Origin of the sequence: Citrobacter sp. Igbk 16 (genome assembly GCF_028069755.1) — a bacterium.
Lineage (GTDB): Bacteria > Pseudomonadota > Gammaproteobacteria > Enterobacterales > Enterobacteriaceae > Citrobacter.
Genome location: NZ_JANEWJ010000011.1, coordinates 1 through 115,343, shown reverse-complemented (window position 1 = coordinate 115,343; position 115,343 = coordinate 1). Strand labels below are relative to the sequence as shown.

106 protein-coding genes, 3 tRNA genes and 1 other annotated feature (1 of these 110 running past the window's edge) are annotated in these 115,343 nt (G+C 51.8%); of the genes, 61 read left to right on the top strand and 48 right to left on the bottom strand.

Annotated features, from left to right (window positions below; all coding sequences use genetic code 11):
- Together NNO03_RS09940 and pdxY are read left to right on the top strand one after the other, a co-directional pair.
- A protein-coding gene (locus tag NNO03_RS09940; protein ID WP_271449423.1) for an aromatic amino acid transporter crosses the window boundary here: on the top strand, positions 1 to 866 show its 3' portion. 400 nt of this gene lie to the left of the window's left edge; the window shows 866 of its 1,266 coding nt (coding positions 401-1,266); its start codon lies beyond the left edge, outside the window; the stop codon is at positions 864 to 866.
- 11 nt (positions 867 to 877) lie between these two features.
- Positions 878 to 1,735: a pyridoxal kinase PdxY gene (pdxY, locus tag NNO03_RS09935; RefSeq protein WP_271449422.1), complete on the top strand. Its 858-nt coding sequence runs from the start codon at positions 878 to 880 to the stop codon at positions 1,733 to 1,735.
- Positions 1,736 to 2,235: 500 nt separating this feature from the next.
- Here the strand turns inward: pdxY and NNO03_RS09930 are convergent, their stop codons facing one another.
- Entirely contained in the window at positions 2,236 to 3,789 is a 1,554-nt protein-coding gene (locus NNO03_RS09930) for an L-lactate permease (protein WP_271449421.1), read from the bottom strand.
- 580 nt (positions 3,790 to 4,369) lie between these two features.
- Between NNO03_RS09930 and NNO03_RS09925 the strand changes: the two genes are divergently transcribed.
- The 3 genes from NNO03_RS09925 to NNO03_RS09915 are packed head-to-tail and all read left to right on the top strand — an operon-like array spanning position 4,370 to position 7,215.
- Positions 4,370 to 5,089, top strand: a complete 720-nt coding sequence (locus tag NNO03_RS09925) for a (Fe-S)-binding protein (RefSeq protein WP_271442268.1) — start codon at positions 4,370 to 4,372, stop codon at positions 5,087 to 5,089.
- 10 nt (positions 5,090 to 5,099) lie between these two features.
- Entirely contained in the window at positions 5,100 to 6,527 is a 1,428-nt protein-coding gene (locus NNO03_RS09920) for a LutB/LldF family L-lactate oxidation iron-sulfur protein (protein WP_271442267.1), read from the top strand.
- Entirely contained in the window at positions 6,520 to 7,215 is a 696-nt protein-coding gene (locus NNO03_RS09915; protein ID WP_271449420.1) for a lactate utilization protein C, read from the top strand. Before NNO03_RS09920 ends, NNO03_RS09915 begins: the two co-directional genes overlap by 8 nt.
- 49 nt (positions 7,216 to 7,264) lie before the next feature.
- On the opposite strand, the gene gntP is transcribed toward NNO03_RS09915, so the two are convergent.
- Complete coding sequence (gene gntP, locus NNO03_RS09910) at positions 7,265 to 8,608, bottom strand: gluconate permease GntP (protein ID WP_137383854.1); 1,344 nt, start codon at positions 8,606 to 8,608, stop codon at positions 7,265 to 7,267.
- Between the two features lie 385 nt (positions 8,609 to 8,993).
- Between gntP and uxuA the strand changes: the two genes are divergently transcribed.
- The 5 genes from uxuA (at position 8,994) to NNO03_RS09885 (ending at position 14,733) form a co-directional block, all read left to right on the top strand.
- The gene (uxuA, locus tag NNO03_RS09905; RefSeq protein ID WP_271449419.1) at positions 8,994 to 10,178 is read left to right on the top strand and encodes a mannonate dehydratase; all 1,185 of its coding nucleotides are present in this window, start codon (positions 8,994 to 8,996) and stop codon (positions 10,176 to 10,178) included.
- Positions 10,179 to 10,260: 82 nt separating this feature from the next.
- The gene (locus NNO03_RS09900; RefSeq protein WP_271449418.1) at positions 10,261 to 11,736 is read left to right on the top strand and encodes a fructuronate reductase; all 1,476 of its coding nucleotides are present in this window, start codon (positions 10,261 to 10,263) and stop codon (positions 11,734 to 11,736) included.
- A 175-nt stretch (positions 11,737 to 11,911) separates the two neighbouring features.
- The gene (uxuR, locus tag NNO03_RS09895; protein WP_271442262.1) at positions 11,912 to 12,685 is read left to right on the top strand and encodes a Uxu operon transcriptional regulator; all 774 of its coding nucleotides are present in this window, start codon (positions 11,912 to 11,914) and stop codon (positions 12,683 to 12,685) included.
- Between the two features lie 638 nt (positions 12,686 to 13,323).
- A complete protein-coding gene (locus NNO03_RS09890; protein WP_137345740.1) occupies positions 13,324 to 13,533 on the top strand; it encodes a hypothetical protein in 210 nt (69 codons plus the stop codon).
- A 192-nt stretch (positions 13,534 to 13,725) separates the two neighbouring features.
- Positions 13,726 to 14,733: a porin gene (locus NNO03_RS09885; RefSeq protein WP_137383850.1), complete on the top strand. Its 1,008-nt coding sequence runs from the start codon at positions 13,726 to 13,728 to the stop codon at positions 14,731 to 14,733.
- Positions 14,734 to 14,795: 62 nt separating this feature from the next.
- Here NNO03_RS09885 and NNO03_RS09880 read toward each other — a convergent pair whose 3' ends face one another.
- The 7 genes from NNO03_RS09880 to NNO03_RS09850 all read right to left on the bottom strand — a co-directional run bounded on the left by NNO03_RS09880 (position 14,796) and on the right by NNO03_RS09850 (position 20,508).
- Positions 14,796 to 15,197, bottom strand: coding sequence for a hypothetical protein (locus tag NNO03_RS09880; RefSeq protein WP_271449417.1), 402 nt, complete (start codon positions 15,195 to 15,197; stop codon positions 14,796 to 14,798).
- A gap of 279 nt (positions 15,198 to 15,476) precedes the next feature.
- Entirely contained in the window at positions 15,477 to 15,728 is a 252-nt protein-coding gene (locus NNO03_RS09875; protein WP_271449416.1) for a DUF3343 domain-containing protein, read from the bottom strand.
- Positions 15,725 to 16,492: a putative 2-hydroxyacyl-CoA dehydratase activator YjiL gene (gene yjiL / locus NNO03_RS09870; RefSeq protein ID WP_271449415.1), complete on the bottom strand. Its 768-nt coding sequence runs from the start codon at positions 16,490 to 16,492 to the stop codon at positions 15,725 to 15,727. The genes NNO03_RS09875 and yjiL overlap by 4 nt, the downstream gene beginning before the upstream one ends.
- 9 nt (positions 16,493 to 16,501) lie before the next feature.
- A complete protein-coding gene (locus NNO03_RS09865) occupies positions 16,502 to 17,653 on the bottom strand; it encodes a double-cubane-cluster-containing anaerobic reductase (RefSeq protein ID WP_271449414.1) in 1,152 nt (383 codons plus the stop codon).
- A 95-nt stretch (positions 17,654 to 17,748) separates the two neighbouring features.
- A complete protein-coding gene (locus tag NNO03_RS09860) occupies positions 17,749 to 18,213 on the bottom strand; it encodes a GNAT family N-acetyltransferase (protein ID WP_271449413.1) in 465 nt (154 codons plus the stop codon).
- Between the two features lie 13 nt (positions 18,214 to 18,226).
- Positions 18,227 to 19,507: a DUF445 domain-containing protein gene (locus NNO03_RS09855; protein ID WP_271449412.1), complete on the bottom strand. Its 1,281-nt coding sequence runs from the start codon at positions 19,505 to 19,507 to the stop codon at positions 18,227 to 18,229.
- 74 nt (positions 19,508 to 19,581) lie between these two features.
- Positions 19,582 to 20,508 carry a LysR family transcriptional regulator gene (locus NNO03_RS09850; protein WP_271442254.1) on the bottom strand — a complete coding sequence of 309 codons (927 nt, stop codon included), beginning with the start codon at positions 20,506 to 20,508 and terminating at the stop codon, positions 19,582 to 19,584.
- Positions 20,509 to 20,727: 219 nt separating this feature from the next.
- Here NNO03_RS09850 and NNO03_RS09845 point away from each other — a divergent pair, with 219 nt between their 5' ends.
- The gene (locus tag NNO03_RS09845; RefSeq protein ID WP_271449411.1) at positions 20,728 to 21,960 is read left to right on the top strand and encodes a dicarboxylate/amino acid:cation symporter; all 1,233 of its coding nucleotides are present in this window, start codon (positions 20,728 to 20,730) and stop codon (positions 21,958 to 21,960) included.
- 31 nt (positions 21,961 to 21,991) lie between these two features.
- Complete coding sequence (gene metC, locus NNO03_RS09840) at positions 21,992 to 23,182, top strand: cystathionine beta-lyase (RefSeq protein WP_271449410.1); 1,191 nt, start codon at positions 21,992 to 21,994, stop codon at positions 23,180 to 23,182.
- 89 nt (positions 23,183 to 23,271) lie between these two features.
- On the opposite strand, the gene mdtM is transcribed toward metC, so the two are convergent.
- The gene (mdtM, locus tag NNO03_RS09835) at positions 23,272 to 24,513 is read right to left on the bottom strand and encodes a multidrug efflux MFS transporter MdtM (RefSeq protein WP_271442251.1); all 1,242 of its coding nucleotides are present in this window, start codon (positions 24,511 to 24,513) and stop codon (positions 23,272 to 23,274) included.
- Positions 24,514 to 25,012: 499 nt separating this feature from the next.
- Between mdtM and NNO03_RS09830 the strand changes: the two genes are divergently transcribed.
- Positions 25,013 to 25,951 (top strand): Rpn family recombination-promoting nuclease/putative transposase, encoded by a 939-nt coding sequence (locus NNO03_RS09830; protein ID WP_271449409.1) that lies wholly within the window; start codon positions 25,013 to 25,015, stop codon positions 25,949 to 25,951.
- Between the two features lie 14 nt (positions 25,952 to 25,965).
- On the opposite strand, the gene NNO03_RS09825 is transcribed toward NNO03_RS09830, so the two are convergent.
- On the bottom strand, positions 25,966 to 27,378 hold the full coding sequence (locus tag NNO03_RS09825) for a PLP-dependent aminotransferase family protein (RefSeq protein ID WP_271449408.1): 1,413 nt from the start codon (positions 27,376 to 27,378) through the stop codon (positions 25,966 to 25,968).
- A 177-nt stretch (positions 27,379 to 27,555) separates the two neighbouring features.
- On the opposite strand from NNO03_RS09825, the gene NNO03_RS09820 reads away from it, so the two are divergent.
- The 4 genes from NNO03_RS09820 (at position 27,556) to NNO03_RS09805 (ending at position 30,462) form a co-directional block, all read left to right on the top strand.
- Positions 27,556 to 27,720 carry a DUF1127 domain-containing protein gene (locus NNO03_RS09820; RefSeq protein WP_267448186.1) on the top strand — a complete coding sequence of 55 codons (165 nt, stop codon included), beginning with the start codon at positions 27,556 to 27,558 and terminating at the stop codon, positions 27,718 to 27,720.
- Positions 27,721 to 27,869: 149 nt separating this feature from the next.
- Positions 27,870 to 28,334 carry a MarR family winged helix-turn-helix transcriptional regulator gene (locus NNO03_RS09815; RefSeq protein ID WP_271449407.1) on the top strand — a complete coding sequence of 155 codons (465 nt, stop codon included), beginning with the start codon at positions 27,870 to 27,872 and terminating at the stop codon, positions 28,332 to 28,334.
- Positions 28,335 to 28,340: 6 nt separating this feature from the next.
- Positions 28,341 to 29,408, top strand: a complete 1,068-nt coding sequence (locus NNO03_RS09810) for an HlyD family secretion protein (protein WP_271449406.1) — start codon at positions 28,341 to 28,343, stop codon at positions 29,406 to 29,408.
- The gene (locus tag NNO03_RS09805) at positions 29,398 to 30,462 is read left to right on the top strand and encodes a DUF2955 domain-containing protein (RefSeq protein WP_271449405.1); all 1,065 of its coding nucleotides are present in this window, start codon (positions 29,398 to 29,400) and stop codon (positions 30,460 to 30,462) included. The genes NNO03_RS09810 and NNO03_RS09805 overlap by 11 nt, the downstream gene beginning before the upstream one ends.
- Before the next feature lie 106 nt (positions 30,463 to 30,568).
- On the opposite strand, the gene symE is transcribed toward NNO03_RS09805, so the two are convergent.
- From symE to btsT, 7 genes are all read right to left on the bottom strand, one after another.
- Entirely contained in the window at positions 30,569 to 30,913 is a 345-nt protein-coding gene (symE, locus tag NNO03_RS09800; RefSeq protein WP_271449404.1) for an endoribonuclease SymE, read from the bottom strand.
- Positions 30,914 to 31,118: 205 nt separating this feature from the next.
- Positions 31,119 to 34,376, bottom strand: coding sequence for a type I restriction endonuclease subunit R (locus NNO03_RS09795; RefSeq protein WP_271449403.1), 3,258 nt, complete (start codon positions 34,374 to 34,376; stop codon positions 31,119 to 31,121).
- Positions 34,373 to 35,716, bottom strand: coding sequence for a restriction endonuclease subunit S (locus NNO03_RS09790; protein ID WP_271449402.1), 1,344 nt, complete (start codon positions 35,714 to 35,716; stop codon positions 34,373 to 34,375). The genes NNO03_RS09795 and NNO03_RS09790 overlap by 4 nt, the downstream gene beginning before the upstream one ends.
- Positions 35,716 to 38,061, bottom strand: coding sequence for a class I SAM-dependent DNA methyltransferase (locus tag NNO03_RS09785; protein WP_271449401.1), 2,346 nt, complete (start codon positions 38,059 to 38,061; stop codon positions 35,716 to 35,718). The genes NNO03_RS09790 and NNO03_RS09785 overlap by 1 nt, the downstream gene beginning before the upstream one ends.
- A gap of 303 nt (positions 38,062 to 38,364) precedes the next feature.
- A complete protein-coding gene (yjiA, locus tag NNO03_RS09780; RefSeq protein ID WP_271449400.1) occupies positions 38,365 to 39,321 on the bottom strand; it encodes a GTPase in 957 nt (318 codons plus the stop codon).
- A gap of 12 nt (positions 39,322 to 39,333) precedes the next feature.
- Complete coding sequence (locus NNO03_RS09775) at positions 39,334 to 39,528, bottom strand: YbdD/YjiX family protein (protein ID WP_003830038.1); 195 nt, start codon at positions 39,526 to 39,528, stop codon at positions 39,334 to 39,336.
- 201 nt (positions 39,529 to 39,729) lie between these two features.
- A complete protein-coding gene (gene btsT, locus NNO03_RS09770) occupies positions 39,730 to 41,880 on the bottom strand; it encodes a pyruvate/proton symporter BtsT (RefSeq protein ID WP_271449399.1) in 2,151 nt (716 codons plus the stop codon).
- Between the two features lie 355 nt (positions 41,881 to 42,235).
- Between btsT and tsr the strand changes: the two genes are divergently transcribed.
- The gene (gene tsr, locus NNO03_RS09765) at positions 42,236 to 43,900 is read left to right on the top strand and encodes a methyl-accepting chemotaxis protein (RefSeq protein WP_271449398.1); all 1,665 of its coding nucleotides are present in this window, start codon (positions 42,236 to 42,238) and stop codon (positions 43,898 to 43,900) included.
- A gap of 389 nt (positions 43,901 to 44,289) precedes the next feature.
- On the opposite strand, the gene NNO03_RS09760 is transcribed toward tsr, so the two are convergent.
- The 3 genes from NNO03_RS09760 to NNO03_RS09750 all read right to left on the bottom strand — a co-directional run bounded on the left by NNO03_RS09760 (position 44,290) and on the right by NNO03_RS09750 (position 47,362).
- Entirely contained in the window at positions 44,290 to 44,805 is a 516-nt protein-coding gene (locus tag NNO03_RS09760) for a GNAT family N-acetyltransferase (RefSeq protein ID WP_271442552.1), read from the bottom strand.
- 65 nt (positions 44,806 to 44,870) lie between these two features.
- Positions 44,871 to 46,232: an MFS transporter gene (locus tag NNO03_RS09755; RefSeq protein WP_271442544.1), complete on the bottom strand. Its 1,362-nt coding sequence runs from the start codon at positions 46,230 to 46,232 to the stop codon at positions 44,871 to 44,873.
- A 215-nt stretch (positions 46,233 to 46,447) separates the two neighbouring features.
- Entirely contained in the window at positions 46,448 to 47,362 is a 915-nt protein-coding gene (locus tag NNO03_RS09750) for a GntR family transcriptional regulator (RefSeq protein ID WP_271442545.1), read from the bottom strand.
- A 136-nt stretch (positions 47,363 to 47,498) separates the two neighbouring features.
- Here NNO03_RS09750 and NNO03_RS09745 point away from each other — a divergent pair, with 136 nt between their 5' ends.
- On the top strand, positions 47,499 to 48,521 hold the full coding sequence (locus NNO03_RS09745) for a zinc-binding alcohol dehydrogenase family protein (protein ID WP_271442546.1): 1,023 nt from the start codon (positions 47,499 to 47,501) through the stop codon (positions 48,519 to 48,521).
- A 13-nt stretch (positions 48,522 to 48,534) separates the two neighbouring features.
- Complete coding sequence (locus NNO03_RS09740; protein ID WP_271449397.1) at positions 48,535 to 49,980, top strand: tagaturonate reductase; 1,446 nt, start codon at positions 48,535 to 48,537, stop codon at positions 49,978 to 49,980.
- A gap of 103 nt (positions 49,981 to 50,083) precedes the next feature.
- Here NNO03_RS09740 and opgB read toward each other — a convergent pair whose 3' ends face one another.
- From opgB to NNO03_RS09710, 6 genes are all read right to left on the bottom strand, one after another.
- The gene (gene opgB, locus NNO03_RS09735) at positions 50,084 to 52,375 is read right to left on the bottom strand and encodes a phosphatidylglycerol--membrane-oligosaccharide glycerophosphotransferase (protein WP_271449396.1); all 2,292 of its coding nucleotides are present in this window, start codon (positions 52,373 to 52,375) and stop codon (positions 50,084 to 50,086) included.
- A 242-nt stretch (positions 52,376 to 52,617) separates the two neighbouring features.
- A complete protein-coding gene (locus tag NNO03_RS09730) occupies positions 52,618 to 53,109 on the bottom strand; it encodes a DUF2501 domain-containing protein (protein ID WP_271442549.1) in 492 nt (163 codons plus the stop codon).
- A gap of 70 nt (positions 53,110 to 53,179) precedes the next feature.
- Positions 53,180 to 53,917, bottom strand: a complete 738-nt coding sequence (gene dnaC, locus NNO03_RS09725; protein ID WP_003019133.1) for a DNA replication protein DnaC — start codon at positions 53,915 to 53,917, stop codon at positions 53,180 to 53,182.
- A 2-nt stretch (positions 53,918 to 53,919) separates the two neighbouring features.
- Positions 53,920 to 54,459, bottom strand: coding sequence for a primosomal protein DnaT (gene dnaT / locus NNO03_RS09720; protein ID WP_271449395.1), 540 nt, complete (start codon positions 54,457 to 54,459; stop codon positions 53,920 to 53,922).
- A gap of 122 nt (positions 54,460 to 54,581) precedes the next feature.
- A complete protein-coding gene (locus NNO03_RS09715) occupies positions 54,582 to 55,055 on the bottom strand; it encodes a threonine/serine exporter (protein ID WP_271442551.1) in 474 nt (157 codons plus the stop codon).
- The gene (locus NNO03_RS09710; protein WP_271449394.1) at positions 55,046 to 55,822 is read right to left on the bottom strand and encodes a threonine/serine exporter ThrE family protein; all 777 of its coding nucleotides are present in this window, start codon (positions 55,820 to 55,822) and stop codon (positions 55,046 to 55,048) included. The genes NNO03_RS09715 and NNO03_RS09710 overlap by 10 nt, the downstream gene beginning before the upstream one ends.
- A 439-nt stretch (positions 55,823 to 56,261) precedes the next feature.
- Here NNO03_RS09710 and NNO03_RS09705 point away from each other — a divergent pair, with 439 nt between their 5' ends.
- Together NNO03_RS09705 and bglJ are read left to right on the top strand one after the other, a co-directional pair.
- On the top strand, positions 56,262 to 56,987 hold the full coding sequence (locus NNO03_RS09705) for a response regulator transcription factor (RefSeq protein ID WP_271449393.1): 726 nt from the start codon (positions 56,262 to 56,264) through the stop codon (positions 56,985 to 56,987).
- On the top strand, positions 56,948 to 57,637 hold the full coding sequence (gene bglJ / locus NNO03_RS09700; RefSeq protein WP_271441720.1) for a DNA-binding transcriptional activator BglJ: 690 nt from the start codon (positions 56,948 to 56,950) through the stop codon (positions 57,635 to 57,637). Before NNO03_RS09705 ends, bglJ begins: the two co-directional genes overlap by 40 nt.
- Before the next feature lie 45 nt (positions 57,638 to 57,682).
- Here the strand turns inward: bglJ and NNO03_RS09695 are convergent, their stop codons facing one another.
- On the bottom strand, positions 57,683 to 58,141 hold the full coding sequence (locus NNO03_RS09695) for a YbaK/EbsC family protein (RefSeq protein ID WP_271441719.1): 459 nt from the start codon (positions 58,139 to 58,141) through the stop codon (positions 57,683 to 57,685).
- A gap of 235 nt (positions 58,142 to 58,376) precedes the next feature.
- Here NNO03_RS09695 and NNO03_RS09690 point away from each other — a divergent pair, with 235 nt between their 5' ends.
- Positions 58,377 to 58,517, top strand: coding sequence for a hypothetical protein (locus NNO03_RS09690; protein WP_271441718.1), 141 nt, complete (start codon positions 58,377 to 58,379; stop codon positions 58,515 to 58,517).
- Positions 58,507 to 59,850 carry a PTS sugar transporter subunit IIC gene (locus NNO03_RS09685; RefSeq protein ID WP_271441717.1) on the top strand — a complete coding sequence of 448 codons (1,344 nt, stop codon included), beginning with the start codon at positions 58,507 to 58,509 and terminating at the stop codon, positions 59,848 to 59,850. Before NNO03_RS09690 ends, NNO03_RS09685 begins: the two co-directional genes overlap by 11 nt.
- A 30-nt stretch (positions 59,851 to 59,880) precedes the next feature.
- Here NNO03_RS09685 and fhuF read toward each other — a convergent pair whose 3' ends face one another.
- Both fhuF and NNO03_RS09675 read right to left on the bottom strand, forming a co-directional pair.
- Positions 59,881 to 60,669, bottom strand: a complete 789-nt coding sequence (fhuF, locus tag NNO03_RS09680; protein WP_271449392.1) for a siderophore-iron reductase FhuF — start codon at positions 60,667 to 60,669, stop codon at positions 59,881 to 59,883.
- Between the two features lie 109 nt (positions 60,670 to 60,778).
- A complete protein-coding gene (locus NNO03_RS09675) occupies positions 60,779 to 61,855 on the bottom strand; it encodes a GGDEF domain-containing protein (RefSeq protein WP_271449391.1) in 1,077 nt (358 codons plus the stop codon).
- A gap of 254 nt (positions 61,856 to 62,109) precedes the next feature.
- On the opposite strand from NNO03_RS09675, the gene NNO03_RS09670 reads away from it, so the two are divergent.
- A complete protein-coding gene (locus NNO03_RS09670) occupies positions 62,110 to 62,346 on the top strand; it encodes a DUF1435 domain-containing protein (protein ID WP_086523828.1) in 237 nt (78 codons plus the stop codon).
- Between the two features lie 39 nt (positions 62,347 to 62,385).
- On the opposite strand, the gene NNO03_RS09665 is transcribed toward NNO03_RS09670, so the two are convergent.
- The 4 genes from NNO03_RS09665 to rsmC all read right to left on the bottom strand — a co-directional run bounded on the left by NNO03_RS09665 (position 62,386) and on the right by rsmC (position 63,944).
- Positions 62,386 to 62,472 (bottom strand) — tRNA-Leu (locus NNO03_RS09665).
- A 33-nt stretch (positions 62,473 to 62,505) separates the two neighbouring features.
- A tRNA-Leu gene (locus NNO03_RS09660) sits at positions 62,506 to 62,592 on the bottom strand.
- A gap of 28 nt (positions 62,593 to 62,620) precedes the next feature.
- A tRNA-Leu gene (locus tag NNO03_RS09655) sits at positions 62,621 to 62,707 on the bottom strand.
- A 205-nt stretch (positions 62,708 to 62,912) separates the two neighbouring features.
- Entirely contained in the window at positions 62,913 to 63,944 is a 1,032-nt protein-coding gene (gene rsmC, locus NNO03_RS09650) for a 16S rRNA (guanine(1207)-N(2))-methyltransferase RsmC (protein ID WP_271449390.1), read from the bottom strand.
- A 155-nt stretch (positions 63,945 to 64,099) separates the two neighbouring features.
- On the opposite strand from rsmC, the gene holD reads away from it, so the two are divergent.
- The 8 genes from holD (at position 64,100) to NNO03_RS09610 (ending at position 70,601) form a co-directional block, all read left to right on the top strand.
- Positions 64,100 to 64,513, top strand: coding sequence for a DNA polymerase III subunit psi (gene holD / locus NNO03_RS09645; RefSeq protein ID WP_137383810.1), 414 nt, complete (start codon positions 64,100 to 64,102; stop codon positions 64,511 to 64,513).
- A complete protein-coding gene (gene rimI / locus NNO03_RS09640) occupies positions 64,482 to 64,928 on the top strand; it encodes a ribosomal protein S18-alanine N-acetyltransferase (protein ID WP_271441712.1) in 447 nt (148 codons plus the stop codon). Before holD ends, rimI begins: the two co-directional genes overlap by 32 nt.
- 17 nt (positions 64,929 to 64,945) lie before the next feature.
- Positions 64,946 to 65,623, top strand: coding sequence for a pyrimidine 5'-nucleotidase (gene yjjG, locus NNO03_RS09635; protein ID WP_271441722.1), 678 nt, complete (start codon positions 64,946 to 64,948; stop codon positions 65,621 to 65,623).
- Positions 65,624 to 65,715: 92 nt separating this feature from the next.
- Positions 65,716 to 67,305: a peptide chain release factor 3 gene (gene prfC, locus NNO03_RS09630; protein WP_016151601.1), complete on the top strand. Its 1,590-nt coding sequence runs from the start codon at positions 65,716 to 65,718 to the stop codon at positions 67,303 to 67,305.
- Positions 67,306 to 67,604: 299 nt separating this feature from the next.
- Complete coding sequence (osmY, locus tag NNO03_RS09625) at positions 67,605 to 68,222, top strand: molecular chaperone OsmY (RefSeq protein WP_271449389.1); 618 nt, start codon at positions 67,605 to 67,607, stop codon at positions 68,220 to 68,222.
- 128 nt (positions 68,223 to 68,350) lie between these two features.
- Positions 68,351 to 68,512: a DUF1328 domain-containing protein gene (locus NNO03_RS09620; RefSeq protein ID WP_003019081.1), complete on the top strand. Its 162-nt coding sequence runs from the start codon at positions 68,351 to 68,353 to the stop codon at positions 68,510 to 68,512.
- A 242-nt stretch (positions 68,513 to 68,754) separates the two neighbouring features.
- A complete protein-coding gene (locus NNO03_RS09615; protein ID WP_271441710.1) occupies positions 68,755 to 69,828 on the top strand; it encodes a patatin family protein in 1,074 nt (357 codons plus the stop codon).
- The gene (locus NNO03_RS09610; protein ID WP_271441709.1) at positions 69,825 to 70,601 is read left to right on the top strand and encodes a metal-dependent hydrolase; all 777 of its coding nucleotides are present in this window, start codon (positions 69,825 to 69,827) and stop codon (positions 70,599 to 70,601) included. The genes NNO03_RS09615 and NNO03_RS09610 overlap by 4 nt, the downstream gene beginning before the upstream one ends.
- A 108-nt stretch (positions 70,602 to 70,709) precedes the next feature.
- On the opposite strand, the gene NNO03_RS09605 is transcribed toward NNO03_RS09610, so the two are convergent.
- Positions 70,710 to 71,573, bottom strand: coding sequence for a YjjW family glycine radical enzyme activase (locus tag NNO03_RS09605; protein ID WP_271449388.1), 864 nt, complete (start codon positions 71,571 to 71,573; stop codon positions 70,710 to 70,712).
- Positions 71,545 to 73,095 carry a YjjI family glycine radical enzyme gene (locus tag NNO03_RS09600; protein WP_271449387.1) on the bottom strand — a complete coding sequence of 517 codons (1,551 nt, stop codon included), beginning with the start codon at positions 73,093 to 73,095 and terminating at the stop codon, positions 71,545 to 71,547. The genes NNO03_RS09605 and NNO03_RS09600 overlap by 29 nt, the downstream gene beginning before the upstream one ends.
- Positions 73,096 to 73,356: 261 nt before the next feature.
- On the opposite strand from NNO03_RS09600, the gene deoC reads away from it, so the two are divergent.
- The 4 genes from deoC to deoD all read left to right on the top strand — a co-directional run bounded on the left by deoC (position 73,357) and on the right by deoD (position 77,788).
- Positions 73,357 to 74,136, top strand: coding sequence for a deoxyribose-phosphate aldolase (gene deoC, locus NNO03_RS09595; RefSeq protein WP_003019042.1), 780 nt, complete (start codon positions 73,357 to 73,359; stop codon positions 74,134 to 74,136).
- Positions 74,137 to 74,271: 135 nt separating this feature from the next.
- Positions 74,272 to 75,594 carry a thymidine phosphorylase gene (deoA, locus tag NNO03_RS09590; protein ID WP_271441706.1) on the top strand — a complete coding sequence of 441 codons (1,323 nt, stop codon included), beginning with the start codon at positions 74,272 to 74,274 and terminating at the stop codon, positions 75,592 to 75,594.
- Between the two features lie 51 nt (positions 75,595 to 75,645).
- Positions 75,646 to 76,869, top strand: a complete 1,224-nt coding sequence (gene deoB, locus NNO03_RS09585; RefSeq protein WP_042312511.1) for a phosphopentomutase — start codon at positions 75,646 to 75,648, stop codon at positions 76,867 to 76,869.
- Positions 76,870 to 77,068: 199 nt separating this feature from the next.
- On the top strand, positions 77,069 to 77,788 hold the full coding sequence (deoD, locus tag NNO03_RS09580) for a purine-nucleoside phosphorylase (protein ID WP_000224864.1): 720 nt from the start codon (positions 77,069 to 77,071) through the stop codon (positions 77,786 to 77,788).
- Positions 77,789 to 77,887: 99 nt separating this feature from the next.
- On the opposite strand, the gene lplA is transcribed toward deoD, so the two are convergent.
- On the bottom strand, positions 77,888 to 78,904 hold the full coding sequence (lplA, locus tag NNO03_RS09575; RefSeq protein ID WP_271449386.1) for a lipoate--protein ligase LplA: 1,017 nt from the start codon (positions 78,902 to 78,904) through the stop codon (positions 77,888 to 77,890).
- A 21-nt stretch (positions 78,905 to 78,925) separates the two neighbouring features.
- Positions 78,926 to 79,567 carry a YtjB family periplasmic protein gene (locus tag NNO03_RS09570; RefSeq protein WP_137383800.1) on the bottom strand — a complete coding sequence of 214 codons (642 nt, stop codon included), beginning with the start codon at positions 79,565 to 79,567 and terminating at the stop codon, positions 78,926 to 78,928.
- Positions 79,568 to 79,683: 116 nt separating this feature from the next.
- Here NNO03_RS09570 and serB point away from each other — a divergent pair, with 116 nt between their 5' ends.
- The 3 genes from serB to nadR all read left to right on the top strand — a co-directional run bounded on the left by serB (position 79,684) and on the right by nadR (position 83,467).
- Positions 79,684 to 80,652 (top strand): phosphoserine phosphatase, encoded by a 969-nt coding sequence (gene serB, locus NNO03_RS09565; protein ID WP_202039572.1) that lies wholly within the window; start codon positions 79,684 to 79,686, stop codon positions 80,650 to 80,652.
- Positions 80,653 to 80,711: 59 nt separating this feature from the next.
- Positions 80,712 to 82,094: a DNA repair protein RadA gene (gene radA / locus NNO03_RS09560; protein ID WP_271441704.1), complete on the top strand. Its 1,383-nt coding sequence runs from the start codon at positions 80,712 to 80,714 to the stop codon at positions 82,092 to 82,094.
- 140 nt (positions 82,095 to 82,234) lie between these two features.
- Complete coding sequence (gene nadR / locus NNO03_RS09555; protein WP_271449385.1) at positions 82,235 to 83,467, top strand: multifunctional transcriptional regulator/nicotinamide-nucleotide adenylyltransferase/ribosylnicotinamide kinase NadR; 1,233 nt, start codon at positions 82,235 to 82,237, stop codon at positions 83,465 to 83,467.
- A gap of 294 nt (positions 83,468 to 83,761) precedes the next feature.
- On the opposite strand, the gene ettA is transcribed toward nadR, so the two are convergent.
- Positions 83,762 to 85,429, bottom strand: a complete 1,668-nt coding sequence (gene ettA, locus NNO03_RS09550; RefSeq protein WP_005123940.1) for an energy-dependent translational throttle protein EttA — start codon at positions 85,427 to 85,429, stop codon at positions 83,762 to 83,764.
- 331 nt (positions 85,430 to 85,760) lie between these two features.
- Here ettA and sltY point away from each other — a divergent pair, with 331 nt between their 5' ends.
- Complete coding sequence (gene sltY / locus NNO03_RS09545) at positions 85,761 to 87,698, top strand: murein transglycosylase (protein WP_271449384.1); 1,938 nt, start codon at positions 85,761 to 85,763, stop codon at positions 87,696 to 87,698.
- Between the two features lie 90 nt (positions 87,699 to 87,788).
- Positions 87,789 to 88,115 carry a trp operon repressor gene (gene trpR / locus NNO03_RS09540; RefSeq protein ID WP_271449383.1) on the top strand — a complete coding sequence of 109 codons (327 nt, stop codon included), beginning with the start codon at positions 87,789 to 87,791 and terminating at the stop codon, positions 88,113 to 88,115.
- Positions 88,116 to 88,170: 55 nt separating this feature from the next.
- Here the strand turns inward: trpR and yjjX are convergent, their stop codons facing one another.
- A complete protein-coding gene (gene yjjX / locus NNO03_RS09535; RefSeq protein ID WP_271449382.1) occupies positions 88,171 to 88,686 on the bottom strand; it encodes an inosine/xanthosine triphosphatase in 516 nt (171 codons plus the stop codon).
- Positions 88,687 to 88,757: 71 nt separating this feature from the next.
- Between yjjX and gpmB the strand changes: the two genes are divergently transcribed.
- Positions 88,758 to 89,405 (top strand): 2,3-diphosphoglycerate-dependent phosphoglycerate mutase GpmB, encoded by a 648-nt coding sequence (gpmB, locus tag NNO03_RS09530; RefSeq protein WP_271441700.1) that lies wholly within the window; start codon positions 88,758 to 88,760, stop codon positions 89,403 to 89,405.
- On the opposite strand, the gene robA is transcribed toward gpmB, so the two are convergent.
- Positions 89,402 to 90,271 carry an MDR efflux pump AcrAB transcriptional activator RobA gene (gene robA / locus NNO03_RS09525; RefSeq protein WP_137383794.1) on the bottom strand — a complete coding sequence of 290 codons (870 nt, stop codon included), beginning with the start codon at positions 90,269 to 90,271 and terminating at the stop codon, positions 89,402 to 89,404. The genes gpmB and robA overlap by 4 nt on opposite strands.
- 211 nt (positions 90,272 to 90,482) lie before the next feature.
- Here robA and creA point away from each other — a divergent pair, with 211 nt between their 5' ends.
- The 4 genes from creA to creD are packed head-to-tail and all read left to right on the top strand — an operon-like array spanning position 90,483 to position 94,486.
- Positions 90,483 to 90,956: a protein CreA gene (gene creA / locus NNO03_RS09520; protein ID WP_137383793.1), complete on the top strand. Its 474-nt coding sequence runs from the start codon at positions 90,483 to 90,485 to the stop codon at positions 90,954 to 90,956.
- A gap of 12 nt (positions 90,957 to 90,968) precedes the next feature.
- Positions 90,969 to 91,658 carry a two-component system response regulator CreB gene (gene creB / locus NNO03_RS09515; protein WP_271449381.1) on the top strand — a complete coding sequence of 230 codons (690 nt, stop codon included), beginning with the start codon at positions 90,969 to 90,971 and terminating at the stop codon, positions 91,656 to 91,658.
- Positions 91,658 to 93,082 (top strand): two-component system sensor histidine kinase CreC, encoded by a 1,425-nt coding sequence (gene creC / locus NNO03_RS09510; protein WP_271449380.1) that lies wholly within the window; start codon positions 91,658 to 91,660, stop codon positions 93,080 to 93,082. The genes creB and creC overlap by 1 nt, the downstream gene beginning before the upstream one ends.
- 57 nt (positions 93,083 to 93,139) lie before the next feature.
- On the top strand, positions 93,140 to 94,486 hold the full coding sequence (gene creD / locus NNO03_RS09505; RefSeq protein ID WP_271449379.1) for a cell envelope integrity protein CreD: 1,347 nt from the start codon (positions 93,140 to 93,142) through the stop codon (positions 94,484 to 94,486).
- Between the two features lie 60 nt (positions 94,487 to 94,546).
- Here creD and arcA read toward each other — a convergent pair whose 3' ends face one another.
- The gene (gene arcA / locus NNO03_RS09500) at positions 94,547 to 95,263 is read right to left on the bottom strand and encodes a two-component system response regulator ArcA (protein WP_001194359.1); all 717 of its coding nucleotides are present in this window, start codon (positions 95,261 to 95,263) and stop codon (positions 94,547 to 94,549) included.
- A 95-nt stretch (positions 95,264 to 95,358) separates the two neighbouring features.
- Here arcA and yjjY point away from each other — a divergent pair, with 95 nt between their 5' ends.
- The 7 genes from yjjY (at position 95,359) to NNO03_RS09465 (ending at position 102,281) form a co-directional block, all read left to right on the top strand.
- Positions 95,359 to 95,499: a protein YjjY gene (gene yjjY, locus NNO03_RS09495; RefSeq protein ID WP_001541509.1), complete on the top strand. Its 141-nt coding sequence runs from the start codon at positions 95,359 to 95,361 to the stop codon at positions 95,497 to 95,499.
- A gap of 399 nt (positions 95,500 to 95,898) precedes the next feature.
- Positions 95,899 to 96,585, top strand: a complete 687-nt coding sequence (locus tag NNO03_RS09490; protein ID WP_271449378.1) for a tRNA/rRNA methyltransferase — start codon at positions 95,899 to 95,901, stop codon at positions 96,583 to 96,585.
- Positions 96,586 to 96,862: 277 nt separating this feature from the next.
- Positions 96,863 to 96,989: a sequence feature (Thr leader region), on the top strand.
- Positions 96,868 to 96,933 carry a thr operon leader peptide gene (gene thrL / locus NNO03_RS09485; protein WP_032337689.1) on the top strand — a complete coding sequence of 22 codons (66 nt, stop codon included), beginning with the start codon at positions 96,868 to 96,870 and terminating at the stop codon, positions 96,931 to 96,933. Its footprint overlaps the feature before it by 66 nt.
- Before the next feature lie 23 nt (positions 96,990 to 97,012).
- Entirely contained in the window at positions 97,013 to 99,475 is a 2,463-nt protein-coding gene (gene thrA / locus NNO03_RS09480; RefSeq protein ID WP_271449377.1) for a bifunctional aspartate kinase/homoserine dehydrogenase I, read from the top strand.
- 1 nt (position 99,476) lies between these two features.
- Positions 99,477 to 100,406 carry a homoserine kinase gene (gene thrB / locus NNO03_RS09475; RefSeq protein ID WP_271449376.1) on the top strand — a complete coding sequence of 310 codons (930 nt, stop codon included), beginning with the start codon at positions 99,477 to 99,479 and terminating at the stop codon, positions 100,404 to 100,406.
- A gap of 3 nt (positions 100,407 to 100,409) precedes the next feature.
- The gene (gene thrC, locus NNO03_RS09470; RefSeq protein WP_271449375.1) at positions 100,410 to 101,696 is read left to right on the top strand and encodes a threonine synthase; all 1,287 of its coding nucleotides are present in this window, start codon (positions 100,410 to 100,412) and stop codon (positions 101,694 to 101,696) included.
- A gap of 267 nt (positions 101,697 to 101,963) precedes the next feature.
- Positions 101,964 to 102,281, top strand: a complete 318-nt coding sequence (locus tag NNO03_RS09465; RefSeq protein WP_271441691.1) for a DUF2502 domain-containing protein — start codon at positions 101,964 to 101,966, stop codon at positions 102,279 to 102,281.
- Positions 102,282 to 102,327: 46 nt separating this feature from the next.
- Here the strand turns inward: NNO03_RS09465 and yaaA are convergent, their stop codons facing one another.
- Together yaaA and NNO03_RS09455 are read right to left on the bottom strand one after the other, a co-directional pair.
- Positions 102,328 to 103,101 carry a peroxide stress protein YaaA gene (gene yaaA, locus NNO03_RS09460; RefSeq protein ID WP_271441690.1) on the bottom strand — a complete coding sequence of 258 codons (774 nt, stop codon included), beginning with the start codon at positions 103,099 to 103,101 and terminating at the stop codon, positions 102,328 to 102,330.
- A 77-nt stretch (positions 103,102 to 103,178) separates the two neighbouring features.
- Positions 103,179 to 104,609: a sodium:alanine symporter family protein gene (locus NNO03_RS09455; protein ID WP_271449374.1), complete on the bottom strand. Its 1,431-nt coding sequence runs from the start codon at positions 104,607 to 104,609 to the stop codon at positions 103,179 to 103,181.
- 274 nt (positions 104,610 to 104,883) lie between these two features.
- Here NNO03_RS09455 and tal point away from each other — a divergent pair, with 274 nt between their 5' ends.
- From tal to NNO03_RS09440, 3 genes are all read left to right on the top strand, one after another.
- On the top strand, positions 104,884 to 105,837 hold the full coding sequence (gene tal, locus NNO03_RS09450; protein WP_271449373.1) for a transaldolase: 954 nt from the start codon (positions 104,884 to 104,886) through the stop codon (positions 105,835 to 105,837).
- A gap of 110 nt (positions 105,838 to 105,947) precedes the next feature.
- Positions 105,948 to 106,535: a molybdopterin adenylyltransferase gene (mog, locus tag NNO03_RS09445; RefSeq protein ID WP_271449372.1), complete on the top strand. Its 588-nt coding sequence runs from the start codon at positions 105,948 to 105,950 to the stop codon at positions 106,533 to 106,535.
- A gap of 123 nt (positions 106,536 to 106,658) precedes the next feature.
- Entirely contained in the window at positions 106,659 to 107,966 is a 1,308-nt protein-coding gene (locus NNO03_RS09440) for an MFS transporter (protein WP_271449371.1), read from the top strand.
- Positions 107,967 to 107,999: 33 nt separating this feature from the next.
- Here the strand turns inward: NNO03_RS09440 and satP are convergent, their stop codons facing one another.
- The 3 genes from satP to NNO03_RS09425 all read right to left on the bottom strand — a co-directional run bounded on the left by satP (position 108,000) and on the right by NNO03_RS09425 (position 109,860).
- The gene (gene satP / locus NNO03_RS09435; protein ID WP_271449370.1) at positions 108,000 to 108,566 is read right to left on the bottom strand and encodes an acetate uptake transporter; all 567 of its coding nucleotides are present in this window, start codon (positions 108,564 to 108,566) and stop codon (positions 108,000 to 108,002) included.
- A 149-nt stretch (positions 108,567 to 108,715) separates the two neighbouring features.
- Entirely contained in the window at positions 108,716 to 109,429 is a 714-nt protein-coding gene (gene msyB, locus NNO03_RS09430; RefSeq protein WP_271441687.1) for an acidic protein MsyB, read from the bottom strand.
- Positions 109,430 to 109,455: 26 nt separating this feature from the next.
- A complete protein-coding gene (locus NNO03_RS09425) occupies positions 109,456 to 109,860 on the bottom strand; it encodes a DUF2541 family protein (RefSeq protein WP_271449369.1) in 405 nt (134 codons plus the stop codon).
- Positions 109,861 to 110,243: 383 nt separating this feature from the next.
- On the opposite strand from NNO03_RS09425, the gene dnaK reads away from it, so the two are divergent.
- From dnaK to NNO03_RS09405, 4 genes are all read left to right on the top strand, one after another.
- Positions 110,244 to 112,166, top strand: coding sequence for a molecular chaperone DnaK (dnaK, locus tag NNO03_RS09420; RefSeq protein WP_016151634.1), 1,923 nt, complete (start codon positions 110,244 to 110,246; stop codon positions 112,164 to 112,166).
- 86 nt (positions 112,167 to 112,252) lie between these two features.
- A complete protein-coding gene (gene dnaJ, locus NNO03_RS09415; RefSeq protein ID WP_271442833.1) occupies positions 112,253 to 113,386 on the top strand; it encodes a molecular chaperone DnaJ in 1,134 nt (377 codons plus the stop codon).
- Positions 113,387 to 113,570: 184 nt separating this feature from the next.
- A complete protein-coding gene (locus tag NNO03_RS09410) occupies positions 113,571 to 114,524 on the top strand; it encodes a LysR family transcriptional regulator (protein WP_271449368.1) in 954 nt (317 codons plus the stop codon).
- Between the two features lie 13 nt (positions 114,525 to 114,537).
- A complete protein-coding gene (locus NNO03_RS09405; RefSeq protein ID WP_271442885.1) occupies positions 114,538 to 114,861 on the top strand; it encodes a phage holin family protein in 324 nt (107 codons plus the stop codon).
- Positions 114,862 to 114,892: 31 nt separating this feature from the next.
- Here NNO03_RS09405 and NNO03_RS09400 read toward each other — a convergent pair whose 3' ends face one another.
- Positions 114,893 to 115,330 (bottom strand): transcriptional regulator, encoded by a 438-nt coding sequence (locus NNO03_RS09400; RefSeq protein ID WP_271449367.1) that lies wholly within the window; start codon positions 115,328 to 115,330, stop codon positions 114,893 to 114,895.
- Between the last annotated feature and the right edge of the window lie 13 nt (positions 115,331 to 115,343).

Below are 115,343 nucleotides of genomic sequence, written 5' to 3'. Positions count from 1 at the left end.
TGGTGATCGTCAGTATGCTGGTCGGGGCAATTGCCTGGTACAGCTCACTGCTGGTTGGGCGCATCACTACCGTGTTGATTATCGGTAAATTTATCGCGTTCTTTGCCACCTTCTCCGGGCTGGTCGGTCATATCGAAGTGGCGAAACTCGTGGACAGCGTGGCGGTAGCGCTGCCGAATTCGCAGTACCTGCCGTATATTCTGATGACGCTGCCGTTCTGCATTATCTCGTTTGGTTTCCATGGTAACGTGCCGAGCCTGGTCAAATTGTATGGCAAGGGCGGTGTCTCACATATTACGCGTTCGATTATCATCGGTACGCTGTTTGCCCTGCTGCTGTATATCTTCTGGCTGGGCGTCACGATGGGCAACATCAGCCGTTCCTCGTTCCCGCCGATTATCGCCAAAGGCGGCAATATTGACGTGTTTGTCGAGGCGATCAGTGAACTGTTCACCAGCCGCTATATGGACCTGATCCTGACCTTCTTCGGCAACTTCGCGGTGGCCAGTTCCCTGCTGGCGGCAACCCTCGGTCTGTTCGATTACATCGCCGACCTGTTTCATTTCCCGGATAACGGCGTGGGCCGCCTGAAAACTGCGCTGGTGACCTACTTCCCGCCAGCCGCCGTTTGCTTCTTCTTCCCGAACGGTTTTGTGCACGCAATCGGCTATGCCGGTCTGGCCTTTACCATCTGGAGTGTGATCCTGCCGCCGTTTCTGGTGAAAGCCGCGCGGAAGCGTTTTCCGACTGCCACGTATACAGCGCCCTGCAACAACACCGTGCTCAACCTGGTGATTATCTGCGGAGCGGTTGTCTACCTGACAGTTGTTCTTGACGTATTGGGTCTGCTGCCAACGTTTCGTTAGACGGAGTCAAAATGAAAAACGTGTTGTCTGTTCAGTCGTCAGTCGTTTATGGCTATGCCGGGAATAAGGCCGCGGTGTTGCCGATGCAGCTCTCGGGTATCGATGTCTGGCCGTTTTACACCGTACAGTTTTCCAACCATACCCAGTACGGGATGTGGCAGGGGATGGCGATGCCGCACGGTGAGTTGAGTGCGATCATCAGCGGGCTGGACGATCTGCAAAAGCTTGCCCAGTGCGATGCCGTGTTGTCGGGTTATCTCGGTGATAAACGTCACTGCGAAGAGGTAAAGCACGCGGTTACCACCATTCGTCAGCGTAACCCACAGGCGCTCTATTTTTGCGATCCGGTGATGGGCGATCCGCAAAAAGGCTGCATTGTCGCGCAGGGCGTAGAGTCCTTTTTTGTCGATGATGCCATTCAACTGGCCGACATCATGGGACCGAATCTCTATGAGCTGGGCGTGCTGACGGGCAGACAACTGCGTGGTTTTGACGAAGTAGTGGAAGCGGCGCAGCAACTGGTGGCGTGGGGCGTGAAGAAGGTGCTGGTGAAACATCTCGGCGACTGCTCGCGTGATAAGCAGGCGTTTGAAATGCTGCTGGTGACACCGGAACAGACGTTACACATTGCCCGGCCGCTGTATACCTTTGCCAAAATGCCGGTGGGTGTTGGGGATCTGATTTGCAGTGTGATGTTGGCTTCGTTGCTGAATGGCTTTGAGGATAAACTGGCGCTGGAGCGAACGACAAGTGTTGTCGATGCGGTAATGCGGCTGACGAAAGAGTGCGATTCGTATGAACTGCGGCTGATAGACGCGCGTCATCAGATTATGGATCCACAGGTTCGCTATCAGGCAACGGTGATCTGACGCCGCAAGGGGGCTCTGTGTTTCTGACATTGCTGAGGCTTCAGCATCCGTTGGTCTACCGTTTTGCGTGGCTGCGTATTTGGGTTGTGATGTTAAAAGCGTGCGGACTGCGTAAGAGAAAGGGATGAGCATTTTACGCCGCTGTCGCTGCCGGATGCGGCTCGCGCCTTATCCGGCCTACAAATGAGCGTGAAACGCAGGCCTACAAATAAGTGTGAAATGTAGGCCTGATAAGCGAAGCGCCATCAGGCATAAGTGCCAGGTATTACACGCGGAAGTAGCGTGGTGGAATCAACGCGGAAAAGGCGTCGAACTTCTTCACCATCTTTTTCCAGAACAACATAACAATAATCCTCGATTTGAAACATCGGCGCTATTTTAGTCAGCGCCGACGAATCGTAAAGCCAACGGCGTTGTTCCGATCTTAAGGCGGTGTAAACCTTTTTGGTCACTATGCCGTCAAAAACGATTGCCGCGAATTTGACGGGGTTGACAATGGTTTACGCCATAAACCAGTAATAAAACAGACCGACTTTCAGGCCGAGGATCACAATGTAGGCGCAGCAGTATTTCATGGTGCCAGACATAATCTGGTTGGCCTGACCGTCCATTTTGGTGGCAGAAACCGCGATGGCGATGCTTTGCGGCGAAATCATTTTCCCCCCCGTAGCGCCAGAGGTATTGGCCGCCGCCAGCCAGTTAGGATCGATATGTAACTTGCTGGCGGCAATGGTTTGCAGCTTGCCGAACAGAATGTTCGAGTTGGTATCGCTGCCGGTCACAAACGTGCCCAGCGCGCCAATTACCGGGGCGAGGAATACGTACGAGCTGCCGGTCAGATCGACAATCGACTGGGCCAGCGTGGAGATAATCCCGCTGAGATCCATCACCGTGGCCAGCGCGACGATCGCCATAATGGCGACGATAGAGTTTTTAAGCTGGAAAATCGTTTTGATAAATACTTCCAGCATCCCACGTGCGGACGCTCCCTGAATAAAACCGCCGATAATGGTCGCAAAGATGATCAGCATCCCCGGCGTGGTCACCCATTCCACTTTCAGCGCCATCGTTTTGCCGTCAGCGAGCGTGAAATGCAGCACCGAAGCCAGTTGGGACGCTGCGCCTTTTATTGTCGGGAACAGCGGCGAACACAGCAGGATAAACACAAAAATAAACAGATAAATAGAGCCAACCCGGAACAACACTTTTGCCGAGCGCGGCGTGGTTTCGCGGGTATGGCTGACTTCAATGCGCCACTCGGGATCGGTTTTCCCTTTGCGCAGGCGACTGACCATCGCCACGGCAAACAGGCTGACCAGGCTACCGGCAAAGGCGGGTAATTCCGCGCCAAGATGGATGGCGACAAAATATTGCGGAACCAGCGTGGTGATGCCGCAAATCAACGTGATCAGAAATACGCCGCGAATAGCCTTCAGGCCGCCGCCAATAATACAAATAATCACAAACGGCAGCAGGATATTAAACAGCGCGAGCTGCAGAATAATGGTTCCGCCCAGGGTATAAACCGGCAAGTTAACCTGTTCCGCCAGTATAGAGACGGGAATACCCACCGCACCAAACGCTGTAGGTACGGTGTTTGCCACCAGTGACGCAATCGCCGCCTTCAGCGGGTTGAATCCCAGCGCAATAAGAATGCCGATCGGAATGGCGACCGCCGTGCCATAACCCGCCGCGGCTTCCAGGAATCCACCAAAACACCATGAAATCAGCAGCACTTGAATACGCTTATCTTCGCTAATGCTGGCGAGAATATCGCGCAGAATATCCAGCGCTTTGGTTGCCTGCATGACGTTATAACTAAAGATAGCGCCGAGGATCACAATCACAATCGGCCATAATCCCTTCAGTGCGCCATAGCCTATTGCGGCTTGCAGATTCTGTACCGGCATCGCCCAGAATATCGCTGATAGCGCGGCGGTGAATACTAAAGAGATCAACACGGAATAATGGATGGGCATTTTCAATTTCAATATTAAAAATACCATCAGTAGTAACGGAGAGAGTGCCAGGGCAAACATAAAATATTCGTTCATTGCTATTCCTGATTGGTTTATTAAACCTGATTTATATTTATGGTGGAAAGGCTACATTGACGCATAAATAAAATATGTAAACTGAATCGCTTCAGTGAATAAAGTAATTATGATTAATAGTTTTGTAACTATTGTAATCTTTTAATTAAAAGCTTCCGCCAGATAAATATACTTAAGAGTAAGCCTAATACCTATAAGTAGTTATTTAATAACCTTTTTAATAATGGTAGTGACGAGATTAGTAATCACATGAAACTGTTTTTTAGGTTTTAATAACGCGGTGGTTTTCAATATAAAAATGTGAGCAAGGCCGAAAGAAATAAACCAGGGTGTTGCATGTGCGAGTCGATTAGAGGATTATCTAATTTTGTCATACAAATGAAAATACAGACATTTGCGATTGTCCTGATATAAGACACGGAGAGTCGCCAGCAACGGGAAACGATCCGAATATCACCATGGATCCAGGCATGAGTAAAACCAAAAAAACGAAAAACTGGGCGTGATATACGGCTGAACCTTTGCTTGATATCGCGATATCAAGCGCAATAAACAGAAATGAAGCAATGGAGTAGTTATTGTGAATGTAAATTTCTTTGTCACCTGTATTGGTGATGCACTGAAATCACGGATGGCACGAGACTCCGTATTGCTGCTGGAAAAACTGGGTTGTCGCGTGAATTTCCCTGAAAAACAGGGGTGCTGTGGCCAGCCAGCCATCAACAGCGGCTATATCAAAGAAGCGATCCCAGGGATGAAAAACCTGATCGCCGCCCTGGAAGACAACGACGACCCGATTATCTCCCCGGCAGGCTCCTGTACCTACGCAGTAAAAAGCTACCCGACCTATCTGGCCGATGAACCGGACTGGGCGCTGCGTGCCGAGAAAGTTGCCGCGCGTATGCAGGATCTCACCTCTTTTATCGTGAACAAACTGGGCGTGGTGGATGTCGGCGCCAGCCTGCAGGGACGGGCGGTGTATCACCCTTCCTGTAGCCTGACCCGCAAGCTGGGTGTAAAGGAAGAGCCGCTCACGCTGCTGAAAAACGTGCGTGGACTGGAGCTGCTGACGTTTGCCGATCAGGACACCTGCTGCGGCTTTGGCGGGACGTTCTCGGTCAAGATGGCCGAGATATCCGGCGAGATGGTGAAAGAGAAAGTCTTACATCTGATGGATGCGAAGCCGGAATATTTGATTGGCGCGGACGTCAGCTGCCTGCTGAATATTGGCGGTCGACTGCAACGGGAAGGCCAGCCGGTCAAAGTGATGCATATTGCTGAAGTGCTGATGAGCCGCTGAGGGGAATGAGATGTCAATAAAAACCAGCGATGTAGAGTTTAAACTGCGCATCCGTCAGCAGATAGAAGATCCGATCATGCGCAAAGCTGTGGCCAATGCGCAGGAGCGTATCGGCGCGAATCGCCAGAAAATGGTCGATGAATTAGGCCACTGGGAAGACTGGCGCGATCGTGCCAGTCAGATCCGCGATCACGTTCTGAGCAATCTCGACGCTTACCTGTATCAACTCTCCGAGAAAGTGACGGAAAACGGCGGTCACGTCTATTTCGCTAAAACCAAAGAAGAGGCTACCCGCTACATTTTGCAGGTCGCGCAGAGTAAAAACGCGAAGAAGGTGGTGAAGTCCAAGTCGATGGTGACCGAAGAGATCGGCGTCAACCATGTGCTGCAGGATGCCGGAATTCAGGTGATCGAAACCGATCTCGGCGAGTACATCCTGCAACTGGATCAGGACCCGCCTTCGCACGTCGTGGTTCCGGCTATTCATAAAGATCGCTATCAGATCCGCCGCGTGCTGAACGAGCGCCTGGGGTACGATGGTCCGGAAACGCCAGAAGCGATGACCTTATTCATTCGCCAGAAGATCCGCGAGGATTTCCTCAGTGCTGAAATTGGCATTACCGGTTGTAACTTTGCCGTCGCGGAAACCGGTTCTGTTTGCCTGGTGACCAACGAAGGCAATGCGCGCATGTGCACCACGCTGCCGAAAACGCACATTGCGGTGATGGGGATGGAGCGTATCGCACCGACCTTTGCTGACGTGGATGTGCTGATCACCATGCTGGCGCGCAGTGCTGTAGGGGCTCGTCTGACAGGCTATAACACCTGGCTGACCGGCCCGCGTGAGGCGGATAACGTTGATGGACCGGAAGAGTTCCACCTGGTGATTGTCGATAACGGCCGTTCGCAGGTGCTCGGTTCTGAGTTTCGCGATGTGCTGCGCTGCATCCGCTGCGGAGCCTGTATGAACACCTGTCCGGCCTACCGCCACATTGGTGGACATGGGTATGGCTCAATCTATCCAGGTCCTATCGGCGCGGTGATTTCTCCGCTGCTCGGCGGCTATAAAGATTTCAAAGATCTGCCGTATGCCTGTTCGCTCTGCACGGCCTGCGACAGCGTTTGTCCGGTACGTATTCCGTTATCAAAACTGATCCTGCGTCATCGTCGCGTTATGGCTGAAGAGGGCATTACCCCGAAAGCCGAGCGCCGGGCGATAAAAATGTTCGCGTATGCCAATAGTCATCCTGGACTGTGGAAAGTGGGGATGATGGCGGGCGCGCATGCGGCGAGCTGGTTTATCAATGGTGGCAAAACGCCACTCAAGGTTGGCGCGATTGGTGACTGGATGGAGGCGCGCGATCTGCCTGATGCTGACGGCGAGAGCTTCCGCAGCTGGTTTAAGAAACATCAGGCGCAGGAGAAAAAAAATGGATAACCGTACCGCGTTTTTAAACACTGTCGCCCAGGCGCTGGGTCGCCCGTTGCGCTTCGAACCGCAAGCGGATGCCGCGCCGGTGAACAACTATGCCAACGAGCGCCTGACCGAACTTAGCCCCGAGCTGCGCTGTGATGCGTTTATCCAGTTTGCCAGCGAAGTGATGCTGGCCCGCTGTGAGTTGACTCGCGAGGACCAGGCCGCAGACACGGCGCTTCGTCTGTGCGAAGAATTGGGTCATCAACCGGTGGTGCTGAGCGGCGACAGCCGGTTGGTGGAACTGGGGATAACCGAACGCCTGCAGCAGGAATGCAACGCCGTGGTCTGGGAGCCGGCTCGCGGGGCAGAGAATATTACCCAGGCCGAGCAGGCGAAAGTCGGCGTAGTGTATGCCGAGTACGGCTTAACGGAGTCCGGCGGCGTGGTGCTGTTTTCCGCACCCGAGCGAGGGCGTTCCCTGAGCCTGTTGCCGGAGTCCTCGATTTTCGTGCTGCGTAAAAGCACCATTCTGCCGCGGGTGGCGCAGCTGGCAGAAATTCTGCATCAGAAGGCGAAGGCCGGTGAGCGGATGCCGTCGTGCATTAATATCATTAGCGGGCCCAGTTCAACGGCGGATATTGAGCTTATCAAGGTGGTTGGGGTTCACGGACCGGTGAAGGCGGTGTATCTGATTATTGAAGATTGTTGAGGCAGGATGGAAAACCGCTCTGGCGCTATAGGCCAGAGCGGTATCGACGTTATGCAATCATGCTGATGATCAACACGATTATCAGGCCAACCACGGAGTTTACCAGCTCCAGAAGACCCCAGGTTTTCAACGTGTCCTTCACTGACAGGTCAAAGTAACCTTTGAACAGCCAGAAGGAGGCATCGTTGATATGCGTCAGGGTGTTAGAACCTGCCGCCGTTGCCAGCACCAGTAACGCCGGATCGACCCCCACCAGTTGACCGGTTGCCGGGTCGAGGATCGCTGCGCTAATAATCCCCGCCGCCGTCATGGCGGAGACCACGCCCTGGCCGGTTGCCAGACGAATCAGCACGGTGATCAGCCACGCCATGATATACGGAGAAATATTGCCGTGTGACATCAGCATGCCGATGGTATCGCCGATGCCGGTATCGATAATGGTTTGTTTCAGAACGCCGCCCGCGCCGATGATCAGGATCACCATGGCGATGCTTTTCACCGCGTTTTCAAAGGCGTTCATCACCCATTGCATGTCATGGCCGCGTGCGGTACCAAACAGCACGAAGGCGACAACCATGGCGATAAACATCGCAATTGGGGAGGAGCCTAAGAAGTTGACCACTTCCCACGCCTGCGTCCCTTTCACCAGCCAGATGTTGGCGATAGTGGTGGAGATCATGATGATCGCCGGGATCAGCGGTACCAGAATCGACACACCGAATGACGGCAGGTTGTTCTGGTCAACCGGTACATCGGCTTTCATAAATGAAGGCGTTGGGCGTTCAAGGTTACCGAGGAATTTTGGCAGGATCAGACCCGCACAGATAACGCTCGGAATAGTGACCAGAATACCGTAGATATAGACCATACCCATGTCGGCACCATAGGCGTTTACCAGTGCCACCGGGCCCGGCTGTGGCGGGAACAGTGAGTGTGCGGTGGTCGCTGCGGCAACGGCCGGAATGGCCAGTTTCAGGAACGGGATCTTCGCTTCTGCGGCAATGACGATCACCAGCGGTGCCAGCATAATAAAGGCCACTTCGTAGAACATCGCCAGGCCGAAGATCAGGCCGATAATGATCACCGACAGCTGCACATAGCGCAGGCCGAGGCGCGCCAGCAGCGTATGAGCAATCTGATGCGCCGCCCCGGAATCGACCATCAGTTTACCGATGACCGCACCGAACACCACGATAATTGCCAGTTCACCCAACGTACCGCCGAAGCCGGATTTCATGGTGTGCAGCAGCTCCATTAAATCCATCCCCGCCAACATGCCGACGGAGAGTGCCGCCAGCAGCAGGGCGACCATTGAGTTTATTTTGAAACGCAAATTGAGCACCAGCATGAGGCCGATGCCGAATACAACCCACAGAATATTGAGAACGTGCATAAAACGTCTACCTTGTTTTGGTTGAACCATTATGATTTTGGTTGAGATGTTACATATATTGGTTAACCATTGATGCGATGAATATCACAATCCATATTCAATGTTGACATTGATAACAGACTGTTCCCTTTCAGGCCGCGCCCTGCAGGCCATTTCCTCTTAACTTCATCACGTTACCTCACAATTCGTGTCAGACCACTGATACAGTTTTTGTGATTTGGTTAACCAATTTTGTTGTTTAGGTTGACATGTGGGGGCGAAAGGTGGAATTTATGCGCCATGTCGTCCGGTTTGCTGGCGTAATACGTTGAGCACTCCGGCAGTTGAGTAAGTCGTGGCTCGCGGTGTTTGCGCCGGGGGCCAACAATGTGAAGAGGTTAAAAGCATGGAACAGACATGGCGCTGGTACGGTCCTAACGATCCGGTTTCTTTAGCTGATGTGCGTCAGGCAGGCGCTACCGGTGTTGTTACCGCCTTGCACCATATCCCGAACGGGGAAGTGTGGTCAGTTGAGGAAATTGAAAAACGCAAAGCTATCGTTGAACAGGCAGGACTGGTCTGGTCGGTTGTCGAAAGCGTACCGATCCACGAAGACATTAAAACCCGTTCCGGTAACTATCAGCAGTGGATTGCCAACTACCAACAGAGTCTGCGCAACCTGGCGCAGTGCGGTATTCGCACCGTGTGCTACAACTTCATGCCAGTACTCGACTGGACGCGTACCGATCTGGAATATGTCCTGCCGGACGGCTCCAAAGCATTGCGCTTTGACCAGATTGAATTCGCCGCCTTTGAGATTCATATCCTCAAACGTCCCGGAGCAGAGGCAGACTACACCGCTGAAGAGGTCGCTCAGGCACAGGAACGCTTCACCACCATGACCGAAGAAGATAAAGCGCGTCTGACCCGCAATATCATCGCCGGTCTGCCGGGGGCGGAAGAAGGTTATACCCTTGACCAGTTCCGTCAGCACCTTGAGCGCTACAAAGATATCGATAAAGCCGCGCTGCGCGAAAACTTTGCCGTCTTCCTGAAGGCGATTATTCCGGTTGCTGAAGAAGTCGGTGTGCGCATGGCGGTGCACCCGGACGATCCGCCGCGCCCGATCCTCGGCCTGCCACGCATTGTTTCCACCGTGGAAGATATGCAGTGGATGGTTGATACGGTCAACAGTATGGCGAACGGTTTCACCATGTGCACCGGCTCTTACGGTGTTCGTGCGGACAACGATCTGGTTGATATGATCAAACAGTTTGGCCCACGCATTTACTTCACCCACCTGCGTTCCACGCTGCGTGAAGATAACCCGAAAACCTTCCATGAAGCGGCGCATCTCAATGGTGACGTGGATATGTATGAAGTGGTGAAAGCGATTGTTGAAGAAGAGCATCGCCGTAAAGCCGAAGGTAAAGAAGATTTGATACCGATGCGCCCGGATCACGGTCACCAGATGCTGGACGACCTGAAAAAGAAAACGAATCCAGGCTACTCCGCGATTGGTCGCCTGAAAGGGCTGGCGGAAGTGCGCGGCGTTGAGATGGCTATCCAGCGCGCTTTCTTTAGCCGCTAAATCAGACCGGCCGGCAACCTGTCGGGCCGGCTTTTTTCTTTTCTCTTCCCGTCGGTATTTCCGACGGGTTCTGGAGTTCACGATGACAACGACAATTGCCAATAGCAACCTGCCGGTTGCGCGCCCTGCATGGGATAACTCTCGCCTGCAATCCCGTATTGTTCACCTGGGATGCGGTGCTTTTCACCGTGCGCATCAGGCTCTGTACACTCATCACCTGCTGGAAACTACGGACAGCGACTGGGGTATCTGTGAAGTTAACCTGATGCCGGGGAACGACTGTGTACTGATTGAAAATCTGCAAAAACAACAGCTGCTGTATACCGTGGCAGAAAAAGGTGCGGGCAACACCGTACTGAAAGTGATTGGCTCGATGAAAGAAGCCATGCACCCGGATCTTGACGGCTGCGACGGTATTTTGCGTGCAATGGCGCGTCCGCAGACGGCAATTGTCTCGTTGACGGTAACCGAAAAAGGTTACTGTACGGATGCCGCCAGCGGTCAGTTAGATCTCAATAACCCGTTGATTAAACACGATCTGGCAAATCCGACCGCGCCGAAATCGGCAATTGGCTATATCGTACAGGCGCTGCATCTGCGTCGTGAGCAGGGTCTGCCGGCCTTTACTGTGATGTCCTGCGACAACGTGCGTGAAAATGGCCACGTGGCGAAAGTTGCGGTGCTGGGGCTGGCGCAGGCACGCGACCCGCAGCTGGCGCAGTGGATTGAAGCAAACGCCACTTTCCCATGCACCATGGTGGATCGCATTGTTCCGGCGGCGACGCCAGAGACGTTGCAGGAGATTGCCGATCAACTGGGTGTTTACGATCCGTGCGCCATCGCCTGTGAACCGTTCCGTCAGTGGGTGATTGAAGACAACTTCGTGAACGGTCGCCCTGACTGGGATAAAGTCGGTGCACAGTTCGTTGCCGATGTTGTGCCGTTTGAAATGATGAAACTGCGTATGCTTAATGGCAGCCACTCTTTCCTTGCGTATCTGGGCTACCTCGGTGGTTATGAAACGATTGCCGATACCATGACCAACCCGGCGTACCGCAAAGCCGCGTTTGCATTGATGATGCAGGAGCAGGCTCCCACACTGTCGATGCCGGAAGGCACCGATCTCAATGCGTATGCGACCCTGCTGATCGAGCGTTTCAGCAATCCATCCCTGCGTCATCGTACCTGGCAGATTGCCATGGATGGCAGCCAGAAACTGCCGCAGCGCCTGTTGGACCCTGTTCGTCTGCACCTACAAAACGGCAGCGACTGGCGGCACCTGGCGCTGGGTGTGGCGGGCTGGATGCGCTATACCCACGGCGTGGATGAGCAGGGGCAGACCATTGACGTTGTCGACCCGATGCTGGCGGAATTCCAGCGCATCAATCAGCAGTATCAGGGCAGTGAACGCGTTATGGCCCTGTTGGGATTAAGCGGGATCTTTGGCCATGATTTAGCGGAAAACGCGGATTTTGTGGAAGCAATTATCATGGCTTATCAGCAACTGTGCGAGAAGGGCGCGCGCGAGTGTGTCGCAACACTGCACGCTGACGCATAACGCCCGAACTATGACGGGTCAATCAAAATATCTGTTTGGTTGACCCGTTTTCTGTTTTTGGCTTGCCGCAAATGCTATAGTTCAGGCGACATAAAGGTTATTTGTAGGCCTGATAAGGTGCGTCCTGCCATCCGACCTACGGATCTGAATAAACGCATCTGACGGATAGAACATAATGAAATCGAACACTTCTCAGCAAAGACCCTACCAGGAAGTGGGTGCCATGATCCGCGATCTCATTGTCCAGACGCCATACCAACCCGGCGAGCGCCTGCCCCCGGAGCGTGAAATAGCCGAGATGCTCAATGTCACCCGCACGGTGGTGCGCGAAGCGTTAATCATGCTGGAAATTAAAGGGCTGGTGGACGTGCGGCGTGGTGCCGGGATCTACGTTCTCGACAACGCTAACGCGCAGACAATCGACAGCACGGATATTAATCATTGCAATGATGCGGGGCCTTTTGAGCTGTTACAGGCACGCCAGCTATTAGAGAGCAATATCGCCGAGTTTGCCGCATTGCAAGCCACGCGCGAGGATATCGTCAAAATGCGCCAGGCATTGCTACTGGAAGAACGTGAGCTGGCCTCCAGCGAACCAAACGGCTCGGAAAGCGGCGACATGCAGTTTCACCTTGCCATTGCCGAGGCCACGCACAACAGTATGCTGGTCGAGTTATTTCGTCAGTCATGGCAGTGGCGTGAGAACAACCCGATGTGGATCCAACTGCACAGCCACCTTGACGATACCCATTACCGCAAAGAATGGATGGGCGACCACAAGCAGATCCTGGCGGCACTCATTAAAAAAGATGCCCGCGCGGCCAAACTGGCAATGTGGCAGCATCTGGAAAACGTTAAACAGCGACTGCTGGAGTTTTCAAACGTTGATGATATCGACTTTGATGGTTATCTGTTTGACTCCTGGCCGTTGGATACGGTTAACGCCTGATTTTTCTTCCCTTTTACAACGTGGGCCATCCCGGCCCACGTATCACTTCCCACTGATTTCCTCTGACTATTTTCCCCGTCCGGACGCGACGTAAAATAATGTTTCCATCAATGCAGATGGCGTTTTTTGCAGCGTTATCGCGGGGCGAAAATTGACATATATCAATTAAAAACAACTTATTTTCGCGTGCAAAAAAATGCATCATTTACCTTATTTTTACCTTTTCGTGCTTATTTTTCGACAAAACAGGTCAATGCGAAGTGAGAATCACATTGATTTTCCCAACGGTTAGTGCCGTTAATGTGTACTTAAAGGCGTATAAAAACAGAGGATTTGGATAAAAGTAGACATTAATCACGCTCCGTAACCTATTGGTCAGAATGATGTTTTGATTGCGCAGGTTGATGACTCGTCCAGCCGCTCCCATTTTAATCAAATGAGTAAGAAAAAATATTCGTAAAGTAAAAATTACACATTATTCTACAATCAAGTTATCTTTCATTTGAAATATCGTTCCACTTTTTTTTGGTTTATTAACAGTTTCATTACTATTGTGATTTTTTTTTGCCGTTGACATGTTTTTACACTGACTGCATATTTCATCGCCATAAGCGTGTTATTGCGTTCAGGAGTTAAAAATGCCTTCTCGAGATTATCCCGATATCCGAAAAGCCAGAGGGACCCGATCTAAAGATATGGTCCTTTTAAGTGCCCGTGTTGATACTTCTCTTTGGGAATATGTTCGAACACTGGCATTTGAAACGCGTAAAAGTAAACAAGACATTATTGCGGAAGCGTTAATGTTACATCGCTCTATTAATGAGAGCGAAAGCGAAAGTTCAAAGTAGTATCTCTCTGTTCGGGTTTTATTTAAAACCCAAAATGAAATATGTCTTGCCACTTCATTATTGCCTTTATCGGTATGTTTTTTGGTGTGTTATTGGTGTTTCCCCTTAATCCATAGGGGACTTTTTTATGCAGGCATTTTGTCTTCATAACAAAGTTGATAGCAAAATTCACAATTAAAAGTGAGTAACAACATGAAAAAGTCAGTAGTGGCATTAGCTGTAATGGCATTAGGGGTAACCTCCGTTCATGCAGCGGAAATTTATAATAAAGATGGCAACAAATTGGATCTGTACGGCAAAGTAAAAGCGGTACATTCCTGGACTGACGGTAAAGATGCTGATGGTACTTACGCGCGTCTGGGTTTTCGCGGTGAGACTCAAATTAACGATCAACTGACCGGTTACGGCCAGTTTGAAAGTCAGTTTGATGCTTCTAAGGCAGAAGGGTCACAGAATGGCGTTAATACACGTCTGGCGTTTGCTGGTCTGGATTACGGCCATGACGTTAGCTTTGACTACGGTCGTAACTACGGTATCGCTTACGATGTGGGAGCTTACACTGACACTCTTTCAGAGTTCGGTGGCGACTCCTTTGAGGATACTGACCGTTTCCTTACTACACGCACTTCTGGCGTTGCAACACTCCGCACCAAAAATCTGTTTGGTGCCGTTGATGGTCTGAACGTTGGCGCGCAGTATCAGGGCCAGGATGACTCTAACGCTAACCCGGCAAAACAGCACGGTAATGGCTACGGCTTCTCGCTGGGTTATGACAATATTGCGGATTCCGGCGTTTCTGCCATTGCGACCTATACCACTAACTCCGTGACTGCTGAGCAGAAACGTAGCGGCTGGGAAGGTGACAACGCTGAGTTCTGGGGCGCTGGCCTGAAATATGACGCGAATGCTATCTACGTTGCAACCATGTACGGCGAGTCCCACAACCTGATTCAGGATGCGGACAAAGCACAGCATTTTGAAGCGATGGCTGCCTATGTGTTTGATTTTGGCCTGCGTCCGAACGTGGCATACGTTCATGCGCGTGACAATAACAACACTGACCTGACCGAATACGTTGCGCTGGGTACTGATTACTACTTCAACAAAAACATGGTGGCCGATGTAGGTTATAAAATTAACCTGCTTGATGGCAAAAACGACGATAACCAGGTTGTTGCTGGCCTGACTTACCAGTTCTAAGTTTTTGTGATGATTGCAAAAGGCGTCTTTAGTAAGACGCCTTTTTTACATGCTTTTGAGGCTCACATCGGTTGGTTTTGCTCCGACTGCAGATCGCTAAATAGCCATTTCCAGATATCCACTTTTACCCATGCAACGGCACAGAGAATGAGGTAAAAAAGAGGATTATGCGTAATGGAGATACGCATGACTTCCATCAGGTCTACATGCAAGTTTCCGGCTATTGCCATGTTGATAACAAAAATAGAAGCAATAGCACTGGCCAGTAAAATAATAATAGCCTGTATTTTGGCTACCTCCGGAAACTTTCCGGAAGCCCACTGCCACAAGAAAACAGTTGTTAGCAGGAATATAATAAACAATCCTGCCGCACCAAATAGACCAAAGTTTTTATAATCGCCTACCGTGCTAATTAAACCAGCCAGAATAATCAACCCAAGTATGAGTTTTTTTAACCTCGACATGTACTCTTCCCGGAAGTGTTGTTGTAATTTAATTTATATGTCCATTTTTACGCATGTGCTATCAGAAAAGGTATATACGTAAAAGTGAATTATAAAGTTTTTAGAGAGGTGTTTGACTGTTATTTACAGGTTATTAAATGCTGACATTTAATTGCAGATCAATCTGATGAAGATATATTTATGGCGTTAGCGGAGTGGCGGTCTATACCGACTATAAGCTGTTGTTTATCCCCTGGATAATCCGAGTATATATCAGCTTTTCACGCTAATCCGGCATGTTCAGGAGGCGGGGAACGCGGCTATACAGCGCCAGTCTCCGTTTTCCTGGCGGTAGATAGATTCGGTATGCCCTGGAATCACCCATTCTTCCTCCCTGCCAGCAACACAGTCGATGTAGATACAGAGTCCGCAGCCACCGCGAAGCTCGCGGGGAATGTCCGCCACCTGAAAGCGGACCCCTGCGGCCTGTAGTGTCTTGCGCATTTTGATGACACCGACGGTGGAATGAAACAAGAACAGCGTTTCCTTCACTGACGTTTCCCCTGACGCTGGCCTATCAATGCAGCCCCGATTGCACCGGCAAACTGTGCGTCGGGATGCGTGTGTACGGGAATGCCTACATGGTCTTCAAGCATACGGGCAAAGGCGTGACAGTGGCTGACTCCGCCGGTAAATAGCAGCGGTGCCTGGGCTGAAAGCCGCCCGATGAAGTTTGCGCTGCGTCTGGCCATCGCGTTGATCACGCCAGCCAGAATCGCCTCCGGCGCGATACCCGCAGAGCGCAGGCTAATAACTTCTGACTCGGCAAATACTGTACACATGCTGGTGATAGCATGCGGTTCGACGCCAGCAGTAATCGTATCCAACTGCTCTACGCTGGCGCCGAGGGTGCGTGAGATGACGTCCAGAAATCGCCCGGTTCCGGCAGCGCACTTGTCATTCATCAAGAAATCGCTGAGATTACCATCGTCATCCAACTGGATAACTTTACTGTCCTGACCACCGATATCAATCACTGTGCGGGTTCCGGGAGCCAGCAATCGTGCCCCCAGTCCGTGGCAGGAAATTTCAGTGACCTGTTTGTCGGCATAATCGACGAGCTGCCGTCCGTACCCGGTGAGGGTTAAAAATGGCCTGTTCTCCAGCCCGGTTTGCAACGTTTCCCATGCCTGCGCGATCGCATCTGCGGGGCGAAAAGGCGTTGGGCAAAGGAAGCGACGTCTGATGACGTTACCTTCCAGCAAAATGCCTTTCGTCGCCGTGGAACCGGAATCAATCCCAATTGAGTATGTCATCCGCGTTACTCACAGCATTTCAATGAATGCGGCGACGCGGGTACTGAGCTGGCCGATATCTGCGCTGGAGTAGTCGGTTTCAATCGCGATATAGGGAATGTTGTGCTGTTGGCGTACGTGACGCTTAATCGCGAGTGATTCAACGGCGTAGGTGTGGCAAGCCTGCAAAATGACATCGACGACGCCGTCAGCCTGGTACTCGTCAACCATTTGACTGAGCATCTTCAGACGTTGATCATTAGGAGAAATACAGGAGCAGCCGATGGCGAGGTATTTATCAGTCAGCGCGTCGTAGACATCGCCGGTTTCCGCCACGCATTGTTCGGTGGCCTTTGCGCCGGTGCAGTTTTCATAACCCACGACCCAACCGCCGTTTTCTTCAATGGCACGAACGACTTTCTCTGCTGCGCCGCCAATGGGGCAGCCGGTTATCAGGATGCGCGGACGTGACGCCAGACGTTTCCCGGCCTGCCATTCCAGATGTACGCGCTCGGCCATGCTATTGAGCTCGTCGATCAACGCGTCTTTATCAAAGCGGAAGGTGGCGCCGTAGACGACTTTCAGAATGTCACTGCCGCTAAGTGCGGGTGGGTTAAGTTGACCAACGCGATAGAAATTCGCCAGCGCCCGACGTTCCTTGTTTTTGAGAATAATGGCTTCACGCAGCGCAGTTTCGGTAATGGCTGTGCCAAAACGGGCTTCGACGGCCTGCTGCAGACGCAGGATCTCGGCTTTCCATAGCGCACGCGAAGCCGCATCGCTGGCGCTGTTGGGCAGTTGCATCACATGTACCGCTTTAAATTCGGCCATGTATTCGTACATTTTCTTTTTACCATCGCAGGTGGTTTCGCCCACCACCAGGTCAGAGAAATAGAAGTAGGGGCATTTGTCGGTTTTGCCAAAACCGTAGCTGCTTTTGATCAGCGGACACAGGTTCCGCGGCAGATCTTTTTCGGCTTCTTCAATGGTTTCATCAGAGGTCGAGCATAGGGAAACGACAACCGCGCCCGCCGCCATCGCAATCTCCTGCGGCATAAAAGTGCAATAGGTCCCAACAAGCGGAATACCTTGCTCTTTAAGATCCATTACGGTGAGAAAACCTTTCTGACGGGCGTCGGAGAATTGAGTGAAAATGGCGGGTAAATCGGTGATGAGCGACATGATTTTCCTTCCCCGTAACACGGGAGACAGTAAAAAGACGCCGCATTATAACCCTGTAATATGTCAGGTTTTATTGATGTGCAACAATTGCGCGTTTACAGATTACGACTGTAGACCCGTGAGACTTCCCCCCACGGATGATAGCCCGGTCCGTCAAAGTAAAATCCTGCTTTCTCGTATAAACCTTCCAGGTCGGTACACAAATGGAGCTGCATAAACCCCAGCAGTCTGGCCTGCTGCGCAATATGTTCAATCAGGCGAAATGCCAGACCGTGCCCGCGATAGCGAGGATCGATATAGAGCGCACATAGCCACGGCCACAGTTCGCCGCGACTGATAAAATCATTGGTGATCAATCCGGCGCAGCCAACAATGCTGTCGCCATCCTGCAACCAATACCACTGCGGTAGTGGGTTCTTTGCGCCAATGCAACGATGCAGCGCATCCTCGTAAACCTTCATGGAGTCTTCTGAGGCCCATTGTTGTTGAAAGTAAGCGGTGACCTCGTGCCGTTTTTCCGGCGTCTCGCGCAGGGAAAAAATGCGGATGTTCATCGTCATTGAATTTTATTCCTTAAAAGTTCGCCACCGTTAGCAGGGAAGGAATTTGCGACAACAGGTATAACACCAGTCCGATAGAGCCGCCAACCAGCGTGCCGTTGACGCGAATGAACTGCAAATCTTTGCCGATGTTTAGCTCAATTTGCTGTGACATATCGCGGGCATCCCAGCTTTTCACCGTGTCGCTAATATGGCGCGTCAGGAAGGTGGCGAACTCTGGCGCGACCTTGCGTGCGGCTTGCTCCAGATGTTCATTCAGTGAAGTGCGCAGGGCGCCGTCGGCAACCAGCGTTTCGCCAAACCATTGTCCGGCGCTGGCGATGCGCTGCTTCACGCGGGAATCGTCGGCGTTAATGTCAGTTTTCACCCACTGGCGCAGGTCAGCCCACAGTTCGCCGAGATAACGGTTAAAGGCTTCGTCTTCTTTCAGATAGCTTTTGAGGCTCTCTGCCCGGACGGCCATTTCCGGATCGTGTTTGAGCTTCTCGATAAGCCTTAATGTGGCGCGATCGAAGGCGTGGCGGATCTGATGTGCCCGATCGTGGCTGATATCATCCAGCAGAGAGTTGACGGCATCAGTGACCAACTCGGCGCTGTGTTCACCTAACCATTCGGTTGGCAGGATCTTCGCTTTAAGCGGGTGTTCGGTCTCCAGCCAGCGTACGATCTGCTGGGCGATAAACGCCCGCGAACTGTCGCGCTGAAGCAGGGCGATCAGTTGAGCGATCAGCGTATCGAGCAACGCCTGGTGACGATTGTTTTTGGTCATGCTTTCCAGCATCAGCGCACTGGTGCTGGAAAGATCAACTTTGTCGATCGCCTTATGCACCGCCCGTTTAATAAGCCGCTGAATACGCGAATCATCGGTGAGTTCGAGAAATCCGCTCATGATTTGCAGTAAATGCTGGCCAATACGCTGGGCGTTTTCCGGTTGGCTGAACCAGTGACCAATCAACAGTGCCGGCTCATGGCGACGAATAAGGGCGACCAAAGACTGCGTATCGAGGAATTTCTCCTGAACAAACTGCCCAAGATTTTCCCCAATTCTGTCCTTATTGCGCGGGATGATCGCCGTATGTTGCGAGATAAATGGGATCGGCACCCGGCGAAAAAGCGCTACTACGGCGAACCAGTCCGCCAGTGCGCCCACCATCGCCGCTTCGGCAATCGCTTTGATCCCGAGCACCCAGAAGTTAGGTGGCAGAAACAGCGTAATGACGAAGGTGGCGGCGGCGGCCAGCAGCAGAGAGAGCGCCAGTCGTTTGGCGCGTTTGAGTTCAGCAATTTTATTCATAGGCTTAAGGATAGAGCCAGACGGCGGGATCGCGCAAAATTTGTGGTGTGTCTCCCATTTTAGAGGGGAAGCGCTTATCCTGGGATCCAGTTATCCCAGGCCGGTAGCGGGCCAAGTTCTGCGACCAGAAAATCAATAAACGAGCGCACCTTCGGATTGCTGTACTTGCTGGGAAAATAGAGCGCATACAGGGCGTGGGTTTCGCAGGTGATGGTGCCGTCGAGCATTAGCGGCGTAACCTCTTCTTTTTGAATATGATCGCCAATCAGATAGGTGGGTAAATACGCCACGCCCTGATCTTCCAGCACTGACTTCAGCAATACCAGACTGCTGTTAGCCTGGATAGGCATATGCAGTTTTAACTGATGCAGACGATCCTGTTCATCGGCCACCTTCAGCACCGGTGTGAGACCGGGGTAAACCAGGCAGTCATGATCCACCAGATCGCTTCGGCGCTGGGGCATGCCTTTTTTGGCAAGGTATCCGGGTGACGCGCAGTACGCCCAGCGGATAGGCACCAGCTTGCGCATGGCATAGTTCTGCGGTGGTGCGGTGGAGATGCGCAGGGCGATGTCGAAATCTGTTTCATTCAGATTAACGAAGTTATCGTTGAGATCGATATACAGGTTCACATCGGGGAACTGTGAGCGGTATTTATCCACCAGATTTACCAACCGCGAATAACCAAAAGCAATGGAACAGGTTATGCGTAATTCCCCCTGCGGGCTGTGATAATAACCAGAGGTGGTATTCAGCGTTTCATCAAATTCTGTCAGTAACTTATTGGCGCGGTTAAATAAATATTGCCCGGCATCGGTTAAGGTAATACTGCGGGTGGTGCGCTTAATTAATGTTGTCCCCAATGTATCTTCCATCGCCGTCAGGCTTTTGCTGACCGCCGACGGCGACACATTAAGCTGAGCGGCGGCCTCCGATAAACCTCCACAGTCGACGATTTTGACGAAAAACTCCAGATGCTTGAGTGAAATCGGCGTACTCATAGTTTCCTTTTATTCACAAGTGATTTGCAAAAACGGTACGAATAGGCCGTTACATTCGCCTTTTAAACATGCAACTATTGAATCACAGGAAACAACCTGCTGGCAAAATGAAAAAATAACAACTTAGGTGAGTTACGTCACAAAATAAAAGGAGGCGAAACGGAAACTCATCACATTGTGAATTTAATCTCATTAATTATTATTCTAAAGGTACCGATTATGTGGTCACGACTCGAACCCTACAGATCGTCGATTATTTTATTAGTTGCTCTGGTGATTGGCGGCTTATTAGGTATTTATGCCCCGACGTTTGCCAGCAAACTCCAGCCGATAGGTCAGATATTCCTGAACCTGTTATTTATGATTATTGTGCCGCTGGTGGGGATCAGCGTCATGTCGTCTATCGCCAGTATGACCGACCTGAAAAGGTTGGGACGTATTATGGCGATCATCTTTATTATTTCGATCGCGATGGCTTTTATTCCGGCGGCCGGGATCGTAGCGCTGGCGCTATGGTATAACCCGGCGCAGGGCGTCACTATCGATCTCTCGCAGTCCGTGCAGGCGGGCAGCGGCAAGATGGACTTTGTCAGCATGATCACCACCAGCGACTTTATCGGGCTGTTTTCTAAGTCCAATATTCTGGCGCTGATCGTAATGGCGATCATTGCCGGGGTCGCGATTGGTCAATCGGATCAGGCGGGTAAACGTATTGCGTCGCTGCTGGAAGATGCAAATACCGTGATCATGAAGATCGTCTCGATCATTATGAAGGTCGCACCGGTGGGTCTGGGCTGCTATTTCGCTGCCACCATGGCCAGCCAGGACTCTGCGCTGCTGTTAACCTTTGCCCGCGCCATTGGCCTGTTTATGGTCGCCACGCTGGTCTACTTCGTTTTTGGCTCTATTCTCTATTCATATATAGGCGGTGGCATTCCGGCGGTGAAAGCCTTCTGGCGCAATGCGATTGAACCCTCGGCTACCGCGCTGGGGACCTGTTCTTCGCTGGGAACGCTGCCGGTGACGCTGCGTGCCGGTAAGGCGATGGGGATCAACCCGGAAATCGTTGATGTCTCTATTCCGCTGCTGGTTAACCTGAATAAAGGCGGCGTAGCGATGATTGCCGCACTGAAAATTGTCTTTATCTATTCCGTGCTGGGCATGGAGTTCACTACTGAGACCTTCTTCCTGACCATGCTGATTGCGGTGCTCTCCGCCATTATCGTCGGCGGTGTGCCGGGCGGGGCATTCCTCGGTGAAATTTTTATCGTCACCACGCTGGGCCTGCCAATGGAAGCGATCCCGATGTTGGTGGTACTGGGCACCATTACCGATGCGCCGGCCACACTGATTAACGTTATCCATGATTTGAATGCGGCGCAGATTGTTGAACGGTTCGCTGGAAAAAAGCAGACCAATACTGAAATCAACTCTACTGCTGCGGTGGTATAGGTTTTCACACGGATTAAGAACAGGAGAAGTTATGAAAGACGCAATGAAGCTTGAAACACATCTGGTCGTGGCTGGACGCGATAAACGCTACACCCAGGGCGCGGTGAATCCGGTGATCCAACGTGCCTCTTCGCTGGTGTTTGATACTGTGAAGGACAAAAAATTTGCCACCGCGAACCGTGCGAACGGCGAACTGTTTTACGGTCGTCGCGGAACCTACACCCACTTTGCTTTCCAGAAAGCAATGAGTGAGCTGGAAGGCGGCGTAGGCTGCGCGCTGTACCCGTGCGGCGCTGCGGCGGTCACTAATGCGATTCTGGCGTTTGTCCAAAGTGGCGATCATATTCTGATGACAGGTGCTGCCTACGAGCCAACCCAGGATTTCTGCAATAAGATCCTGAGTAAATTCAACGTGGAAACCACGTATTACGATCCGCTGATTGGCGCGGGTATCGTCGATCTTCTGCGTCCGGAAACAAAGGTGGTGTTCCTCGAGTCCCCGAGTTCAATCACGATGGAAGTTCAGGACGTGCCGGGAATGGTGAAGGCTATACGCGCGGTGAATCCGGAGATTGTCATTATGATCGACAACACCTGGGCGGCGGGCGTGCTGTTCAAAGCGCTGGATTATGGCGTGGATATTTCCATTCAGGCAGGGACGAAGTACACCATCGGTCACTCGGACGGCATGCTGGGCACGGCGGTGTCGAACGCCCGCTGTTGGGATCGTCTGCGTGAAAATTCTTACCTGATGGGGCAAACGCTGGATGCCGATACGGCCTACAACGGTAGCCGCGGACTGCGTACCCTGGCGGTACGTCTTAAGCAGCATCAGGAGAGCAGCATCCATATTGCTCGCTGGCTGTCGGCAAGACCGGAGGTGGCGCGGGTGAATCATCCGGCATTACCGGAATGTCCGGGGCATGAGTATTTCCAGCGCGACTTTGCGGGAAGCTCGGGACTGTTCTCATTTGTGCTGAAAAAGAGGCTGACCGACGAACAGATGGCGAATTTCCTCGATAACTTTTCGCTGTTCCATATGGCCTATTCGTGGGGCGGATTTGAGTCACTCATCCTCGCTAACCAGCCGGAAGAACTGAACAGCATCCGCCCGGCCGGGGATGTGGATTTCAGCGGAACGCTGGTCAGGGTACATATTGGCCTGGAAGATGTTGATGACCTGATTGCCGATCTGGACGCAGGATTTGCCCGCATTGCGTAAGGTGATGTGATCTTAGCCGGATGCGGCGCAGGCGCCTTATCCGGCCTACTACTATGTCATTGTGACAGGCCGGATAAGCATCTGACAGGCTAGTTTTCAGTGGCTAACGTAGCTGCTTCATGCTGGCGTACCCGTTTTAATAAACCCGCCAGCGTAAATACCACAATGATCCCGGCGGCCACCGCCAACAGATGAAACGACAGTCTGCCGCCGTTAAACCACAGCCAGCGCCCGACTTCGACAGAAACGGCCATCACCGTCAGGATCACCATGTTCAGTGATGCGGAGACCGTACCTTTCGGCAAGTTGTTGGAAAACAGCGTAAAACGAAACAGCGTTGGGAAGATCATCCCAATACCAAACGCATACAGGCTGGTTCCCAGCACCGACCACAGCCAGACGTGCGGCCACAGTAAGTTACCGACAATCAGCACTGCCAGCCCGCTCAGTTGAACAGGTGCCGCCCGCCAGATAAAGCGCGGTCGGGTCGGATCTTTCACAAACCGTACGACGACCATGTTGGCCACGATCACGGCGCCAAATACCGGAGCCTGTGCCCAGGCAAACTGCGATGTGGTCATACCGCCCGCGTCAATCAGGATCACCGGCGAGACCGCCACCCAGCTCATCATCGGGATATAGCTTAACGACAGCGTGGCTGCGCCAAACAGGAACACCCGGTTGCGGAAAACGTCGCGGAAATCACGCAGTACGCTGCACGCGCTGAACGGCACAGCACCGCGCTGGACGGTCTCCGGCATCGCCAGGGCTAACCCAACCAGGGCGATAAGCCCCATGACGGCGATAATGGCAAACAGGATCTTCCAGTGGACAAAGTGCATCAGCGCCGCCCCGGAGAGCGGGCCGATAACCGGTGCCACCAGTACAATGGAAGTGATAACGGCCATCAGCTTAATGGCCTTTGTTTGCCCAAATGCCTCTTGTACCGTGACATAACCGACTGTGGCGATAAAGCAGATGCTGGTGCCCTGCACGAAACGCGCGATCAGAAATTGTGTCATCGAGGTAGTGAAGAGTGTCGCCGTGCAGGCCAGCGTAAAGATTAACGCCCCGGCAATCAGTACCGGTCGGCGGCCAATCCTGTCGGAAAGCGGCCCCAACAGCCACTGCAGCGCCATCCCACCCGCCAGATACAGACTGACTGCAGCAGGAGCCAGGCTGACATCAGCGTTGAAATCTCGCACTACATTGATGATGCCGGGCTGGATCAGATCCGTCGACAGATAGGCCGCGAAGTCATACAAAATCAGCGCGATAGGGAAAAATAGCGTTGTGGCGCGTTGAGCGAAAAACGCGAGAATCCGTTGCATAAAACAACTCCTTGTCGGGAGAAAACCCTCAACGGGAATAGCGAAATTCAATACCGTCTTAGAGACGCCTGGCTGGTGACAGAAAAAACAGACTGCAGATGTACTGAATTTCATGTAATCAAAAACGCTGCCTGCGTGAAACGCAAACAGGAAATACGCCTCTCTGACTCAGGTCAGAAAACGTAACGATTACAAGTGACAATCAGCACATTACACCTCGGGAAGAGAACGTTGAACGGAAAATAACCTCCCGCAGTGTAATGCGGATTGGATGATAATTAAACGAGTTTATCGGGTTAATGCGTAGGAATTAAAGGGGGTTAACGCGGGAATGTGCATTGAGATAGCGATTCTGCGTGACGTGTTCCAGACAAATGCAGACGTTACAAAGGGACGTTTTTATCTCTGATAACGTCTCGCAAAGAGAGAAAGTCACAGGTGAGGGAGCAGTTTTCTGACGCTAAAGTCATGGCATCTTATTTCCAGGTGACGGACCGCCATGAATACAGCACCGACTTCCACACCGCATGATGCGGTTTTTAAAACGTTTTTGCGCCACCCAGAGACAGCTCGGGATTTTCTACAAATACATCTTCCCGCTTCGCTGCGCGAACTTTGCGATTTTCAGACGCTGAAACTCGAGTCAGATAGTTTTATTGAAGAGGATTTACGTGCGTATTACTCCGATGTGTTGTGGTCGGTGAAAACGACGGAAGGGGATGGATATATTTATGTGGTAATTGAACACCAAAGCACCCCGGATGCGCATATGGCATTCAGACTGATGCGCTACGCGGTAGCGGCCATGCAGAAACATTTAGATGCCGGGCATCAGCAACTGCCGCTGGTGGTGCCGATGCTGTTTTATCACGGCGCTAAAAGCCCGTACCCTTATTCTCTATGCTGGCTGGACGAGTTTGCCAACCCGAAACTGGCTCGTCAGCTGTATGCTGCGGCGTTTCCGCTGGTGGATATTACCGTTATTCCAGATGACGAAATTGTGCAGCATCGACGCATGGCGCTGCTGGAGTTGATCCAAAAACATATCCGTCAGCGCGATCTTATGGGGCTGGTCGAGCAACTTGTTTCCCTGTTAGTTAACGGCTCGACTAATGACAGTCAGCTAAAGACGCTGTTTAATTATATTTTGCGAACCGGCGATGCACCTCGCTTCAATACGTTTATCAGTGCAATTGCCGAACGTTCACCGCAGCATAAGGAGCATTTGATGACGATCGCGGACAGATTGCATGAGGCAGGGCTACAAAAAGGCAGGCTGGAAGGGTTACAGGAAGGGCTGATAGAGGGGCGACGTGATGAGGCGCTACGTATTGCCCGCACCATGCTGGCAGATGGCATCGATATCAGCACGGTACAAAAAATTACCCGGCTTTCCGCTGAAGATATTCAGGGCTTAAGCCACAAGGCAGAGGCGTAGCCGGGTGTACCGATTTACTCTATCGCCACCTTTACCGCCTCGCCGAGCTTTTGCATTACTTCCTGATGCTTCTCGTTTGGCGGCAATGCGCAGTTGATGCGCACGCAGTTGCGATACTTTCCGGATGCGGAGAACAGCGAACCCGGTGCGACCTGGATTTTCAGGCGACAGAGTTGCTTAGCGACGCAGACCATATCGACCTGCTGCGGCAGTTCGACCCATAGCATAAAGCCGCCTTTTGGTCGGGTGACGCAGATGCCGCAGGGGAAGTACTCCCGCACCCAGCAGGTGTAGATTTCCATATTGCGCTGATAAATCTGGCGCATGCGTCGGATATGGCGATGGTAATGACCTTCACGCACAAAGGTCGCCGCCGCCAGCTGCGTAGCGGGAACGTTGGTGCCGATAACGGCGTATTTCATGTGCAGCAGCTTGTTGTAATAGCGACCGGGAACCACCCAACCGACGCGCAGACCTGGTGCTACGGATTTGGTAAACGAACTGCACAACAGAACCCGACCGTCGCTGTCCCAGGAGTGAATGGTGCGTGGGCGCGGGTACTCCGTTGCCAGCTCGCCATACACATCATCTTCAAAAATCACAATATCGTGGCGTTGGGCGAGGGCGAGCACCGCTCGCTTACGCGCATCCGGCATAATAAATCCGAGCGGGTTGTTGCAGTTGGGTACCAGCAGCACACCTTTGATCGACCACTGATCCAGCGCCATTTCCAGCGCTTCAATGCTGATCCCGGTATCCGGATCGGTTGGGATCTCAATCACCTTGATCCCCAGGCCGCGCAGCAGCTGCATCGTGCCATAGTAGGCGGGTGACTCGACGGCAACAATATCTCCGGGCTGGCAGACCGTCAGCAGCGCCAGCGACATTCCGCTCTGACTGCCGCTGGTGATCACAATATCATCTGCATTGACCACCGAACCGCCGTCCAGCATCAACCGCGCAATCTGCTGACGCAGTTCACGACAGCCGGAGATTTCATCGTAGCCCAGTATCGCGCGCAGGTTGTGCTGCGCCACGCGGCTGAGTTCGCGCCACAGCGGCTTCAGGCTGGGTTGATTAATATCGGGCACGCCACTGCTAAAAGGCGTGATGGATTTGTCCGCGTTGCCTTTCAGCATATCCAGCACCTGATCCCACTGGGTTATCTCGACCGGACGCTGCACTGGCCGTGACATTGGCGGTACGGGGGGCTGTGCTTTTTGTGGGGCGACAAAGTAGCCAGAGCGCGGCTGCGGGGTGATCAACTGGCGCTGTTCCAACGTCTGATAAGCCTGCTGTACAGTGCTGATGCTGACACCATGCTCCTGACTCAGACTGCGCACCGAGGGCAGTTTTTCGCCATGACGGTACAGCCCTTGCTCAATACGTTCGGCCAGCAGGTTGGCCAGATGTTGGTAACGGGTCATGCTGTATCCCTCATGGGTACCATACAGATTAAAAAACCAGTACAGATTGGCGTAATTAATGCGATGCAGAATCCTTTTTAACCAATCTGTATGTTAAAGAAAAGTACTTTGTGAGTCTGTATTGTCCCTGGCCAAATCCGGGAAGATAAAGCCTCTGGCAAGACGGGGAGGTAAGGTATGGAATTTCACGAGAATAAAGCAAAGCAGCCGTTTATTGGATTGGTGCAGATCTGGCAGGCAATAAAACGGTGGCGACTACGGGCGCAAACGCGACGTGTATTGCATCATATGAGCGATGAACGGCTGCGGGACGTCGGGCTGCGACGCGATCAGGTGGAGTGATTTTTCTTCCACCAACAAAGGCCGGGGCTACCGTAGCCCGGCTACTTTTATATTCACCACATTTATCAATTCATGCTTCTGGTTAGTATGTTTCTTGATACTTACCCTGATAAGTATTATTTTCTTCTCCGCGATGAGGGGAAAGAAACATGACTGAAGATGAACTGTTTGCCCGCCGCCCAATGGGGATGCGCATGGCAATGGTGGTACGCCAGTGGCGGGCCATTATTGATGCTGCCATCACCGATACAGGCCTGACGCAGTCCAGCTGGACGGTACTGATGCAACTGTATCAACTGGGAGACAACGTCTCGGTCAGTGAACTGGCACAAATGCAGGGCATTGAACTGCCGCCGCTGATGCGCACCCTCTCGCAGCTGGAAAAGCAGGGCTATCTGCTGCGTTCCACATCGCCTTATGACAAACGCATCCGCCTGCTAACGCTGACCGCGCACGGCCGCTTAAGGCTTGAAGAACTTAACCGGGTGATTGAGACATACCAACATCGCGTCACCTGCACCATTCCTGAAGCGGAACTCGCTTCCTTCAGCGCTACGCTCAATCAAATCGCCTGCAATTTGCGGACAATCCGCGAAGAAGATAACAAGATCTAAAAAACTATGATGACCCCAGAACAAAAATTTGCCCGTTGGGTAAGGGTGAGTATTGCCGCTTTCCTGGTAATATTCGCCTGGTTTATCGTTGCCGATATCTGGATCCCGCTGACGCCGGACTCCACGGTGATGCGCGTGGTAACGCCTGTTTCCTCGCGTGTTTCCGGCTACGTCTCGCAGGTTTATGTGCATAACAATAGCCAGGTGAAGAAGGGTGACTTGCTGTACGAGCTGGATCCGACACCGTTTATCAATAAGGTCGAAGCCGCGCAAATCGCCCTTGAGCAGGCGAAGCTGAGCAATCAGCAACTGGACGCGCAGATTGCCTCTGCCCGCGCCAATCTGCGTACCGCACAATTCACTGCCCGCAACGATAAGACCACCTTCGACCGCTACCAGAGGCTGAGTACGATGCAGAACGTCTCGCAGTCCGATCTCGATAAGGTGCGTACCACCTGGCAGACCAGTGAACAGTCGGTCGCCGCGCTGAGTGCCAGTATTCAGAACCTGCTGATCCAGCGCGGCGAGCGCGATGATGGCCGCAATGTCACGCTGCAAAAATATCGCAATGCGCTGGACGAGGCTCAGCTGAATCTCGGCTGGACGAAGGTGCATGCAGAAACCGATGGCACGGTGAGCAACCTCCAGCTCAACCCCGGACTGTATGCCACTGCAGCTACGCCGCTGCTGGCGCTGGTCAGCCACCAGACGGATATTGTGGCTGACTTTCGCGAGAAAAGCCTGCGCCACACTCGGGTAAATACCAATGCCGCCGTGGTGTTCGATGCCATGCCGGGCAAGGTCTTCTCTGCCCGCGTTACCAGTAGTGATGCCGGTATTCTGGCGGGTCAGGAGCAGGTTAACGGCCAGCTGTCGCAGCCGGAACAGTCAACCCGCTGGGTGCGCGATGCCCAGCGTATGCGCATTCATGTGGCGCTGAACGAACCGCTCGACACGCCGCTACCGACCGGGGCACGCGCCACGGTACAGCTGTATAACAGCGAAGGAATGTTCGCACGCACCTTCGCCGGGGCGCAGATCCATCTCGTTAGCTGGCTGCACTATGTCTATTAACACCCTGGCCCATGTTTTTACCCCGCACGGGAACATTGTCTACACCGCCAATGATTTTCGCCAGACCCTGCGTATTTCCGTCGCCGGGACAATCGCACTGAGTATTTCGACCTTTTACAACGTGCAGTACGGCGTGTTCTTTGTGGTTTATCCGCTGATGCTGCTGTCGTTGGTGCCGGTATTTAACCGCCATGTGGCAACCCAGTTCGTGTTCAGCGCGGCGGTGAACTGCGTTGAAATGGTGCTGATTGTCGGTTATCTGTCGCAGTGGCCGCTGATCATGACGCTGGTGGTGTTTGGCCTGTATGTGATGCGTTTTCGTTTTATGAGTAAAGGGCCGCTGTTTCTGCTCGGTTCGATGGGGGGGGTGTGCCAGAGCACGATGCTCAACTTTATGAGCTATCCCACCACCAACTGGCATACGCTGATGTTCTCCAATATGGAAGCCTGCGTCATGGCGGTGGCGCTGAGCGCGCTGCTGCATTATCTGATCCCGGACGTGGAGCCGCGCCAGCCGCCGCCGCGCATTGAGAAAGATGCCGCCCGGGTGCGCCATGAGTCGCTGCTTTCCGGCACGGTGGCGACGATGATTTTTGTGGTCTTCCAGATCTGTGATTTGAGTGATTCGCTGTCGGCGCTGATGGCGGGGATTTTGATCCTGTTCCCGATGCACTATCGAGGCGCGGTGATTAGCTCGATTTGGCGCGTGGTCGGCGTGGTGCTGGCCTGCCTGTATATTCTGCTGGTGCAGCTGCTTATCTATGATTTCAGTAACCATATGCTGCTGATGATGCCGCTGATTGGCCTCGGGCTGGCGTTCAGCGCCCGCCTGCACGTGATGGAAAAAGTCGGCGCGGGCGTGGGTTTTGCCAGTATCACTACCATCGGCATTATGTTCGGCCAGAACCTGCACCCGGATCAGGACCTGGTGTTCAGCGATTTGTACCGCATCACCTCCGTCACCGTCGCGCTGATGGCAACGCTCACCATGGTGTTTCTGGTGCATCGGGTGCTCAACTGCTTTGCCGCGACGCGGTTTGTGATTACCGAGTAAGTGGGGAGTTAGTGCCGGATGGCGGCGTAAACGCCTTATCCGGCCTACGGGAAGCGGAATTTCCAGGCCCGGTAAGCGTAGCGCCACCGGGCGTTTTCAGCGGGGATTATCCCTGTCTGCGTGTCTTGGCTGAAATCACGTCGATAAACTCCTGCACCTGCTGTTGTTTACGCGCGGACAGCTTGCACACCCGATGCAGCGACTGTAATAACGCGGGCTCTTCCGGCTCCGGCAGCTTTGTCGTCAGCACAATGCAGCCGGGCATCACTTTGATATCGAATGGGGTGCCGGTGGTAAAACCGGCGGCTTCAAGCCACTGGCCTTTCATTATAATCGCCGGGACATGCGTGTAATCCGGGTAGCGACTCGCATAGCTAACGGTGCCCAGACGATTATTTGCCGGGGAGACTTCTGGATCGTTGAATTCTGCAATAGAATGCGGGGTAGTCATGATGGCTATTCCTTGAAAATAGTGATTGTGATTAGCGAGACGCTCGTGTTGCAGCACGAGCGTCTTGCGATAAATAACACCTGTAAATCTACCCAGTAAATAAAAATAAAGCTATCTAAAAATCGGTAATAATAAAGACGTAACTGGAATTATTGATGAGAAATATAAATCAGGCCGGATAAGCCATCCGGCAATAATCAAAACCTTAAGCAGGCAACGCGAAATGACCCGTCGCCATATCAAACATCAGGCGGGCAAAGCCCTTAGCGCACTGCGGGTTTGATAAATACTGCAGCATAAATTCTTGCCGCGCTTCGTCGCTGTCCATCACCGCGTCGTCCACCGCTTTGAAAAAACCGCCTAATATTGCCTGCTCAGGGCTGTTATTTTTTATTTGTTTCATCACGGTTTCATTCTCAGTGATTTTATTAAACACGGTCATTGCGCTGCTGAGCATATCTTTATCCGTCAGATGATCGGTGATAAACAGCTCATTCATTCGCGATAAAATATGCGACAGAAATTCCTCTTTCTTGTCCTTTGGTTTTGCCGTACCCACATCGTTACTGGGATCAAGCGTATATTCCGCAGCATCTTCCTGTAATTTCAGATGCTGTTCGTGGATCTTCGATAAGCGATAGTGGCTCATCTCCACGTTGCTGAGATCGATCTCATCTTCCTCCAGTCGCTGTTCGTGCAGCAAAGGTCTTAAATGGCGGGCGAACAAGCTGAGCTTTTCCAGATCTTTGTCATCGTACTCGACGATCTGCGACATAAACTCGTAGAAGCGCACAAAGCTGCCGAGATCCTTCTTGAAAATCTCCAGCCGATCTTTTTCCTGCTTACAGGCTTTAAAGCTGTTTTCGGCATTGGTGATCAGCACTACATCACCGGTTTTTTTGGTTCTTTCAAACATCTCTTTGGCGGTCAGATAAGCGTCGATAGCGAGGGCATAGCGCTTCTGCCAGCGCTCAACGGCCGGGCGGCAGATATTACTGATGGCGGCGTTGGATTTGTTTTTCGTAAAAAACGCGTCACAGAACTGATCCACCTCGTTCCACTGGAAAATCTGGCTGGCACGTAGTTTCTCAAACAGATCAAATACCTGCTGGGGATCGCTGACGTCGGTCAGCTCGGCGGTCTGATAATAGGGCTGGAAAGCATCCAGAATATCCTGCGGATCGTTATAAAAATCGAGCACAAAAGTGCCGGACTCCGCTTTGCCCGGATAGGTACGATTCAGGCGCGAAAGCGTCTGGACGCACTCGACGCCACCGAGCGCTTTATCGACATACATGGCGCACAGCTTAGGCTGGTCAAAACCGGTCTGGAACTTATTGGCGACCAGCATTACCTGGTAATCATCGCTGTCGAACGCTTTACGCATATCCCGGCCTTTCAGCCCCGGATTCATGTTTGCTTCTGTGAACTTCTGGTTCAGTAATGCTTCGCTGTTATGGTCGCTCCCCTGAAACTCGACTTCGCCGGAAAACGCCACCATGGCGCTGATTTTTGTATAACGGTTTTCGGCGATGTACTTATCAAATGCCAGTTTGTAACGTACCGCCGCCTTGCGTGAGCTGGTGACCACCATCGCTTTTGCTTGCCCGCCGAGCAGGTTCATCACATGCTTGCGAAAGTGCTCGACGATCACTTTCACCTTCTGCGAGACGTTGTAATCGTGCAGCGTGACCCACTGGTTTAACCTGACTTTGGCCCGGTTGCTGTCCACTTCACGGTCTTTATCTTCCAGCTTTTGCAGCAGCTGATACGCCACTTTATAGCTGGTGAAGTTTTTCAGTACATCGAGAATAAAGCCTTCCTCAATGGCCTGACGCATGGTGTATACGTGGAATGCCGCCGGTTTGTTGGTGGCCGATGCTGGTTCGCCTGGGTGCGGGAGGCGACCAAAAAGCTCCAGCGTTTTGGCCTTCGGCGTGGCGGTGAACGCATAATAGTTCAGATTGCCGCTGTTGCGACGCGCGGCAATGGTGGCGTTGAGGCTGTCCTCTGATGACAGTACCGTGTCGTCGTCCCGCTCTTCACTCATCAGCACTTCTTTTAGCTGCCGCGCCGTGGACCCGCTTTGCGACGAGTGCGCTTCATCGGCAATCACCGCGTATTTACGCTGTTTCAGGCTGACGCTGTTTTCAATCGCTTTCAGTACGAACGGGAAGGTCTGGATGGTGACGATAATAATCGGCTGCGAGTGTTCCAGCGCGCTGCCCAGCTTTTCCGACTTGGAGCCATCGCCCTCTTTATTATTTATACGCCCGACCACGCCGTCGGCATGTTCGAACTGGTAGATGGTGTCCTGCAGCTGATCGTCGAGCACCGTGCGATCGGTAACCACGATAACCGAGTGAAACCGCTTCTCGCCGCTGTCATCATACAGGCGAGACAACTGGTGCGCAGTCCAGGCGATGGAGTTCGACTTGCCGGAACCGGCGCTGTGCTGGATCAGATATTTGTTACCGGTCCCCTCGAGCGCCGCGGCCTGTAGCAGTTTGTTGACTACATCCCACTGGTGATAGCGCGGGAAGATCAGGCTCTCTTTTTTGTACTTCTGCCCGTTCCAGTCCTCTTTCTCTTCGATTTGCAGATGTACGAAGCTGGCGAGGATTTTCAGCAGGTTATCCGGCTGCAGTACTTCATTCCACAGATAGTCGGTCGCATAGCGGCCCGCGTCTTCCGGGATGTCATTGCCCGCGCCGCCTACTTTTGTGCCTTTATTGAATGGCAGGAAGAAGGTGTCGTCGCCCGCGAGTTTGGTCGCCATATAGACGTCGAACTGGCTGACGGCGAAGTGCACCAGCGCCCCGCGCTTAAAGGTAAGCAGCGGTTCGGGCTTATTGGTAGCCGGGTCTTTCGGCAGACGGGTTTTCTTATACTGGGTGATGGCGTTCTGTACCGCCTGTTTAAACTCGGATTTCAGCTCCAGCGTGGCAACCGGCAGACCGTTGATAAACAGCACCAGATCGATACGCCAGCGTTTGGCCTTCAGATCGTTTTCTTGGGGCGCACTGGCGTACGGACTGTAGACCAGCTCCGGCACGATCCGGCAGAGATTCTGCCGATAGCGCGCGAGGGTGTCCGGGTTGAGCGTATGTTCCGGTTTAAACTGGCAGAGAAAAAAGCGCGCGTTGCGGATTTTCAGGCCATGACGCAGTACGCCGAGCGTGCCCCAACTGCGCGAGAGCATATCGGTGGCGTTGATGTCGGCTTTTTGCAGTTGAGTGACCAGGTTATCGAGAAAATGACGTTCGGTGTCATTGGGGTAAACCTTCGCGAATTTTTCCCACTCCTGCGGCTGGGTGGTTTGCACGAATTGCAGCGTGTCCTGTACGTAGAGCGCGCGTTCGCGATCGTAGCCGTCGCTTTTGCCGACAATCCAGCCGTTGGCGGACATCTGGTTGATGATGTCGTTTTGCAGGTTGATCTCGCGGGTGATGTCGGGGGTCATACGACGGCCTCCGCTTCGGCTGCGGTTTGCTCGTCTGGAGCGCGCCAGTGGCGGACGTCGATTTTGCCGGTGACGGCGGAGGAAATAAGGGCAGTGCGGCGTTCTTTGAGGAGGGCGATTTGCTGGAGTTGTTTTTCGATTAAGTTATCAATCTTTAAAATTGTCATATCGATATATTTTATTATTTCTCCCATATCATCATTTGGAAGTGATATTTTAAACCCACCTAAGTCATCGGAGGATAACTCTAAAAATGTACTTCCTCTACCAAGATTATTTAGAGGGGAGTTAAAGGTTAAAAGAGAATAGTAGATGTATTTACTTAATTGAGCACTGAAAGTAACTAATGACTTACACCCTTGATTTGTACATGCAGATTTTTTTGTGATCGCAAGGGAACCAATGGGGGCTCTTGATGATAAAATGACAGTATTTGCTGGGACCATAGTGGTACCACATGATAAAAAACCAGAATTAGTTATCTTTCTCAGACTATCATTAACTTGTATAGTCTCTTTGTGACTCAGATCCGTTGGTGTAAACCAATCTATATCACCATCCCAATATTCCTCAATACTAGATTTAGGGGTTGAGCCGTTAACTATCTTGCATATGTTTTTTATAGCTACGCAATTCCAATTTCGCGGGATAGCGCCCAGCCACTCAACACCAGAATCTTTCATCGGCACATCAGGGTTTAGCCCTTTGGTCACCGCATGGCTAATCACTGCCTGACTTTTTTCTTTTAGTAGTTTAATAAGCTGTTGCTGTTTATCGATGAGGGTATCAATTTTTATGGTTTCGTGTTTGAGAAAGGCTACTATTTTGTCTTGCTCATCTTTTGGCGGGATTGCTAAAACCAATCCTGAAAATTCACTAAATCTGAACTCTGTGGAGCGTTCGCGTATGCCTTTTGCCAAAGAAAGAATAAAGTCAGTTACAGCTAATTGTCTAACTAGGTATCCATAAAAATATATATTTACAGATTCTCTTTTCCACGGAATGCATACTGAGCAAACTGGAGAACATTTACCATCGGAGTCACTTACTCCGATCGCGCCAGCAAATCCATCCATTGCATGGATTATTAAGTCACCACTGCGTACACCCTGATAACCGATTTCTTTCACGGAGTTTGTAAAACCATCATTTCGTCGATTAACTCTAAGTGTTACTTGGCCATCACGAAATGCAGTAACAACACCATCAATATTACGAAGAGGTCGCTGTATTTTCTCAAATATATATTTTGCTTTTTTCAATGACCAGTTGATGGGTATCTCCCCCAGCCACTCTACCCCGGAATCCCTATACTCCGGATACGTCTTATACTTAGCCATCAGGAGTGTACCTCCCGCAGCAGATGCATAATCTCCGCACTCACCGCATCTAAATCAGCATCAATCTCCTCCAGCGATCGCGGCGGGGTGTACACATAGAAATGACGGTTAAACGGGATCTCATAGCCGACAATGCCGATCTCGCCATCAATCGCGTCGCGCTTGTCGGCGTTGATCCACGCATCTGCCACGTGCGGCAGCACTTCCGCCTTGAAGTAGCTCTCGATCAAATCGCTGGTGGATACGGCGGGATTGAGCGGTACGTTCTCGTTATCACGCAACTCGCCGTCCTGCTCAAATTCGACCACCTGGCCGCGATAGGCAAACGCGCCGTACAGCGGCTGGGCGTCTTCTTTTAATACCTTCTTCACCACCGGCGCGGCGTCCGGGTTTTTGCGGGTCACGGCGTCGATAAACTGCTTATTCTCTTTGGCATCCAGCTTCACACCGGCGGTTTTCAGCGCGCTTTTTAAGTCAACCTGGAACTGATTAAAGTCATCGCTGACGCCGGAAATGCCGCCAGGCTTATCGCCAAACGCGGCCTGAATATGCCGGGCTTTTTCCATTAATCCGCGCTGGGCCAGCCACAGCTTGCTGTCGAGCAGGTCTTTGATTTGCTTCTCTTTCAGCTCGGCAAACTCGGCCTTGATAATCGCACGGGCTTCGGCTTCTAACGCAGAGAAATCACCGTAGTTATCCGTATGCCAGTGTGCGGCAAACGCGTCAAACAGGCATTCCATCGGCGCGTTAAACGGCTTCGGCGCGAAGCATAAAGTGGCAATAGCCTCATCGGTAATTTGTGCCGACAGGCGTAGCGGGCGCTCAATGGTCAGGCGCCGATAGCCGAAATCGGTGCTGTGGAAGATCTTGCTGGCGAAAGTTTTCGGCGCTTCGCTTTTTACGGTTGCAGACTGACGACCACGACTGGACTTTTGCTCCGGGGCTTTCTCCAGGCCCAGTGCTTCCAGCGTGGTGGTCTCTATCGCCTCAAAATCGCCGAAGGTTTGGGTGATGAGACGGATATCGTCTTCGCCCATCAGATTACGCTTTGAACCCAGCGATTTGCGCATTTTGCCGCACAGGTTGCTGCCATCAATGAGCTGGACTTTGCCTTTGCGCTCTGGCGCTTTTTTGTTGGAGAGGATCCACACGTAGGTGGCGATACCGGTGTTGTAGAACATATCGGTTGGCAGGGCGATGATGCCTTCCAGCAGGTCAGCTTCGAGGATGTAACGGCGGATCTCGCTTTCGCCGCTGCCTGCGCCGCCGGTAAATAGCGGGGAGCCGTTAAGGATGATACCAATGCGCCCGCCGCCGCTGTGGGCATCGCGCATTTTGCTGATCAAATGCAGCAGGAACAGTAAGGATCCATCGGAGACGCGAGGCAGGCCGGGGCCAAAGCGTCCGTCAAAACCTTTCTGTGCGTGTTCGCTGTTGATCTCGCCTTCGATCTTTTTCCAGTCCACGCCAAACGGTGGGTTGGAGAGCATGTAATCGAATTTCTCGGTGGGGAGCTGATCGTTTGAAAGCGTATTGCCGAGTTTGATGCGGCTGACATCCTGGCCTTTAATCAGCATGTCTGCTTTACAGATGGCGTATGACTCCGGGTTTAGCTCCTGACCAAACGCGCGCATCACCGAGTCGGGGTTTAGTTTGTGTAGCAGCTCCATCCCGGAGGAGAGGAACCCACCGGTTCCCGCCGTCGGGTCGTAGATGGTGCGAATAATACCGTCTTTGGTGAGCGCGTCGTCGTCGCCGATAAACACCAGCGAAGTAGTCAGGCGTACGATATCGCGCGGGGTGAAGTGCTCGCCGGCGGTTTCGTTAGAGCCTTCCGCAAAGCGGCGGATTAACTCTTCAAACACCAGACCCATATCATGGTTCGAAATGTCCTTCGGGCTTAACTCTGCGGTTGCAAACTTTTGCACCACCTTATACAGCAAGTTGGCCTCTTCCAGTTGGCCGACAAACTCGCTGAACTTGAAGTGTTCGAAAATCTCACGGGCATCGGTGGAGAAAGACTGAACATATTTCTCCAGATTGGCCTTGATGCCATTTTGCCCCATTTTGCTGAGATCCATCGGTGAGGCATTGAAGAACATCAGACCATCTGCAGCGCGTAGGATCAGTTTTTCCAGCGCCTCCTCCGGCAGGTTCATTGCTTTAACTTTTGTGGTCTGGGCCAGAACCGCCTCTTTGCTGTCTTCGAGTACGCACTCCAGTCGACGCAGCAGGGTGAAGGGGAGAATAATGCGGCCATACTGTGATTGTTTAAAATCGCCGCGCAGCAGGTCGGCGACCGACCAAAGAAAAGCGGCCGTCTGGGTGAAATTACCTGATGTCATAAATACTGTCCTGGCCTCTGTGAAGAGGCTTATTTTTTCTTCGGGTAGGTAGTCTCCTTTTTACCAGAAATTTGTAAGTTGATCATTTATAACGAGTTTTTATAATTTATAGTGATCGTTTACCGCTAAAGATCATTTTAATGAATGTTTTTTGGAGAGAGGAAAAACAGCATTCTCGCTCTGCAAGAATGCGATAAACGGTTGGGGAGATATGCCGGATGGCGGCTGCGCCTTATCCGGCCTACGGGAAGCGGAACTTGTAGGCCCGGTAAGCGCAGCGCCACCGGGCAATTCAGCAGGAGATTACTTCTTTAATCCCGCAAACGCGGCTCGGATCTCGTCTTCCGGCAGATTAATACCGATAAACACCAGTTGGCTGTGCGGCTGTTCGTCGCCCCACGGGCGGTCCCAGTCGGCGCTGTACAGGCGCTGGACGCCCTGGAACAGCAGGCGATTCGGTTCGCCGTCAATCCACAGCATGCCTTTGTAGCGCAGCAGCTTCTCGGCGGATTCCAGCAGCAGGTTTTCCATCACTCGCGACACGTCGCTGATGTTTACCGGGTAATCCAGCTCGACGACGATCGAGGAGATATCGTTTTGCTTGTCGGCGATAAAGTGGAAGCGCGGTTTGGCGCTGACCACGTTCTCTTCCAGCATAAAACCGTTGGTATCGAACAGTAGCGAAAGGTCGATATCGCCATGCGTGACGGTATACACCGGGGCGCGGGCGTTGATGCGCGCCAGGCGCTCGCGTAGTTTTTCGCTTTCACCGGCGATGTCGGTTTTGGTCAGCAGGATGCGATCGGCGTAGCCGACCTGCGACTGGGCGATGGTGAACTGGTTCATCTGCTCGTCGGCATGTACCGCGTCAACCATCGCAATCACGCCGTCCAGCAGGTAGCGTTCGCAAATCACTTCATGGGAGAAAAAGGTCTGAATAATCGGGCCGGGATCGGCCATGCCGGTGCATTCAATAACCAGACGGTCAAAATTGATCGCGCCTTTGTCGAGGTTGTCGAGCAGGTCTAACAGCGCGTCTTCCAGCTCACTGGAGCGGGTACAGCAAATGCAGCCGTTGGTCAGGGTTTTGATCTGTGTGGCGCGGTCACCAATCAATTGATCGTCCACCGAGACTTCGCCGAATTCGTTTTCGATCACGGCAATCTTGTACCCGTGCTGCTCGTTGAGAATATGGCGCAGCAGGGTGGTTTTACCCGCGCCAAGAAAACCGGTGAGTAGGGTAACTGCAATCGGGGTCATTCACTTCTCCTTCTAACAGCAACTGCTTCCGCCGCTACCGTAGCGGGCTTCCTGGCGCTCGCGGAAGAATTCTTCGTAGGTCATGTACGGCTTATCGGGATGATTGGTCTTCATGTGTTCGACGTAGTTGTCGTAGTCCGGAATGCCAATCAGCATCTTCGCCGCCTGACCGAGATACTTCTTTGCCTGACCTAAAGTACCAAACATGAAACGCCCCGGATATATGTTGAGCTCGTAGATGCAGGCTATTTCACTTGCCATTTTGACCGCGGGCAGTGCTCGCAATCCTCACGTACTGCGTGTACGCTCCGGTTGCTGCGCGCTGTCCGCAGTCAAACTGACTGCGCCAATTACGCCTGCGGCACTAAGTGATGTAGGCCGGGTAAGCGTGCGCCACCCGGCTTCAGTTTAGTGGTGTGAAGAGGTCTTCACGCCGCCTTCCGGCACCGGTACATACGGTGTTTCTTTATCAGAGCGACCGTTGATGGCGCGGGCTTTCTGCCAGGTACGGAACCCGTAGAAAATGATGCTGTACACCACCACCAGGAACAGAATACTCAGGCCTGCGTTGGTGTAGTTGTTGATGACGATATGGTTCATGTTGGCAATCTGCTGTGCGGTCAGTTCGCCACCGTTGGCAATCTTCTCTTTGTACTGATTCGCCATGAAGAAGAAGCCTTCCATCTGCGGGTTGGTGCTGAACAGTTTCAGACCCAGCGCCCAGGTGGTGCAGATCAGCAGCCATACTGCCGGAACCACGGTCACCCAGATGTATTTGGTACGCTGCATTTTAACCAGTACCACGGTGCCCAGAACCAGCGCCACAGCCGCCAGCATTTGGTTAGAGATACCGAACAGCGGCCACAGGCTCTTAACGCCGCCCAATGGGTCAACCACGCCCTGATACAGCAGGTAGCCCCACAGGCCTACGCAGCCCGCAGTGCCGACGACACCGGCAACCAGGGAGTCAGTTTTCTTCAGGAACGGCACGAAGTTACCCAGTAAATCCTGCAGCATAAAGCGGCCAGAACGGGTACCTGCATCCAGTGCGGTCAGGATGAACAGTGCTTCGAACAGAATACCGAAGTGGTACCAGAAGCCCATGTCAGCCATTGGCAGGACTTTGTGGAACACGTGAGCAATACCGACAGCCAGCGTTGGTGCGCCACCTGCGCGGTTCAGAACGGACGGTTCACCGATGTCTTTCGCGGTTTGCAGGATTTGCTCAGGCGAAATCACGAAGCCCCAGGAACTGACGGTTGCCGCCGCATGTGCGGTAACGTCTTTCAGTTGCGCCATAATCAGTGGTGCATTTTCACCCCCCATTTCATGCAGGTTCGGCATGGTGATGCCAAGGCCCGCAGGTGGGGTGTTCATTGCGAAGTACAGACCCGGTTCGATGATGGAAGCAGCAACCAGCGCCATAATTGCGACGAAGGATTCCATCAGCATCGCGCCGTAACCGATAAAGCGCGCGTCAGTTTCACAGGCCAGCAGTTTCGGCGTTGTACCAGAAGCAATCAGCGCGTGGAAGCCAGATACCGCACCACACGCAATGGTGATGAACAGGAACGGGAACAGCGCACCTTTCCACAGCGGACCCGTACCATCAACATACTGGGTCATTGCCGGCATTTTCAGTTCCGGGTTGAGGATAACAATCCCCACAGCCAGACCGACGATAACGCCAATTTTCAGGAAGGTCGCCAGATAGTCGCGCGGCGCGAGGATCAGCCATACCGGCAGCAGCGCGGAGATAAACGCGTAACCGATCAGGGTGAAGGTAATGGTGGTGTCTTTAAAGGTCAGCGCCGGGCCCCAGTACGGGTCGTGTGCAATCACACCGCCGAAGTAGATAGAAGCAACCAGCAGCACAATACCAATCACCGATACTTCACCCACACGTCCTGGGCGCAGGAATCGCATGTAGATCCCCATAAATAGCGCGATAGGTACGGTTGAGCAGACGGTGAACACACCCCACGGGCTTTCTGCCAGCGCTTTTACCACGATCAACGCCAGTACCGCGAGGATGATGATCATGATTAAGAAGCAGCCGAACAGCGCAATGGTTCCCGGTACCGGGCCCATCTCTTCTTTGATCATCTCACCCAGAGAGGCGCCGTTACGGCGTGAAGAGATAAACAGCACCATGAAGTCCTGCACCGCACCAGCCAGTACCACGCCGGCCAGCAGCCACAGCGTACCGGGCAGGTAGCCCATCTGCGCGGCCAGTACCGGCCCAACCAGCGGACCTGCACCTGCGATAGCAGCAAAGTGGTGACCGAACAACACGTTACGGTTGGTTGGTACGTAGTTCAGACCATCATTGTTGATGACCGCCGGCGTGGCACGCGTCGGGTCAAGTTTCATCACCTTTTGAGCGATGTAGAGACTGTAGTAACGATAGGCCACCAGATAAACGGAAACAGAGGCGACCACGATCCACAGGGCGCTGATGTGTTCACCCCGACGTAATGCCACTACCGAGAGGCAGAATGCACCGATGATGCCGAGAATTACCCAGGGTATGTGCTTGAATATCTTTTTCGTATCCATAGTAAAACCTAATAATTGGCCGAGGCCGCTGGGGGGTTGATTGTGTGTTTGAGGAGATAAGTTGACTGCTATGTTGGGAGGATCTTGCCAGAGAGTTACGCGCGTAAAGTAAGGTAAATAAGTGAGTGGTTGTATGTCAGCTTAAGCGGTCCCAAGTGTCAGTGAGCGGTTCCTGGTGCTGGTGAGTGGGGATAATTATGTGATTGAGATCACTGATAAACGCCTTTAGATCCTGGGTTGACTGCGGACATCGACGAATCGTCGATGCTGAGATCGATTCAGTTAGCACGAATTCCATAAAGTTTTCCCTTTCCAGGCCGAAAATTCTGACATCTGTCTAGCGGAAAGAGAAAACATGTTAAAACGAATGAAGATTGTTACCAGCTTACTGCTGGTATTGGCGCTATTTGGCGTTTTACAACTGGCCTCGGGCGGGTTGTTCTTTAACTCACTTAAGAATGACAAAGAGAACTTTACCGTTCTGCAAACCATTCGCCAGCAGCAGTCTGCGCTGAATGCCACCTGGGTTGAACTGCTGCAAACGCGAAACACCCTTAACCGGGCGGGTATTCGCTACATGATGGATCAGAGCAATATCGGCAGCGGTGCGACCGTTGCTGAACTGATGCAGGTAGCGAGCACGGCGCTGAAACTGACGGAAAAAAACTGGGCGGTCTATGAGTCTCTCCCGCGTGACCCGCGTCAAAGTGAAGCCGCTTTCCAGGAGATCAACCGCACCTATGACATCTACCATGGTGCGCTGGCGGAGCTGATCCAACTGTTGGGTGAAGGGAAGATCAACGCATTCTTTGATCAACCGACGCAAAGCTATCAGGATGGTTTTGAGAAGCAATATGTCAATTACATGCAGCAGAATGACCGCCTGTATGACATTGCAGTTGAAGATAACAACAGCTCTTACAGCCAGGCGATGTGGGTACTGGCGTGCGTGCTGATTACCGTGCTGGCGGCGATTGTCGCGGTCTGGTTCGGTATTAAACTTTCTCTTATTTCTCCGATGAACCGTCTGATTGACAGCATTCGTCATATCGCTAGCGGCGATCTGGTAAAGCGCATTGATGTGGAAGGGTCCAACGAGATTGGGCAACTGGCAGAAAGCCTGCGTCATATGCAGGGTGAGCTGATGAATACCGTGGGTGATGTGCGTAATGGCGCTAACGCTATCTATAGCGGTGCCAGCGAGATTGCGATGGGTAACAACGATCTCTCTTCACGTACCGAGCAGCAGGCTGCATCTCTGGAAGAAACCGCGGCCAGCATGGAACAGCTGACGGCCACCGTGAAGCAGAACGCCGAAAACGCCCGTCAGGCCAGCCATCTTGCGCTGAGTGCCTCAGAAACGGCGCAGAAAGGCGGAAAAGTGGTGGATAACGTGGTGCAAACCATGCGTGATATCGCTTCCAGTTCGCAGAAAATTGCCGATATTATCAGCGTGATCGACGGCATTGCCTTCCAGACCAACATCCTGGCGTTGAACGCTGCAGTAGAAGCTGCGCGCGCAGGTGAGCAGGGACGTGGGTTTGCGGTGGTGGCGGGTGAAGTCCGTAACCTGGCCCAGCGCAGTGCGCAGGCTGCCCGCGAAATTAAAAGCCTGATTGAAGATTCAGTAAGTCGTGTCGATGTGGGTTCAACACTGGTAGAAAGCGCCGGTGAAACCATGGATGAGATCGTTAATGCGGTGACCCGTGTGACCGATATCATGGGTGAAATCGCTTCGGCTTCTGATGAACAGAGCCGCGGTATCGACCAGGTGGGCCTGGCCGTTGCTGAGATGGATCGCGTGACGCAGCAGAACGCCTCGCTGGTGGAAGAATCCGCTGCTGCCGCTGCCGCATTGGAAGAACAGGCCAGCCGTCTGACTCAGGCCGTAGCGGTGTTCCGTATTCAGCATGATCAACAGCGTGCTCGTGATGTTGCGACCGCAAAACCCGCGCCAGCAACCGTACTGCCACGCAAAGCCGCGGTAGCGGATGCCGGTGATAACTGGGAAACGTTCTAAGCCTTGTGATGCCGGATGGCGCTGGCGCTTATCCGGCCTACGGGGAAAGGTTACGTAGTTGCCGGATGGTGCTGGCGCTTATCCGGCCTACGGGGGAAAGGTTACGTAGTTGCCGGATGGCGCTGGCGCTTATCCGGCCTACGGTGAAAGGTTACGTAGTTGCCGGATGGTGCTGTCGCTTATCCGGCCTACGGGGAAAGGTTACGTAGTTGCCGGATGGCGCTGGCGCTTATCCGGCCTACGGGGAAAGGTTACGTAGTTGCCAGATGGTGCTGTCGCTTATCGGGCCTACGGGGAAAGGTTACGTAGTTGCCGGATGGCGCTGTCGCTTATCCGGCCTACGGGGAAAGGTTACGTAGGCCCGATAAGGCGTAGCTGCCATCGGGCAATTAGCGCAATATCAGGCGCATGGCGCAGCGTGATTCAAACGCCAGGCCGTGCGCTGCTTCTTCTTCTCTTTTCTGGCGCAGTGGTGTAGAAAGCGCCTCATCTGTCAGCATCTCAAACCCCAGACCGGCGTAGAAGGGCGCGTTCCATGGCACATCGCGAAAGGTGGTCAGTGTGAGTGATGCATATCCTTTTTCCCGCGCCTGTTCAGCGACGTAGCGAATCAACCCCCGACCAATCCCTTTCCCCTGCCAGCCCAGATGCAGAGAAACTTCAGCAATAAACAGCGATGATGCAATCGGTTCTGCCAGCAAAAAGCCAACGGGAGAGTTGTCTGCCAGTGCCAGCCAGCTCATCTCGTTGTCAACATAGTGCTGATGTTGGGAGAGCGTAACGGTGTGACCATCGGCGAGCCATGCCAGTGAAGGAATGCGCAGGAAGCGCTGTCCTGCGGAGTGTTCGATGTCCGGCAGGATTGGGGTATCGACCTGAGTTGTGGGGCGGAAAGTGATTTTCATGGAGGCAGTATAGCGGGCTTTGGCGCAGGTCCGGTAATGTACGATTACCGGACCCTTACAGAGCATCACTCCTGACGTGGGTCGCTGATTGGCTGACGAACCAGGAAGATATAGGCGAGCGCGCCTACCATGGTGACGCAACCGCAGATGATCAGCGCCAGGCGGAAAGAGTTGGTGGTATCCACAATAAAGCCGGTAACGATCGGCGCGAAGGACGCGCAGATAAAGCTGGCAAAGTTCTGGATACTGCCCACGGAGGCGGTCATACGTGAGGCAACAGCGACGTGGATCAGCCCCCAGCAGGAAGTGCCGGCGAAGTGAATGCAGAACAGCGCCATACCGATCAGGAGTACCGCAGCCATTGATGTTGTTGCCTGTGGCACGACAAACGTGAAGGCAGCTGAGCAGAACATCCCGGCGATAATACAAATTTTACGGCTCTTAATCGGCGCCATACCGCCTTTCACCAGCCAGTCGGTGACAAAACCGTTAATCAGCATGCCGGCTGCGCCAAACAGGAACGGGATCGCCGCCATTAATCCGGTGCTCTTTAAATCCAGGTTGTAGGACGTTTGCAGATAACCAGGCAGCCAGGCCAGATATAACCATGCCGTGTAGTTGATACCGCTAAAGCCCAGCATCATGCCCCACATGGTGCGGTTGCGGAACAGGCTGCGCCATTCGGCAAAGCTCAAAGGATCGCGACGCGCGTTGACACTGCCGGCGTTCAGGTACGCCTGCTCGGTGGCGCTCAGTTCAATCTGTTCGCGGTTGCGGTACAGCATGTACCAGCCGATAGCGAGGAAAATACCCAGCACACCGATGGTGATGAACATCCAGCGCCAGCCCATGACCAGCATCATGGCAGCCAGAATAGGCGGACTAATGGCCACCCCGATCGTTGAAGCGGCGTTGAATAACCCCATCGGACGACCGCGTTCTTTGATGTTAAACCAGTCGTTGATGACCTTTACGCCACATGGGTTCATTGGTGCTTCACCAATCCCCATCCCAATACGTACCAACACAAACTGGGTGAAGCTGTGCACCATGCCAGACATCGCCTGGAACAGCGACCAGAAGAACATCCCCAGTCCCAGCATGATGCGCGGACCTTTACGATCCAGCAGCGGGCCGCAGGGAAGTTGCGCAATACCATATGCGAGAGAAAAGACCGACAGCAGCACGCCGATTTGTGTGGCGCTGAGTCCCAGTTCTTCGCGAATAGTTAAGTTTGCTACCGACAGTGAACTGCGGTCGAGGTAATTAATCACCGCAGCAAAAAATAATAAAATCATTGCTGTGGTCTGAATGCGCTTTATTCGACTACTGCGTTGCACCATGCCTTCTGGCGGAACATTAATATCCGCAGATGACGAGGTGCCAAACGAAGAACTCGGGTCGAGGGTAATATTATTTTTTTCCACGCCGGACTCCTGAACCTCAATAATTTATTTTTACACAGTGATTGGCTGTGCTGTATTGAAAAAGTACCGGTGATAAATCAATTTTTTCATCACCGCTCACGAAAGTTTTTTAATGCAGTCGACTTAGCGTGAGCATAGGCAAGAGGTATTTTTCTGGCGTTTTTATTTTTATAAAACCGTGCTCCCGGTAATGGTTTGCTGTTTTTAATCTGTTCTTAATAAGCATTATGGCAACGTTGGTTGATGGAGCGAATCATCGATTGTTTGGCTGAATTCAAATGGTTACAAAGCGCCAGGGTAGCATCCAGGTCACTGCGGCAAATCAGCGCGCTGAGGATGGTCATATGTTCATCGATGGCAATGATATTGCGTTGCTTGAGGTCGCTTTCATCCCACTGATAGTGGAAGTGGAAAATCACAGAAATAATCTCAAGTGATTGATTAAAAAATATATTATCGGCTGCAGAAAGCAGTAGGGCATGGAATTCCCGGTCCAGTTGCGAGAACATGCGAAAACTGCTGCCGATGCTGTCGCGCAGTATCCGGTGGCGCTCCAGCAGCGTTTTGGCCTGCAGCCAGCGAGGATCATCGTCAGGCAGGTTGAGGAAATGTTGCAGAGAGTGAGTCTCCAGCATTTCTCGTAGTTCGAACAACTGCTCGGCGTAGGCCTGATCGAACTGCTTCATGCTCCACTGACCGCGCTTTTCATTTTTAATCAGATTGTAACGCTCGAATTTTAAAAGATATTCCCGTACAACGACCGGACTGACGCCTGCGGCTCTGGCCAGTTGCAGTTCAGAGAAGCTTTCACCCGCACGCAGTTGGCGCTGGTTAATCATGGTGAAAAACGCCTGCTCAAAAATCCGGTTTTGCTCGGTCATTGACGCTGTAGTACACGAAAAACCGTCATCATGGTTCGGTTTACGTACGATCACGTAGTGGCTACCGACTTGCGTCAGTACGCCGCATTCACCTAAATGGCTCAGCATGTGGCGCACGGTGGTCCGGCTGATGTTGTACATTTCTGCCAGTGCGCTTTGCGAAGGCAAAGGGGAAGGGATATGACCACGCGCCATATCATCAATTATTTGGTTAATCACATTGTGGCGTAAGTTCTGCGAACGGCTCATGGCTTCTCCTTTTTGTCTATTAAAACCCGATTTAAAACATTTTTATGCGTTGAGATTCACAGATTATGTTTCCGCTTTCTCCGGTGTTTTTATTTTCGTTGATATCTGAGGCAACAAAAAACAGGAGAGCAGAGTCATGTCTACGATGAATACGTTGATTTGCCAGGAACCTAAAAAATTAGTCTGGAAAGAACGCGAAATACCTATTCCGGGTGAGGGTGAAGCATTAATTAAAATTAAATCCGTAGGGATTTGCGGAACGGATATTCATGCCTGGGGCGGGAACCAACCTTTTTTCAGCTATCCGCGTGTGTTAGGCCATGAAATATGTGGGGAAATTGTCGGGCTGGGGAAAAATATACAAGATCTGAAAAATGGTCAGCAGGTAGCTGTTATTCCTTACGTCGCGTGCCAGCAGTGTCCGGCGTGCCAGAGCGGGCGTACCAACTGCTGCGAGAAGATTTCGGTGATTGGTGTGCACCAGGATGGTGGCTTTAGCGAGTACTTATCCGTTCCGGTAACGAATCTACTGGATGCACAGGGGATTGACCCGCATGCCGCGGCATTGATCGAACCTTATGCCATTAGCGCCCATGCGGTGCGTCGGGCGGCGGTGGTACCTGGCGAACATGTTCTTGTTGTCGGTGCAGGTCCGATTGGTCTCGGTGCCGCGGCGATCGCCAAAGCAGATGGTGCGCAGGTGGTTGTTGCGGATACCAGCCCAGCACGCAGAGAGCATGTGGTTTCCCGATTAGGGCTTCCGGTTATCGATCCGTCCGCTGCAGATTTTGATGCGCAGTTACGCACACAGTTTGGCGGCTCGCTGGCGCAAAAAGTCATTGATGCTACGGGGAATCAGCACGCGATGAACAACACGGTGAATTTGATTCGCCACGGCGGCAGCATCGTTTTTGTCGGGCTGTTCAAAGGTGATTTACAGTTCTCCGATCCCGAATTCCACAAGAAAGAAACCACCATGATGGGCAGCCGTAACGCCACACCGGAAGATTTCGCCAAAGTGGGGCGTCTGATGTCGGAAGGCAAACTGACGGCTGACATGATGCTCACGCACCGCTATGCGTTTGATACGTTGGCAGAGATCTATGAACGGGATGTGATCAACAACCGTGAGCTGATTAAAGGCGTGATTACGTTCTGATAGGGAGAGTGTGATGAAAACATTGAATCGACGTGACTTTCCAGGGCGCTGCTATCCAACACGAGTGATCCAGTTTGGCGAAGGAAACTTCCTGCGTGCGTTTGTTGACTGGCAACTGGATATCCTGAACGAGAAAACGGATCTGCAGGCGGGTGTCACTCTTGTTCGCCCGATCAATACCGATTTTCCACCGTCGTTGAACACTCAGGATGGGCTGTATACCACGCTTATTCGTGGCCTGAACGAACAGGGTGATGCAGTGAGCGAAGCGCGACTGATCCGCTCGGTCAATAACGAGATCAATCCGTATCAGGACTTTGCCGCGTATCTGGCGCTGGCGCACAATGCGGATATTCGCTTTGTGTTTTCAAATACCACCGAAGCCGGGATTAGCTATCACGCAGCCGACAAGGTTGATGATGTGCCACCGATCAGCTTTCCAGCCAAACTGACGCGTCTGCTGCTGGAGCGTTTTAACCACTTTGCTGGTGCGGTGGATAAAGGTTGGGTAATTATTCCTTGTGAGCTTATCGAGTATAACGGTGAGGCGCTTAAAGCCCTGGTGTTGCAATATGCGCAGGCCTGGCAGCTTCCTCCGGCGTTTGCCGATTGGGTGGAAACAGCGAATACCTTCTGCTCCACGCTGGTGGACCGCATTGTTACCGGCTACCCACGAGAGGAGGCTGCTACGCTGGAAGAGACGCTGGGCTATCACGATGCCTTTCTCGATACCGCTGAACATTTTTACCTGTTTGTTATTCAGGGGCCAGAGTGGTTGGCCGGGGAGCTGAAACTGGCGCAGTGCCCGCTGAACATCCGCGTGGTGAGCGATATCAAGCCGTATAAAGAGCGTAAGGTTGCCATTCTAAACGGCGCACATACGGCGCTGGTGCCAGTCGCCTGGTTGTGTGGGCTGGATACCGTGGGGGAGGCAATGCAGGATGCTGACGTGCGTCGCTTTGTTGAGCAGGCAATTGGCGAGGAAATTATCCCGGTTCTGGATCTTCCGGCTGATGAACTGCGTGAGTTTGCCAGCGCCGTGAGTGGGCGTTTTCAGAACCCCTATATTCGCCATCAACTGCTTTCCATCGCGCTGAATGGCATGACAAAATTCCGTACCCGTATTTTACCGCAACTGCTGGCTGGTCAGCAGAATGGGCGCTGGCCTGTACGGTTAACGTTTGCACTTGCTGCATTGTTGGCATTTTATCGCGGGGAACGCGCGGGCGAACGCTACCCACTACAGGATGATGAGCAGTGGATAAGCCTGTATGCCAGTCTGTGGCCGCGAGTCGGCAACGATCTGACGCTGCGTGAACTGGTGGACACTGTGCTCAGCGATGCGCCTCACTGGGGGGATGATCTTACATTGCTGCCAGGGTTAGCTGCACAGGTGACGGCAAATCTGGAAAGTATTCTGGTGCAAGGGATGCGTCAGGCGGTAAACAGTCTGGAATAAGGTTGCCATGCAGCGCCCGGTGCGGTGTTGGGCGCTGTTTTTTTTCAGACAATAACGGTGGTTAGCGGTAGGCCGATAAGCGAAGCACGATCAGCACTTCATGTCACGAGCCCTGAGCAACCACTTTGATTTCAACCATCCCGATCCCCAGCTTACGCGGCGAGTGACCCAGAATGTTGCCCTCGTTGGTAGCGACGGGATCGGGTGGGACAATCACCAGCGTGTCGGCGGATGTCGGGTTATCAAAGTGCAATATGGTTGTGCTGACATCCTGACTTAATACCAGCGTTTGTTCCTGGTTGCCGACGCGTACGGGAATAGGGCGGTTAGCGTTGTCACCAAAGGCTTTCGCGGTGATAACCAGATCGAATTTCTTCGGCAACGGAGCCTTGTATTCGATTTTCACCTCTTCGCTCAGTTGTGCGTTAGACCAGCGCCCCCAGGATTCAGGGCGTGAAATTCCGCTAAACTGTTTCACCTCTTCCGGCGCGCCCGCTACGTTGAAAATGAAGCTGTCAGCTTTGTAGCGAATATCGTTATCGACAATTTTTAGTGTATCGACGTTACCTTTATAGCGTTCGATGTCGATGACCGTGTCTTTAAATGTCGTCTTCCCTTTCCAGTTGGCTTTATCGACATGCTGTACGATCTGCTGCCCGCCCAGTTGCCCCTGTGATACGCACCAGTCGGTGGAGAGTGCCAGTTCCGGTGCCCACAGCTGCGCCATTTTGTAACAGCGGTCTATCCAGACAAAGTTGTCGCGCGGGGCGAAATCAGCCAGCTGGAAGCGCAGTGGGGCTGAATATTCACTTTCCGGCAGTGGTTCGACGCGCTGATCCGACACTCGGAGCAGCAGCGGCAGGCGGAAATGACTCCCTGAGAAAGAGATCATCTCTTTGTCCCGATCGATGGTGAATGTTTTCATCTCTTTCGGGAAATTCCATAAACGGATGATGTTGGGCTTCCACGCCAGCATTTTCTCTTTGATGTTCAGGAACACTTCCGATACGGATTCGCTGGACAAGCTGCTGCGTCCAAGGCCGATAAAATTGTCGCCGCCCAGAATATCCAGTACGGTGGCACCGTTATCCATGGTATTACGCTTCACCGCCAGCGTCTCCTGTTGGGGTTGATCGCCGCGTAGCACGAAGAACAGGTTGTTACGATCCTGCTTGTTGAGATACTTCCATGCGGTGTTGTTCATTGCCAGATGATCGGAAGAGACGACGATCACGGTATCTTTAAACCACGGTGAGGCTTTAATTTTATTAATAAACTCGGCGATATTTTCCTGGCTGCAACTGACCGCACTGAAGGACTGGTTGGTTTTACCGTCAATATCATAACGCTTACGGTTACAGCTGCGTGAGATGAAACCGTCCGGATGATGAGTATCGACGGTCAGGGTAAACAGTGAAAAACGCTGCCCTGAGCGTGACAGCTCTTCGAATTTTTTCCACGCTTCATCCAGTACGGTATCATCATAAAAGCCCCAGTCGTTACGATAAGCGGGGTCTGCAACGACCCCCTTTAACTCTTCAGCGCCGTACAGATGATCAAATCCGTGGGATTTCAGGAATACATCTTTCCCGGCAAAGCGCAGGTTTGCGCCCTGTACAAAATAGTTCTGATAACCGGAGTTCTTCAGGATATCGCCCAGACAGATATTGTTGGGGAAGAAACTGGAAACCGATGCCGAGGCGTTACCTTCAAATGGTGCAAACAGCGGAATGCCACACTGTGAGGCGACCATGCCGGCGATGGTGTAATCCGTACCCGGCAGTTGCATGGTGTTGCTGAAATCCAGACTTTCGTTTTTCAACGTGCCGAGTTCCGGGGTCAGATCCGGGAAGGCATCGTTGTTAAAATAAGTACGCTCCAGACTTTCACCGTAGATATAAACCAGATTCAGCTTCGGATTGGGGATCGTTTTTGATGGCTCTTTGTAGTAGGTCGCAAAATCGGGATCGCCATCGCGTGACTGGGATTTGACCAGTTCAGTTATTTGGTGGAAAGCCGGACTGGCATCAACAGAAGCCAGCGCCAGCAGCAGGGCCAGCAGACTGTAACCGACATGATGCGGATGATGGCGACGGCGGCGCAGTATCCAGCCCAGCGTGACAAAAACGGTGGTCAGCGCCAGGGCGATCCCAACGCCCGGCAGGATATATTTTCCGATACCCGCGCCAGTCAGGCTGTTGGTCAGGGTGTACAGGACCGCATCGTTAATGCCGTCACCTGTGAAATAGTCACTGGCATACAACGTGATGTTTAAGACAATAAAGATCCCCAGCACCGTTAACGTGGCGGCGAACCACCAGGTGTTGCGACCCGCTTTCCAGGCATAAATCAGTACCGAAGCGAGAAACAGAGTGATGGAGAGCAATTCTGACAACGGTCTATCCTCAGTAACACCAGGCAATTGCCTGGCAGGCTAATCATTTTTTGAGAGTACAATGTAATAGCGTTGTTATATTGCTGCAATTGTAGTGACATTAAATGAGGTTGTTATTCAGAATTGGTTTAGATATGCGGGTTTTTGCGGGCAATCACTACTCATTTGGTATGAAAATATTTTCGTGGAATTGATTGATGCCGCGCCGGTGGTGAAATGGCCGGGGCGCGGCATTTGTTGCATCAGGAAATGAAGTTCATACCCTGTTTTAATACCAGATCGCAGGCCTTGGTTTTGACCTTCTCGGCCAGCGGTGTGCTGCCAATGTTGCTCAGGTTAAGCTGCTGACCATCTTTGGTATTGAGCATTCCCTGAATACCATCCAGATAGTTGGTATCTTTTTTCTGCTCAGCCGTGCTCAGGCCCAGTTTATCCAGCACTTGGTTTTTGACGTTTTGCGCGTCAGTGACCGAAGCCAGTTTCTGTTTTGCACAGTATTCCAGAATCCCTGCTGCGTTATTCATGCTGCTGGACGTCAGAGACTGATTGCTGCCATTTAACAGGCTGGTCAGGGAAGAAATTGAGGAGCTGCCCTGCGAGGTGGAACTTTGTTTGCTCAGTTCGCTGGCCGCACTAGAGAGCGAATCTTGCCAGGATGCGGCAAAAACGCTGGTGGAGATGAGTGTGCTGGCGGCAACCGCGCAGCACAGCAGACGTTTGGTAGTTTTCATCATTATGTGTAACTCGTGTTATGCATTTTCAGCGCAGTATAGCGCTGGCTGTCTTAGGAGTGTTCCCAATACGCTAATACTCTTTGCCGGTGACCCGACTCCGGTAGCTTTCCCAGTTAAAGATCACCCACAGGCTGTTGCCCAGACGCATACGATCCATCACCCGTTCGCCGAGCAGTTTGTTCATTTCATCCATATTGCTGTTTGTTAACATGCCGGTTGGGCGCTTAGATGACGAACGGCGATCGACAATCTGGTTGATGATCACTTTCTCGTAGCGGGATTCTGTCTGCATGCCGATCTCGTCGATCACCAGGAGATCCACATTGCTGAGATCGTTGAGCAGTTGCTCTTCACTGGTCTCACGATTGCTGAATGTCTCTTTCATCGCCGACATGATATCGGCCACGGTAATAATCAGTACCGACTTGCCGCGCAGCAGCAGTTCGTTGCAGATGGCAGCGGCAAGATGGTTTTTACCCGTACCGGGTTTGCCGGAGAAGATAAAACTGGCGATGTTGCCGTCAAATTCTTCAACGTATTGGCGGGCTTTGCTTAGGGCGTTCATCTGACCTTCGCACTCGACACGATAGTTCTCGAACGAGCAGTTCTGGTGTAGTGGGCGGATACCGGAACGGTTGAAGGTCCGTTGCATTTTCATGGCCCGATTCTCACGCGCCAATGCAGCGGCACGAATTTCACCTTGCTCCTTTTGCCACGCCAGCAGCTCCTCGCCTGTTTTGAAGGCCGGCTCAACATTGGGTGGCATCATTTTTTGCAAACGTTTCATCAGGTCGCCAACGTTTTTCATCGTTATCCCCTAAAACCTGGTGGAATATGGCTGTCAGGTTCGCTGACACTGTTAACATCGCGCTTGGGCATCCCGCCATTGCTGGCCCGGCCTATTTGTATGCTGCGTGCCAGTTTTTGCTGCCACTGGATATGGTGAAAGACTTTGCCTTCGGCTTGCCAGTAGGCAACAAATGAAGCCAGTTCTTCTGTGGTGACGGGCTCTCTTAGCGCCACTCCCCATAACGCCGCCTGACGCTGGAAGTCAGCATCTGGCTGCCAGTCAGCGTACATCGCAAATTTACCCATTGGCACGGCAACCGGTGCCGCTTGCGGCTCTTCATAGAATTGGGCATCTAAGGTTACATCGCTTCCCGGGCGTGACAGCTTCTCTTCAAGCGCCAGCAACTCTGCCAGTCGTGCTGGGGTTACGGCGTAAAAAGCAGGCGCATTATTGGCAAAAACAGCCACAGCGCCAGCCGCCGACTTCGCCAGCACCGCGTTGTGATCGTGTAATAAGGCGTCAATACTGATGACGTCCGGAGTCAAAATTTTGCAGGACATAATGTTTCTCAATACTGAACAACAACCGAGAAGGGACTGCTTTTATAGTAACACAGAGAAAGAGGAGAGCAGCAGATGAGGGAAGGTTCCCCCATCTGCAAAGGGGTAAACAGGTTCACTCGTTACACGCGCGGACGTTTGCGATACAGCCATAATCCTGGCACGGAAAGCCCAATTGAGAGTGCGCCTACAATCGATGATGCTTTCAGGAAGTTGGTCAGCAGGGTGATCATCAGCGCTTCGCTATAGCCGAAATGACCGATCTTTACGGCGGATATCATGGCGGTGTAGGCGGAGATCCCTGGAAACATAGGGATCACTGCCGCAACGGTGAAGACTTTCGGATGTGCCAGATACCATCGTGACCACTGGATCCCAATGCAGCCTACCAGCAACGAGGCCATAAAGGTGGACCATTCGATGTTGAATCCAGCGGTCATCATAACCATTCGGGAACCGTGTCCCAGGGCACCCAACAACGCACACCAGGGAAGCGCCCGATGTGGAACATTAAAGACCATGGCAAATCCTACTGCCGGGATGGCAGAAAGGATCATGTCCTGTATGAGTGCCAAAATAAAATCGATCACGCCCATCCGCGAAGCCCCCATAAGGTCATAGACATCACCACGCCAATACAGGTTGCCAGCGTAAGCAGACTGGCAATCGCCCAGCGAGCGAGGCCGGTGTTAATGTGTCCTTTAAACATATCCGCAACCGAATTGATCAACGGAAAACCGGGAACCAGTAACAGCACGCTGGCGGCCATGGCTACAGTAGGCGTGTGATTAAACGTCGGTAGCGTAAGCAGCAGCCCGGATATGGTGGTTGCCACAAAAGCGGTGATACAAAAGTTGATTTGTGGATGCAAATGCCGGGAAGCCAGGATCTGGCGAATGTACATGGCGATCATGCTGGCGAAAAAGGTAATCATCGCGCCATCCCAGCCGCCGTTATTGAGCTTACAAAAGCAGGCGCAGGACAATCCGACCATGAAAGCAACCAGCCATCTGGGATAGCGCAGCGGTTTGATTTGGTTAAACCGTTTCTCTACCCCTTTTTCGTCCAGCAGATTATGTTCTGCCAAAATAACAATGTGTTGCACTTCCGTCACGACGTGCATATTGATGCCACGATCCTGATTTTTTCGGGTCGATGTCAGGCATTGTCCGTCTTTGATCGTCGTCAGGACGATGGCATTCGATGATATGGCACTTTCTACACTGTCCATCCCAAGCGCCAGGCCCAGGCGGGTGGAAAGTTCATCGACTAACGCGCTTTCTGCGCCATGTTGCAGTAAAAAAAGCCCGCATTGTATACATAACCGTGTAACCGTTCTTTGTGACGACAGCTCTGTTTGCATAGCTCGCTCTGACTAAAAGATGCTCTCTTAATGAAGAATATCTTCTTTTTATCATGAAGCGCGAGTCCGTTGGCTCTGGATAAGATCAATCTTTGTGTTGAAAAAAACAGGTCACTCGGAGGTTGCAGGGAATCGTATCGTGGACCCACGCTTGAGCCAGGGCTAAATTTTCTGAGGTGAACAGTAATTACGTAAGGAATGCTAATAATTTAATGTAGTTATTTTAATTGTACAATGAATGTACTTATGCGTAATTATGTCATGATAAATTTATAGTGTGATGCCATTGGGAATGTAGCATCACCATTCTCTATTTATAATAGGGATAAATAATTCATCCTGTCTATTGTTTAACGCATGTCTATTTATTGATTATTTTATTTGATTGTAGGTGATATTTGCGCGCGCAAGATTGAAGACATGTGAATATGGAGGAGTTATGTTGCTGGGACGCTGCAAGAACGCAATTATTATTAGTAAATTACCCATCATACAAACTGGGCTTAAAGGGGTAATGCAGGCGCATTTCTCCGATTACAAACTGACCTACTGCCGCTCCGTAGAAGAACTGACATTGTTGCAACTGCGACGTTCAGATCTGGTCATCGCTGATTTAACCGGAGATTGTAGCCATCCGCGTTTGATCTGCGAACAATATTATTCTTTGTTACCCCAATACCGCGATATTCACTGGGTCTTTCTCGTTTCTCGAAATTATTATCCTGTGGCCGTTGAGTTGCTGATGTGTCCAATCAGTACGCTGTTATCCGATGCCGAACCGATCGACAGTTTAGTAAATGCTATTGATGCGGGGAATATTTATGCTGACAGAATTAGCCCGGTATTGCTCTCTCCGGTCATAACACCAGAAAGACAGGATCCTAGCGTACATTCAATTATTCTGACGCTATCTGAACGGAAAGTGCTACGGCTTCTGGGAAAGGGCTGGGGGATTAATCAGATTGCCACATTACTTAAAAAAAGTAATAAGACCATCAGCGCCCAGAAAAATAGTGCGATGCGTCGTCTGTCAATACACAGCAATGCGGAGATGTATGCCTGGATAAATAGTTCTCAAGGAGCACGAGAATTGAATCTACCTTCAGTTTATGGAGAGACCACGGAATGGAAGACAGAAGTATCAAAAGAAATGTCGCACTGGTAGAAAAGTGTGTAATGAGCAGTGTGGGTATTTATAATTTATTTAATGCCAGACCGAATAACCAATACCGACTCCATCCCTTTTCACGACAGCCTGCCTTCAGCCAGGCGATGTCACAGACGTCATTTTCCGCGGTTATTTTTTCACTTTCCGCGAAAAGAACCGATCGCCGCACCGGTCTGGCTTATCTGACGGAGCTGGCGGTGAAACACCCTCGCATCAAGCGAGTAGTCATTGCCGATGATGATGATGAGGCGCGGTTAATTGGCTCGCTGTCACCGTCACCACTGGATGCCGTGATTAGCAAAGCATCCACGCTGAGTGTGTTACAGGAAGAATTATTTGCAGCGCTGGAGTGTGTCAGAGGGGAAACAGAGGATACAAAAAAACTCTGGTATATCAATCAATGTCGCATGCTTAGCCCAACCGAGCGCGAAATTCTGCGCTATATGTCGAATGGCTATTCGATGCTGCAGATTGCGATTGAGCTTGAGCGAAACATTAAAACGATTCGCGCGCATAAATTTAATGTGATGTCCAAACTGGGAGTGAGTTCGGATGCCGGGTTACTGGACGCTGCCGATATTCTGTTGCATGTACGCTCTGCAGAACCGTCATCTTTTCGTCGTACTGCCCCGTTATGGCGCGCTTGAGAAAAGGTGTATCAGCTTAGTTATTGGCATGGAAAGGTACATCGATCACTGGCACACATCAACCCAGGTCGCCGTAGTCAGTTCTGCTATCCTCTCTGGCGTGATGCGAACCGCGCTATGAGTGGCTCCAGCCGCAGGGAGCACTTCAGTGTAGTGTTTCAACGAGACATCACAGTATACCGATATTGGTGTCTCCAGGCCGAAAGGACATACGCCTCCCACGGGATGGCCTGTTGCGATGACCACTTCATCGCTACTCAGCATGCGCGCTTTGGCACCAAACGTATTTTTCAGTTTTTTATTATCGAGGCGCGCATCTCCTCTGGCGACGACCAGGATAATGTCGTTTTTCACCTTTAGTGACAGCGTTTTTGCTATCTGCCCTGGTTCGACGTTATGGGCTTTTGCGGCCAGATCGACGGTGGCGGTGCTTTGATCTAATTCGATGATTTCAATATCTGGCGCATGTTGCGCAAAAAACTGCCGCACTGATTGCAAACTCACTCTTTTCTCCCTCTCGCTTATCCGCAGCCCTGTATAGCAGAAAACCGCCTGGCGTAATTTGTCATAGGGGAAGCGTTACTGTAAATATTTTATTGTAACAACATAGCAACATCGGCAGTTTTTCGATCACCTTCACAATCAAAGAAACCGGTTACAGTAACCGGTTGCAGAATGTTGAAATGGCGATTAATACTGAAGCTGTCACTTCCTCTGTATCACATAATAAGAGCCATCTATGAAACTTAACTTTAATAGCGGTAGCGCTGGCGTTCCTCCCGGCACGGTTGCGAAAAGTGGTAACGGGCCTTACGTGGTGGTGTTGATACCAGCACATTTACAGGGTTTTGCACAACAGGAGAGCGGCTATGTCTACTAACCATGCTGTGTTTAATGTGATTTTCCGCTTTGTTGAAAACTACGTTAGCCCTGTCGCCGGGCGCATTTCTTCACAACGTCATGTGATGGCAATACGTGATGGTTTCATTTCGGCAATGCCGTTTATGATTGTAGGATCTTTTCTGCTGGTTTTTGCCTATCCTCCTTTTTCGCCGGATACCACCTGGGGATTTGCCCGCGCATGGCTGGATCTGGCAAAACAATTTGAAGGCCAGATACTCACGCCGTTTGATATGACGATGGGGATCATGTCGGTCTATATATGTGCCGCCATTGCTTACAATCTGGGTAAACACTATGTGAAGTCGTATCAGCTGGATCCGTTTATGTGCGCGATGCTGTCCATCATGGCGTTTTTACTGATTGCTGCACCGAAAACCAAAGGTTCGATGCCGGTTGATAGCCTGGGAGGGACGGGGATTTTCACCGCGATCCTCGTGGCGATTTATTGCGTTGAGATGATGCGGTTCCTGAAGGCACACAACATCGGGATCCGCTTACCCGATCAAGTGCCGCCGATGATCAAAAACTCATTTGATCTCCTGATCCCAGTGCTGGTTGTGGTATTGACGCTGTACCCGCTGAGCCTGGTGATACAGTCGCAGTTTGATATGCTGATCCCTCAGGCCATTATGGCAATCTTTAAACCGCTGGTGTCTGCTGCCGATTCTCTTCCGGCGATACTGCTGGCGGTATTGATAGGCCACCTGCTGTGGTTTGCCGGGATTCACGGGGCGGCGATTGTGTCCGGGATGCTGCAAATGTTCTGGCTGACCAACCTCGGCATGAATCAATCGGCGTTGGCGCAGGGGGCTCCTTTGCCGCATATCTTTATGGAAGCGTTCTGGACGTTCTTCATCGTGGTGGGGGGATCGGGGGCGACGATGGGGCTGGTGATTTGCTATCTGCGCAGTCGTTCTGCCCATTTACGCTCGATTGGACGCCTCAGCGTCGTCCCAAGTATTTTTAATATCAATGAACCGGTGATTTTCGGTACGCCGATAGTGATGAATCCGGTGTTCTTTATTCCGTTCCTGCTTGCGCCGATGGTGAATGCTGTCTTGGCCTGGGCAGCGATGAAGCTGGATTTGATTGGTCGCGTTATTTCTGTTGTTCCCTGGACCGCACCGGCCCCGGTGGGGGCGGCATGGGCGTTAGGCTGGGATTATCGTGCGGCGATCCTGGTGGTTGTGTTGGCGCTGGTTTCTGCCATCATCTACTTCCCCTTCTTTAAGGTCTATGAGAAGCAACTGCTGGCGCAGGAAAAAGAAGAAGCCCAGCGTATAGAAGAGGAAAGTCAGCAGGTAGCGTAATCGTGCAGGCGAGGGGCTGCGGCTCCTCGCTTACTTTAACGTGCAGTCACCGCATTGCTGAACATCGGGCAAGCGATAGCGTTGACAGCAGGTTCTGCGTACTAACAGTCCCTCACGTGGAACGACGGTACGCCACAACGGATTATCCTGACCACAGGAGAGCTGTTTCTCAAAGAAGCAGGTTTGACGCAATGTTGTCAGCAGTTCTTCACCTAACAGCGACTTCATTTCCGTTAAATACCAGTGGATGAGATACCCGGTATTGCTCCAGATAAGTTTCGCGTTGATCTCACCCGTCGATTCCAGCGCCTGAACCACCGGTGTCAGGGCTGACAAAATCAGCGTTTCCATGCGTTGTTGCGGTGAGAGTGCAGTGGTCTGGTGATCCCGATGTACATCTATCCAGAAACATGCGGCACGCCCGGTTTCGTGAAACTCCACGTGCATATGTTCCGGCGCGACATCAATGGCTTCTTTTTGCGTCAGCAGAGCCACCATGAGCGGGGGCATCATCAGGCCGATATACCATTGCGCCCAGAGGGAGAGCAGCGGTTTATTTTCGCGTACTAACGTGGGCTGGTTGCGGTAGATGTGGTCTGAATAAACGGCCAGAAGCGAACTTAACGTTGTCGGTTGCGTCCATTCATATAATGTCATTGCACCTTGCGGTGGGGTCTCGTCAAGACGAATAAAATCCAGCAAGTGTTCGCGAGTTTGGGCTATGGTCGCACGCACGGAAGCCGCCAGCGAGGGCATCTCTGAAGGGAGATGGCTGCGCCAGATGACATCTTCAACGATGGGTGCGGAACGGTAAGCCATAGCGATATAAGGATGTTAATCTAAATGATAATGATTGCCAATCCTATAGACGAGGGTAAACGATGGCAAGATCTTTGTCGCAATATCGGGCAGTTCCGCACGGATAAACTCAGGAAGAGGTGCAGTTTATCCGCAGCTCATCGCTGACCAGGGTGTTGTTTCGACCGAGATTCTTGGCCTCATAAAGCGCTTTGTCTGCTCTGGTAATCGCGGAGTCAATATCCTGATCCACTAAAGGCGCAATGCCGATGCTGACCGTCACATTGGTTGCTACGCTCTCATTAAACATATGAGGGATCTTAAGGTCGTATACTTTCTGGCGGATACGCTCAGCTGCGGCCTGCGCCTGCTGTGGATCGACGGCGGTCAGTAACACCATAAATTCTTCGCCACCAAAACGCGCGACCACATCCCGGGAGCGTACGGAATCACGAATCGCGGCAGAAACGCGAATTAACGCCTGATCGCCCATCATATGTCCGTAATGGTCGTTATAGGCTTTGAAATGATCGATATCCAGCAATAAGACGTAATGCTTCGCGTTGCTCAGTGCTAGCAACGTATCGAGTCGGTGTTGCAGCCCACGACGGTTATACAGCCCCGTCAGCGGATCGAGCATACTGAGGCCGTTCAGGGTTTCTCGCTCTTCCAGCAGTTTGTACATCAGCTGTTGGGCAAAGCCGTCGTAGCGCTTTTGGATCACATGTTGAATGGCAATCCCGGCCATAGGCAATGCCATAAAATAGAAAATGCGTAGACCATGCTCACTCCCGTTAAGCCATAGACAGACGACGACTGAGGGTAACGAATGTAGCGTAAAGGCGATGATATTGTTGGCAAAAGCGATAGAGCCAATAAACAACACACTGAGAAGCGCTATTAACAGAAAATAATAATCGTTATTACCCAGTATTGTGAATTTCAACACAATATGGGCTGCCCACAACAAACCGAAAATGATTGAAATAAAAGGAAGATTAATTCTTTTATTCGCATATTTGCCATGCCATGCCAACAGCAATGTACTGGCGACCAGGATGAGCAACGCCGGGACAGATAAGGCGTTGACGGCAAAAAGTGGGAAAACAAGCGTAAACAGCGCGGAGACTGCGTTGAGAAGCAGAAACAGACGTAAAGAGAGTTGATATTTCTTAGTGCGCAGAGTTCGCCAGGATTGTACTGTCATAGGTAAATATTGTTATTTATCTGCAATATACGAAGGTGTGTTTGTAAGGAAAAAAATGATGAACGAAAAATCATTCGTTCAGGTCGTTATTGTTTTTTGATGAAAAGCTAACCGGCGAGCAATTTATCACCTTAAATTATTCATGTCATCAATCGTTAAGTAAAACTCATAGAATTGATAGCCTTTCCCGGCTGACAAATGAGAAAATTTACCATATGATATTGGTTATCATTATCAATTTCATAGGTGAAACCATGTTGCAACGTGCGCTGGGCAGTGGATGGGGAGTTTTGCTGCCGGGGATAGTGATTGCCGGGCTGGCATTTACTGACCTGTCACTCGACGCATGGAAGGCGATGATTGTATTAGGGCTGCTGCTGACTTCGCTAATGCTGTACCACAAACGCTTACGGCATTTCGTTTTGTTACCTTCATGTGCAGCACTGATCGGCGGTATTGTTCTGGTGATGATGAACTGGAATCAGGGATGAGTAAAACAGAGATGAAAACTGAAAGGAAAATAAGATAATTGGTGCGAGGGGGGGGACTTGAACCCCCACGTCCGTAAGGACACTAACACCTGAAGCTAGCGCGTCTACCAATTCCGCCACCTTCGCACAGTCATCTTACTTTTTTTGATATCGCCTCGTTGGTGCGAGGGGGGGGACTTGAACCCCCACGTCCGTAAGAACACTAACACCTGAAGCTAGCGCGTCTACCAATTCCGCCACCTTCGCCCAGTGCGAGCAATATCAACGTGGATTATGGTGCGAGGGGGGGGACTTGAACCCCCACGTCCGAAAGGACACTAACACCTGAAGCTAGCGCGTCTACCAATTCCGCCACCTTCGCATACCATCGACACTCAAAAAGTATCGTTACCACGGAGGCGCATTCTAGTGGTTTTCAGCTTTTCGTCAATAGTTAATTGCCCAGGACGCGATTAATTGATGTAAAAATGGGCGCTAACCGTAGGCCGGATAAGCGATAGCGCCATCCGGCAATACTCGGTGTCACGCCGGATGGCGGCGTAAACGCCTTATCCCGCTTACATCAGTTAGGCTTTTTTCGCCTGACGCGTCATGATGGTACGATAAACCTTGAAACGACCGGTCTGTGCGATAACTTCATGGAAACCAAACACCTCATCCAGCACTTTCGGATACGGCAGGAAGGCGTTGGCCACGATACGCAGCTCACCGCCGCTGTTCAAGTGACGAACTGCCCCGCGAATCAGCGTTTGAGCTGCATCAAGGCTGGTCTGCATGCCATCGTGGAACGGTGGGTTAGAGATGATCATATCAAAGCGACCCGTCACGTCAGAAAAGACGTTACTGGCAATCACCTCACCTTCAATGCCGTTGGCCGCAAGCGTTGCGCGACTGGCTTCAACCGCGGATGCGCTGACATCGCACAGGGTCAGTCGAACTTTCGGCGAGTGACTGGCTAATGCAACAGAGAGCACGCCCGCGCCACAGCCGACATCCAGAACCTTGCCCTTAGTGTGCGGCGTCAGCGTAGAGAGTAGCAACTGGCTGCCGACATCCAGTCCGTCACGGCTGAATACGCCAGGCAAGGTTTTGATGGTCAGATTGTCGATGGTGTATTCATCCCAGTATTTTTCTGCATCAAAAACGGGCTGTTTTTCCAGGCGACCATGATAAAGACCACTGCGACGGGCGCTGTCGACTTTATTCAGTGGCGCGTATTCGGCCAACATCTGCTCTGCGCTGCGCACACCGCTGCGGTTCTCACCGACAACAAAAATATCGGTGCCGACGGGTAACAGCGACAGAATATTCATCAGTTGGAACTGGGCTTCTGGCTTATTCTTCGGCCAGTAGTAGATCAGCGTATCGCTGTCAGCAACGTCATCGGCTTGGGCGACGAGGCTAAAGCGGACGTTATCACCCATTTGGCGGTTCAGTACCTGCCAATGGTGCAACTGCTGAGTATGCGCGCGGCTGGCGGCGCTTGCGAATTGGGCTGGCAGGTCATCCTGCAAATCACCGGCAAACAGAATACGGCTTTGTTCGAAATCATCACTGTGGCGCAGCAAGACTTCACTTGCCGGGGTAAAAGCAGACATGGAATGCTCCTTAATTTATATAGGGTGCGATTATATACACAAAATCATTCAAGCTGAATCAAGGCGGTCTGCGGGATGACGTGTATCGTTGTTTGTTGGCGCTGATTCGACGAATTTGCTATATTTGCGCCCCTGATAGACAGGAGTGTTTCGCTATGACATCCCGACGAGACTGGCAGTTACAGCAACTGGGCATTACGCAGTGGTCGCTGCGCCGTCCTGGCGCGCTGCGGGGCGAGATCGCGATTTCAATTCCTGCGCATGTCCGTTTGGTGATGGTTGCTGCACAGTTACCCGCGCTAACCGAACCGTTAATGAGCGATATTTTACACGCATTGACCGTGAGTCCGGATCAGGTTTTACAACTGACGCCTGACCGTGTCGCCATGCTGCCGCAAGGTAGCCGCTGTAATAGCTGGCGGCTGGGAACCGAAGAGCCGCTGCTGCTGGAGGGCGCTCAGGTCGCCAGTCCTGCGTTTAATGAATTACGGGATAACCCAGCGGCACGCGCCGCGTTATGGCAACAAATCTGCGCATATGAACACGATTTCTTCCCTCGAACCGACTGATTTACCTGCAGCATTTCAGATTGAAAAACGCGCCCACGCCTTTCCGTGGAGTGAAAAAACATTCGCCAGCAACCAGGGCGATCGTTATCTCAACTTTCAACTGACCGTTGACGGCACGATGGCAGCCTTTGCGATTACGCAGGTCGTGCTGGATGAAGCTACGCTGTTCAACATCGCCGTTGATCCTGACTTTCAACGCCGGGGTTTGGGGCGTGAGCTGCTGGAATACCTGATCGATGAGCTGGAAAAGCGCGGTATTCTGACGCTGTGGCTTGAGGTTCGCGCCTCGAATGCTGCGGCAATCGCATTGTATGAAAGCCTTGGCTTTAACGAGGCGACGATTCGGCGCAATTACTATCCGACAGCCGATGGTCACGAAGATGCCATCATAATGGCATTGCCAATCAGCATGTAAGACAAGGTGTAATGATGATGAAGTGGGACTGGATTTTCTTTGATGCCGATGAAACGCTGTTTACGTTTGACTCGTTTACCGGCTTACAGCGGATGTTTCTCGACTATAGCATCACCTTTACCGCTGAAGATTTTCAGGACTACCAGGCCGTGAATAAACCGCTGTGGGTGGATTATCAAAACGGCGCAATTACCTCATTACAGCTGCAGCATGCTCGTTTTCAGAGCTGGGCTGAGCGCCTGAAGGTCGAGCCAGGCCAGCTAAACGATGCGTTTATTAATGCCATGGCGGAAATCTGTTCGCCGTTACCGGGGGCCGTGTCGCTGCTTAATGCGATTCGCGGTAAAGCAAAGATTGGCATCATTACCAATGGTTTTACTGCATTACAGCAAATCCGTCTGGAGCGTACGGGCCTGCGCGACTATTTCGATCTGCTGGTGATTTCTGAGCAGGTTGGGGTGGCAAAACCCGATCCCCGTATTTTTGACCATGCGCTGGAGCAGGCGGGCAACCCTGACCGTTCCCGCGTGCTGATGGTGGGCGACACCGCAGAGTCCGATATTCTTGGTGGTATTAACGCCGGGCTATCCACCTGCTGGCTAAATACGCACCGCCGCGAGCAGCCAGCGGGCATTCAGCCGACCTGGACTGTCGTGTCGTTAAGCGAACTGGAGCAGCTCCTGTGTAAACACTGATTGCCTCCCCCCCATTGATGGGTAAAATAGCCGCAATTTTTCGTATTCAACTTGCGCGGCACAATGCCGTGCTTACCTAAGAAGATTTGACTATGACGTTGTCTCCTTATTTGCAAGAGGTGGCCAAACGCCGCACTTTTGCTATTATTTCTCACCCGGATGCCGGTAAAACGACAATTACTGAAAAGGTGCTGTTATTCGGACAGGCAATTCAGACCGCCGGTACGGTAAAAGGCCGTGGCTCCAGCCAGCATGCCAAGTCTGACTGGATGGAAATGGAAAAGCAGCGTGGTATCTCAATTACCACCTCTGTCATGCAGTTTCCGTATCATGACTGCCTGGTAAACCTGCTGGATACCCCAGGGCACGAAGACTTCTCCGAAGATACTTACCGTACTCTGACGGCGGTGGACTGCTGCCTGATGGTTATTGACGCCGCGAAAGGCGTTGAGGACAGGACCCGTAAACTGATGGAAGTTACCCGTCTGCGCGATACGCCGATCCTGACCTTTATGAACAAACTCGACCGTGACATCCGCGATCCAATGGAGCTGCTGGATGAAGTCGAGAACGAACTGAAAATCGGCTGCGCGCCGATCACCTGGCCGATTGGCTGCGGTAAGTTGTTCAAGGGCGTCTATCACCTGTACAAAGATGAAACGTATCTGTACCAGACCGGTAAAGGCCATACGATTCAGGAAGTGCGCATTGTTAAAGGGCTGAATAACCCTGAACTTGACGCTGCCGTAGGTGAAGACCTGGCGCAGCAACTGCGTGACGAGCTGGAGCTGGTGCAGGGCGCGTCTAACGAATTCGATCATGAGCTGTTCCTTGCCGGTGAAATCACGCCGGTCTTCTTCGGTACTGCGCTGGGTAACTTCGGTGTTGACCATATGCTGGATGGCTTAGTGGAGTGGGCGCCTGCGCCGATGCCGCGTAAAACCGACACCCGCGTTGTAGAAGCCTCAGAAGAGAAGTTCACCGGATTCGTCTTTAAAATTCAGGCCAACATGGACCCGAAACACCGCGACCGTGTCGCTTTCATGCGTGTGGTTTCCGGCAAGTACGAGAAAGGCATGAAAATGCGTCAGGTACGTATTGGTAAAGACGTGGTGATCTCCGATGCGCTGACCTTTATGGCCGGTGACCGTTCTCATGTGGAAGAGGCGTATCCTGGCGATATTCTTGGTTTGCATAACCACGGCACGATCCAGATCGGCGATACCTTTACTCAGGGTGAAATGATGAAGTTCACCGGTATTCCGAACTTCGCACCGGAACTGTTCCGCCGTATCCGTCTGAAAGATCCGTTGAAGCAAAAGCAGTTATTGAAAGGGCTGGTTCAGCTGTCAGAAGAGGGCGCAGTGCAGGTCTTCCGTCCGATTGCCAACAACGATCTGATCGTTGGCGCCGTCGGTGTGCTGCAGTTCGACGTGGTGGTTTCTCGTCTGAAGAGCGAATACAACGTTGAAGCGATTTATGAGTCAGTCAACGTGGCGACTGCGCGCTGGGTAGAGTGTTCTGACGTGAAAAAATTCGAAGAATTTAAGCGTAAAAACGAAATTCAGCTGGCGCTGGATGGCGGCGATAACCTCACCTATATCGCGCCGACCATGGTTAACCTGAATCTCACCCAGGAACGTTACCCTGACGTTCAGTTCCGCAAAACGCGCGAACACTAATCTGCCTTCCAGGGTGCGGTATTCACTGCGCCCTGCAACTTTTCCTGTCTTTTAAATCCCTTGCGGAATGTTCTTAAATCCCCTGGATTTTGTTTGCTTTTTAATCAATTCAGACATCAGCCACGAAATCGTGAACTATATTTAACAATGTGATGACATAAATATCGGCTTTTAATGCTCTTCATTAAGCATTTTTCAGCCTCTTTAGCTGATATTTATTTCAGTCACGTGATTAGTTGCTGGTTATGACCGCTAAGTGGCAGAACATCGCTATAAGCACAACAAACAGGAATACATCGATGACAATGACAGGACTTAAGATTTCTAAAACGCTACTGGCCGTGATGCTGACTTCCGCTGTCGCAACGGGTTCTGCCTATGCAGAAAACGGCACAATGGATAAAGCGCAATCCGGGCTCGAAAGTGCGGGGCAGAAAGTCGATAGCTCTATGAACAAAGTCGGTAATTTCATGGATGACAGCACCATCACCGCCAAAGTAAAAGCCGCGCTGGTGGACCACGAAAGCATTAAGAGCACCGATATCTCCGTCAAAACGGACCAGAAAGTGGTGACGTTAAGTGGGTTCGTTGAAAGCCAGGCTCAGGCCGAAGAGGCCGTTAAAGTTGCGAAAGGCGTTGAGGGCGTGACCTCCGTTAGCGACAAACTGCACGTGCGTGACAGCAAAAACACCTCTGTAAAAGGCTATGCGGGTGATACGGCTATCACCAGTGAAGTGAAAGCCAAGCTGCTGGCCGATGACATTGTCCCTTCTCGTAAAGTGAAAGTAGAGACGACCGATGGCGTGGTCCAGCTTTCAGGAACCGTCGATTCACAGGCGCAAAGTGAGCGAGCTGAGAGTATTGCTAAAGCAATTGATGGCGTGAAAAGCGTCAAAAACGACCTCAAAACTCAGTAATTCGACTTAATTCGTCCTCCTGACGTTTGTCGGGAGGCGTATTGTGCACCACACTAAAAATATCGCCGATGAGCTGCCTGAGCGCTCATATCAAGCGGTCGACATTAACTATGGTAAAGGAGAAGCATATGTTTCGATGGGGCATCATATTTCTGGTTATCGCGTTAATTGCCGCCGCTCTGGGATTTGGTGGACTGGCGGGTACCGCAGCCGGCGCTGCAAAAATTGTTTTTGTGGTGGGGATCATCCTGTTTCTGGTCAGCTTGTTTACCGGGCGTAAACGACCCTAGCGTATCCCCTTTATTCTTCAAGTTACAGGTGCGTTGGCTAAGTGCGCGTACCCGAATCACTTACCAGAGTAAGCTCATCGGGACTCACGCACTTGCCACCTTCCTGTAACTCGAATTATGTTGGGGATTAGCTGTAAAGAAAAATTGCTACTAAGCCAGTCCATTGGACTGGCTTTTACGGTTTTAGCGCCGGGCAATTTGCGTTACCTTGTTGCTCTATTACAAAAAACAGGAAGGCAGAGGTGGGGCAGAGAATACCCGTCACGCTCGGTAATATAGCGCCGTTATCGTTACGTCCATTTCAACCAGGCAGTATGGCGCTGGTGTGCGAGGGCGGAGGGCAACGGGGGATCTTTACCGCTGGCGTACTGGATGAGTTTATGCGTGCGCAATTTAATCCTTTCGATCTCTTCTATGGGACATCTGCTGGCGCGCAAAATCTGTCGGCCTATCTCTGTAACCAACCCGGCTACGGGCGCAAGGTGATCATGCGCTACACCACCCGACGTGAGTTTTTTGACCCGGTACGATTCGTACGCGGGGGGAATCTCATCGATCTCGACTGGCTGGTGGACTCCACCGCTGCGCAGATGCCGCTGGCGCTGGATAACGCGGAGCGCCTATTTGAGGCAGGTAAAGCGTTTTATATGTGCGCCTGCCGGGGCGATGACTACACGCCGGGCTATTTTTCGCCGAACCGGCACAATTGGCTGGATCTCATTCGTGCATCCAGTGCGATTCCGGGATTCTATCGTTCAGGGGTTGTGTTGGATGGTGTGAACTATCTGGATGGTGGAGTCAGTGACGCCATACCCGTTCAGGAGGCGGCGAAGCAAGGGGCGAAGACGTTGGTGGTGATCCGCACCGTGCCTTCGCAAATGTACTACACCCCACAATGGTTCAAACGTATGGAGCGTTGGCTGGGGGAGAGCAGTCTGCAGCCGCTGGTGAATCTGGTTCAACATCATGAAGCCAGCTACCGCGCTATTCAGCGCTTTATCGAAAAACCGCCGGGCAAGCTGCGTATTTTTGAGATCTACCCACCAAAACCACTCCATAGTATGGCACTGGGGAGCCGCATTCCGGCATTGCGTGAAGACTACAAAACCGGACGCCTGTGCGGGCGCTATTTTTTGGCAACGATTGGTAAACTGTTGGCGAAAAATGTGCCGTTGCCTCGTCAGACGCCGAAGATTGTGGTGCCCAGCCCGGTGGTGGTTCCACCTGCCCCCGTTGCCAACGACGCCCATGCATCCGTTGCGAGCAGTGCGCCCCAGGCCAATGATACGACGTTTAATAATGAGGATCTGGCGTGAGTCCCCGGTTCATCGATACGCATTGTCATTTTGATTTTCCCCCCTTTACCGGCGATGAGCCAGCCAGCCTCCAGCGTGCGGCTGACGTTGGTGTGCACCATATTATTGTTCCGGCAACGCAGGCGATGAACTTTTCACGCGTACTGGCGTTAGCGGAAAATTATCCTTCGTTGTATGCCGCGCTGGGTCTGCATCCCATTGTTATTGAAGATCACGATGATGACGGTCTGGACAGGTTGCAACAGGAATTGGAGCAACGATCGCAGAAGCTGGTGGCGGTCGGTGAGATCGGGCTGGATCTCTGGCGTGAAGATCCGCAGTTTGATAAGCAGGAAAGGGTGCTGGAAGCACAGCTTAAGCTGGCGAAGCGTTACGATCTTCCGGTGATCCTCCATTCGCGCCGTACCCATGACAAGCTGGCTATGCATCTTAAACGCCATGATCTCCCGCGAACCGGTGTGGTGCATGGCTTTTCCGGAAGCCTGCAACAGGCAACGCGTTTTGTACAACTGGGGTACAAGATAGGTGTCGGTGGGACCATCACCTATCCACGCGCCAGCAAAACGCGTGAGGTGATGGCGACGTTGCCACTGGAATCGCTGCTGTTGGAAACCGATGCGCCGGATATGCCGCTTAACGGTTTTCAGGGCCAGCCTAATCGTCCTGAGCAGGTGGTCAGAGTCTTTGAGACATTATGCGTACTGCGTCAAGAGCCTGCGGACGTGATAGCAGATGCGCTGTATCGCAATACGACGGCGTTGTTTAATGTGTGAGGTATCCTGCGCTCCGTAGGCCTGATAAGCGAAGTGCATCAGGCATATCTTTGCCGGATGGCGGCTGCGCCTTATCCAGCCTACACATGAAGTCGTTGCATTCGGTAATCACAGGTACAGCGCCGGGAAGATCACATTATCCACGCCACGATTGCGTAACGCATTTGCCAGTTGCTCCACATCTCCCGGTGTGGCACTCGGCCAGGATTGCGCTTCGCCATACACCCCATGCGCATGAAAGGCATTTAGCCGCACAGGCACGTTACCTAAGCGATGAATAAACGCAGACAGCGGGTCGATGTGTTGCAGATAGTCTACCTGACCGGGGATCACCAACAGGCGTAATTCCGTGAGTTTTCCCTGGTCTGCCAGAAAAATAATACTGTTTTTAATCAGAGTATTATCGCGCCCTGTCAGTTGCAGATGACAGGCGCTATCCCAGGCTTTTAGATCGAGCATCGCACCGTCGCAAACCGGTAGCAGCTTTTGCCAGCCGGTTTCGCTTAGCATGCCGTTACTGTCTACCAGGCAGGTCAGGTGCTGTAGCTGCGGATCGATTTTGATCGCACCAAATAGCGCAACAATAAACGGTAACTGTGTTGTCGCCTCACCACCGCTGACCGTCATTCCTTCAATAAACGGCGAGGCTTTACGAACATGCTGCAGCACCTCATCCACACTCATGGTTTGCGTCATCGGTGTGGCCTGCTGAGGACACATATGCAGGCAGGTGTCGCATTGCTGGCAAATATCAGATTGCCACCATACTTTTCCCGCGCTCAGACTCAACGCTTCATGCGGGCAATGCAGCACACATTCCCCGCAATCGTTGCAGCGTCCCATCGTCCACGGATTGTGGCAATTTTTACAGCGCAGATTACATCCCTGCAGGAACAGGGCCAGGCGACTCCCCGGCCCGTCGACGCAGGAGAAGGGAATCAGCTTACTGACTAAAGCGCATCTGCTGTTCATGGCTGATCACTCGGGGTTGTCGTTCCAGAATACGCGTATTGCGCGCGGCTTCTTCACCCAACCAGGTGGTGTTGGTACGTGAACCTTCGGTACGATATTTTTCCAGATCCGACAGGCGCACCATGTAGCCGGTCACACGGACCAGATCGTTGCCGCTCACGTTGGCGGTAAATTCGCGCATACCGGCTTTAAATGCTCCGAGACAAAGCTGTACCAGCGCCTGCGGGTTACGTTTGATGGTTTCGTCCAGTGTGAGAATATCGCTGATCCCGGCGTGATAATACGCATGATGCGGCGCGACAGTTTGCAGATGGGTGATGGGATCGGGTTCATCACCATAAGGCAGGCGAGCGCCCGGCGTGGTGCCGATATCAGAACTGATACCCGACTGCGCATGCAGCATCGCGCGCTGCTTCCAGCCATGTCTCACCGGCGTGTTGTTAACAAAGTCGGCGAGCTGGGCGCTAATACGATAACCAAGCTGATTAGCGTACTCATCTTTGCCGTAGCGAGCGTTCTCCCCCGCCTTATCGCACAGCAGGTTTACGGCTTCTGCCAGGCCATACATGCCAAACATAGGCACAAAACGTTCGGGATCGATCAACCCTTCCTGCACCAGGAAGCTATTCTCAAAGAAATGTGATTTCTCGTAGAGGAATTCACATCGTGAATTAATGATGGCGATTTGCTGTTGGCAGTAATGCGGTAGGGTACGCGTAAAGAAGTCATCGACAGAGGTACTGCGCTCTGCAATGGCTTTCAGATTGAGTCTGACCAGCGTACTTCCACCGCCCGCCAGTGGCAGTGAGTTGTAACAACTGACGACGCCATAGTGGCCTTTTGTGAAAATTTTATCATTTTCAGGGCCGTTAGAAATGTGCGGTTTACTGCATTCGCAAATATTTTGCGCGACGTTGAGCAGCAGATCGTCAGGTGTAATTTGCGGATCATAAATAAATGTCAGATTGGGCGAAACCTGCTTTAACTCTGCATCTGCGCGTAAAATTGCCCGCGTTACGGGCGTGTCGGCAGGACCAATATTGGCGTGCATAAACGCATCGGGCAGCGTTCTGTCGAGATAGCGCCAGAAACGTTTTATTCGAACATCGATCTCGTTTTGTGTTAGAATTTTAACATACGGTTGCAGCAACGCATCGAGTTGGCCGAGATACACCGGCATCGACGTCACTGACGGAACGTGGTGGTAAAGAATGGTGAGTAAGGATAATGCGTCATCGAGATCCTTTGCGCCTTCCAGTTCCAGCCATGATGAACCGTTGGCCAGAAAACGCGCGTAATCGGGTAATACGTAGCGCGGTTTGAACGGGGCATGACCTTCGTACATATCGCAGATAACCCCGTCATCCAGCGCCTGGCGTGCTTGTGCAGGCAGTTGCGGATACGGCAAAGCGTTTTCTGCCTCCAGTGCCAGAAAATGACGTTTTTGTTCAGGGCTGAGCACTGGACTGGTCACGATTTGTTGGCAACGCTGTTGCAGCGCGAGTTCGCTTGAAGTGGGCATCGTTGGTTCCTTTATGTACTGAAGGTTAAGCGCCATTGTAGGAAGCAACGCAGCGACAACCTTTGATCCGGATGCGCCTGATGTCACCGCATGCCGCCAGTAAAGGTCATTTATTTGAAGTGGATCTCATTAGAGTAATGCAAATCTGTATGTGGTTTTCATTAACTGTGATGTATATCGAAGTGTAATAGCGAGCGGATGTTAGAATACTAACAAACTCGCAAGGTGAAATTTTATACGGCGATGCCGTTGGAGAATGTTATGACCGATTTAACAGCAAGCAGCCTGCGTGCACTGAAACTGATGGACCTGACCACCCTGAATGACGACGACACTAATGAGAAAGTGATCGCGCTGTGTCATCAGGCGAAGACCCCGGTTGGCAACACTGCTGCAATCTGCATCTATCCGCGTTTCATCCCTATTGCGCGTAAGACTCTGAAAGAGCAGGGCACACCGGACATCCGTATTGCCACCGTGACTAACTTCCCGCATGGCAACGACGATATCGAGATCGCGCTGGCAGAAACCCGCGCCGCGATTGCCTACGGTGCAGACGAAGTTGATGTGGTATTCCCGTATCGTGCACTGATCGCAGGCAATGAGCAGATTGGTTTTGATCTGGTTAAAGCCTGTAAAGACGCGTGCGCAGCAGCCAATGTGCTGCTGAAAGTGATCATCGAAACTGGTGAGCTGAAAGAAGAAGCACTGATTCGCAAAGCATCTGAAATCTCCATCAAAGCCGGTGCTGATTTCATCAAAACATCTACCGGTAAAGTACCGGTCAATGCGACGCCGGAAAGCGCACGCATCATGATGGAAGTGATCCGCGATATGGGTGTTTCTAAAACGGTTGGTTTCAAACCGGCTGGCGGCGTGCGTACTGCAGAAGATGCACAGCAGTTCCTGGCCATTGCCGACGAACTGTTTGGCGCTGACTGGGCCGATTCCCGTCATTACCGTTTTGGTGCGTCCAGCCTGCTGGCTAGCCTGCTGAAAGCACTGGGTCACGGCGACGGTAAGAGCGCAAGCAGCTACTAAGCCTTATATTGCCGGAGCTGTAGCGACGTAGGCCGGATAAGGCGTAGCCGCCATCCGGCATTAAGACGACTGCCGGGTGGCGCGTTGCTTACCCGGCCTACAACGGCCTTCTACTCTTTTCCCCTGGGGGTTACCTTGTTTCTCGCACAAGAAATTATTCGTAAAAAACGTGATGGTCATGCGCTGAGTGATGAAGAAATTCGTTTCTTTATTAACGGTATTCGCGACAACACCATCTCTGAAGGGCAAATCGCCGCCCTGGCGATGACCATTTTCTTCCACGATATGACAATGCCTGAGCGTGTCTCGCTGACCATGGCAATGCGTGATTCAGGAACCGTGCTGGACTGGAAAAGTTTGCAGCTGAACGGCCCGATTGTGGATAAACACTCTACCGGCGGTGTAGGTGATGTGACGTCACTGATGTTAGGCCCGATGGTCGCAGCCTGCGGCGGCTTTATCCCGATGATCTCCGGGCGCGGTCTGGGGCATACCGGCGGTACGCTCGATAAACTGGAAGCGATCCCGGGATTTGATATCTTCCCGGACGATGCGCGTTTCCGTGAAATTATTAAAGACGTGGGTGTGGCGATTATTGGGCAAACCAGCTCACTCGCACCGGCGGACAAACGTTTTTATGCCACCCGCGATATCACCGCGACGGTGGATTCCATTCCACTCATCACGGGTTCCATTCTGGCTAAAAAGTTGGCGGAAGGACTGGATGCGCTGGTGATGGACGTCAAAGTAGGTAGTGGTGCCTTTATGCCGACCTACGAACTTTCTGAAGCCCTTGCCGAAGCGATTGTCGGCGTGGCAAACGGTGCGGGGGTTCGTACCACTGCGCTGTTAACGGATATGAATCAGGTGCTGGCCTCCAGTGCAGGTAATGCGGTTGAAGTCCGTGAAGCGGTGCAGTTCCTGACCGGCGAATACCGTAATCCACGCTTGTTCGACGTTACGATGGCGCTGTGTGTGGAGATGTTGATCTCCGGTAAACTGGCGAAAGATGACGCAGAAGCCCGCACGAAGTTGCAGGCCGTACTGGATAACGGTAAAGCAGCAGAAATTTTTGGCCGCATGGTTGCGGCGCAGAAAGGCCCAACCGACTTCGTGGAAAATTATGCGAAGTACCTGCCGACGGCAATGCTCAGCAAAGCGGTATATGCTGATACCGAAGGTTTTGTCAGCGCAATGGATACCCGTGCGCTAGGTATGGCGGTCGTTTCCATGGGCGGCGGTCGTCGTCAGGCTTCGGACACCATTGATTACAGCGTCGGTTTCACCGACATGGCGCGTCTGGGCGATAGTGTTGATGGTCAGCGTCCGCTGGCGGTAATTCACGCCAAAGACGAAGCCAGCTGGCAGGAAGCGGCGAAAGCGGTCAAAGCGGCAATCAGCCTTGACGACAAAGCGCCAGAAATTACACCGACAGTCTATCGTCGTATAACCGATTAACTGTATACTGATCTGATCGCTTTTTTGCGGCGCAGATGTATGGAGAACAAGATGAAACGTGCATTTATTATGGTGCTGGACTCCTTTGGTATTGGTGCGACTGAAGATGCGGATCGCTTTGGCGACGTAGGTTCAGACACTATGGGTCATATTGCAGAAGCCTGTGCGAAGGGCGAAGCTGACAATGGCCGCAAAGGCCCACTGAATCTGCCTAACCTGACTCGTCTGGGTCTGGTGAAAGCTCACGAAGGATCGACGGGTAAAATTGCTGCGGGTATGGACGGCAACGCGGAAGTGATTGGTGCCTACGCATGGGCGCATGAACTCTCTTCCGGCAAAGACACACCCTCTGGCCACTGGGAAATCGCGGGTGTTCCGGTTCTGTTTGACTGGGGTTATTTCTCCGATCATGAGAACAGCTTCCCACAAGAATTGCTGGATAAACTGGTTAAGCGTGCCAATCTGCCGGGCTACCTCGGTAACTGCCACTCTTCCGGTACCGTTATTCTGGACCAACTGGGTGAAGAGCATATGAAAACCGGCAAGCCGATTTTCTATACCTCCGCTGACTCCGTGTTCCAAATCGCCTGCCACGAAGAAACCTTTGGCCTGGATAAACTCTACGAGCTGTGTGAAATCGCTCGTGAAGAACTGACTGAAGGCGGCTACAACATTGGCCGTGTTATTGCGCGTCCGTTTATCGGTGACAAAGCTGGTAACTTCCAGCGTACCGGTAACCGTCACGACCTGGCTGTTGAGCCGCCAGCGCCGACGGTACTGCAGAAACTGGTCGATGAGAAAAAAGGCCATGTCGTGTCCGTGGGTAAGATTGCGGACATCTACGCGAACTGCGGTATCACTAAAAAAGTGAAAGCAACCGGTCTGGACGCGCTGTTCGACGCTACCATCAAAGAGATGAAAGAAGCGGGTGATGAGACAATCGTCTTCACTAACTTCGTGGACTTCGACTCTTCCTGGGGCCACCGTCGCGATATCGCTGGCTATGCTGCCGGTCTGGAGTTGTTTGACCGCCGTCTGCCAGAGTTGATGGAGCTGGTAGGTGAAGATGACATTCTGATCCTGACCGCTGACCACGGCTGTGACCCGAGCTGGACTGGCACTGACCATACCCGTGAACACATTCCGGTGCTGATTTACGGCCCGAAAGTGAAACCGGGTTCTTTAGGCCACCGTGAAACCTTCGCGGATATTGGTCAGACGCTGGCGAGCTACTTTGGTACGTCGCCAATGGACTACGGTAAAAACATGCTGTAATACCCGTTGTCTTTCGCGCTGTAGATGCGTTGACTTCATTCGCTCACCCCGGTCGCATAGTTAACCTATGCTCCCGGGGATTCACGAATTCGTCGCCTTCCTACAACGCGAAATCCTTAGGGTATTTGAATAGGTTTTGTAGGCCTGATAAGGCGTAGCCGCCATCAGGCGATAACATCAAATTAAAAGGGAACTGAAGATGGCAACTCCACATATTAATGCAGAAATGGGCGATTTCGCTGACGTCGTATTGATGCCGGGCGACCCGCTGCGTGCGAAGCATATTGCTGAAACTTTCCTCGAAGATGTTCGTGAAGTAAACAACGTTCGCGGCATGTTAGGTTTCACCGGGACTTACAAAGGTCGTAAGATCTCTGTTATGGGTCACGGTATGGGTATCCCGTCCTGCTCTATCTACACCAAAGAGCTGATCACTGATTTCGGCGTGAAGAAAATCATTCGTGTAGGCTCCTGTGGCGCTGTGCGTATGGACGTCAAACTGCGTGACGTGGTTATCGGTATGGGTGCTTGCACTGACTCCAAAGTTAACCGTATCCGCTTTAAAGATCATGACTTTGCAGCTATCGCTGACTTCGACATGGTGCGTAACGCTGTTGATGCGGCAAAAGCGCTGGGCGTTGACGCGCGCGTGGGCAACCTGTTCTCCGCTGACCTTTTCTACTCTCCGGACGGTGAAATGTTCGACGTGATGGAAAAGTACGGCGTACTGGGCGTGGAAATGGAAGCGGCGGGTATCTATGGTGTTGCGGCTGAATTTGGTGCGAAAGCGCTGACCATCTGCACCGTTTCCGACCATATCCGTACTCACGAGCAGACCACTGCCGCTGAACGTCAGACGACCTTCAACGACATGATCAAAATCGCACTGGAATCCGTTCTGCTGGGCGATAAAGAGTAAGCGTTGTGATGCCCGGTGGCGCTGTGCTGACCGGGCCTGCCATTCTTCTCGTAGGCCGGATAAGGCGTTGCCGCCATCCGGCATTTTTCAGGCCAGTGCTTAACGCACCGCTCCGGCAATCCATGCCGACAGCTCGCGTAACTCTTTCTCCTGCTGTGGGAAATCAACCAGCAGCGCCTCGCACTCCTGTTGCAGCCTATCCGCCCGATACAAACACCCTTGCAGACGACCCGCCAGCGCTTCTAACGGCGCGGGATTGAGGCTGTCGGTAAAGACCTGTGCACGGGTAATATGCCCCTTCTCAACGTCAAAATGCAGCTCTACGCCGCCCCAGGTGAAGCGTTCGTCCAGCAGATGTGAAAACGCTGGAGCTTGGCCAAAGTTCCACTCCCAACTGCTCTGGCGGGCAAAGGTTTCGGCAAAATTCGGCAAATCCGGCGTTTTGTCAGGAGAGATAATTTCGGCGTCTACGCGTTCGCCGTAGTGTTCAAAAAAGGCTTCTGTAACAGCCTTACACACCTGTTCGTGGGTGATGCCCGGTAACAACTCAGTCAAATTGGCAACTCGCGAGCGTACCGAGGTAATCCCTTTCGCGGCGAGTTTCTTTTTATCGGGGTTCAGGTAGTTGGCCAGTCGACTGAGATCGGCATTCAACAGCAGTGTTCCGTGGTGAAATCCACGATCCTTGGTTTCCCGATATGCGGAACCAGAGACTTTGCGGTCGCCCTCGGCGGTTTTAACCACCAGATCGTTACGCCCGGAGGCATCGGCGTTTACACCCAGTGAATTCAACGCATTCAGTACGATAGCCGTGGAGATGGTTTTGTCATACTCCGGTTTGCCGGCCATAAAGGTAAAGCAGGTATTCCCGAGATCGTGAAATACCGCACCACCGCCACTGCTGCGACGTGCCAACCGCACGTTGTCCTCTTCCATTCGGCGGGTGTTACACTCTTTCCATGGGTTTTGCGCGCGGCCAATAACCACCGTATCGGCGTTACGCCATAAAAACAGGACGCGCTGCGTGGCGGGCATCTGGCGGAAAATGCACTCTTCAACGGCCAGGTTAAACCAGGGATCGTGAGAGTCAGAGATAAGCAGGCGTAGTGTGGTCATGGTCGATTTCCTTTCTTTGAATTACTCTTTTTTCTCGTTGTCTTCTTCCTGTACCGGTTTGTTCGCGGTCAGCAGGAAAGGGGATTGCTGCCAGCGGGTACGCTTGCCTTGCAATAATGTGCGAGTGAGGACTACGCCAATAGCCAGTGACAGGAGCAGCATCAGGCGTAAGATGTTGGTGGTGTTGTCTACCTGCTTCGCTTCGGTGGCAAGCGTGTGGGTGTCGAGTGTCAGGCGCAGATAACCCAGCGGACCGTTTCTCCCCTGAATGGGCTCAACGATTTGCTGATTAAAATAGCCCCCGGCCTTTTTGCCATCGAGCGCCAGCCGGTCACGGACATTGACGCTCTCACCGGTGCGGGTAATCAGATCGCCCTGTTCATCGTACACACCAGCATCCAGAATACGGCTACTCTCCGTTAACTGTGTGAGTACGGCTTTGATGCGTTTTTCATCCGGTGTTTCGGTACGCATCAGCGGCGCGACGTTTAAAGTGACCTGGCGGGCCAGTGTACGGGCCAGTTCTTCCAGTTGCGGATTACGTTGCTGCTGGTGGCTTTGACTAAACCATGATGCACCCTGCATCAGGGCGACAAGCAACGCGAGACAGGACAATACAATCACTGCACGATGAAGTCGGAATTTCAGTTTTGCGCGAGCCATATTCCACCTGCTGAAAATTTGAGGCTTAATGTTGCCAGAAGCGCTGGTTACAGGGTAGCCTCATGCGTTATTTTCCCCTGGATGATTCCGACCCGAACGATTTTACAGGAGCTTTAATGCCTAACATTACCTGGTGCGATCTACCTGAAGATGTCTCTCTGTGGCCAGGTCTGCCCCTTTCTTTAAGCGGTGATGAAGTCATGCCGCTGGACTACCACGCGGGCCGCAGTGGCTGGCTGCTGTATGGTCGTGGGCTGGATAAACAGCGTTTAACGCAATACCAGAGCAAACTGGGTGCGGCGATGGTGATCGTAGCCGCCTGGTGCGTTGAGGATTATCAAGTGATTCGCCTCGCGGGGTCGTTAACACCGCGTGCGACAAAACTGGCGCATGACGCCAAACTGGATGTTGCGCCATTAGGTAAAATTCCCCATCTGCGTACGCCAGGGCTACTGGTGATGGATATGGACTCTACGGCTATCCAGATCGAATGTATCGACGAAATCGCCAAACTGGCCGGAACGGGCGAAATGGTCGCGGAAGTGACCGAACGCGCGATGCGTGGTGAACTGGATTTTACCGCCAGTCTGCGCAGCCGGGTTGCCACCCTGAAAGGGGCCGATGCCAACATTCTGCAACAGGTGCGCGAAAACTTACCGCTGATGCCTGGCCTGACGCAACTGGTGTTGAAGCTGGAAACGCTCGGCTGGAAAGTGGCTATTGCCTCCGGTGGTTTTACCTTCTTTGCGGAATACCTGCGTGAAAAACTGCGACTGACTGCCGTTGTGGCGAATGAGCTGGAAATCATGGACGGTAAATTCACTGGTAATGTGATTGGCGATATCGTTGATGCGCAGTACAAAGCCAATACCCTGACACGTCTGGCGCAAGAGTATGAAATCCCGATGGCGCAGACGGTGGCGATCGGGGATGGTGCCAACGATCTGCCGATGATCAAAACGGCAGGTCTGGGGATCGCCTACCATGCAAAACCGAAAGTGAATGAAAAGACGGAGATCACTATCCGTCACGCTGATCTGATGGGCGTGTTCTGCATTCTCTCCGGCAGCATGAACCAGAAATAATTTTGATGTCGGATGACGGCTGCGCCATCCGACAAAAGCATTAACAAAAGAGGTTAAACGTGGCAAAAGCTCCAAAACGCGCCTTTGTTTGTAATGAATGTGGGGCCGATTACCCGCGCTGGCAGGGTCAATGTAGCGCTTGTCAGGCCTGGAACACCATTACCGAGGTACGTCTTGCGGCGTCGCCTACGGTGGCGCGTAACGAGCGGCTCAGCGGCTATGCCGGGAATGCGGGTGTCGCAAAGGTGCAGAAGCTGTCTGATATTAGCCTCGAGGAGTTGCCGCGTTTTTCTACCGGTTTTAAAGAATTCGATCGCGTACTGGGCGGCGGTGTGGTGCCGGGTAGCGCCATTCTGATTGGCGGTAACCCCGGAGCAGGGAAGTCGACGCTGCTGCTACAAACGTTGTGCAAACTTGCCGAGCAGATGAAAACCTTGTACGTCACAGGGGAAGAATCTTTGCAGCAGGTTGCGATGCGCGCACACCGACTGGGTCTTCCGACGGCGAATCTGAATATGCTGTCGGAAACCAGCATTGAGCAAATTTGCCTGATTGCAGAAGAAGAACAGCCGAGGCTGATGGTTATCGACTCCATTCAGGTGATGCATATGGCGGATATTCAGTCTTCGCCAGGCAGTGTGGCGCAGGTACGGGAAACCGCCGCTTACCTGACGCGCTTTGCTAAAACGCGTGGTGTGGCGATTGTTATGGTCGGCCATGTCACCAAAGACGGGTCGCTGGCCGGGCCAAAGGTGTTGGAGCACTGTATTGACTGCTCGGTGCTGCTCGACGGTGATGCCGACTCCCGTTTTCGTACCCTGCGTAGCCATAAGAACCGTTTTGGTGCGGTGAATGAGCTGGGTGTCTTCGCGATGACCGAACAGGGACTGCGCGAAGTCAGCAACCCTTCTGCTATCTTTTTAAGTCGCGGTGATGAAGTTACCTCCGGCAGCTCAGTAATGGTGGTCTGGGAAGGGACACGTCCATTACTGGTGGAGATCCAGGCATTGGTCGATCACTCCATGATGTCGAATCCGCGTCGCGTGGCGGTTGGACTGGAACAAAACCGTCTGGCGATTCTGCTGGCAGTACTGCACCGTCACGGTGGTTTGCAGATGGCGGATCAGGACGTGTTCGTCAATGTGGTGGGTGGCGTAAAAGTCACTGAAACCAGTGCCGATCTGGCGCTGCTGCTGGCGATGGTTTCCAGCTTACGCGACAGACCGCTACCGCAGGATTTAGTCGTCTTTGGTGAAGTGGGGCTGGCAGGCGAAATCCGCCCGGTGCCCAGCGGTCAGGAACGTATTTCGGAAGCGGCGAAGCACGGCTTCCGCCGGGCGATTGTGCCTGCCGCCAACGTACCGAAAAAAGTACCGGAAGGAATGCAGGTTTTTGGCGTGAAAAAGCTTGCAGATGCGCTAAGCGTGTTTGACGACTTATAATCCTCTGTATGCAGTGATGTTGTATAATTTGCCGGATGGTGACGCAATGCGTCTTATCCGGCCTACGGATTGATGTTGTAGGCCTGATAAGCGAAGCGCCATCAGGCAGTGTTACGCGATTTTTCCAGCAGGAGGCTCTTGTGTCATCGTTCGACTATCTCAAAACCGCCATAAAGCAAAAGGGCTGTACCCTGCAACAGGTGGCGGATGCCAGTGGCATGACCAAGGGATATCTCAGCCAACTGTTGAATGCCAAAATCAAAAGCCCCAGTGCGCAAAAACTGGAGGCGCTGCACCGTTTTTTGGGGCTTGAGTTTCCCCGTCAGCAGAAAAATATCGGTGTGGTATTTGGCAAGTTTTATCCGCTGCATACCGGTCATATCTATCTTATTCAGCGCGCCTGTAGCCAGGTAGATGAACTGCATATCATCATGGGCTATGACGATACACGCGATCGCAGCCTGTTTGAAGACAGTGCCATGTCACAACAGCCAACGGTCTCCGATCGTCTGCGCTGGCTGTTGCAGACCTTCAAATATCAGAAAAACATCCGTATCCATGCCTTCAATGAGGAAGGCATGGAGCCTTATCCGCACGGATGGGATGTCTGGAGCAATGGCATCAAAACGTTTATGCAGGAGAAGGGGATTCAGCCTAACTGGATTTACACCTCTGAAGAATCTGATGCCCCGCAATATCTTGAGCATCTGGGCATTGAAACGGTACTGGTTGATCCCAAACGGACATTTATGAGCATCAGCGGCGGGCAAATTCGAGAAAACCCATTCCGCTACTGGGAATATATCCCGACTGAAGTGAAACCGTTTTTCGTGCGCACCGTGGCGATCCTCGGTGGAGAGTCGAGCGGCAAATCGACGCTGGTGAATAAGCTTGCCAATATCTTCAACACCACCAGTGCGTGGGAATATGGCCGTGATTACGTCTTTTCCCATTTGGGGGGCGACGAGATGGCGTTGCAGTACTCGGACTACGATAAGATTGCGCTGGGACAGGCACAGTACATTGATTTCGCAGTGAAATATGCCAATAAAGTGGCATTTATCGACACTGACTTTGTGACCACTCAGGCATTCTGTAAAAAGTACGAAGGGCGTGAGCATCCGTTTGTGCAGGCATTGATTGACGAATACCGCTTTGACCTGGTGATCCTGCTGGAAAACAATACTCCGTGGGTGGCGGATGGATTACGCAGCCTTGGGAGTTCGGTTGACCGTAAGGCATTTCAGTCTCTGCTGGTGGAGATGCTACAGGAAAACAATATCGATTTTGTCCACGTGGAAGAGCCTGACTATGATGGCCGGTTCCTGCGCTGCGTGGAGCTGGTGAAAGAACTGATGGGTGAGCAGAGGTAGGTTTTAATGCCGGATGCGCTGCGCTTATCCGGCCTACAAGTCGCACTAACCTCATTGGCAGGATGACCTGCGCGTATTCGGCTTACAAGTCGTACTTATCTCGTAGGTGGGGTGGCGCTGCGCTTATTCGGCTTACAAGTCGCACTAACCTCGTAGGCGGGGGGGCGTGCTTATCCGGCCTACAAGTCGCACCAACCTCATAGGCAGGATGACCTGCGCTTATTCGGCTTACAAATCGTACTAATCTCGTAGGCCGGATAAGGCGGAACGCCGCCATCCGGCGCTTAACGGTAATTACTTAGAAATACGCTTATACTTAATACGCTTCGGCTCCAGCGCATCAGCGCCCAGCGTGCGTTTTTTGTACTCTTCGTATTCGGTAAAGTTACCTTCAAAGAACTCGACTTTACCTTCATCCTGGTAATCCAGAATGTGGGTGGCGATACGGTCAAGGAACCAACGGTCGTGCGAGATAACCATCGCACAGCCTGGGAATTCCAGCAGGGCGTTTTCCAGCGCGCGCAGGGTTTCGATATCCAGGTCGTTTGTCGGTTCATCGAGCAGCAGCATATTACCGCCAACCTGCAGCAGTTTCGCCAGGTGCAGACGACCACGCTCACCGCCGGACAGTTCGCCTACGCGTTTACCCTGATCAACACCTTTAAAGTTGAAGCGGCCTACGTAGGCACGGCTTGGCATTTCGGTGTTGCCGATACGCATAATATCCAGCCCGCCAGAGACTTCTTCCCACACGGTTTTGCTGTTGTCCATGGCATCACGGAACTGGTCAACAGACGCCAGCTTCACGGTTTCACCCAGTTCAATGGTGCCGCTGTCAGGCTGTTCCTGACCGGACATCATACGGAACAGGGTCGATTTACCCGCGCCGTTCGGACCGATGATGCCGACGATAGCCCCTTTCGGTACAGAGAAGCTCAGATCGTCGATCAGCACGCGATCGCCGTAGGATTTACGCAGATTAGTGACTTCAACGACTTTATCGCCCAGACGTGGTCCAGGTGGGATAAACAGTTCGTTGGTTTCGTTACGTTTCTGGTATTCGGTATTGTTGAGTTCTTCAAAGCGTGCCAGACGGGCTTTGCCCTTAGACTGACGGCCTTTCGCGCCCTGACGCACCCACTCCAGCTCTTTCTCGATAGATTTACGACGAGCGGCTTCCTGAGAAGCTTCCTGCGCCAGACGCTGATCTTTTTGTTCCAGCCATGAGGAGTAGTTACCTTCCCACGGAATACCTTCACCACGGTCAAGCTCCAGAATCCATCCGGCAACATTATCAAGGAAGTAACGGTCGTGGGTAATCGCCACAACGGTCCCTTCAAAGTCGTGCAGGAAGCGTTCCAGCCACGCGACGGATTCGGCATCCAGGTGGTTCGTCGGTTCGTCGAGCAGCAGCATGTCTGGTTTTTCCAGCAGCAGGCGGCACAGTGCGACGCGGCGACGTTCACCACCGGAGAGCTTCTCAATTTTGGCATCCCAGTCCGGCAGACGCAGGGCATCGGCGGCACGTTCGAGCTGCACATTCAGATTATGACCGTCATGCGCCTGAATAATCTCTTCAAACTTGCCCTGTTGCGCAGCAAGTTTATCGAAATCTGCGTCTGGCTCTGCGTATTTCGCATACACTTCATCCAGGCCTTTCAGTGCGTTAACCACTTCGGCAACCGCTTCTTCAACGGATTCTCGAACAGTGTGTTCCGGGTTCAGCTTCGGTTCCTGTGGCAGGTAACCGATCTTGATACCCGGCTGCGGACGTGCTTCACCTTCGATATCGGTATCAATGCCGGCCATGATACGCAGCAGGGTAGATTTACCCGCACCGTTCAGACCGAGCACCCCGATTTTTGCGCCTGGGAAGAAGCTCAGAGAGATGTTTTTAAGAATATGACGTTTCGGCGGAACGACTTTGCCGACACGATGCATGGTATAAACGAATTGGGCCACGTTGGACTCGCCTCTATGTTTATCCCGTCATACTTCAAGCCGCAGATGCGTTGGCTGTGTGCGTTCACCCCAGTCACGTACTTTTGTACGCTCAGGGGATTCACTCCCTCGCTGCCTTGCTGCAACTTGAATTATTTAGGGCTAATTATTGGTAAATAGTTATCAAAGGCGAAGTGTAGCCTTTTTCATTGCCCAATCCCAGCCAGCAGATCTCACTCGCAACAAAAGTAAAAAAGTGTCCGTGACGTGGCACATTCTGCAATGTCTGGTTAGCATGAACTAATTAAGCGGCATGATGCTGCACAGACGTAAACGACAAGAGGAAGAGCTTGTGGACAAAGCCAAACAATTTACCTGGCGCCTGCTGGCTGCCAGCGTATGTCTGCTGACGGTCAGTCAAGTGGCGCGAGCCGATTCCCTGGATGAGCAGCGCAATCGCTATGCGCAAATTAAGCAGGCCTGGGATAACCGACAAATGGACGTCGTAGAGCAGATGATGCCCGGCCTGAAGAACTATCCTCTGTACCCCTATCTGGAATATCGCCAGATCACTGACGACTTGATGAATCAGCCTACCATCACCGTAACGAACTTTGTGCGCGCTAACCCGACGCTCCCACCGGCACGTACTCTGCAATCGCGTTTTGTGAACGAACTGGCGCGTCGGGAAGACTGGCGCGGGCTGCTGGCATTTAGCCCGGATAAGCCTGGCACTACTGAGGCGCAATGTAACTACTACTATGCGAAATGGAGCACCGGGCAAATCGAAGAGGCCTGGCAGGGCGCAAAAGAGTTGTGGTTAACCGGCAAAAGCCAGCCGAATGCGTGTGACAAATTATTCGGCGTATGGCGCGCTTCCGGCACTCAGGACCCGCTGGCATATCTGGAACGTATCCGTCTGGCGATGAAAGCGGGGAATACCGGTTTGGTGACCGCGTTGGCTGGACAGATGCCTGCGCAATACCAAACTATCGCTTCGGCGATCATCTCTCTGGCCAACGATCCAAATTCGGTGATGACCTTTGCTCGCACCACCGGTGCGACGGATTTCACCCGACAGATGGCGGCGGTGGCTTTTGCCAGCGTAGCCCGTCAGGATGCGGAAAATGCGCGTTTGATGATCCCTTCATTGGCGCAAGCACAACAGCTTAATGACGATCAAATTCAGGAGCTGCGTGATATCGTTGCCTGGCGCCTGATGGGCAATGATGTGACCGATGAGCAGGCGAAATGGCGCGATGATGCGATTATGCGCTCACAATCCACCACGCTTGTGGAACGTCGTGTGCGCATGGCGCTGGGGACCGGGGACCGTCGCGGGCTGAACACCTGGCTGGCCCGCCTGCCGATGGAGGCGAAAGAAAAAGATGAGTGGCGCTACTGGCAGGCGGATCTGCTGCTGGAGCGGGGACGCAATGATGAAGCGAAAGAGATCCTGCATCAGCTCATGCAGCAGCGCGGTTTCTACCCGATGGTGGCCGCGCAAAGGCTGGGAGAAGAGTACGCGTTGAAAGTGGATAAAGCGCCAGCGAATGTTGACTCTGCCCTGACTCAGGGGCCGGAAATGGCGCGTGTTCGTGAACTGATGTACTGGAACCTGGACAATACCGCACGCAGTGAGTGGGCGAACCTGGTCACCAGCCGCGCCAAGTCTGAGCAGGCACAATTGGCGCGTTATGCGTTTAATAACCACTGGTGGGATCTGAGCGTTCAGGCGACGATCGCCGGTAAGCTGTGGGATCATCTGGAAGAGCGCTTCCCGCTGGCTTACCAGGATCTGTTTACCCGCTACACCCGCGGAAAAGATATTCCACAGAGTTATGCGATGGCCATTGCACGTCAGGAAAGCGCCTGGAACCCGAAAGTAAAATCGCCGGTAGGTGCCAGTGGGCTGATGCAGATTATGCCGGGCACGGCGACGCATACGGTGAAAATGTTCTCGATTCCAGGTTACAGCAACCCAAATCAGTTGTTAGATCCTGATACCAATATCAACATCGGTACCAGCTATTTGCAGTACGTGTACCAGCAATTTGGCAACAACCGTATCTTTGCTTCTGCGGCGTATAACGCCGGCCCGGGACGCGTTCGTACCTGGCTTGGCAATAGCGCAGGTCGTATTGATGTCGTGGCGTTTGTCGAAAGTATTCCGTTCTCGGAAACGCGAGGATATGTGAAGAACGTGCTGGCATACGATGCTTACTACCGTTATTTCCTCGGGGATAAACCGACGTTGATGAGCGACGCAGAATGGCAACGTCGTTACTGATCGCGTTGAGTGTGTTATGCTATCGTACTCGTTAAAGAGTACAAAAGGGGGAAGCAAGCACGCTTCCCCCCGCAACGATGGCGACATTTTATGACCCAGCAATCACCCTATTCAGCAGCGATGGCAGAACAGCGTCACCAGGAGTGGTTACGTTTTGTCGACCTGCTTAAACAGGCTTACGAGCAAGATTTACATCAGCCACTGCTCAATTTGATGTTAACGCCGGATGAGCGCGAAGCGCTGGGAACGCGCGTGCGCATCATTGAAGAGTTGTTGCGTGGTGAGATGAGCCAGCGCGAGCTAAAAAACGAACTTGGGGCCGGGATTGCCACCATTACGCGTGGTTCCAACAGTCTCAAGTCGGCACCCGTAGAGTTACGCCAGTGGCTGGAGCAGGTGTTGCTCGGGAAAAATTGAAGTGCCGGATGCGGTTTTGCCTTATCCGGCCTACGGTCGAACATCCGGCGCAATGCTATAAATACACCGCGTTATGAAATGGGCTTAACGCCAGAATCACTGCCTGGTGATAGACGCTCGAACGCGTCAGCTTGCCCGCGGTAAAGACGCCGATTGCGCCCTCTTTACGGCCAATCTCATCAATACCCGTGTAATCCGACATCACCGGACCAAGCGCTTCACCCAGGCGTACTCTGTCGAGAATGATGGCAGGCAATGGCAGCGTAGCAGAACGGGCTTCGCCACGCTGGATACCGTTATCAATTACCACCCAACTGAAGGTGGCGTCATCGTCAATTCCCGCTTCAATAGCGACCCAGAAATCAGCCTGCGGGTGCAGGCGGCGCGCGTTATCAACGCGATTTCGTGCGCCAGTGCGCGTTTCCTGGTTTCCAAAAGGCTGTTCCGGCACGCCACTCTCGACGGCGATGGGTTCAATATGGCAGGATCCTTCCCCGAAAATCTCTTCAAATGCCCGCAGAATTGCCTGAATTTTGGCAGGATTGGTGGTCGCAGAGATAACCTTGTGCATAATTAAGCTCAGTTTGAAAATTCATCGCAGAGTCTACTCAAAGTACGACGAGTATATAACGGAAAAAAAGCATGTTACAGGTATACCTTGTTCGCCATGGTGAAACGCAGTGGAACGCCGAGCGACGTATTCAAGGCCAGTCAGACAGCCCACTGACCGCTAAAGGTGAGCAGCAAGCCATGCAGGTTGGTGAACGCGCCCGCTCGTTTGGCATTACGCACGTTATCAGTAGCGATTTAGGTCGTACACGACGCACTGCAGAAATTATCGCTCAGGCGTGTGGCTGTGAGATCACTTATGATGCGCGCCTGCGTGAACTCAATATGGGCGTGCTGGAAAAACGCCATATCGATACACTGACCCCGGAAGAAGAGGGCTGGCGTCGTCAGTTGGTGAACGGTACGGTGGATGGTCGTATTCCGGAAGGGGAATCGATGCAGGAACTGAGCGATCGTGTCAACGCGGCGCTGGCATCCTGCCTGGAACTGCCGCCGGGGAGTCGTCCATTGCTGGTGAGCCATGGTATTGCGCTGGGCTGCCTGGTGAGCACTATTCTGGGATTGCCTGCATGGGCTGAGCGTCGTTTGCGTCTGCGCAACTGCTCCATTTCTCGTGTCGATTACCAGGAAAGTTTATGGCTGGCACCGGGCTGGGTGGTTGAAACGGCAGGGGACATCTCGCATCTGGATGCCCCTGCGTTGGATGAACTACAGCGTTAACGGCGGATAGGAATCAGGAATTCGCAGCGCAGGTTAATAGGGCGATCTCCCGCTTTGGCATCTTCTGCCGGGTAGTATCGCTCTATATCCTGCCCTTTACGGCGAGTCAGGTTCAGCATTGGCATGCAGGTGCCGTACACCGTCAGGATAAACTCCTGCACGCCCGTCCCCAGACCCTCATAGGTAAACATCACATACTCGCCGCCCTGTAACAGGATGGGTTGCGCCGACTGCACGTATCCGTTGGCCTGCTCTGGTGTGAGCGCGGTGGTATAAAACACTTCCTGTTCGTCATCTTTCTCAATGCTGGGACGCGTTTCATTGAGTCCGTACAGAACCTGCGGGATCGCAGGAGCCTGAGCAAGGAAGTCGCGCCAGAACTGGATCCGCATTTCATGACGGAAATCTGAAATCTGCTCAAGTGAGCAGGAATAACTCTGCGTGGTACCCAGCAGTGGTGTATCTTCCAGCGTGACGAATTCATGCGCTGGCATGGCAAATTCCCCGAGGCGCATCGGAGGGCGAATACCGAAAGCGCTCCATTCCGGTGAACGACGATACAGCGCAGGCGTCTGGGAAAATTGCTTTTTGAACGCGCGGGTAAACGTCTGTTGGGAATCGAAGCGATACTGCAGGGCGATGTCCAGTATTGGACGCGCAGTCAGGCGTAGCGCCACTGCGGACTTCGATAAACGACGAGCACGGATATAAGCGCCAATAGCGTGGCCCGTCACGTCCTTGAACATTCTCTGCAGATGCCACTTGGAATAGCCTGCTTTTGCCGCCACATTGTCAAGCGACAAAGGCTGATCCAGATGGCCTTCCAGCCAGATTAAGAGGTCGCGAATAATGCCAGCCTGATCCATAAAATATCCTCATCCTTTCAACAACGAGTACCTGACGTCAGGTATGAGGATAATAGCATTTTTTGCTGTTTTAGCATTCAGTGTTTTTTTTGCTCATAAGTGCTTTTTTCGCACATACGAAAGCGTGATTATTGTAATCCTGTGATCTGTATACGTTTTATCCTAGAATGTCGAATAATTACACAGAGTAACATTTAAGAATGGTAACAATATGAAATATAAGAGCTTAGTCATTTCCTCAATTCTGCTGATGATGGCGCAGGTTGCCCATGCGGAGCAGATTGGATCTGTCGATACCGTGTTCAAAATGTTTGGACCGGATCATAAAATTGTGGTCGAGGCATTTGATGATCCTGATGTCACTAATGTGACCTGCTACGTTAGCCGCGCCAAAACGGGTGGCATTAAAGGTGGGCTCGGTTTGGCTGAAGATACTTCCGACGCGGCTATCTCCTGTCAGCAAGTGGGGCCGGTGGAGCTGAGCGACAGAATTAAAAACGGCAAAGCCCAGGGCGAGGTGGTCTTTAAGAAACGTACGTCTCTGGTGTTTAAATCCTTACAGGTCGTGCGTTTTTATGATGCGAAACGCAACACGCTGGCCTATCTGGCCTATTCAGATAAGGTGGTTGATGGATCGCCCAAAAATGCTATCAGCGCGGTACCCATCATGCCGTGGCAGCGATAACAGGTAGGCAAAATGCAACAGGCGCTGATCTGGTTGGTTGAGGACGAGCAGGGGATTGCGGATACGCTTATCTACATGCTGCAGCAGGAAGGTTTTAGCGTTGAAGCCTTTGAGCGTGGATTGCCCGTGCTGGAAAAATCACGCCAAAGATGTCCGGATGCGATCATTCTGGATGTCGGACTCCCGGATATCAGCGGCTTTGAACTGTGCCGGCGATTACTGGAACGTCACCCGGCATTGCCAATCCTCTTTCTGACTGCGCGTAGCGATGAAGTCGATCGCCTGCTGGGGCTGGAAATCGGTGCGGATGATTATGTGGCGAAACCCTTCTCTCCGCGTGAGGTGTGCGCCCGCGTGCGTACGTTGCTGCGACGGGTGAAAAAATTCTCCACGCCTCCACCGGCGACGCGGTGCGGTGATTTTGAACTCAATGAGCTTGCCGCACAGATTACCTGGTTTGGTATGCCGTTAAATCTGACACGCTATGAATTCTTGTTGCTGAAAACATTACTGCTGTCGCCGGGACGCGTCTACTCACGCCAACAGTTAATGGATTTAGTCTGGGCCGATGCCCAGGATACTTTTGACCGAACGGTAGACACGCACATTAAAACGCTGCGTGCCAAACTGCGGGCCATCAACCCGGAGTGCTCACCGATTAATACACATCGTGGTATGGGATACAGCCTGAGGAGCACCTGATGCGCATTGGCATGCGTTTGCTGCTGGGCTACTTTCTGATTGTCGCCGTTGCCGCCTGGTTCGTTCTGTCCATCTTTGTACAGGAGATTAAGCCCGGCGTTCGTCGTGCGACGGAAGGTACGTTGATTGATACCGCTACGCTGCTGGCCGCGCTGGCGCGTGATGATTTGCTTTCTGGCTCTCCCTCCCACGGCAGGCTGGCACAGGCATTTTCGCAACTGCACGATCGTCCTTTTCGCGCCAATATCAGTGGTATTAACAAAGTGCGCAATGAGTATCACGTCTACATGACGGACGCGCAGGGCAAGGTGGTGTTTGATTCCGCCAACAAAGCCGTAGGCGAAGATTATTCTCGCTGGAACGACGTATGGTTAACGCTGCGTGGGCAGTATGGCGCACGAAGTACGCCACAGAACCCGGCCGATCCGGAAAGTTCGGTGATGTATGTTGCCGCACCGATTGTTGACCGCGGACGTATTATTGGTGTGCTCAGTGTCGGCAAACCAAATGCGGCAATGGCTCCTGTTATTCAGCGTAGCGAGCGGCGAATACTGTGGGCCAGCGCCGTGTTACTGGGGATCGCCTTAATGATTGGCGCAGGAATGGTATGGTGGATAAACCGGTCTATCGCGCGGCTGGCACGCTATGCTGATTCTGTCACTGAGAATCGCCCCGTTGCGCTTCCGGATCTTGGTAGCAGTGAGCTACGCAAGCTGGCGCAGGCGCTGGAAAGTATGCGCCTGAAGCTGGAGGGCAAGAATTACATTGAGCAGTACGTCTATGCGTTGACGCATGAGCTCAAAAGCCCGCTGGCGGCGATTCGCGGCGCGGCAGAAATTTTGCGCGAAGGCCCGCCGCCCGGTGTGGTCGTGCGATTTACCGATAATATTTTGACGCAGAATGCGCGCATGCAGGTGCTGGTCGAAACGCTGTTACGCCAGGCCAGACTGGAGAACCGGCAGGATATTACGTTGACGCCGGTGGTAGTAGATACTCTATTTTCCCAGCTCAAAGAGGTGCGTAGCGTGCAACTGGCCGCAAAAAATATCACGCTTACCGTCGTACCTTCATCGCTGACGGTTGACGCCGATGCCGCACTGCTGGAGCAGGCGCTGGGTAATCTGCTGGATAACGCTATCGATTTTACGCCGGAGAACGGGACAATTGTATTGAGCGCGCATTCGCAGGAGGACCGCGTCACAATACAGGTCAGTGATAACGGCAGTGGCATACCTGACTTTGCGTTGCCGCGTATTTTTGAGCGCTTCTATTCGCTGCCCCGCGAGAATGGGCATAAAAGCAGTGGGCTGGGGCTGGCGTTTGTCAGTGAGGTTGCGCGATTGCATCGAGGTGACGTGGAGTTGTGCAACCGGTCAGAAGGCGGGGTGCAGGCCTCGTTTACACTTCACCGTCACTTCACATAACTTCAAATTCCCCGCACATAGCTGTTCTACCTTGCTGACATCGCAAAGGAGAACGCTATGTTTAAATCACCCCTGTTTTGGAAAATAGTTACCTTAGGTGGCGCTATGCTGCTGCTGTTAATTCCACTGACGATGGTCAGGCAGATAATTGTTGAGCGGTCGGACTATCGTAGTGAGGTAGAAGATGCTATCCGACAGAGCACCAGCGGACCGCAAAAGGTGGTAGGCCCGCTGATTGCCGTCCCGGTGACGGAACTGTATACCGAGCTGGAAGGTGACAAACAGATCCAGCGAAAGCGTAGCTACATCCACTTCTGGTTGCCGGAATCGCTGGTTGTTGAGGGTAACCAGAATGTTGAAGCCCGTAAGATAGGTATTTATGAAGGACAGGTCTGGCACAACGATTTGTCGGTGAAGGCCGAGTTTAATGCTGAACGCCTCAGTGAACTGAACCATCCCAATATCACCATCGGCACACCTTTTGTGGTGGTTGGGGTGGGCGATGCGCGCGGTATTGGCGTCGTGAAGGCTTCGCAGATTAATGGAACATCGCTGGCGGTCGAACCTGGTACAGGATTGGATGGTCGTGCTCAGGGGATCCACATTCCGCTACCGGACGCCGGCTGGGCGGAAAAAAGTCTCAGTGTCGTGTTGTCGCTTAATCTGAGTGGAACAGGTGATTTTTCTGTCGTCCCGGTTGGTCGTAATAGCGAAATGACCGTGACCAGCAACTGGCCACATCCTAACTTCCTCGGTGATTTTCTTCCGGCTAAGCGTGAAGTCAGTGAGTCAGGATTTAAGGCGCAATGGCAAAGTAGCTGGTTCGCGAATAATCTGGGAGAGCGCTTTGGCGATGAGAAGATTGGCTGGCAGGGTATGCCCGCATTTAGCGTCGCTGTGGCTACGCCTGCGGATCAGTATCAATTGACAGACAGAGCGACAAAGTATGCCATTTTATTGATTACGCTAACTTTTATGTCTTTCTTTGTGCTCGAAAGTATGACCAGCCTTCGACTGCACCCGATGCAATATCTGTTGGTGGGATTATCTTTGGTGATGTTCTATTTGCTGTTGTTGGCGCTGTCGGAGCACGTTGGTTTTACTGCCGCATGGATTGTCGCCAGCCTGGTTGGCGCACTGATGAACGGCGTGTATTTACAGGCGATACTACAGGGATGGCGTAACAGTCTGTTTTTTACCGCAGCATTACTGGGACTGAATGGCGTGATGTGGGCACTGTTGCGTTCGCAGGATAGCGCTTTATTGCTGGGAACGGGTGTACTGTTACTGGCGCTTTGTGGGGTTATGTTCCTGACGCGTCATCTTGACTGGCACGCACTTGCACAGCCAAAGCCCAAAACGGAGAACGCAACTGAGGACGATGAATTACGGCTGTGGAAATAGGGGCGTAGTGAAATGAAAAACGGCGCATAAAGCGCCGTTTTTATACCAGTCAGGATGATATTAATCCTGCAGGTCGCCGCAGAAACGGTAGCCTTCACCGTGAATGGTAGCGATGATTTCTGGTGTATCCGGCGTGGATTCGAAGTGCTTACGAATACGGCGGATTGTTACGTCAACGGTACGGTCATGCGGCTTCAGTTCGCGACCGGTCATTTTTTTCAACAGTTCTGCGCGAGACTGGATCTTGCCCGGATTCTCACAGAAGTGAAGCATGGCACGGAATTCGCTACGTGGCAGTTTATACTGCTCGCCGTCAGGGCCAATCAGAGAGCGGCTGTTGATGTCCAACTCCCAACCATTGAACTTGTAGCTTTCGACGCTACGACGCTCTTCGCTCACTGTGCCCAGATTCATGGTACGGGACAGCAGGTTACGAGCACGGATAGTCAGTTCGCGTGGGTTAAACGGCTTGGTGATGTAATCGTCAGCGCCGATTTCGAGGCCGAGAATTTTATCGACTTCGTTATCACGGCCCGTCAGGAACATCAGTGCAACGTTAGCTTGTTCGCGGAGTTCACGCGCTAACAGAAGACCATTTTTACCTGGCAGATTGATATCCATAATCACAAGGTTGATGTCATATTCAGAGAGGATCTGATGCATTTCCGCGCCATCTGTCGCCTCGAATACATCATAGCCTTCCGCTTCGAAAATGCTTTTCAACGTGTTACGTGTTACTAACTCGTCTTCAACGATAAGAATGTGCGGGGTCTGCATGTTTGCTACCTAAATTGCCAACTAAATCGAAACAGGAAGTACAAAAGTCCCTGACCTGCCTGATGCATGTCGTAAATTAACATGATCGGCGTAACATGACTAAAGTACGTAATTGCGTTCTTGATGCACTTTCCATCAACGTCAACAACATCATTAGCTTGGTCGTGGGCACTTTCCCTCTGGACCCGACAGTGTCAAAAACGGCTGTCATCCTAACCATTTTAACAGCAACATAACAGGCTAAGACGTACCGGACACCCAATAAAACTACGCTTCGTTGACATATATCAAGTTCAATTGTAGCACGTTAACAGTTTGATGAAATCAACGTATCTAAATGATAGCTTTCATCACAAAATTGCAATATTACAACTAGTTGCACGCGCTAATTAATAAATGTAATGAATCCAATCTATGAGAACCATTCTAAATTAAATTATCATGGATAAACAGAAGGATATGCAACTTCTGTTAACATAAAAAGCAATAGTACAGGCAGGAAATAGTTTAGCATTTTTTACTGAATGTGAAATGCTTTTTCAGTGATTTCTGTTAAAAATATGTAAATTCGCGCTGCGTAATATGTTGATGCACATCACATAATTATCTGCAGGCCGGTCAAAAAGAGTATCAAAATGCGTTTAACAATTATTCTGGTTGCTCCAGCCAGAGCCGAAAATATTGGCGCGGCAGCGCGTGCTATGAAAACCATGGGATTCACGCAATTGCGGATCGTTGATAGCGAGGCTCATCTGGAGCCTGCGACGCGATGGGTGGCACATGGTTCAGGTGACATTATTGATAATATTAACGTTTTTCCAACGTTAGCCGATGCGTTGCACGACGTTGATTTTACCATCGCCACCACGGCTCGTAGCCGCGCGAAGTTCCATTATTACGCTACCCCGGTCGAGCTGGTTCCCTTGTTGCAGGAAAAATCAACGTGGATGGATCACGCCGCGTTGGTGTTCGGTCGTGAAGATTCGGGGCTGACAAACGAAGAATTAGCGCTAGCGGATGTGCTAACCGGCGTGCCGATGGTGGCTGACTATCCGTCACTGAATTTGGGGCAGGCGGTGATGGTGTATTGCTATCAATTAGCAGGTTTAATACAACAACCGGCAAAAAACATTGAAGTGACGGATGAGCTTCAGTTGCAGGCGTTACGTGTCCGGGTTTTGCAATTATTAGCCACGCTGGACGTTGCGGATGATATCAAGCTCACGGATTGGCTACAGCAGCGGATGGGGTTATTAGGACAGCGAGATACAGCAATGTTGCACCGTTTTTTACATGATATCGAAAAAAATATTACAAAATAAAATGTCTTCTTTAGTTTGTTTTTTAGTGTTTGATTCTGACTTCAAGTAGGGCGCGCATACTGTATTGGTTGAAAATAAAAGGGCAAGCAGTCGCTCGTGAACAAGTTTCGGAATGTGATCAATTTAAAAATTTATTGACTTAGGTCAGCAGATACTTTAACCCTAAAAGAATACAGCACAGACAGATTACCCGTCATACTTCGAGTTGCATGTACGTTAGCTGCATTTGCTTACCGGCAACGCGAATGATTTTGGGTACATAATTACAGAGCACACAACATCATGAAACGCATCAGCATCACCATTACAACAACCATCACCATTACCACAGGTAACGGTGCGGGCTGACGCGTACAGGAAACACAAGAAAAAGCCCGCACCTAAACAGTGCGGGCTTTTTTTTCGACCAAAGGCAACGAGGTAAACCATGCGAGTGTTGAAGTTCGGCGGTACATCAGTGGCAAATGCAGAGCGCTTTCTGCGAGTTGCCGATATTCTGGAAAGCAATGCCAGGCAGGGGCAGGTCGCGACTGTTCTTTCTGCCCCCGCAAAAATTACGAACCATCTGGTGGCGATGATTGAGAAGACCATCGGTGGTCAGGACGCTTTAGCCAATATCAGTGACGCCGAACGTATTTTCTCAGAGCTTTTGGTTGGCCTCGCAGCCGCGCAGCCGGGTTTCCCGCTAACGCAGCTTAAAGCCTTCGTTGAACAAGAATTTGCCCAAATTAAACATGTCCTGCACGGTATCAGCCTGCTGGGACAGTGCCCGGACAGCATTAACGCTGCGCTTATTTGCCGTGGCGAAAAAATGTCGATCGCTATCATGGCAGGCCTGCTGGAAGCGCGTGGGCATCACGTTACCGTTATCGATCCGGTTGAGAAACTACTGGCGGTAGGTCATTACCTCGAATCTACCGTTGATATCACCGAATCTACGCGTCGCATCGCAGCCAGCCGTATTCCAGCAGATCATATGATTTTGATGGCAGGCTTCACTGCCGGGAATGAAAAAGGTGAGCTGGTGGTGTTGGGGCGCAATGGCTCTGACTACTCTGCCGCTGTGCTGGCTGCCTGTTTACGCGCGGACTGTTGTGAGATCTGGACCGATGTTGACGGTGTATATACCTGCGACCCGCGCCAGGTTCCTGATGCCAGGCTGTTAAAGTCGATGTCTTATCAGGAAGCGATGGAGCTTTCTTACTTTGGCGCCAAAGTATTACACCCGCGAACCATTACCCCGATTGCTCAGTTCCAAATCCCTTGCCTGATTAAAAACACCGGAAACCCACAAGCGCCAGGTACACTGATCGGTGCCAGTAGCGATGAGGACGATTTGCCGGTAAAAGGTATTTCTAACCTCAATAACATGGCGATGTTTAGCGTCTCCGGCCCTGGAATGAAAGGCATGGTAGGCATGGCGGCTCGCGTTTTCGCGGCGATGTCTCGTGCCGGTATCTCAGTGGTGCTGATCACGCAGTCTTCTTCTGAATACAGCATCAGTTTCTGCGTGCCGCAAGGCGACTGCATACGGGCGCAGCGGGCGATGCAGGATGAATTCTACCTCGAGCTGAAAGAAGGGCTGCTGGAGCCACTGGCTGTAACTGAACGCCTGGCGATCATCTCAGTGGTTGGTGACGGCATGCGTACGCTACGCGGCATCTCGGCGAAATTCTTTGCCGCGCTGGCTCGCGCGAACATCAATATCGTGGCGATCGCCCAGGGGTCTTCTGAGCGTTCTATTTCGGTGGTGGTCAACAACGACGACGCGACCACTGGCGTACGCGTGACCCATCAGATGCTGTTCAACACCGACCAGGTGATTGAAGTGTTTGTGATTGGCGTCGGTGGTGTAGGCTCCGCACTGCTTGAGCAGCTCAAGCGTCAGCAAAGCTGGTTGAAGGGCAAACATATCGATCTGCGCGTGTGCGGTGTGGCGAACTCGAAGGCCTTGCTGACGAATGTCCACGGTCTGAATCTGGAAAACTGGCAATCGGAACTGGAGTGCGCGAAAGAGCCTTTCAACCTCGGCCGTTTGATTCGTCTGGTAAAAGAATACCATCTGCTTAATCCGGTGATCGTCGACTGTACCTCAAGCCAGGCGGTGGCAGACCAATATGCCGATTTCCTGCGTGAAGGTTTCCACGTGGTCACCCCGAACAAAAAAGCCAACACGTCGTCGATGGATTACTACCATCAGCTGCGTTTTGCTGCCGCGAAATCCCGGCGTAAATTCCTGTACGACACCAACGTTGGCGCAGGATTACCAGTTATTGAGAACCTGCAAAACCTGCTTAGCGCGGGTGATGAGCTACAACGTTTCTCCGGTATCCTCTCCGGCTCGCTGTCGTTTATTTTCGGCAAACTGGATGAAGGGATGAGTTTCTCGCAGGCCACCACGCTGGCGCGGGAGTTGGGTTACACCGAACCCGATCCGCGTGATGATCTCTCTGGTACGGATGTGGCGCGTAAACTCCTGATTTTGGCGCGTGAAACCGGCCGCGAACTGGAGCTTTCTGACATTGTCATTGAGCCGGTGCTGCCAGAAGCATTTGATGATTCTGGTGATGTTTCCGCGTTTATGACGAATTTGTCGCAACTGGACGATGAGTTTGCCGCTCGCGTCGCGAAAGCTCGTGATGAGGGTAAAGTATTGCGCTATGTTGGCAATATCGAAGAAAACGGCGTCTGCCGGGTGAAAATCGCTGAAGTGGATGGTAACGATCCGCTGTTCAAAGTGAAAAACGGTGAAAATGCGCTGGCGTTCTACAGCCATTACTATCAGCCATTACCGCTGGTGCTGCGCGGATATGGTGCGGGTAATGATGTTACGGCGGCAGGTGTATTTGCCGATCTTCTTCGCACCCTTTCATGGAAGTTAGGAGTCTGACATGGTGAGAGTTTATGCCCCGGCTTCCAGTGCCAATATGAGTGTCGGGTTTGATGTGCTTGGCGCGGCGGTCACCCCCGTAGATGGTTCACTGTTGGGTGACGTGGTCTCGGTTGAGGCGGCTGACCAGTTCAGCCTGAACAACCTCGGGCGCTTTGCGAATAAGCTGCCGTCAGCGCCGCGGGAAAATATCGTCTACCAGTGCTGGGAGCGTTTTTGTCAGGAACTGGGTAAAACCGTTCCGGTGGCGATGACGCTGGAAAAAAATATGCCGATTGGTTCCGGGTTAGGCTCCAGCGCCTGTTCCGTTGTGGCCGCACTGGTGGCGATGAACGAATTTTGTGGTAAACCGCTCAACGATACGCGGCTGTTGGCGATTATGGGCGAACTGGAAGGGCGTATCTCCGGCAGTATTCACTACGATAATGTCGCCCCGTGCTTTTTGGGCGGCATGCAGTTAATGATCGAAGAAAACGGCATTATCAGCCAGCAGGTGCCAGGCTTTGATGAGTGGCTGTGGGTACTGGCGTATCCAGGCATTAAAGTTTCCACGGCGGAAGCGCGGGCGATTTTACCTGCACAGTATCGTCGTCAGGACTGTATTGCCCATGGGCGGCATCTGGCAGGGTTTATTCATGCCTGCTATTCCCGTCAGCCAGGGCTTGCCGCGAAGCTGATGAAAGATGTTATTGCTGAGCCATACCGTACCCGCTTGCTGCCCGGCTTTAGTCAGGCACGTCAGGCGGTAGCGGAAATTGGCGCGCTGGCTAGCGGTATTTCCGGGTCGGGGCCGACGCTGTTCGCCTTATGCGATAAACCGGATACGGCACAGCGCGTAGCAGACTGGCTGGGTAAAAATTACCTGCAAAATCAGGAAGGCTTTGTTCATATTTGCCGGTTGGACACGGCAGGCGCACGGGTACTGGGATAATTAATGAAACTCTATAATCTGAAAGATCACAACGAACAGGTCAGCTTTGCGCAGGCCGTCACGCAAGGGCTTGGCAAGAATCAGGGATTGTTTTTTCCGCACGATCTGCCGGAATTTAATCTGACAGAAGTGGATGAGATGCTGAACCAGGATTTCGTTAGCCGCAGTGCTAAGATCCTTTCCGCATTCATTGGCACAGAGATCCCACAAGAGATCCTGGAAGAACGCGTGCGAGCGGCATTTGCATTTCCGGCACCGGTTGCTCAGGTCGAAGGTGATGTCGGCTGTCTGGAGCTGTTCCATGGTCCGACACTGGCGTTTAAAGACTTTGGCGGGCGCTTTATGGCGCAAATGCTAACGCACATCAGCGGTGACAAACCGGTGACTATCCTGACCGCGACATCCGGAGACACCGGGGCGGCGGTTGCACATGCTTTTTATGGCCTGAAAAATGTGCGTGTGGTGATCCTCTACCCAAATGGCAAGATCAGCCCATTGCAGGAGAAACTGTTCTGTACGCTGGGCGGCAATATTGAAACCGTCGCGATTGATGGTGACTTTGATGCCTGCCAGGCACTGGTGAAACAGGCGTTTGATGATGAAGAGCTGAAGGCGGCATTGGGTCTGAATTCCGCTAACTCCATCAACATCAGCCGCCTGCTGGCGCAAATCTGCTACTACTTTGAAGCCGTGGCTCAACTGCCGCAGGAAGCGCGTAACCAACTGGTTATTTCTGTTCCCAGCGGTAACTTTGGCGATCTGACCGCGGGTCTGCTGGCGAAATCACTTGGCTTGCCAGTGAAGCGCTTTATTGCGGCTACCAACGTCAACGATACGGTTCCACGTTTTCTTGCCGAAGGCGAGTGGGCACCGAAAGCGACTCAGGCGACCTTATCGAATGCCATGGACGTTAGCCAGCCAAACAACTGGCCGCGTGTGGAGGAACTGTTCCGCCGTAAAATATGGCGCCTGAATGAGTTGGGCTATGCCGCTGTGGATGATGCAACAACGCAGGACACCATGCGTGAGCTGCAGCAGAAAGGTTATACCTCAGAACCGCATGCTGCGGTGGCGTATCGTGCACTGCGTGACCAGTTGAATCCGGGCGAATATGGCCTGTTCCTTGGCACCGCACATCCGGCGAAATTTAAAGAAAGCGTTGAACAGATTCTGAATGTCACGCTGGATCTACCAAAAGAGCTGGCTGAACGTGCAGATTTACCGCTGCTCTCTCACCATCTGCCTGCTGATTTTGCCGCGCTGCGTCAGTTAATGATGACCCGCAGTTAATTGTTGTGCCCGGTGACGCTCTGCTTACCGGGCAGACGGCACCTGTTATCCGGTAACAGGTAGGCGATACTTGCTAACAATCTGAGTCGGGTTTTACCCGGCTTTTTTTATGGAGAAAATAAGGAGGAAATAGGTAGCGAAAAAGGAGAAATTCCCAATAAATGCGCTAACTTAGAGATTAGGATTGCGGAGAATAATAACTTTTATTCCCTTCACGTAATCTCCTTTTATCGACCCGATAAGGGCAATGATAAAAAGGAGTCACCAATGAAAAAATTCAAACCTGTGCTTCTTGCGCTTTCTATGATGCTGGTTGCTCCCCTTGCCGTGCAGGCGGCTGAAATTACTCTGGTACCGGCAGTTAAATTACAGATTGGCGATCGTGACAGCCGGGGTAACTACTGGGATGGCGGGAACTGGCGCGATCACGGTTGGTGGGGAAAACACTATGAGTGGCGGGATCATCGCTGGCAACCTCACGGACCGCGTCCACAGCCACACAACAATCGCTATGATGATCATCATAACGATCGACATGACGATCGCCGCGACGACCACCGTCCGGGAGCGAACGGGCACCACTAAGTTTGTGCTGTCGGATAAGGTGCATCCTTATCCGACATGTGCTGCATTATTGCTCGTGACGCTTAAACACCAGTTCTCCACTCCCTGATGCCTCTTCATCAAAGAAATAGCCGTCGCTGTTAAACGCAGTCAGTTGCTCAGGCTTCGTCAGGCGATGTTGAATAATGTAGCGACTCATCAGGCCGCGGGCTTTTTTGGCATAGAAGCTGATGACTTTGAATTTGCCGTTCTTCTCATCAAGGAATACTGGTTTGATCAGTTCTGCATTCAGTTTTTTCGGCTTCACGGATTTAAAATACTCGTCTGAGGCGAGGTTAATCACCACATTATCACCTTGTGCTTCCAACGCTTCGTTAAGCTTATCGGTGATAGTATCTCCCCAGAACTGATAGAGGTCTTTACCCTTCGCATTGGCCAGACGAATGCCCATTTCCAGACGGTAGGGTTGCATCAAATCCAGTGGGCGCAGAACGCCATACAGCCCGGACAGCATGCGTAAGTGCTGCTGGGCGAAATCGAAATCCGCTTCGCTGAAGGTTTCTGCCTGCAATCCGGTGTACACGTCACCTTTGAACGCCAGAATGGCCTGACGCGCATTGTCCGGTGTGAAGTCTGGCTGCCAATCATGGAAACGAGTCGCGTTCAGATCCGCCAGCTTATCGCTAATTCCCATCAGCTTGCCGATCTGCGGCGCAGAGAGTTGACGCGCCACGTGGATTAACTGTTGGGAGTGATCCAGCAGTTCAGGCAGCGTATGGCGTGTGGTAGCCAGCGGGCTTTGGTAGTCGAGCGTTTTTGCAGGTGAAATCAGAATCAGCATATCCAGTCCTTGCAGGAGATTTACTGCGACTTTAGCAAAAAAAACGACAGAATTGATCGATGGTTGTGATTGCCGCGCTAACTGCGCGGCGTTTCATCCCAGCTATCCGGTGCAAGCTGTTGTCTGATCTCAGGATAACGGCGCGGATCAAATTCCGGGCGCACACCGAGTTTGCGCTGACGCAGATAGTCGCTGGCAAGGGTATGAACAACCGGGGAGAGCAGCAGAATCGCCGTCAGGTTAGTTATCGCCATACAGGCCATGATGATGTCGGCGAGCTGCCAGACTAGCGGGAAACTGACTAAGGTGCCTGCGATCACGGTACTGACGGTAGCAATGCGCAACAGCCAGATAACCCGGATATTGTCCAGACGTAAAAAGACCAGGTTGTTTTCCGCGTAAATGTAGTTAGCCACGATAGAGCTGAAAGCAAACAGAATCACAATAAATGCGACAAACCCAGCCCCCCATTCGCCGGTCAGTGAGACCATGGCCTTCTGCATCAACTGGATGCCTTCCATTGGAATATAGGTTGTGCCATTCCCCGCCAGAAGAATAATCATGGCGCTGGCTGTGCAGATAATTAGCGTATCACCTAATACACCGATCATTTGCACAATGCCTTGCGCCGCGGGATGCGGTGGCCAGGAGGCAGCTGAAGCTGCTGCGTTAGGTGTTGATCCCATTCCCGCTTCATTAGAGAACATACCGCGTTGAAAACCGCTGGCAATGGCCTGACTCAGCGTATAACCGGCCGCGCCGGCAGCAGCTTCCTGCCACCCTAAAGCACTTTTTACGATGTTGACGATGATCTCGGGGATCTGCCCGATATGCCAAAGACAGATAGCAATGCTGCAACCGACCCACAGCAGCGCCATGATCGGCACAAACCATTGCATCAGACGGGCGACACCTTTAATACCGCCAATGATCACCAGGAATGACAGTATCGCCAAAGCGATGCCGGATGCGAGGGGAGGGATGTCGAACGCAAATGCCAATGCGCGGGAGACAGAGTTTGCCTGTACGCTGTTAAAAATCAGGCCGTATGCGATGAGCAAAAAGAGGGCAAAGAGTACGCCCATCCAGCGCATCCCCAGACCGCGCGCCATATACCATGCTGGCCCGCCGCGGTACTGCCCCTTACTATCGCGTTCTTTATACAGTTGCGCGAGTGAGCACTCGGCAAAGGAGGTCGCCATGCCAATGATCGACGAGACCCACATCCAGAAGACGGCCCCTGCGCCACCCGCGGCGATCGCCAGGGCAACCCCAGCGAGGTTTCCGCTGCCAATACGAGCAGCGAGACTGGTACATAATGCTTGAAACGAGGTTAAGCCACCCGGTTGTGGGCTGAGGCTGTTTTTAAGACTTTTGCCAAAATGGCGAATGTAGCGAAACTGAACAAACCCGGTACGCCAGGTGAACCAACATCCTGCACCAAGCAGGAGGTAGATCATCACCGATCCCCAGAGTATTTCATTAATAAACGAGAAAAAATCAGGCATTAACATCCCTCTTGTTGATGCCGGTACGCGCGAATATTCCCATGTAAGCGCTACCAATTATCGAACAGTATATACCTTGTCAGGAGATTGATTGCGGGAGTTTACCATAACAATGGATATAACCTTTAATTGCGCATCAGGGGCTTTAAGATGCGTAATCGGGAATGAGCAGTGAGTTGGACAATCCCGGCGGTTGCGCTGAGAGTGCGTCGTGCTATCATCAGGGAAGATCGGTTACATCCCCCTAACAAGCTGTTTAAAGAGAATCGCTATCATGACGGACAAATTGACCTCCCTTCGTCAGTTCACCACAGTAGTGGCCGACACCGGAGACATCGCGGCAATGAAGCTGTATCAGCCTCAGGATGCCACAACTAACCCTTCTCTCATTCTTAACGCAGCGCAGATCCCAGAATACCGCAAGCTGATCGATGACGCTGTGGCATGGGCTAAGCAGCAGAGCGACGATCGTGCTCAGCAGATCGTCGACGCGACGGACAAACTGGCGGTAAATATCGGTCTGGAGATCCTGAAACTGGTCCCGGGTCGTATCTCTACTGAAGTTGATGCTCGCCTGTCCTACGACACCGAGGCATCTATCGCGAAAGCGAAACGTCTGATCAAACTGTACAACGATGCTGGCATCAGCAACGATCGCATTCTGATCAAACTGGCTTCTACCTGGCAGGGTATCCGTGCTGCAGAGCAGCTGGAAAAAGAAGGTATCAACTGTAACCTGACTCTGCTGTTCTCCTTCGCGCAGGCGCGTGCATGTGCTGAAGCTGGCGTATACCTGATTTCTCCGTTCGTTGGCCGTATTCTTGACTGGTACAAAGCCAATACTGACAAGAAAGAGTACGCACCGGCAGAAGATCCGGGTGTGGTTTCCGTAACGGAAATCTACGAGTACTACAAACAGCACGGTTACGAAACCGTCGTCATGGGCGCAAGCTTCCGTAACATCGGCGAAATCATTGAGCTGGCGGGCTGCGATCGTCTGACGATTGCTCCGGCACTGCTGAAAGAGCTGGCGGAAAGCGAAGGCGCTATCGAACGTAAACTGTCCTTCTCTGGCGAAGTGAAAGCGCGTCCTGCACGCATCACTGAAGCTGAGTTCCTGTGGCAGCACAACCAGGATCCGATGGCTGTAGACAAACTGGCGGACGGTATCCGTAAGTTTGCTGTTGACCAGGGTAAACTGGAAAAAATGATCGGCGATCTGCTGTAATCATTAAGGCGTGGCCCTGATATGGGTCACGCTACCTCTTCTGAAACCTGTCTGTCCTTCCCTTCGCAGTGTATCATTCTGTTTAACGAGACTGTTTAAACGGAATAATCATGAACACTTTACGCATTGGCCTGGTTTCCATTTCCGATCGCGCCTCCAGTGGCGTTTACCAGGATAAGGGTATCCCTGCTCTTGAAGAGTGGCTGGCATCGGCTCTGACTACCCCCTTTGAGCTGCAAACGCGGTTAATCCCGGATGAGCAGGCAATCATCGAGCAAACGTTATGCGAACTGGTTGATGAAATGAGCTGCCATCTGGTGCTGACCACCGGTGGTACCGGTCCGGCACGCCGCGATGTGACGCCTGATGCCACGCTGGCTGTTGCCGATCGCCAAATGCCTGGGTTTGGTGAGCAAATGCGCCAGATTAGTTTGCACTTTGTACCGACGGCGATCCTTTCCCGTCAGGTTGGGGTCATTCGCAAGCAGGCGCTGATCCTGAATCTGCCTGGGCAGCCGAAATCGATCAAAGAAACGCTCGAAGGCGTAAAAGATGCTGACGGTAAGGTTATCGTGCCGGGTATCTTTGCAAGTGTACCGTATTGTATACAGTTGCTGGATGGGCCGTATGTGGAAACTGCGCCCGCTGTCGTAGCATCTTTTCGCCCTAAAAACGCAATACGCGATACAAACGCCTGAAAGTAGTCTATTCGTGATATAAATGGCAAACGCGGTGGAGTATTGAATTGTTTACGATATAGTAATTTTTGATTTACACATATCGCCAAAACGTTCAATGACTCCACTGACTCATGGTTTGCTATGTCACAACATTCTCGACCGCTGAATCGCCAGGATTATAAAACCCTAACGCTTGCTGCCCTCGGTGGAGCGTTGGAGTTTTATGATTTCATTATTTTTGTCTTCTTTGCCGCCGTCGTTGGCGAACTCTTTTTCCCCACAGACATCCCGGAATGGCTACGTCAGGTGCAAACCTTCGGTATTTTTGCCGCAGGCTATCTGGCGCGTCCGCTCGGCGGCATCATCATGGCGCACTTTGGCGATCTGGTCGGGCGCAAGAAAATGTTCACCCTGAGCATTTTGCTGATGGCAATACCGACACTGGCAATGGGTTTGCTACCCACTTACGCCTCAATGGGGATTCTGGCTCCGCTGTTGCTGTTGTTGATGCGTATTTTGCAAGGCGCAGCCATTGGTGGCGAAGTTCCGGGGGCGTGGGTATTTGTGGCTGAACATGTACCGGAACGTCGCATTGGCATCGCATGCGGAACGTTGACTGCTGGGCTGACGGTGGGGATTTTGTTAGGTTCGGTGGTTGCGACGCTGGTGAATACCACGCTGACGCAGCAGGCAGTGCATGACTACGGCTGGCGTATCCCTTTCCTGTTGGGCGGGGCGTTTGGGCTGGTGGCGATGTATTTGCGTCGTTGGCTGCAGGAAACACCTATCTTCCTTGAAATGCAGCAACGTAAGGCGTTGGCGCAGGAACTGCCGGTGAAGTCGATAGTCAGTAAACATAAAAAGGCCGTGGTCATTTCAATGCTGCTGACCTGGTTGTTATCAGCCGGGATTGTGGTGGTGATTCTGATGTCGCCCGTCTGGTTGCAGAAACAGTATGGGTTTGCCCCCGCGCTGACGTTACAGGCGAACAGTGTCGCCACCATTATGCTGTGTATCGGGTGTCTGCTGGCTGGATTTATTGTCGACAGGGTTGGTGCCAGCAAAACCTTTATTATCGGTAGCCTGCTGCTGGCCTGTTCCAGCTGGTTCTTCTATCACCTGACCGGTAGCCACCCTGAGTATCTCTTCCTGTTGTACGGGCTGGTGGGGTTGTGTGTTGGTGTTGTGGGTGCAGTACCTTATGTCATGGTGCGGGCGTTCCCAGCAGAAGTGCGCTTTACCGGCATCTCCTTTTCCTACAACGTTTCCTATGCCATTTTTGGTGGTCTGACGCCGATTGCAGTAACAATGCTAATGAGCGTGTCGCCAATGGCTCCGGCCTGGTATGTGCTGGCGTTGTCGCTGGTGGGATTAGGTCTGGGGATTTGGCTGCGACAGGATATTTATCATCGTGATGCGAGCGTGCAGGGGGAGCTACAGCGCTTGTAAGGAATATCCCCCCGTAAGGGGGGATAACGTCGATTAGTGCGCTTCACCAATCGGCAGGATGGTACGACCAAACTGTTCGTTCAGTACTTCACCCATCGCCAGGTAAATGGCGCTTGCGCCACACACCAGGCCAATCCAACCTGCAACATGGATAATGGCTTCGTTACCGACAATGTTGCCAACAGCCAGCAGCGCGAACAGCACCGTCAGGCTCAGGAAGACAAACTGTAATGCACGGGCGGCTTTCAACGTTCCGAAGAACATGAACAGAGTGAACACGCCCCACAGACCCAGGTATACGCCCAGGAACTGACCATTTGTTGCATCTGCCAGGCCCATTTTCGGCATGATCAGGATCGCAACCAGCGTCAGCCAGAAAGAGCCGTAGGAGGTAAAGGCGGTTAAACCGAAGGTATTGCCTTTTTTATATTCCAGCAGGCCGGCAAAAATTTGCGCGATACCGCCGTAGAAAATTCCCATCGCCAGAATAATAACGTCAAAGGCGAAGAAACCCGCGTTGTGCAGGTTAAGCAGAATGGTGGTCATGCCAAAGCCCATCAGGCCCAGCGGTGCCGGATTAGCCAACTTAGTGTTGCCCATAATTCCTCAAAATCATCATTGATTGAATGGTGAAATAGTTTCCCCGAATAACGATCACAGCCTTCGGGGCGCGGCATGATAATCAGGGGAGAGAGGACTGTCTATGATCTAATAAGGGGAAAATGAATTATTTTCCCCTGTGACGAGCATCACGCTTGTGAGGTGTTGATTATTCGGCGCAGACAGGCGATTTGCAGCACGGCCGGAATGGTGACCCGATAGGCACTTCCACTCACGGCTTTTACCCCGTTTAAGGCTGCACCCACGGGGCCTCCAAGCCCTGCGCCGCGCAGGAGTCCGTGTCCGATGACGCTAACAGCAGCGTGTGTACGCAGAATCCGGGATAACTGGCCAGAGAGCAGGTGAGACACTCCTTTCGCCAGATTGCGGTCTTTCATTAATAGCGGCAACAGTTCTTCCAGCTCGGAGACTTTTGCATCGACCGCCTGCAGAAATTCTTGCTTATGCTCAGCATCCATTTTTTGCCAGGTATTTCGCAAAAAATGTTCCAGCAGATATTGTTCAATTTCGAACGTAGACATCTCTTTATCTGCTTTGAGCTTTAGCCGCTTTGAGACATCCAGCAAAATCGCCCGGTATAATTTCCCGTGCCCGCGCAATTTGTTGGCAATACTGTCACCGCCGTAATGTTGAAGCTCGCCAGCGATTAATTGCCAGTTGCGGCGGTGCTGTTCCGGGTGTCCTTCCATCGATTTAAACAATTCGTTATGACTCAGAACGCTCGACAGACGGGCTTTCCCTTTTTCGTTGTGGGTAAGTAAACGCGTAATGTCGGCGAGCTGCTCCTCACTACAATGCTGGAGAAAAGCGAGATCGTCGTCATTCAAATACGTGACATTCATACTGAGTTCTACTTATGCAGAAGGGATTAGTCGTCGCCGATGATTTTCAACGTTGCCATATCAGACGAGTTTACCGACTGACCAGAGAAGGTAATTTTGGATACACAGCGTTTGTTGTCGTTGTCGCTATTAATATTGATCCAATTGGTGGTCTGTCCCTCTTTAATGGATGAAGGGACATTCAGGCTTTGACTGGACATGCGTGCAGCTTTGAAATAAACAGATGCACCGTTCAGATGAATATCGCCACGGTCAGCGGTAAGCTGGATGCGTTTCACTACACGACAAACGGGGATTTTTAGTGCCAGGTCGTTGGTTTCATTTCTGGGCATCGCAATCATGCCGAGAACTTTATGATCGTTAGCGTGCGCGGCGCTGCTCAGTAGAAGACCCGCCAACAGGCTGGTGGGAAGCGTTAATGCGGCTTTCATGGTGTTTCTCTTTGACGGATTCAAAAATGTGTTCGTTGCCATCATCTTAACGCTGCCAGAAAAACGATTCATTCCTGTAATCTTTTCTTTTTATTACAATTTTTTGGTGAATGGCTGATTTTTTATTATTGGTTTTATGAATAAATTTTGAGTGGTGATTATTCGCAATTGTACTTTTCAACCGTTTTTCCCTCATTTTATTGCCACGACGCTAAAAAAAATTTTCATGCCCCCCTTGATGACGTGGGTTACGACCCCATCTTGTAGACAACCGCAGTGGTGAGTCTGAAAAAAAACGATTCAGGGTAGTTGAAACCGCACGTTTCGCCCTTATTACAGATTCACAACCACATGATGACCGAATTTTTAGTGGAGACGTTTAGATGGGTAAAATTATTGGTATCGACCTGGGTACTACCAACTCTTGTGTAGCGATTATGGATGGCACTACTGCACGTGTGCTGGAGAACGCCGAGGGCGATCGCACCACGCCTTCTATCATTGCTTATACCCAGGATGGTGAAACTCTGGTTGGTCAGCCGGCTAAACGTCAGGCAGTGACAAACCCGCAAAACACCCTGTTTGCGATTAAACGCCTGATTGGCCGCCGCTTCCAGGACGAAGAAGTACAGCGTGATGAAGCCATCATGCCGTACAAAATCATCGGTGCTGACAACGGTGATGCATGGATTGATGTAAAAGGTCAGAAAATGGCACCGCCGCAGATTTCTGCTGAAGTGCTGAAAAAAATGAAGAAAACCGCTGAAGATTACCTGGGTGAACCGGTAACTGAAGCCGTTATCACTGTTCCTGCATACTTTAACGATGCTCAGCGTCAGGCAACCAAAGACGCCGGCCGTATCGCAGGTCTGGAAGTTAAACGTATCATTAACGAACCAACCGCCGCAGCACTGGCCTACGGTCTGGATAAAGAAGTCGGCAACCGTACTATTGCGGTCTATGACCTCGGTGGTGGTACTTTCGATATCTCTATTATCGAAATCGACGAAGTTGACGGCGAAAAAACCTTCGAAGTTCTGGCAACCAACGGTGATACCCACCTGGGTGGCGAAGACTTCGACAGCCGTATGATCAACTACCTGGTTGACGAATTTAAGAAAGATCAGGGCATTGACCTGCGTAACGACCCGCTGGCGATGCAGCGCCTGAAAGAAGCCGCTGAGAAAGCAAAGATTGAGCTGTCTTCCGCTCAGCAGACCGACGTGAACCTGCCGTACATTACTGCAGACGCGACCGGTCCGAAACACATGAACATCAAAGTGACCCGTGCGAAACTGGAAAGCCTGGTAGAAGACCTGGTGAACCGTTCTATCGAGCCGCTGAAAGTTGCTCTGCAGGATGCTGGTCTGTCTGTTTCTGACGTTCAGGATGTCATCCTGGTCGGTGGTCAGACTCGTATGCCAATGGTTCAGAAGAAAGTTGCTGAGTTCTTCGGTAAAGAACCACGTAAAGACGTTAACCCGGATGAAGCTGTGGCAATCGGTGCTGCTGTTCAGGGTGGTGTATTGACCGGTGATGTGAAAGACGTACTGCTGCTGGACGTTACCCCGCTGTCTCTGGGTATCGAAACCATGGGTGGTGTGATGACCGCACTGATCGCGAAAAACACCACCATCCCGACCAAGCACAGCCAGGTGTTCTCTACCGCTGAAGACAACCAGTCTGCGGTAACCATCCACGTGCTGCAGGGTGAACGTAAACGTGCTGCTGATAACAAAGATCTGGGTCAGTTTAACCTGGATGGTATCAGCCCGGCACCGCGCGGTATGCCGCAGATCGAAGTGACCTTCGACATCGATGCCGACGGTATCCTGCACGTTTCCGCGAAAGATAAAAACAGCGGTAAAGAGCAGAAGATCACCATCAAGGCTTCTTCTGGTCTGAACGAAGAAGAAATCCAGAAAATGGTTCGCGAAGCAGAAGCGAACGCGGAATCTGACCGTAAGTTCGAAGAACTGGTTCAGACTCGCAACCAGGGCGACCATCTGCTGCACAGCACGCGTAAGCAGGTTGAAGAAGCCGGCGATAAACTGCCAGCTGACGACAAAACTGCCATCGAGTCTGCACTGACCGCGTTGGAAACTTCTCTGAAAGGCGAAGACAAAGCGGATATCGAAGCGAAAATGCAGGCACTGGCGCAGGTTTCCCAGAAGCTGATGGAAATCGCTCAGCAGCAGCATGCACAGCAGCAAGCGGGTGCAGCAGGCGCTGATGCTTCTGCAAACAACGCGAAAGATGACGACGTTGTCGACGCTGAGTTTGAAGAAGTGAAAGACAAAAAGTAATCGCCCTGATGCAGGGTAATTAATCGGCACGGGCGTAGAGATCTCTCCACGCCCGTGCTTGTATGTTAAAGGGCTGAAAAACAACAATGGCAAAGCAAGACTATTACGAGATTTTAGGCGTTTCCAAAACAGCGGAAGAGCGTGAAATCAAAAAGGCCTACAAGCGCCTGGCCATGAAATTTCACCCGGACCGCAACCAGGGTGATAAAGAGGCCGAAGCAAAGTTCAAAGAGATCAAAGAAGCCTACGAGATCCTGACTGATGCGCAAAAACGTGCGGCTTACGATCAGTACGGCCATGCAGCATTTGAGCAAGGCGGTATGGGCGGCGGCGGCGGTTTTGGCGGCGGGGCTGACTTCAGCGATATCTTTGGTGACGTGTTTGGCGATATTTTTGGCGGCGGTCGTGGTCGTCAGCGCGCCTCACGTGGTGCTGATTTACGTTACAACATGGATCTCACTCTGGAAGAAGCCGTGCGTGGCGTCACCAAAGAGATCCGCATTCCTACGCTGGAAGAGTGTGACATTTGCCACGGTAGCGGTGCGAAGTCAGGCACTCAGCCGCAGACTTGTCCAACCTGTCATGGTTCTGGTCAGGTGCAGATGCGTCAGGGCTTTTTCGCCGTACAGCAGACCTGTCCACACTGTCAGGGCCGCGGTACGCTGATCAAAGATCCGTGCAACAAATGCCACGGTCATGGTCGTGTAGAGAAAAGCAAAACGCTGTCCGTTAAGATCCCGGCTGGTGTTGATACTGGTGACCGCATCCGCTTAGCGGGTGAAGGTGAAGCGGGTGAGCATGGCGCACCGGCAGGTGATTTGTACGTTCAGGTGCAGGTGAAACAGCACCCAATTTTCGAACGTGAAGGCAATAACCTGTACTGTGAAGTGCCGATTAACTTTGCGATGGCTGCACTGGGTGGCGAGATTGAAGTCCCGACTCTGGACGGCCGTGTGAAGTTAAAAATTCCGGGTGAAACGCAAACGGGCAAACTGTTCCGTATGCGTGGTAAAGGCGTTAAATCTGTTCGCGGTGGTGCACAGGGCGATCTGCTGTGTCGTGTGGTGGTTGAAACCCCAGTGGGTCTGAACGACAAGCAGAAGCAGCTGCTGAAAGATTTGCAGGACAGTTTTGGTGGTCCAACGGGCGAGCAAAACAGCCCGCGCTCCAAAAGCTTCTTCGACGGTGTGAAGAAGTTCTTTGACGATCTGACGCGCTAATTACTGCATTACATCTGATAAAAAGCCTGGGCCTCGACAGAGTCCCAGGCTTTTTTATTTTAGTATTCAATACTAAAATTGGTTCATTAGCGATAAAAATGAATGTGCAGGATAAATGATGAGAAATGATTTCCTAAGATAAAGATTTTCTTCTATTTTGTTCCCCGACTTACCCGGAGGAATAATGGATAAGATGCTTGTTCAAAGAAATGATTTTGACCTTAATTTAATTAAGATATTTAACGCTGTTGTTGAATCAGGAAACGCTTCCAAAGCTTCTGCCAGGCTATCAATAACACCAGCAGCTGTTTCCCAGTCATTAAGCCGATTACAGAGTATCTATTCGTTTAAACTCTTTGAACGAACCCGTAAAGGACTGACACCGACTAAGAAAGGGTTAGAACTTCATAAAGTCTACTGCCACGTCCTGAATACCATCAACGATACCTATTCTCCTTCAACAGATAATGATAATCCTTCAGTCATAACGGTATTAGGTAACGATATCGTAGAGCATTACTATCTGTCACATTTTATTAATGATAGTAAGTTAACTGCGGCGTATACAATAAATCATTATGCAGTGAGTAAAAATGATAAAACAAAGTTGGTTGATATGCTATTTTCCGGCATGGGAGATATATTAATTAACATTTCTCCGCCACAAGACATGGATATTGAAGTTCATCTTGTGGATGCCTTTAGACAATATGTCTGTATTTGTGGTAAAAATAATCCATTGTCAGTCCTCGATAAAATATCGTTACATCATTTTTATTCCTTTTCGCATGCTGTATATCAATCTGATATATTCTCACCAGATATAATAGATGAGTGTTGCTATTCAACAGGTAACACCGAGAATAAAATGATGCGTAAAATAGGTTATCGTAGTGATTCGATGCTAGGGGTGGTAAACATAGTAGAAACGACAGAGATGATCTGTATTATACCTTCTGAATTGGCCTCTTTTTTTAAGCATTCAATGGGATATCACATTGAAATACTGACACTACCCGAAGAGTTTTTATTTAAAACATTACCTATTTATGCTTCTTTATATAAATATAATAAATACTATGCTGTGCTTCGACAATGGATTTTTATGTTGCAGTCTAAGTATTCATCCATAAAATGATAAGGATATTTTTATGACAATGATAATTGGTTCGGAACCTACTGTTCGAGGTATCATCGAGCTTGAAACGATACTTGCGGTTATCATCGTAAGCGCATGGGGAGGCGTTGTGAGTTACCTCATGAGAGAAACTCGAAGGAGAACGCAGAAAAATATTAAAGGATGTCTAAAACAAGTTGTTATTTCATGTTTTACTGGTTTTTTGCTATCCAGCATTGCCCTTGATAAAGGCGCAGGGACTCATATGATACTTATATTGTCCGGGCTGGGTGGGGTGTTTGCAGGACCTGTATTGAAAATGTTGAAAGATAAGTTAGCACAAATTTTTGTTAAGTGAGTGGTATTGCCCATCCATGGGCATTACTGCTTTATGATAAGTAAAAGTTCAGTACGGCATATAGAATTATTAGCGCGATCAGAGCTATTGTTATAGGATAAATAAAACGATTCTGGAAAATGTGCTGTTTGTTTTCCAAACATTTAATTTCTATATCCCCATTAAGCTGGATCCCCTGACGTGGGATTGTTACAAACAAATTATCAATACCAAAAAACTTCAGGTCTTTTCTGACCAGGTATAGTAGTTGTGTTAAATTTGCATCGTTTATAAATTCACTTCTTTCTTCCCATAGTACAGCTGAAATCTGATTTTTTCTAATCACCAATTCTTGTGCATTAGTTAGAATAAAATCTAAACACTTAGACCGCATGTGGGTAAGTTTTATCGCCCGGGTCCCATCTTTGCTTTTTAACTCATGATTGATGTTATCGTATATACAGCTATTTTTAATAATGTAAATGGTCATTTATATACCAGGT

Coding starts and splice junctions, on each gene's coding strand:
- mog (WP_271449372.1), top strand. CDS start 105,948: ATGAACACTTTACGCATTGGCCTGGTTTCCATTTCCGATCGCGCCTCC.
- NNO03_RS09860 (WP_271449413.1), bottom strand. CDS start 18,213: ATGACGATGAACATCCGCATTTTTTCCCTGCGCGAGACGCCGGAAAAA.
- NNO03_RS09795 (WP_271449403.1), bottom strand. CDS start 34,376: ATGACCCCCGACATCACCCGCGAGATCAACCTGCAAAACGACATCATC.
- gpmB (WP_271441700.1), top strand. CDS start 88,758: ATGTTACAGGTATACCTTGTTCGCCATGGTGAAACGCAGTGGAACGCC.
- NNO03_RS09440 (WP_271449371.1), top strand. CDS start 106,659: ATGTCACAACATTCTCGACCGCTGAATCGCCAGGATTATAAAACCCTA.
- arcA (WP_001194359.1), bottom strand. CDS start 95,263: ATGCAGACCCCGCACATTCTTATCGTTGAAGACGAGTTAGTAACACGT.
- NNO03_RS09845 (WP_271449411.1), top strand. CDS start 20,728: ATGTGGTCACGACTCGAACCCTACAGATCGTCGATTATTTTATTAGTT.
- NNO03_RS09865 (WP_271449414.1), bottom strand. CDS start 17,653: ATGTCGCTCATCACCGATTTACCCGCCATTTTCACTCAATTCTCCGAC.
- NNO03_RS09620 (WP_003019081.1), top strand. CDS start 68,351: ATGTTTCGATGGGGCATCATATTTCTGGTTATCGCGTTAATTGCCGCC.
- NNO03_RS09405 (WP_271442885.1), top strand. CDS start 114,538: ATGACAATGATAATTGGTTCGGAACCTACTGTTCGAGGTATCATCGAG.
- NNO03_RS09920 (WP_271442267.1), top strand. CDS start 5,100: ATGTCAATAAAAACCAGCGATGTAGAGTTTAAACTGCGCATCCGTCAG.
- deoC (WP_003019042.1), top strand. CDS start 73,357: ATGACCGATTTAACAGCAAGCAGCCTGCGTGCACTGAAACTGATGGAC.
- thrA (WP_271449377.1), top strand. CDS start 97,013: ATGCGAGTGTTGAAGTTCGGCGGTACATCAGTGGCAAATGCAGAGCGC.
- NNO03_RS09425 (WP_271449369.1), bottom strand. CDS start 109,860: ATGAAAGCCGCATTAACGCTTCCCACCAGCCTGTTGGCGGGTCTTCTA.
- NNO03_RS09410 (WP_271449368.1), top strand. CDS start 113,571: ATGGATAAGATGCTTGTTCAAAGAAATGATTTTGACCTTAATTTAATT.
- uxuR (WP_271442262.1), top strand. CDS start 11,912: ATGAAATCGAACACTTCTCAGCAAAGACCCTACCAGGAAGTGGGTGCC.
- btsT (WP_271449399.1), bottom strand. CDS start 41,880: ATGGATACGAAAAAGATATTCAAGCACATACCCTGGGTAATTCTCGGC.
- robA (WP_137383794.1), bottom strand. CDS start 90,271: ATGGATCAGGCTGGCATTATTCGCGACCTCTTAATCTGGCTGGAAGGC.
- NNO03_RS09815 (WP_271449407.1), top strand. CDS start 27,870: ATGACTGAAGATGAACTGTTTGCCCGCCGCCCAATGGGGATGCGCATG.
- dnaC (WP_003019133.1), bottom strand. CDS start 53,917: ATGAAAAACGTTGGCGACCTGATGAAACGTTTGCAAAAAATGATGCCA.
- creC (WP_271449380.1), top strand. CDS start 91,658: ATGCGCATTGGCATGCGTTTGCTGCTGGGCTACTTTCTGATTGTCGCC.
- NNO03_RS09570 (WP_137383800.1), bottom strand. CDS start 79,567: ATGGCTCGCGCAAAACTGAAATTCCGACTTCATCGTGCAGTGATTGTA.
- creA (WP_137383793.1), top strand. CDS start 90,483: ATGAAATATAAGAGCTTAGTCATTTCCTCAATTCTGCTGATGATGGCG.
- rimI (WP_271441712.1), top strand. CDS start 64,482: ATGAACACGATTTCTTCCCTCGAACCGACTGATTTACCTGCAGCATTT.
- NNO03_RS09710 (WP_271449394.1), bottom strand. CDS start 55,822: ATGCAAACAGAGCTGTCGTCACAAAGAACGGTTACACGGTTATGTATA.
- NNO03_RS09715 (WP_271442551.1), bottom strand. CDS start 55,055: ATGGGCGTGATCGATTTTATTTTGGCACTCATACAGGACATGATCCTT.
- yjiL (WP_271449415.1), bottom strand. CDS start 16,492: ATGACATACTCAATTGGGATTGATTCCGGTTCCACGGCGACGAAAGGC.
- pdxY (WP_271449422.1), top strand. CDS start 878: ATGAAAAACGTGTTGTCTGTTCAGTCGTCAGTCGTTTATGGCTATGCC.
- metC (WP_271449410.1), top strand. CDS start 21,992: ATGAAAGACGCAATGAAGCTTGAAACACATCTGGTCGTGGCTGGACGC.
- yjiA (WP_271449400.1), bottom strand. CDS start 39,321: ATGACCCCGATTGCAGTTACCCTACTCACCGGTTTTCTTGGCGCGGGT.
- symE (WP_271449404.1), bottom strand. CDS start 30,913: ATGACTACCCCGCATTCTATTGCAGAATTCAACGATCCAGAAGTCTCC.
- yaaA (WP_271441690.1), bottom strand. CDS start 103,101: ATGCTGATTCTGATTTCACCTGCAAAAACGCTCGACTACCAAAGCCCG.
- tal (WP_271449373.1), top strand. CDS start 104,884: ATGACGGACAAATTGACCTCCCTTCGTCAGTTCACCACAGTAGTGGCC.
- bglJ (WP_271441720.1), top strand. CDS start 56,948: ATGGAAGACAGAAGTATCAAAAGAAATGTCGCACTGGTAGAAAAGTGT.
- NNO03_RS09490 (WP_271449378.1), top strand. CDS start 95,899: ATGCGTTTAACAATTATTCTGGTTGCTCCAGCCAGAGCCGAAAATATT.
- deoB (WP_042312511.1), top strand. CDS start 75,646: ATGAAACGTGCATTTATTATGGTGCTGGACTCCTTTGGTATTGGTGCG.
- yjjY (WP_001541509.1), top strand. CDS start 95,359: ATGACTAAAGTACGTAATTGCGTTCTTGATGCACTTTCCATCAACGTC.
- NNO03_RS09745 (WP_271442546.1), top strand. CDS start 47,499: ATGTCTACGATGAATACGTTGATTTGCCAGGAACCTAAAAAATTAGTC.
- holD (WP_137383810.1), top strand. CDS start 64,100: ATGACATCCCGACGAGACTGGCAGTTACAGCAACTGGGCATTACGCAG.
- NNO03_RS09400 (WP_271449367.1), bottom strand. CDS start 115,330: ATGACCATTTACATTATTAAAAATAGCTGTATATACGATAACATCAAT.
- NNO03_RS09900 (WP_271449418.1), top strand. CDS start 10,261: ATGACAACGACAATTGCCAATAGCAACCTGCCGGTTGCGCGCCCTGCA.
- NNO03_RS09785 (WP_271449401.1), bottom strand. CDS start 38,061: ATGACATCAGGTAATTTCACCCAGACGGCCGCTTTTCTTTGGTCGGTC.
- gntP (WP_137383854.1), bottom strand. CDS start 8,608: ATGCACGTTCTCAATATTCTGTGGGTTGTATTCGGCATCGGCCTCATG.
- NNO03_RS09775 (WP_003830038.1), bottom strand. CDS start 39,528: ATGTTTGGTACTTTAGGTCAGGCAAAGAAGTATCTCGGTCAGGCGGCG.
- NNO03_RS09890 (WP_137345740.1), top strand. CDS start 13,324: ATGCCTTCTCGAGATTATCCCGATATCCGAAAAGCCAGAGGGACCCGA.
- trpR (WP_271449383.1), top strand. CDS start 87,789: ATGACCCAGCAATCACCCTATTCAGCAGCGATGGCAGAACAGCGTCAC.
- yjjG (WP_271441722.1), top strand. CDS start 64,946: ATGAAGTGGGACTGGATTTTCTTTGATGCCGATGAAACGCTGTTTACG.
- osmY (WP_271449389.1), top strand. CDS start 67,605: ATGACAATGACAGGACTTAAGATTTCTAAAACGCTACTGGCCGTGATG.
- NNO03_RS09790 (WP_271449402.1), bottom strand. CDS start 35,716: ATGGCTAAGTATAAGACGTATCCGGAGTATAGGGATTCCGGGGTAGAG.
- yjjX (WP_271449382.1), bottom strand. CDS start 88,686: ATGCACAAGGTTATCTCTGCGACCACCAATCCTGCCAAAATTCAGGCA.
- NNO03_RS09605 (WP_271449388.1), bottom strand. CDS start 71,573: ATGAACAGCAGATGCGCTTTAGTCAGTAAGCTGATTCCCTTCTCCTGC.
- dnaT (WP_271449395.1), bottom strand. CDS start 54,459: ATGTCCTGCAAAATTTTGACTCCGGACGTCATCAGTATTGACGCCTTA.
- satP (WP_271449370.1), bottom strand. CDS start 108,566: ATGGGCAACACTAAGTTGGCTAATCCGGCACCGCTGGGCCTGATGGGC.
- NNO03_RS09805 (WP_271449405.1), top strand. CDS start 29,398: ATGTCTATTAACACCCTGGCCCATGTTTTTACCCCGCACGGGAACATT.
- NNO03_RS09850 (WP_271442254.1), bottom strand. CDS start 20,508: ATGAGTACGCCGATTTCACTCAAGCATCTGGAGTTTTTCGTCAAAATC.
- NNO03_RS09810 (WP_271449406.1), top strand. CDS start 28,341: ATGATGACCCCAGAACAAAAATTTGCCCGTTGGGTAAGGGTGAGTATT.
- NNO03_RS09455 (WP_271449374.1), bottom strand. CDS start 104,609: ATGCCTGATTTTTTCTCGTTTATTAATGAAATACTCTGGGGATCGGTG.
- NNO03_RS09930 (WP_271449421.1), bottom strand. CDS start 3,789: ATGAACGAATATTTTATGTTTGCCCTGGCACTCTCTCCGTTACTACTG.
- NNO03_RS09880 (WP_271449417.1), bottom strand. CDS start 15,197: ATGTCGAGGTTAAAAAAACTCATACTTGGGTTGATTATTCTGGCTGGT.
- NNO03_RS09885 (WP_137383850.1), top strand. CDS start 13,726: ATGAAAAAGTCAGTAGTGGCATTAGCTGTAATGGCATTAGGGGTAACC.
- dnaK (WP_016151634.1), top strand. CDS start 110,244: ATGGGTAAAATTATTGGTATCGACCTGGGTACTACCAACTCTTGTGTA.
- NNO03_RS09820 (WP_267448186.1), top strand. CDS start 27,556: ATGGAATTTCACGAGAATAAAGCAAAGCAGCCGTTTATTGGATTGGTG.
- NNO03_RS09825 (WP_271449408.1), bottom strand. CDS start 27,378: ATGACCCGTTACCAACATCTGGCCAACCTGCTGGCCGAACGTATTGAG.
- lplA (WP_271449386.1), bottom strand. CDS start 78,904: ATGACCACACTACGCCTGCTTATCTCTGACTCTCACGATCCCTGGTTT.
- serB (WP_202039572.1), top strand. CDS start 79,684: ATGCCTAACATTACCTGGTGCGATCTACCTGAAGATGTCTCTCTGTGG.
- NNO03_RS09690 (WP_271441718.1), top strand. CDS start 58,377: ATGAAACTTAACTTTAATAGCGGTAGCGCTGGCGTTCCTCCCGGCACG.
- NNO03_RS09750 (WP_271442545.1), bottom strand. CDS start 47,362: ATGAGCCGTTCGCAGAACTTACGCCACAATGTGATTAACCAAATAATT.
- creB (WP_271449381.1), top strand. CDS start 90,969: ATGCAACAGGCGCTGATCTGGTTGGTTGAGGACGAGCAGGGGATTGCG.
- NNO03_RS09705 (WP_271449393.1), top strand. CDS start 56,262: ATGTTGCTGGGACGCTGCAAGAACGCAATTATTATTAGTAAATTACCC.
- NNO03_RS09600 (WP_271449387.1), bottom strand. CDS start 73,095: ATGCCCACTTCAAGCGAACTCGCGCTGCAACAGCGTTGCCAACAAATC.
- msyB (WP_271441687.1), bottom strand. CDS start 109,429: ATGAATGTCACGTATTTGAATGACGACGATCTCGCTTTTCTCCAGCAT.
- prfC (WP_016151601.1), top strand. CDS start 65,716: ATGACGTTGTCTCCTTATTTGCAAGAGGTGGCCAAACGCCGCACTTTT.
- mdtM (WP_271442251.1), bottom strand. CDS start 24,513: ATGCAACGGATTCTCGCGTTTTTCGCTCAACGCGCCACAACGCTATTT.
- NNO03_RS09685 (WP_271441717.1), top strand. CDS start 58,507: ATGTCTACTAACCATGCTGTGTTTAATGTGATTTTCCGCTTTGTTGAA.
- deoD (WP_000224864.1), top strand. CDS start 77,069: ATGGCAACTCCACATATTAATGCAGAAATGGGCGATTTCGCTGACGTC.
- uxuA (WP_271449419.1), top strand. CDS start 8,994: ATGGAACAGACATGGCGCTGGTACGGTCCTAACGATCCGGTTTCTTTA.
- tsr (WP_271449398.1), top strand. CDS start 42,236: ATGTTAAAACGAATGAAGATTGTTACCAGCTTACTGCTGGTATTGGCG.
- thrB (WP_271449376.1), top strand. CDS start 99,477: ATGGTGAGAGTTTATGCCCCGGCTTCCAGTGCCAATATGAGTGTCGGG.
- NNO03_RS09915 (WP_271449420.1), top strand. CDS start 6,520: ATGGATAACCGTACCGCGTTTTTAAACACTGTCGCCCAGGCGCTGGGT.
- NNO03_RS09740 (WP_271449397.1), top strand. CDS start 48,535: ATGAAAACATTGAATCGACGTGACTTTCCAGGGCGCTGCTATCCAACA.
- thrC (WP_271449375.1), top strand. CDS start 100,410: ATGAAACTCTATAATCTGAAAGATCACAACGAACAGGTCAGCTTTGCG.
- dnaJ (WP_271442833.1), top strand. CDS start 112,253: ATGGCAAAGCAAGACTATTACGAGATTTTAGGCGTTTCCAAAACAGCG.
- NNO03_RS09855 (WP_271449412.1), bottom strand. CDS start 19,507: ATGAATAAAATTGCTGAACTCAAACGCGCCAAACGACTGGCGCTCTCT.
- fhuF (WP_271449392.1), bottom strand. CDS start 60,669: ATGGCTTACCGTTCCGCACCCATCGTTGAAGATGTCATCTGGCGCAGC.
- creD (WP_271449379.1), top strand. CDS start 93,140: ATGTTTAAATCACCCCTGTTTTGGAAAATAGTTACCTTAGGTGGCGCT.
- NNO03_RS09675 (WP_271449391.1), bottom strand. CDS start 61,855: ATGACAGTACAATCCTGGCGAACTCTGCGCACTAAGAAATATCAACTC.
- rsmC (WP_271449390.1), bottom strand. CDS start 63,944: ATGTCTGCTTTTACCCCGGCAAGTGAAGTCTTGCTGCGCCACAGTGAT.
- NNO03_RS09830 (WP_271449409.1), top strand. CDS start 25,013: ATGAATACAGCACCGACTTCCACACCGCATGATGCGGTTTTTAAAACG.
- NNO03_RS09465 (WP_271441691.1), top strand. CDS start 101,964: ATGAAAAAATTCAAACCTGTGCTTCTTGCGCTTTCTATGATGCTGGTT.
- NNO03_RS09670 (WP_086523828.1), top strand. CDS start 62,110: ATGTTGCAACGTGCGCTGGGCAGTGGATGGGGAGTTTTGCTGCCGGGG.
- NNO03_RS09760 (WP_271442552.1), bottom strand. CDS start 44,805: ATGAAAATCACTTTCCGCCCCACAACTCAGGTCGATACCCCAATCCTG.
- NNO03_RS09730 (WP_271442549.1), bottom strand. CDS start 53,109: ATGATGAAAACTACCAAACGTCTGCTGTGCTGCGCGGTTGCCGCCAGC.